This is a genomic window from Mycobacterium sp. NGS11 (genome assembly GCF_059813315.1).
This window is the reverse complement of record NZ_JCALEJ010000001.1, coordinates 57,065-169,449: the sequence shown is the minus strand read 5'-3', so window position 1 is coordinate 169,449 and position 112,385 is coordinate 57,065. Positions and strand designations below refer to the sequence as shown.

Annotated in this window: 111 protein-coding genes and 2 pseudogenes (2 of these 113 running past the window's edge); 56 read left to right on the top strand and 57 right to left on the bottom strand. The window is 64.0% G+C overall.

Going from position 1 to position 112,385, the window contains the following annotated elements; translation table 11 throughout:
• On the bottom strand, positions 1 to 229 hold the 5' portion of the coding sequence (locus AC5Y4T_RS00855) for a nitroreductase family protein (RefSeq protein ID WP_499951590.1). The gene continues 425 nt to the left of window position 1, outside the view; 229 of the gene's 654 nt are visible here — the first part of the coding sequence; its start codon is at positions 227 to 229; the stop codon falls past the left edge of the window.
• Positions 226 to 1,311 carry an NAD(P)H-dependent amine dehydrogenase family protein gene (locus tag AC5Y4T_RS00850; RefSeq protein WP_499951970.1) on the bottom strand — a complete coding sequence of 362 codons (1,086 nt, stop codon included), beginning with the start codon at positions 1,309 to 1,311 and terminating at the stop codon, positions 226 to 228. Before AC5Y4T_RS00850 ends, AC5Y4T_RS00855 begins: the two co-directional genes overlap by 4 nt.
• Positions 1,312 to 1,436: 125 nt before the next feature.
• Between AC5Y4T_RS00850 and AC5Y4T_RS00845 the strand changes: the two genes are divergently transcribed.
• Entirely contained in the window at positions 1,437 to 2,345 is a 909-nt protein-coding gene (locus tag AC5Y4T_RS00845) for an enoyl-CoA hydratase (protein WP_499951589.1), read from the top strand.
• 7 nt (positions 2,346 to 2,352) lie between these two features.
• Here the strand turns inward: AC5Y4T_RS00845 and AC5Y4T_RS00840 are convergent, their stop codons facing one another.
• Positions 2,353 to 3,372 carry an acyl-CoA dehydrogenase family protein gene (locus AC5Y4T_RS00840; RefSeq protein WP_499951588.1) on the bottom strand — a complete coding sequence of 340 codons (1,020 nt, stop codon included), beginning with the start codon at positions 3,370 to 3,372 and terminating at the stop codon, positions 2,353 to 2,355.
• Positions 3,373 to 3,475: 103 nt separating this feature from the next.
• On the opposite strand from AC5Y4T_RS00840, the gene AC5Y4T_RS00835 reads away from it, so the two are divergent.
• Positions 3,476 to 4,636 carry an acyl-CoA dehydrogenase family protein gene (locus AC5Y4T_RS00835; protein WP_499951587.1) on the top strand — a complete coding sequence of 387 codons (1,161 nt, stop codon included), beginning with the start codon at positions 3,476 to 3,478 and terminating at the stop codon, positions 4,634 to 4,636.
• On the opposite strand, the gene AC5Y4T_RS00830 is transcribed toward AC5Y4T_RS00835, so the two are convergent.
• Positions 4,625 to 5,425 (bottom strand): TetR/AcrR family transcriptional regulator, encoded by an 801-nt coding sequence (locus AC5Y4T_RS00830; protein ID WP_499951585.1) that lies wholly within the window; start codon positions 5,423 to 5,425, stop codon positions 4,625 to 4,627. The two genes, AC5Y4T_RS00835 and AC5Y4T_RS00830, sit on opposite strands and share 12 nt — an antisense overlap.
• A 191-nt stretch (positions 5,426 to 5,616) precedes the next feature.
• Between AC5Y4T_RS00830 and AC5Y4T_RS00825 the strand changes: the two genes are divergently transcribed.
• Positions 5,617 to 6,804 carry an amidohydrolase family protein gene (locus tag AC5Y4T_RS00825; RefSeq protein ID WP_499919996.1) on the top strand — a complete coding sequence of 396 codons (1,188 nt, stop codon included), beginning with the start codon at positions 5,617 to 5,619 and terminating at the stop codon, positions 6,802 to 6,804.
• Positions 6,805 to 6,822: 18 nt separating this feature from the next.
• Here AC5Y4T_RS00825 and AC5Y4T_RS00820 read toward each other — a convergent pair whose 3' ends face one another.
• Genes AC5Y4T_RS00820 through AC5Y4T_RS00805 form a run of 4 tightly spaced genes read right to left on the bottom strand, consistent with a single transcriptional unit; the run spans position 6,823 to position 10,639 of the window.
• Positions 6,823 to 7,647: an enoyl-CoA hydratase/isomerase family protein gene (locus AC5Y4T_RS00820; protein ID WP_499948567.1), complete on the bottom strand. Its 825-nt coding sequence runs from the start codon at positions 7,645 to 7,647 to the stop codon at positions 6,823 to 6,825.
• Positions 7,644 to 8,735: a hydroxyacid dehydrogenase gene (locus tag AC5Y4T_RS00815; RefSeq protein ID WP_499951584.1), complete on the bottom strand. Its 1,092-nt coding sequence runs from the start codon at positions 8,733 to 8,735 to the stop codon at positions 7,644 to 7,646. The genes AC5Y4T_RS00820 and AC5Y4T_RS00815 overlap by 4 nt, the downstream gene beginning before the upstream one ends.
• A complete protein-coding gene (locus tag AC5Y4T_RS00810) occupies positions 8,732 to 9,847 on the bottom strand; it encodes a TauD/TfdA family dioxygenase (RefSeq protein ID WP_499919993.1) in 1,116 nt (371 codons plus the stop codon). The genes AC5Y4T_RS00815 and AC5Y4T_RS00810 overlap by 4 nt, the downstream gene beginning before the upstream one ends.
• A 42-nt stretch (positions 9,848 to 9,889) precedes the next feature.
• The gene (locus tag AC5Y4T_RS00805; RefSeq protein WP_499951969.1) at positions 9,890 to 10,639 is read right to left on the bottom strand and encodes an HpcH/HpaI aldolase family protein; all 750 of its coding nucleotides are present in this window, start codon (positions 10,637 to 10,639) and stop codon (positions 9,890 to 9,892) included.
• Between the two features lie 127 nt (positions 10,640 to 10,766).
• On the opposite strand from AC5Y4T_RS00805, the gene AC5Y4T_RS00800 reads away from it, so the two are divergent.
• Together AC5Y4T_RS00800 and AC5Y4T_RS00795 are read left to right on the top strand one after the other, a co-directional pair.
• Positions 10,767 to 11,912: an acetyl-CoA acetyltransferase gene (locus tag AC5Y4T_RS00800; protein WP_499951583.1), complete on the top strand. Its 1,146-nt coding sequence runs from the start codon at positions 10,767 to 10,769 to the stop codon at positions 11,910 to 11,912.
• Positions 11,913 to 12,335 (top strand): Zn-ribbon domain-containing OB-fold protein, encoded by a 423-nt coding sequence (locus tag AC5Y4T_RS00795; protein ID WP_499948571.1) that lies wholly within the window; start codon positions 11,913 to 11,915, stop codon positions 12,333 to 12,335. It begins immediately after the preceding gene.
• A gap of 3 nt (positions 12,336 to 12,338) precedes the next feature.
• On the opposite strand, the gene AC5Y4T_RS00790 is transcribed toward AC5Y4T_RS00795, so the two are convergent.
• Positions 12,339 to 13,853, bottom strand: coding sequence for a class I adenylate-forming enzyme family protein (locus AC5Y4T_RS00790; RefSeq protein WP_499951967.1), 1,515 nt, complete (start codon positions 13,851 to 13,853; stop codon positions 12,339 to 12,341).
• 107 nt (positions 13,854 to 13,960) lie between these two features.
• On the opposite strand from AC5Y4T_RS00790, the gene AC5Y4T_RS00785 reads away from it, so the two are divergent.
• A complete protein-coding gene (locus tag AC5Y4T_RS00785; protein WP_499919988.1) occupies positions 13,961 to 14,827 on the top strand; it encodes an SDR family NAD(P)-dependent oxidoreductase in 867 nt (288 codons plus the stop codon).
• 3 nt (positions 14,828 to 14,830) lie between these two features.
• Here the strand turns inward: AC5Y4T_RS00785 and AC5Y4T_RS00780 are convergent, their stop codons facing one another.
• Entirely contained in the window at positions 14,831 to 15,655 is an 825-nt protein-coding gene (locus AC5Y4T_RS00780; protein ID WP_499951581.1) for an enoyl-CoA hydratase/isomerase family protein, read from the bottom strand.
• 91 nt (positions 15,656 to 15,746) lie between these two features.
• On the opposite strand from AC5Y4T_RS00780, the gene AC5Y4T_RS00775 reads away from it, so the two are divergent.
• The 7 genes from AC5Y4T_RS00775 (at position 15,747) to AC5Y4T_RS00745 (ending at position 23,383) form a co-directional block, all read left to right on the top strand.
• Positions 15,747 to 17,006: a hotdog family protein gene (locus AC5Y4T_RS00775; RefSeq protein ID WP_499951578.1), complete on the top strand. Its 1,260-nt coding sequence runs from the start codon at positions 15,747 to 15,749 to the stop codon at positions 17,004 to 17,006.
• Positions 17,007 to 17,014: 8 nt separating this feature from the next.
• A complete protein-coding gene (locus AC5Y4T_RS00770; RefSeq protein ID WP_499951576.1) occupies positions 17,015 to 17,821 on the top strand; it encodes an enoyl-CoA hydratase/isomerase family protein in 807 nt (268 codons plus the stop codon).
• A gap of 16 nt (positions 17,822 to 17,837) precedes the next feature.
• Positions 17,838 to 19,085 carry an acyl-CoA dehydrogenase family protein gene (locus AC5Y4T_RS00765; RefSeq protein WP_499951574.1) on the top strand — a complete coding sequence of 416 codons (1,248 nt, stop codon included), beginning with the start codon at positions 17,838 to 17,840 and terminating at the stop codon, positions 19,083 to 19,085.
• Complete coding sequence (locus AC5Y4T_RS00760) at positions 19,082 to 19,894, top strand: enoyl-CoA hydratase/isomerase family protein (protein ID WP_499951572.1); 813 nt, start codon at positions 19,082 to 19,084, stop codon at positions 19,892 to 19,894. The genes AC5Y4T_RS00765 and AC5Y4T_RS00760 overlap by 4 nt, the downstream gene beginning before the upstream one ends.
• On the top strand, positions 19,891 to 20,691 hold the full coding sequence (locus tag AC5Y4T_RS00755; protein WP_499951569.1) for an enoyl-CoA hydratase/isomerase family protein: 801 nt from the start codon (positions 19,891 to 19,893) through the stop codon (positions 20,689 to 20,691). Before AC5Y4T_RS00760 ends, AC5Y4T_RS00755 begins: the two co-directional genes overlap by 4 nt.
• On the top strand, positions 20,688 to 22,142 hold the full coding sequence (locus AC5Y4T_RS00750) for a class I adenylate-forming enzyme family protein (RefSeq protein WP_499951567.1): 1,455 nt from the start codon (positions 20,688 to 20,690) through the stop codon (positions 22,140 to 22,142). Before AC5Y4T_RS00755 ends, AC5Y4T_RS00750 begins: the two co-directional genes overlap by 4 nt.
• Before the next feature lie 107 nt (positions 22,143 to 22,249).
• A complete protein-coding gene (locus AC5Y4T_RS00745) occupies positions 22,250 to 23,383 on the top strand; it encodes an amidohydrolase family protein (RefSeq protein ID WP_499951965.1) in 1,134 nt (377 codons plus the stop codon).
• A 4-nt stretch (positions 23,384 to 23,387) separates the two neighbouring features.
• Here the strand turns inward: AC5Y4T_RS00745 and AC5Y4T_RS00740 are convergent, their stop codons facing one another.
• The 4 genes from AC5Y4T_RS00740 to AC5Y4T_RS00725 are packed head-to-tail and all read right to left on the bottom strand — an operon-like array spanning position 23,388 to position 28,299.
• The gene (locus AC5Y4T_RS00740; RefSeq protein WP_499951565.1) at positions 23,388 to 24,926 is read right to left on the bottom strand and encodes a class I adenylate-forming enzyme family protein; all 1,539 of its coding nucleotides are present in this window, start codon (positions 24,924 to 24,926) and stop codon (positions 23,388 to 23,390) included.
• Positions 24,926 to 26,125, bottom strand: coding sequence for an acyl-CoA dehydrogenase family protein (locus AC5Y4T_RS00735; RefSeq protein WP_499951563.1), 1,200 nt, complete (start codon positions 26,123 to 26,125; stop codon positions 24,926 to 24,928). The genes AC5Y4T_RS00740 and AC5Y4T_RS00735 overlap by 1 nt, the downstream gene beginning before the upstream one ends.
• Positions 26,122 to 27,096 (bottom strand): acyl-CoA dehydrogenase family protein, encoded by a 975-nt coding sequence (locus AC5Y4T_RS00730; RefSeq protein ID WP_499951562.1) that lies wholly within the window; start codon positions 27,094 to 27,096, stop codon positions 26,122 to 26,124. Before AC5Y4T_RS00730 ends, AC5Y4T_RS00735 begins: the two co-directional genes overlap by 4 nt.
• 6 nt (positions 27,097 to 27,102) lie before the next feature.
• Positions 27,103 to 28,299, bottom strand: a complete 1,197-nt coding sequence (locus AC5Y4T_RS00725; RefSeq protein ID WP_499951560.1) for an amidohydrolase family protein — start codon at positions 28,297 to 28,299, stop codon at positions 27,103 to 27,105.
• A gap of 115 nt (positions 28,300 to 28,414) precedes the next feature.
• On the opposite strand from AC5Y4T_RS00725, the gene AC5Y4T_RS00720 reads away from it, so the two are divergent.
• Both AC5Y4T_RS00720 and AC5Y4T_RS00715 read left to right on the top strand, forming a co-directional pair.
• Positions 28,415 to 29,509 (top strand): acyl-CoA dehydrogenase family protein, encoded by a 1,095-nt coding sequence (locus AC5Y4T_RS00720; RefSeq protein WP_499951558.1) that lies wholly within the window; start codon positions 28,415 to 28,417, stop codon positions 29,507 to 29,509.
• A 10-nt stretch (positions 29,510 to 29,519) separates the two neighbouring features.
• Positions 29,520 to 30,419, top strand: coding sequence for a TIGR03619 family F420-dependent LLM class oxidoreductase (locus AC5Y4T_RS00715; protein WP_499951556.1), 900 nt, complete (start codon positions 29,520 to 29,522; stop codon positions 30,417 to 30,419).
• Here the strand turns inward: AC5Y4T_RS00715 and AC5Y4T_RS00710 are convergent.
• Entirely contained in the window at positions 30,409 to 30,846 is a 438-nt protein-coding gene (locus tag AC5Y4T_RS00710; protein ID WP_499951555.1) for a nuclear transport factor 2 family protein, read from the bottom strand. The genes AC5Y4T_RS00715 and AC5Y4T_RS00710 overlap by 11 nt on opposite strands.
• Before the next feature lie 61 nt (positions 30,847 to 30,907).
• Between AC5Y4T_RS00710 and AC5Y4T_RS00705 the strand changes: the two genes are divergently transcribed.
• The 3 genes from AC5Y4T_RS00705 to AC5Y4T_RS00695 all read left to right on the top strand — a co-directional run bounded on the left by AC5Y4T_RS00705 (position 30,908) and on the right by AC5Y4T_RS00695 (position 33,293).
• Entirely contained in the window at positions 30,908 to 31,543 is a 636-nt protein-coding gene (locus AC5Y4T_RS00705; protein WP_499951553.1) for a cysteine hydrolase family protein, read from the top strand.
• 89 nt (positions 31,544 to 31,632) lie between these two features.
• Complete coding sequence (locus tag AC5Y4T_RS00700) at positions 31,633 to 32,826, top strand: amidohydrolase family protein (RefSeq protein ID WP_499919973.1); 1,194 nt, start codon at positions 31,633 to 31,635, stop codon at positions 32,824 to 32,826.
• Positions 32,823 to 33,293: a MaoC family dehydratase gene (locus AC5Y4T_RS00695; protein ID WP_499951552.1), complete on the top strand. Its 471-nt coding sequence runs from the start codon at positions 32,823 to 32,825 to the stop codon at positions 33,291 to 33,293. Before AC5Y4T_RS00700 ends, AC5Y4T_RS00695 begins: the two co-directional genes overlap by 4 nt.
• Before the next feature lie 2 nt (positions 33,294 to 33,295).
• Here the strand turns inward: AC5Y4T_RS00695 and AC5Y4T_RS00690 are convergent, their stop codons facing one another.
• Positions 33,296 to 35,659, bottom strand: a complete 2,364-nt coding sequence (locus AC5Y4T_RS00690) for a CaiB/BaiF CoA transferase family protein (RefSeq protein WP_499951550.1) — start codon at positions 35,657 to 35,659, stop codon at positions 33,296 to 33,298.
• Positions 35,656 to 37,113, bottom strand: coding sequence for an aldehyde dehydrogenase family protein (locus AC5Y4T_RS00685; protein ID WP_499951547.1), 1,458 nt, complete (start codon positions 37,111 to 37,113; stop codon positions 35,656 to 35,658). Before AC5Y4T_RS00685 ends, AC5Y4T_RS00690 begins: the two co-directional genes overlap by 4 nt.
• Before the next feature lie 278 nt (positions 37,114 to 37,391).
• Here AC5Y4T_RS00685 and AC5Y4T_RS00680 point away from each other — a divergent pair, with 278 nt between their 5' ends.
• From AC5Y4T_RS00680 to AC5Y4T_RS00645, 8 genes are read left to right on the top strand one after another with little or no spacing between them, the layout of a single operon-like run.
• Positions 37,392 to 38,564, top strand: a complete 1,173-nt coding sequence (locus AC5Y4T_RS00680; protein ID WP_499951964.1) for a cytochrome P450 — start codon at positions 37,392 to 37,394, stop codon at positions 38,562 to 38,564.
• Positions 38,564 to 39,745 carry an acyl-CoA dehydrogenase family protein gene (locus AC5Y4T_RS00675; RefSeq protein ID WP_499951545.1) on the top strand — a complete coding sequence of 394 codons (1,182 nt, stop codon included), beginning with the start codon at positions 38,564 to 38,566 and terminating at the stop codon, positions 39,743 to 39,745. The genes AC5Y4T_RS00680 and AC5Y4T_RS00675 overlap by 1 nt, the downstream gene beginning before the upstream one ends.
• A 17-nt stretch (positions 39,746 to 39,762) precedes the next feature.
• A complete protein-coding gene (locus AC5Y4T_RS00670) occupies positions 39,763 to 40,338 on the top strand; it encodes an FAS1-like dehydratase domain-containing protein (RefSeq protein WP_499951543.1) in 576 nt (191 codons plus the stop codon).
• Positions 40,338 to 40,751, top strand: a complete 414-nt coding sequence (locus tag AC5Y4T_RS00665) for a Zn-ribbon domain-containing OB-fold protein (protein ID WP_499951542.1) — start codon at positions 40,338 to 40,340, stop codon at positions 40,749 to 40,751. The genes AC5Y4T_RS00670 and AC5Y4T_RS00665 overlap by 1 nt, the downstream gene beginning before the upstream one ends.
• A 19-nt stretch (positions 40,752 to 40,770) precedes the next feature.
• Complete coding sequence (locus tag AC5Y4T_RS00660; RefSeq protein ID WP_499951540.1) at positions 40,771 to 41,883, top strand: acyl-CoA dehydrogenase family protein; 1,113 nt, start codon at positions 40,771 to 40,773, stop codon at positions 41,881 to 41,883.
• The gene (locus AC5Y4T_RS00655; protein ID WP_499951537.1) at positions 41,880 to 42,332 is read left to right on the top strand and encodes a MaoC family dehydratase; all 453 of its coding nucleotides are present in this window, start codon (positions 41,880 to 41,882) and stop codon (positions 42,330 to 42,332) included. Before AC5Y4T_RS00660 ends, AC5Y4T_RS00655 begins: the two co-directional genes overlap by 4 nt.
• On the top strand, positions 42,329 to 43,498 hold the full coding sequence (locus tag AC5Y4T_RS00650) for a lipid-transfer protein (protein WP_499951536.1): 1,170 nt from the start codon (positions 42,329 to 42,331) through the stop codon (positions 43,496 to 43,498). Before AC5Y4T_RS00655 ends, AC5Y4T_RS00650 begins: the two co-directional genes overlap by 4 nt.
• A gap of 45 nt (positions 43,499 to 43,543) precedes the next feature.
• A complete protein-coding gene (locus tag AC5Y4T_RS00645; RefSeq protein ID WP_067351197.1) occupies positions 43,544 to 44,146 on the top strand; it encodes a TetR/AcrR family transcriptional regulator in 603 nt (200 codons plus the stop codon).
• 10 nt (positions 44,147 to 44,156) lie between these two features.
• Here AC5Y4T_RS00645 and AC5Y4T_RS00640 read toward each other — a convergent pair whose 3' ends face one another.
• From AC5Y4T_RS00640 to AC5Y4T_RS00630, 3 genes are all read right to left on the bottom strand, one after another.
• On the bottom strand, positions 44,157 to 45,368 hold the full coding sequence (locus tag AC5Y4T_RS00640; RefSeq protein ID WP_499951533.1) for a cytochrome P450: 1,212 nt from the start codon (positions 45,366 to 45,368) through the stop codon (positions 44,157 to 44,159).
• The gene (locus AC5Y4T_RS00635) at positions 45,365 to 46,585 is read right to left on the bottom strand and encodes a CaiB/BaiF CoA transferase family protein (RefSeq protein ID WP_499951961.1); all 1,221 of its coding nucleotides are present in this window, start codon (positions 46,583 to 46,585) and stop codon (positions 45,365 to 45,367) included. The genes AC5Y4T_RS00640 and AC5Y4T_RS00635 overlap by 4 nt, the downstream gene beginning before the upstream one ends.
• A 75-nt stretch (positions 46,586 to 46,660) precedes the next feature.
• Entirely contained in the window at positions 46,661 to 47,191 is a 531-nt protein-coding gene (locus AC5Y4T_RS00630) for a nuclear transport factor 2 family protein (RefSeq protein ID WP_499951959.1), read from the bottom strand.
• A 121-nt stretch (positions 47,192 to 47,312) separates the two neighbouring features.
• On the opposite strand from AC5Y4T_RS00630, the gene AC5Y4T_RS00625 reads away from it, so the two are divergent.
• The 3 genes from AC5Y4T_RS00625 (at position 47,313) to AC5Y4T_RS00615 (ending at position 50,961) form a co-directional block, all read left to right on the top strand.
• Positions 47,313 to 48,926, top strand: coding sequence for a class I adenylate-forming enzyme family protein (locus AC5Y4T_RS00625; protein WP_499951956.1), 1,614 nt, complete (start codon positions 47,313 to 47,315; stop codon positions 48,924 to 48,926).
• 88 nt (positions 48,927 to 49,014) lie between these two features.
• The gene (locus AC5Y4T_RS00620) at positions 49,015 to 49,791 is read left to right on the top strand and encodes an SDR family oxidoreductase (protein WP_499951531.1); all 777 of its coding nucleotides are present in this window, start codon (positions 49,015 to 49,017) and stop codon (positions 49,789 to 49,791) included.
• A 90-nt stretch (positions 49,792 to 49,881) separates the two neighbouring features.
• Positions 49,882 to 50,961, top strand: coding sequence for an NAD(P)H-dependent amine dehydrogenase family protein (locus tag AC5Y4T_RS00615; RefSeq protein WP_499951530.1), 1,080 nt, complete (start codon positions 49,882 to 49,884; stop codon positions 50,959 to 50,961).
• Here the strand turns inward: AC5Y4T_RS00615 and AC5Y4T_RS00610 are convergent.
• From AC5Y4T_RS00610 to AC5Y4T_RS00600, 3 genes are all read right to left on the bottom strand, one after another.
• Complete coding sequence (locus AC5Y4T_RS00610) at positions 50,958 to 51,857, bottom strand: dihydrodipicolinate reductase (RefSeq protein ID WP_499951954.1); 900 nt, start codon at positions 51,855 to 51,857, stop codon at positions 50,958 to 50,960. The genes AC5Y4T_RS00615 and AC5Y4T_RS00610 overlap by 4 nt on opposite strands.
• Before the next feature lie 205 nt (positions 51,858 to 52,062).
• Positions 52,063 to 53,136 (bottom strand): hypothetical protein, encoded by a 1,074-nt coding sequence (locus tag AC5Y4T_RS00605; RefSeq protein ID WP_499951529.1) that lies wholly within the window; start codon positions 53,134 to 53,136, stop codon positions 52,063 to 52,065.
• A 1-nt stretch (position 53,137) separates the two neighbouring features.
• Complete coding sequence (locus tag AC5Y4T_RS00600; protein WP_499951528.1) at positions 53,138 to 54,334, bottom strand: cytochrome P450; 1,197 nt, start codon at positions 54,332 to 54,334, stop codon at positions 53,138 to 53,140.
• Between the two features lie 170 nt (positions 54,335 to 54,504).
• Here AC5Y4T_RS00600 and AC5Y4T_RS00595 point away from each other — a divergent pair, with 170 nt between their 5' ends.
• Entirely contained in the window at positions 54,505 to 55,539 is a 1,035-nt protein-coding gene (locus AC5Y4T_RS00595; RefSeq protein ID WP_499951952.1) for an NAD(P)H-dependent amine dehydrogenase family protein, read from the top strand.
• Here AC5Y4T_RS00595 and AC5Y4T_RS00590 read toward each other — a convergent pair.
• Entirely contained in the window at positions 55,536 to 56,582 is a 1,047-nt protein-coding gene (locus tag AC5Y4T_RS00590; RefSeq protein WP_499951526.1) for an NAD(P)H-dependent amine dehydrogenase family protein, read from the bottom strand. The two genes, AC5Y4T_RS00595 and AC5Y4T_RS00590, sit on opposite strands and share 4 nt — an antisense overlap.
• A 12-nt stretch (positions 56,583 to 56,594) precedes the next feature.
• Positions 56,595 to 57,833 carry a cytochrome P450 gene (locus AC5Y4T_RS00585; protein ID WP_499951525.1) on the bottom strand — a complete coding sequence of 413 codons (1,239 nt, stop codon included), beginning with the start codon at positions 57,831 to 57,833 and terminating at the stop codon, positions 56,595 to 56,597.
• Positions 57,834 to 57,972: 139 nt separating this feature from the next.
• Here AC5Y4T_RS00585 and AC5Y4T_RS00580 point away from each other — a divergent pair, with 139 nt between their 5' ends.
• The gene (locus AC5Y4T_RS00580; RefSeq protein WP_499951951.1) at positions 57,973 to 59,052 is read left to right on the top strand and encodes an NAD(P)H-dependent amine dehydrogenase family protein; all 1,080 of its coding nucleotides are present in this window, start codon (positions 57,973 to 57,975) and stop codon (positions 59,050 to 59,052) included.
• Here AC5Y4T_RS00580 and AC5Y4T_RS00575 read toward each other — a convergent pair.
• Positions 59,023 to 60,168, bottom strand: a complete 1,146-nt coding sequence (locus AC5Y4T_RS00575) for an ABC transporter substrate-binding protein (RefSeq protein WP_499951524.1) — start codon at positions 60,166 to 60,168, stop codon at positions 59,023 to 59,025. The two genes, AC5Y4T_RS00580 and AC5Y4T_RS00575, sit on opposite strands and share 30 nt — an antisense overlap.
• Before the next feature lie 99 nt (positions 60,169 to 60,267).
• Here AC5Y4T_RS00575 and AC5Y4T_RS00570 point away from each other — a divergent pair, with 99 nt between their 5' ends.
• The 4 genes from AC5Y4T_RS00570 (at position 60,268) to AC5Y4T_RS00555 (ending at position 64,134) form a co-directional block, all read left to right on the top strand.
• Positions 60,268 to 61,371, top strand: coding sequence for an NAD(P)H-dependent amine dehydrogenase family protein (locus tag AC5Y4T_RS00570; protein ID WP_499951523.1), 1,104 nt, complete (start codon positions 60,268 to 60,270; stop codon positions 61,369 to 61,371).
• A gap of 39 nt (positions 61,372 to 61,410) precedes the next feature.
• Positions 61,411 to 62,043 (top strand): TetR/AcrR family transcriptional regulator, encoded by a 633-nt coding sequence (locus AC5Y4T_RS00565; protein WP_499951522.1) that lies wholly within the window; start codon positions 61,411 to 61,413, stop codon positions 62,041 to 62,043.
• Positions 62,044 to 62,162: 119 nt separating this feature from the next.
• Positions 62,163 to 62,951: an SDR family oxidoreductase gene (locus tag AC5Y4T_RS00560; protein ID WP_499951521.1), complete on the top strand. Its 789-nt coding sequence runs from the start codon at positions 62,163 to 62,165 to the stop codon at positions 62,949 to 62,951.
• Positions 62,952 to 62,973: 22 nt separating this feature from the next.
• Entirely contained in the window at positions 62,974 to 64,134 is a 1,161-nt protein-coding gene (locus tag AC5Y4T_RS00555; protein ID WP_499951520.1) for an NDMA-dependent alcohol dehydrogenase, read from the top strand.
• A gap of 10 nt (positions 64,135 to 64,144) precedes the next feature.
• Here AC5Y4T_RS00555 and AC5Y4T_RS00550 read toward each other — a convergent pair whose 3' ends face one another.
• The 3 genes from AC5Y4T_RS00550 to AC5Y4T_RS00540 form a co-directional block, all read right to left on the bottom strand.
• Positions 64,145 to 65,083 (bottom strand): SDR family NAD(P)-dependent oxidoreductase, encoded by a 939-nt coding sequence (locus AC5Y4T_RS00550; protein WP_499951519.1) that lies wholly within the window; start codon positions 65,081 to 65,083, stop codon positions 64,145 to 64,147.
• Positions 65,084 to 65,306: 223 nt separating this feature from the next.
• On the bottom strand, positions 65,307 to 65,855 hold the full coding sequence (locus AC5Y4T_RS00545; RefSeq protein WP_499951516.1) for a hypothetical protein: 549 nt from the start codon (positions 65,853 to 65,855) through the stop codon (positions 65,307 to 65,309).
• 391 nt (positions 65,856 to 66,246) lie between these two features.
• Positions 66,247 to 67,545, bottom strand: coding sequence for a cytochrome P450 (locus AC5Y4T_RS00540; protein ID WP_499951511.1), 1,299 nt, complete (start codon positions 67,543 to 67,545; stop codon positions 66,247 to 66,249).
• 197 nt (positions 67,546 to 67,742) lie between these two features.
• Here AC5Y4T_RS00540 and AC5Y4T_RS00535 point away from each other — a divergent pair, with 197 nt between their 5' ends.
• Positions 67,743 to 67,883 carry a hypothetical protein gene (locus AC5Y4T_RS00535; RefSeq protein WP_499951508.1) on the top strand — a complete coding sequence of 47 codons (141 nt, stop codon included), beginning with the start codon at positions 67,743 to 67,745 and terminating at the stop codon, positions 67,881 to 67,883.
• On the opposite strand, the gene AC5Y4T_RS00530 is transcribed toward AC5Y4T_RS00535, so the two are convergent.
• Positions 67,877 to 68,731, bottom strand: a complete 855-nt coding sequence (locus tag AC5Y4T_RS00530) for an SDR family oxidoreductase (RefSeq protein WP_499919947.1) — start codon at positions 68,729 to 68,731, stop codon at positions 67,877 to 67,879. The two genes, AC5Y4T_RS00535 and AC5Y4T_RS00530, sit on opposite strands and share 7 nt — an antisense overlap.
• Before the next feature lie 209 nt (positions 68,732 to 68,940).
• Between AC5Y4T_RS00530 and AC5Y4T_RS00525 the strand changes: the two genes are divergently transcribed.
• Positions 68,941 to 69,534 (top strand): TetR/AcrR family transcriptional regulator, encoded by a 594-nt coding sequence (locus AC5Y4T_RS00525; protein ID WP_499919946.1) that lies wholly within the window; start codon positions 68,941 to 68,943, stop codon positions 69,532 to 69,534.
• A gap of 164 nt (positions 69,535 to 69,698) precedes the next feature.
• Here the strand turns inward: AC5Y4T_RS00525 and AC5Y4T_RS00520 are convergent, their stop codons facing one another.
• From AC5Y4T_RS00520 to AC5Y4T_RS00505, 4 genes are read right to left on the bottom strand one after another with little or no spacing between them, the layout of a single operon-like run.
• The gene (locus tag AC5Y4T_RS00520) at positions 69,699 to 70,571 is read right to left on the bottom strand and encodes an NAD(P)-dependent oxidoreductase (protein ID WP_499919945.1); all 873 of its coding nucleotides are present in this window, start codon (positions 70,569 to 70,571) and stop codon (positions 69,699 to 69,701) included.
• Positions 70,572 to 70,616: 45 nt separating this feature from the next.
• Positions 70,617 to 71,792: a thiolase family protein gene (locus AC5Y4T_RS00515; protein WP_499919944.1), complete on the bottom strand. Its 1,176-nt coding sequence runs from the start codon at positions 71,790 to 71,792 to the stop codon at positions 70,617 to 70,619.
• The gene (locus AC5Y4T_RS00510; RefSeq protein ID WP_499919943.1) at positions 71,792 to 72,208 is read right to left on the bottom strand and encodes a Zn-ribbon domain-containing OB-fold protein; all 417 of its coding nucleotides are present in this window, start codon (positions 72,206 to 72,208) and stop codon (positions 71,792 to 71,794) included. Before AC5Y4T_RS00510 ends, AC5Y4T_RS00515 begins: the two co-directional genes overlap by 1 nt.
• Before the next feature lie 32 nt (positions 72,209 to 72,240).
• A complete protein-coding gene (locus AC5Y4T_RS00505) occupies positions 72,241 to 73,038 on the bottom strand; it encodes an SDR family NAD(P)-dependent oxidoreductase (protein WP_499919942.1) in 798 nt (265 codons plus the stop codon).
• 438 nt (positions 73,039 to 73,476) lie between these two features.
• Here AC5Y4T_RS00505 and AC5Y4T_RS00500 point away from each other — a divergent pair, with 438 nt between their 5' ends.
• Positions 73,477 to 74,967, top strand: a complete 1,491-nt coding sequence (locus tag AC5Y4T_RS00500; protein ID WP_499951506.1) for an aldehyde dehydrogenase family protein — start codon at positions 73,477 to 73,479, stop codon at positions 74,965 to 74,967.
• 109 nt (positions 74,968 to 75,076) lie between these two features.
• The gene (locus AC5Y4T_RS00495) at positions 75,077 to 75,688 is read left to right on the top strand and encodes a TetR/AcrR family transcriptional regulator (RefSeq protein ID WP_499919940.1); all 612 of its coding nucleotides are present in this window, start codon (positions 75,077 to 75,079) and stop codon (positions 75,686 to 75,688) included.
• Between the two features lie 98 nt (positions 75,689 to 75,786).
• Here the strand turns inward: AC5Y4T_RS00495 and AC5Y4T_RS00490 are convergent, their stop codons facing one another.
• From AC5Y4T_RS00490 to AC5Y4T_RS00480, 3 genes are all read right to left on the bottom strand, one after another.
• The gene (locus AC5Y4T_RS00490; protein WP_499919939.1) at positions 75,787 to 77,067 is read right to left on the bottom strand and encodes a DUF427 domain-containing protein; all 1,281 of its coding nucleotides are present in this window, start codon (positions 77,065 to 77,067) and stop codon (positions 75,787 to 75,789) included.
• Positions 77,064 to 77,816, bottom strand: coding sequence for an SDR family oxidoreductase (locus AC5Y4T_RS00485; RefSeq protein ID WP_499919938.1), 753 nt, complete (start codon positions 77,814 to 77,816; stop codon positions 77,064 to 77,066). The genes AC5Y4T_RS00490 and AC5Y4T_RS00485 overlap by 4 nt, the downstream gene beginning before the upstream one ends.
• A gap of 119 nt (positions 77,817 to 77,935) precedes the next feature.
• The gene (locus tag AC5Y4T_RS00480; protein WP_068268263.1) at positions 77,936 to 78,547 is read right to left on the bottom strand and encodes a TetR/AcrR family transcriptional regulator; all 612 of its coding nucleotides are present in this window, start codon (positions 78,545 to 78,547) and stop codon (positions 77,936 to 77,938) included.
• A gap of 77 nt (positions 78,548 to 78,624) precedes the next feature.
• On the opposite strand from AC5Y4T_RS00480, the pseudogene AC5Y4T_RS00475 reads away from it, so the two are divergent.
• Positions 78,625 to 79,559, top strand: a pseudogene (locus AC5Y4T_RS00475) (SDR family NAD(P)-dependent oxidoreductase).
• 20 nt (positions 79,560 to 79,579) lie between these two features.
• Here AC5Y4T_RS00475 and AC5Y4T_RS00470 read toward each other — a convergent pair.
• From AC5Y4T_RS00470 to AC5Y4T_RS00440, 7 genes are all read right to left on the bottom strand, one after another.
• Positions 79,580 to 80,707, bottom strand: coding sequence for an acyl-CoA dehydrogenase family protein (locus AC5Y4T_RS00470; protein WP_499919936.1), 1,128 nt, complete (start codon positions 80,705 to 80,707; stop codon positions 79,580 to 79,582).
• A 1-nt stretch (position 80,708) separates the two neighbouring features.
• Positions 80,709 to 81,350 carry a nuclear transport factor 2 family protein gene (locus tag AC5Y4T_RS00465; RefSeq protein ID WP_499919935.1) on the bottom strand — a complete coding sequence of 214 codons (642 nt, stop codon included), beginning with the start codon at positions 81,348 to 81,350 and terminating at the stop codon, positions 80,709 to 80,711.
• A complete protein-coding gene (locus AC5Y4T_RS00460; RefSeq protein WP_499919934.1) occupies positions 81,347 to 82,987 on the bottom strand; it encodes a class I adenylate-forming enzyme family protein in 1,641 nt (546 codons plus the stop codon). The genes AC5Y4T_RS00465 and AC5Y4T_RS00460 overlap by 4 nt, the downstream gene beginning before the upstream one ends.
• Before the next feature lie 10 nt (positions 82,988 to 82,997).
• Entirely contained in the window at positions 82,998 to 83,765 is a 768-nt protein-coding gene (locus AC5Y4T_RS00455; protein WP_499919933.1) for an enoyl-CoA hydratase-related protein, read from the bottom strand.
• Positions 83,766 to 83,838: 73 nt separating this feature from the next.
• The gene (locus AC5Y4T_RS00450; RefSeq protein ID WP_499919932.1) at positions 83,839 to 84,588 is read right to left on the bottom strand and encodes an SDR family NAD(P)-dependent oxidoreductase; all 750 of its coding nucleotides are present in this window, start codon (positions 84,586 to 84,588) and stop codon (positions 83,839 to 83,841) included.
• Entirely contained in the window at positions 84,578 to 85,207 is a 630-nt protein-coding gene (locus tag AC5Y4T_RS00445; RefSeq protein ID WP_499919931.1) for a TetR/AcrR family transcriptional regulator, read from the bottom strand. Before AC5Y4T_RS00445 ends, AC5Y4T_RS00450 begins: the two co-directional genes overlap by 11 nt.
• Entirely contained in the window at positions 85,204 to 86,031 is an 828-nt protein-coding gene (locus AC5Y4T_RS00440; protein WP_499919930.1) for a MaoC/PaaZ C-terminal domain-containing protein, read from the bottom strand. Before AC5Y4T_RS00440 ends, AC5Y4T_RS00445 begins: the two co-directional genes overlap by 4 nt.
• A gap of 101 nt (positions 86,032 to 86,132) precedes the next feature.
• Between AC5Y4T_RS00440 and AC5Y4T_RS00435 the strand changes: the two genes are divergently transcribed.
• The 5 genes from AC5Y4T_RS00435 to AC5Y4T_RS00415 are packed head-to-tail and all read left to right on the top strand — an operon-like array spanning position 86,133 to position 90,652.
• A complete protein-coding gene (locus AC5Y4T_RS00435; RefSeq protein WP_499919929.1) occupies positions 86,133 to 87,206 on the top strand; it encodes an LLM class flavin-dependent oxidoreductase in 1,074 nt (357 codons plus the stop codon).
• Positions 87,203 to 88,696, top strand: coding sequence for a class I adenylate-forming enzyme family protein (locus AC5Y4T_RS00430; RefSeq protein WP_499919928.1), 1,494 nt, complete (start codon positions 87,203 to 87,205; stop codon positions 88,694 to 88,696). The genes AC5Y4T_RS00435 and AC5Y4T_RS00430 overlap by 4 nt, the downstream gene beginning before the upstream one ends.
• Positions 88,693 to 89,865: an acetyl-CoA acetyltransferase gene (locus tag AC5Y4T_RS00425; protein ID WP_499919927.1), complete on the top strand. Its 1,173-nt coding sequence runs from the start codon at positions 88,693 to 88,695 to the stop codon at positions 89,863 to 89,865. The genes AC5Y4T_RS00430 and AC5Y4T_RS00425 overlap by 4 nt, the downstream gene beginning before the upstream one ends.
• Positions 89,862 to 90,257 (top strand): Zn-ribbon domain-containing OB-fold protein, encoded by a 396-nt coding sequence (locus AC5Y4T_RS00420; RefSeq protein WP_499919926.1) that lies wholly within the window; start codon positions 89,862 to 89,864, stop codon positions 90,255 to 90,257. Before AC5Y4T_RS00425 ends, AC5Y4T_RS00420 begins: the two co-directional genes overlap by 4 nt.
• Entirely contained in the window at positions 90,254 to 90,652 is a 399-nt protein-coding gene (locus tag AC5Y4T_RS00415) for a nuclear transport factor 2 family protein (protein ID WP_499919925.1), read from the top strand. The genes AC5Y4T_RS00420 and AC5Y4T_RS00415 overlap by 4 nt, the downstream gene beginning before the upstream one ends.
• A 63-nt stretch (positions 90,653 to 90,715) precedes the next feature.
• Here the strand turns inward: AC5Y4T_RS00415 and AC5Y4T_RS00410 are convergent, their stop codons facing one another.
• The 3 genes and pseudogenes from AC5Y4T_RS00410 to lipL form a co-directional block, all read right to left on the bottom strand.
• Positions 90,716 to 90,838, bottom strand: a complete 123-nt coding sequence (locus AC5Y4T_RS00410) for a hypothetical protein (RefSeq protein WP_499919923.1) — start codon at positions 90,836 to 90,838, stop codon at positions 90,716 to 90,718.
• 62 nt (positions 90,839 to 90,900) lie between these two features.
• Positions 90,901 to 91,167, bottom strand: a pseudogene (locus tag AC5Y4T_RS00405) (nuclear transport factor 2 family protein); the annotation flags it as partial.
• A gap of 58 nt (positions 91,168 to 91,225) precedes the next feature.
• A complete protein-coding gene (gene lipL, locus AC5Y4T_RS00400) occupies positions 91,226 to 92,500 on the bottom strand; it encodes an esterase/beta-lactamase LipL (protein ID WP_499919922.1) in 1,275 nt (424 codons plus the stop codon).
• Positions 92,501 to 92,615: 115 nt separating this feature from the next.
• Between lipL and AC5Y4T_RS00395 the strand changes: the two genes are divergently transcribed.
• Genes AC5Y4T_RS00395 through AC5Y4T_RS00375 form a run of 5 tightly spaced genes read left to right on the top strand, consistent with a single transcriptional unit; the run spans position 92,616 to position 97,291 of the window.
• Positions 92,616 to 94,634, top strand: a complete 2,019-nt coding sequence (locus tag AC5Y4T_RS00395) for an alpha-ketoacid dehydrogenase subunit alpha/beta (RefSeq protein WP_499919921.1) — start codon at positions 92,616 to 92,618, stop codon at positions 94,632 to 94,634.
• Positions 94,631 to 94,864 carry a biotin/lipoyl-containing protein gene (locus tag AC5Y4T_RS00390; RefSeq protein ID WP_499919920.1) on the top strand — a complete coding sequence of 78 codons (234 nt, stop codon included), beginning with the start codon at positions 94,631 to 94,633 and terminating at the stop codon, positions 94,862 to 94,864. Before AC5Y4T_RS00395 ends, AC5Y4T_RS00390 begins: the two co-directional genes overlap by 4 nt.
• A complete protein-coding gene (locus AC5Y4T_RS00385) occupies positions 94,861 to 95,712 on the top strand; it encodes an enoyl-CoA hydratase/isomerase family protein (protein WP_499919919.1) in 852 nt (283 codons plus the stop codon). The genes AC5Y4T_RS00390 and AC5Y4T_RS00385 overlap by 4 nt, the downstream gene beginning before the upstream one ends.
• Positions 95,713 to 95,718: 6 nt before the next feature.
• Positions 95,719 to 96,516 carry an enoyl-CoA hydratase/isomerase family protein gene (locus AC5Y4T_RS00380; protein ID WP_499919918.1) on the top strand — a complete coding sequence of 266 codons (798 nt, stop codon included), beginning with the start codon at positions 95,719 to 95,721 and terminating at the stop codon, positions 96,514 to 96,516.
• A 10-nt stretch (positions 96,517 to 96,526) separates the two neighbouring features.
• Positions 96,527 to 97,291, top strand: a complete 765-nt coding sequence (locus AC5Y4T_RS00375) for an enoyl-CoA hydratase/isomerase family protein (protein ID WP_499919917.1) — start codon at positions 96,527 to 96,529, stop codon at positions 97,289 to 97,291.
• Positions 97,292 to 97,300: 9 nt separating this feature from the next.
• On the opposite strand, the gene AC5Y4T_RS00370 is transcribed toward AC5Y4T_RS00375, so the two are convergent.
• Both AC5Y4T_RS00370 and AC5Y4T_RS00365 read right to left on the bottom strand, forming a co-directional pair.
• Positions 97,301 to 98,503 (bottom strand): acyl-CoA dehydrogenase family protein, encoded by a 1,203-nt coding sequence (locus AC5Y4T_RS00370; protein WP_499919916.1) that lies wholly within the window; start codon positions 98,501 to 98,503, stop codon positions 97,301 to 97,303.
• A gap of 2 nt (positions 98,504 to 98,505) precedes the next feature.
• Positions 98,506 to 99,318 (bottom strand): enoyl-CoA hydratase-related protein, encoded by an 813-nt coding sequence (locus AC5Y4T_RS00365; RefSeq protein WP_499919915.1) that lies wholly within the window; start codon positions 99,316 to 99,318, stop codon positions 98,506 to 98,508.
• A gap of 102 nt (positions 99,319 to 99,420) precedes the next feature.
• On the opposite strand from AC5Y4T_RS00365, the gene AC5Y4T_RS00360 reads away from it, so the two are divergent.
• Positions 99,421 to 100,617, top strand: a complete 1,197-nt coding sequence (locus tag AC5Y4T_RS00360; RefSeq protein ID WP_499919914.1) for a cytochrome P450 — start codon at positions 99,421 to 99,423, stop codon at positions 100,615 to 100,617.
• A complete protein-coding gene (locus AC5Y4T_RS00355; protein WP_499919913.1) occupies positions 100,614 to 101,411 on the top strand; it encodes an enoyl-CoA hydratase/isomerase family protein in 798 nt (265 codons plus the stop codon). The genes AC5Y4T_RS00360 and AC5Y4T_RS00355 overlap by 4 nt, the downstream gene beginning before the upstream one ends.
• A 22-nt stretch (positions 101,412 to 101,433) precedes the next feature.
• On the opposite strand, the gene AC5Y4T_RS00350 is transcribed toward AC5Y4T_RS00355, so the two are convergent.
• Positions 101,434 to 102,291, bottom strand: coding sequence for a mycofactocin-coupled SDR family oxidoreductase (locus tag AC5Y4T_RS00350; protein WP_499919912.1), 858 nt, complete (start codon positions 102,289 to 102,291; stop codon positions 101,434 to 101,436).
• Between the two features lie 174 nt (positions 102,292 to 102,465).
• Here AC5Y4T_RS00350 and AC5Y4T_RS00345 point away from each other — a divergent pair, with 174 nt between their 5' ends.
• Genes AC5Y4T_RS00345 through AC5Y4T_RS00335 form a run of 3 tightly spaced genes read left to right on the top strand, consistent with a single transcriptional unit; the run spans position 102,466 to position 104,813 of the window.
• Positions 102,466 to 103,281, top strand: coding sequence for an SDR family NAD(P)-dependent oxidoreductase (locus tag AC5Y4T_RS00345; RefSeq protein WP_499919911.1), 816 nt, complete (start codon positions 102,466 to 102,468; stop codon positions 103,279 to 103,281).
• A gap of 30 nt (positions 103,282 to 103,311) precedes the next feature.
• Entirely contained in the window at positions 103,312 to 103,869 is a 558-nt protein-coding gene (locus AC5Y4T_RS00340) for a nuclear transport factor 2 family protein (protein ID WP_499919910.1), read from the top strand.
• Complete coding sequence (locus AC5Y4T_RS00335; protein WP_499919909.1) at positions 103,866 to 104,813, top strand: SMP-30/gluconolactonase/LRE family protein; 948 nt, start codon at positions 103,866 to 103,868, stop codon at positions 104,811 to 104,813. Before AC5Y4T_RS00340 ends, AC5Y4T_RS00335 begins: the two co-directional genes overlap by 4 nt.
• 29 nt (positions 104,814 to 104,842) lie before the next feature.
• Here the strand turns inward: AC5Y4T_RS00335 and AC5Y4T_RS00330 are convergent, their stop codons facing one another.
• Positions 104,843 to 106,138 (bottom strand): amidohydrolase family protein, encoded by a 1,296-nt coding sequence (locus AC5Y4T_RS00330; RefSeq protein WP_499919908.1) that lies wholly within the window; start codon positions 106,136 to 106,138, stop codon positions 104,843 to 104,845.
• Positions 106,139 to 106,257: 119 nt separating this feature from the next.
• Here AC5Y4T_RS00330 and AC5Y4T_RS00325 point away from each other — a divergent pair, with 119 nt between their 5' ends.
• Positions 106,258 to 106,464: a hypothetical protein gene (locus tag AC5Y4T_RS00325; protein WP_499919907.1), complete on the top strand. Its 207-nt coding sequence runs from the start codon at positions 106,258 to 106,260 to the stop codon at positions 106,462 to 106,464.
• A gap of 11 nt (positions 106,465 to 106,475) precedes the next feature.
• Here the strand turns inward: AC5Y4T_RS00325 and AC5Y4T_RS00320 are convergent, their stop codons facing one another.
• The 6 genes in view from AC5Y4T_RS00320 to AC5Y4T_RS00295 are tightly spaced (at most 46 nt apart) and all read right to left on the bottom strand, a layout consistent with a single transcriptional unit that may run on beyond the window.
• A complete protein-coding gene (locus tag AC5Y4T_RS00320) occupies positions 106,476 to 107,615 on the bottom strand; it encodes an acyl-CoA dehydrogenase family protein (RefSeq protein WP_499919906.1) in 1,140 nt (379 codons plus the stop codon).
• 2 nt (positions 107,616 to 107,617) lie between these two features.
• Entirely contained in the window at positions 107,618 to 108,661 is a 1,044-nt protein-coding gene (locus tag AC5Y4T_RS00315) for an acyl-CoA dehydrogenase family protein (RefSeq protein WP_499919905.1), read from the bottom strand.
• Positions 108,662 to 108,663: 2 nt separating this feature from the next.
• Positions 108,664 to 109,863, bottom strand: a complete 1,200-nt coding sequence (locus AC5Y4T_RS00310; RefSeq protein WP_499919904.1) for a cytochrome P450 — start codon at positions 109,861 to 109,863, stop codon at positions 108,664 to 108,666.
• Between the two features lie 46 nt (positions 109,864 to 109,909).
• Positions 109,910 to 110,356 carry a VOC family protein gene (locus AC5Y4T_RS00305; protein ID WP_499919903.1) on the bottom strand — a complete coding sequence of 149 codons (447 nt, stop codon included), beginning with the start codon at positions 110,354 to 110,356 and terminating at the stop codon, positions 109,910 to 109,912.
• Positions 110,353 to 111,549 carry a CoA transferase gene (locus AC5Y4T_RS00300; RefSeq protein WP_499920206.1) on the bottom strand — a complete coding sequence of 399 codons (1,197 nt, stop codon included), beginning with the start codon at positions 111,547 to 111,549 and terminating at the stop codon, positions 110,353 to 110,355. Before AC5Y4T_RS00300 ends, AC5Y4T_RS00305 begins: the two co-directional genes overlap by 4 nt.
• 29 nt (positions 111,550 to 111,578) lie before the next feature.
• A protein-coding gene (locus AC5Y4T_RS00295; RefSeq protein ID WP_499919902.1) for a CaiB/BaiF CoA transferase family protein crosses the window boundary here: on the bottom strand, positions 111,579 to 112,385 show its 3' portion. It continues 429 nt past the right edge of the window; the window shows 807 of its 1,236 coding nt (coding positions 430–1,236); its start codon lies off the right edge, out of view; it ends in the stop codon at positions 111,579 to 111,581.

Genomic DNA, 112,385 nt, shown 5'->3' with positions numbered 1-112,385 from the left:
ATGTCTTGTGGGCCGCGGCCGTGATCACGCCGCGCAAACTCGCCGATCGCAGGACGACGAACTTCCATGGCTGCTGATTGCCACCGGACGGAGCCCAGCTCGCCGCGCGGAGACATGATTCGATGACCTCGTCGGAGACGGGTTCGTCGCGGTAGCGCCGAACGCTCGACGCGGTGTGCATGACCTCCCACAGGTCCGCCGAGGTCCGCGGGACAACTTGTTCGCTCATGATTTCGCCGTCGCGGGCAGCATTCCCTGCCAAGTCCCGCCGCGGACCGGGCCGGTGATAAGCCGTAGATCCAGCGTCGACAGGACACCCGGTGGCGCTGCGATGACTGCCGGGATCGCGTTGAGTTCCCGCATCACCGTCGCATACGTCAACCCCCGCATATTGTTCCCCCGTCCGTGCATTTCAACGTCAACCGTGTACGTGGGTAGACCGTCGACAATGACGCGGTAACCACCGTGCGGCGACGGATGCCGCGGCCACTCGGGAGCCGACCCTTCCCCCATGCGGGTGATGTGCTCAAGCACCACCCGCTCCTCGCCGTCGACGATTCCGGCGAGCTTGAATCGCATTCCGCCCATCGTCCCTGGCTCGACCCACCCTGATGCGACTTCGTAACGCTGTGTGGCCAACCACTTTTCGATGGTGGTGTCGACACGATCGAGCGGCAAGCCGACGCCGTCGGCCACTAAGCGTACGATCGGGGCCCACAACGCTGCCAGGCGCGCGGTGTCGAACAACGGCGCCGGATAATCTGGCGGGTGGCCGAATCCCATGAAGTCGAACATGATTTCGGGTTGATCGATGGGACCGTAATCGAGTATCTCGAGCATGGTGATGGTGTCGACGCGGCTGCTGAATCCCGTCATCGTCAACGCGATGACATCGTTGGCCCATCCGGGATCAACGCCACTGTTGAAGAAACTCGTGCCGCCCTCCTCGCACGCAGCCGAAATGAGATCGACGGTCTCCTTGTCGGCGGCGGGTGGATAACACATCGGTACCAAGGAGGTGCATACGACGTTCTTCCCTGCGCGCAGGCAGCGGGCGACGTCCTGCGCCGCCTCCTGATAGCGGTAGTCCCCCGACGCGAAGTAGGCGACCACGTCGGCGTCGAGAGCCAGTGCGGCATCAACGTCACGGGTGGCGACGACGCCGGTCGCCGGCATCCCGCACAGATCGCCCGCATCCTTGCCCTCTTTGGCCTTGGCGTGCACGACGACGCCCACGAGGTCCAACCCCGGATGCGCGATCAGCGCGCGCAAAGCGCCGGCCCCGACTTGACCGGGACCCCAGAGAATCACCCGTGGCTTACGTTGGCAGTCCGTCATCGACGCCCTTCCCAGTTGACCCAGCCCTACCTGTGAGAACATATCTTCTCAGATATTGATAACACCATTGCCGCATCAGAAGAATCTTGGAGGAGACGATGCCCGATTACCAGTTCCTGAAGTGGGAGACGTTCGACGACGGCCAGATCGTCCGAATCTCGTTGAACCGACCGGAGCAACGCAACGCGCAAAACCGCGGCATGTTGGTCGAACTCGACGACGCCTTCACCCGCGCTGAGGCCGACGACACCGTCCGCGTCGTCATCCTCGCCGGCGAGGGACCCATGTTCTCCTCTGGCCATGACATCGGCTCCAAGCAGGCCCGCGCCGAGTTCACCCCGGGACCGGGACAGCACCCGACAGCGGCCATCAACGGCGGGACCCGCGAGGGCGCGGAGAAGATCATGCTGCAGGAGTGGCACTACTTCTTTCAGAACAACCTGCGCTGGCGAAACCTGCGCAAGATCACGATCGCGCAGGTCCACGGAGATGTGTTCTCTGCAGGCCTGATGCTGATCTGGGCATGCGACCTGATCGTGGGAAGCGAAGAGGTGCGGTTCGCCGATGTCGTCGGTACCCGGCTCGGCATGTGCGGCATGGAGTACTTCGGGCACCCATGGGAGTTCGGCCCCCGTCGTACCAAGGAGCTGATGCTGACCGGCGATGCGATCGACATCGAGGAGGCATACCGACTCGGCATGGTCAGCAAGATCTTCAAAAGAGACGAGTTATCCGACCGCACACTCGAAATGGCCCGGCGCATCGCCACGGTGCCGACGATGGCCGCACTGCTTATCAAGGAGTCGGTCAATCAGTCCGTGGACAATATGGGCTTCTACAACGCCCTGCAGTCCTGCTTCACCCTGCACCAGCTGAACCACTCGCACTGGGTCGGTGTACGGGATGACAAGCGCGCCACCGCCGGCGAGGAGCAGGGAGTGCCGAATTGGCGCACCGCTCCCCCGATAGCCCTGTCGGTGAAAGACCGAGTGAGCGCCGAGGCCTAATAGCCGCTCAATTCGCGACGGATCCGTAGCGCGCGTCCGCGACGCGGTCGAGGGCAACGGCCGATTCGCCGTACACCATCGCCCAACCCCGGACTCGACGGTAGTACAGCTGGATGTCACCGTCCATGCTGAATCCGTAGCCCCCATGGACATGCAAGCTGCGCTGTGTGGCGTCGCGCGCCGTCTCGTATGCGAATGCGAATGCCATGGCTGACAACTCAGTGACGCGCTGGGGCTCGTCGGCGAACGCGCACGCCGCCTCGAACGCCAGCAACAGCGCGCCGTCGGCCGCAGTGGCACTGTCCGCCAACGGATGAGACACCGCCTGAAAAGATCCGATCGGGCTCCCGAACGCGTGTCGCTGCTTGGCGTACTCGACTCCTATTTCGACGGCCCTCTTCGCCGCGCCCGCGAGCGCCGAAGCGGTCAGTGCCAGCCACAGATCCAGTGCATCGGAGAACATCCGCCGTGCAGCATCGCCCTCGGCAAGAACCGCGACCTCGTCCCCGACCGTGACATCGGCCAGCGGAAGCGAGCCGAGGTTCCGCACGCGCCGACGGTTCTCCCCGAGCGACACCGCGATCAGGCGTTCGCCCGAGAGCGCCACCACCGTGTCCGCCACCGCCCCGGCGGGGACGAGCCCGAGTAGGCGGTCCGGTGCGACTCGCGGTGCAAAGCTGACGAGCTTGTCGCCCGTCATCAGTTCAGCCAGCAGACCCGCGCCGGCCTCACCAGACCTGGCGAGCAGCCTGGCTGCGACTTGGGCCTCGATGACCGGGGCGGACGCGAGCGCCCGCCCGTACTGCTCGGCGATCAAGGCCAGTTCGAGCTCGGACGCACCCCAGCCGCCGTCGGCTTCGCCGACGGCCATCTCGACCACGCCGGTCTCCATTAGCGCCTTCCACAGCCGGGAATCGAAACCCACGGGCTCCGCGGCCCGCACCCGCTGCGACGTCGACTCGCGCGCGTACATCGCGGCGAACGAGTCGACCAGCTGACGCTGTTCGCCGGAAAGGCTCAAGTCCACGCTCAGGTCCCGTCACATGCGGATATGGTTACTCTCACAAATGAGAGTAACATTATCGCGCGTGCCGCCCCGGGCCCGTCGTGAGACAGATTGGTTCTGATCCATGCACTTTCAGCTCGACGCCGACACCCAGGCATATCGCGACGGAGTACGCCGCTACCTTGCGAAGGTCACGACGCCCGAGTCCGAAGAGCGGATCTACCGCAGCGGCGTTTCACACGACGACGATTTCGCCAAGGGGCTGGTGGACGAAGGTTATTTCGCCCCGAGCTGGCCGACCGAATTCGGCGGCCAAAACCGCGGCGCATGGGACGAGCAGGTCCTCCGAGAGGAACTCATGCATGCGGAGGCACCCATGTACCTCTCGGAGACCACTCGAATGGTGGCGTCGATCATCCGAACCGTTGGTACGCCGGAGATGAAAGACCGCATTCTCGGCCCTGCGATGAAGGGCGATATCACCATCGCACTGGGATTCACCGAACCCGAATGCGGCTCGGATGTCGCGGCGGCGACCACGAAGGCCGTGCGCGAGGGCGAGGAATGGATCATCAACGGCTCCAAGATGTTCACCACAAACGGTCACATCGCCGACTACGTGTTCCTGCTGGCACGCACGAGTCCCGACAAGCCCAAGCACAAGGGACTCACCATGTTCCTCGTCCCGCGCGATTCCGACGGATTCGAAGCCCAAGCGGTATGGACGCTTTCGGGTGAACGCACCAACGTCACGTTCTACAGCGACGTCCGTGTTTGCGACGAATGGCGCGTCGGCGATGTCGACGCCGGCTGGCAGGTAATGGGGCTGTCGTTGCAGGACGAGCACGCATCCGGGTGGGGACCGCATCTGTCTCGGCTGCTGCAGCACGTCGAGCAGTGGGCCGCGAACACTCAAGCCGACGACGGGTCACCACAGCTCACCAAGACAGACGTTCGGCGCCGAATCGCCAGGGTGGCAATGGAAGACGAGGTTTCGAGGCTGCTCCTGCGTCGCTGCGTCTGGATGACCGAGACCGGCCAGAACCCCGTAGCGGAGGGACCGATGTCCAAGGTGTTCAGCACCGAAGCGCTCGTGCGCGCCAGCCAGGACGTCATGGAGCTGGTCGGGCCGGACGCGGCGCGAAGCTACTTCGAGCCGACGGCGCCCGAGCAAGGCCGTTTCGAATATCTCGCGCGGTTCGCGCTGGGCACCACAATCTATGCCGGCACAAGCGAACTTCAGCGCTCCATCATCGCCCAGCGCGGGTTGGGGCTACCCCGTTAGCTTTCGAGGCCGGCGGCCCGTGGTTCGCTTCGCCGCTGCCTTGGCGGCCACGGCCTTGGGCTTGGTCTTGGCCGAATTCGCTGGCGGGGTGAGGGCTTGCTTGCACCAGGCCCATAACTGGTCCTCGGCGAGCTCTGCGCCCTTGACCCCCAGGTGGAAGACCCCTATTTGGGCGAGCGCAATGAGTGTCGAGTTCAGCAGCGTCGTCAACTGCGCTGGTGTCAAATCTTTTCTAATCAACCCGGCGCGCGAGCACGCGGTGAGGATCTTCGTGAGCAGCTTCTGATGCGGCTCCCAGATCTTCGCGAAGTCGGCAGGCCGCTCGATCTCCAAACTCAAGTTGTAGATCGTCATCACCCGTCCGCCGATCGCCTCGGATGACTCCGCCCGGGAGAGAAATCCCCGACAGAACGCCTCGAGTTGTTCCATCGGACCATCTGCCATTGCGACCTCGTGGCGGATAGCTTCGATGAACTGACTCGTGGCGTTCTCGTAAAGAGCGAGCAGGAGCTCTTCCTTGCCCGCGAAGTGTTGATAGAACGCGCGCAGGCTCAGGTTCGACCGGTCGATGAGGGTCTGGATGGTGAAATCGGCGCGCCCCGACTCCTCGACCAACTCCAGCGCAGTGGCAAGGAATCTCGAGCTGCGTGCCAGCGCACGGGCGCGCGCGGCGGAGAGACGCCGCTCTATCGTTCGTTCCTGCCAGCTGGTCGGCATCTCGTCGAGATCGGCGTCGACGATCTCGAGGCTGGCTTCGCTGTCCTGTCCGGGGCGCTTCTTCGCAGTCATGATTGCTTGAGAATACGCGTTCCCTGGCGGTTCGCCCAATCAACCTACACCGGTATGTTGGCCGGTCCTACGCAGCGTGCCGGTGTGGGACTGGCGGTCGCGCGGCCGTGCGATATTGTGGAAACGGTTATTCTCGTCTGCGGGCAATCAGCGTTTCGCAGGTGAAGCCCCTGCCTTCGAAGGAGTCAGCGTTGAGCACAGACATCCGAATTGTCTCGCCGGACGACCATTTGGTGGAGCCTGCCGATCTGTGGACCAGCCGACTGCCCGAGCGATATCGCGACATCGGACCGCGGATCGTTCGCACCCGCGGGCGGATGGATCCGTCGGTTACTTCCGATGTCGCTTTCGTCGAGGACGACGAGGGCCGCGACGCGGATATCTGGCATTACGAAGATGCGGTGATCCCGATCCCGCTGATCAGCGCGGCGGCCGGTTACGAACTCGACGAGCTCACCACCGACCCGATCACCTACGACGAGATGCGCCCGGGTTGCTTTCGCCCGGCAGACCGGCTCGCCGACATGGACATCGCGGGCATCGAGGCGTCGGCATGCTTCCCCAACACCCTCGTCCGCTTCTGCGGCCAACGCTTCCTGTACGGCAAGGACAAGGAGCTCGCCAAGCTCTGCGTTGAGGCCTACAACGACTTCCAGATCGATGAGTGGGGCGGCGGCTCGAACGGTCGGCTGATCCCGCTTGGCATCATCCCGCTGTGGGACGTCGAGCTCGCTGCGAAGGAGGTCGACAGGGTGGCCGCCCGTGGCATGCACGCGATCTGCTTCTCCGAGCTGCCTTCACGTCTGGATCTGCCGTCCATTCACAGCGGCTATTGGGACCCGTTTTTCGCGGCGTGCGAGCGAAACCAGGTCGGCATCATGCTGCACATCGGGTCGAGTTCGTCGCTCACGAAGTCCTCGCCCGACTCTCCGCATGTCGTCACCAGCGCGCTGATGGCGGTCAACTGCACCATCGCGATGGTGGACTGGTTGTTCTCCGGCAAGCTCAGGCAATTCCCGAATCTCAAGCTAGCCTTCGCGGAGGCGCAGGCAGGTTGGATTCCCTACTATCTGCAGCGCGTCGACGAGGTTTGGGAGGACCGGCGGGCGTGGGGCGGAATCCACCCGCTGCTAACCGAACCGCCGAGCACCCAAGTGCCCGGCCGCGTGTGGTTCTCCACGTTCGGCGATCCGGTCGCCTTCCGCATCCTCGACCTCGTCGGCGAGGACCAGCTCATGTTCGAGACCGACTACCCGCATAACGACACCAACTGGCCGCACAGCATGGAGGTCGCCAACAAGGCGACGGAGGGCCTGGACGAGGAGACCAAGCGCAAGGTGCTGTCGACCAACGCCAAGACGTTCTTTGGTATGGCGTAGCGTTCTGGAGTTGTTGCGCTACAACGCCTTCCACTCCGGCTTACGTTTCTCGAGAAAGGCGCGCGGGCCCTCGATGGCGTCCTTGGTCAGCGCCACCTTCATGCGGTAGTTCTCGGCGAGCAGTTCGGCTTCGTAGATGGGCAGTGTCAGCCCCTTGCGCACGGCCATCCGCGAGCCCCGCACCGCCAGCGGCGCATTCGAATTGACGACCTCGGCGATCTCCCACGCCCGATCCATGAGCGTGTCGTGGGAGACCACTTCGGTGAAGACTCCCAAGTCGTACGCACGCTGCGCGTCGAGTTGCTCGTGCTTGCCCATCAAGATCAGTCGCATGGCAACCGGCAGCGGCAGGATACGGGCCAGCCTCACCCCTTCGCGACCAGAGCTCACGCCGATGCTGACATGAGGATCCATCAACGTCGCGCGCTCGGACGCGATGGTGATGTCGGCGGTAGTCACCAAGTCCATCCCAGCGCCACAGGCGATGCCGTTCACCGCACAGATGATCGGCTTGGTCATCTGAAGCCAGGGCGGCGTTGCTTCCTGCGGCGCATCCCACTGCCGCATCGAGCTGAGGATGGGCTCCCCCTGGTTGTCGATCCCCGCCGCGTTCTCCATGTCATGGTCGGCTGCCTTGTTGACGTCGGCTCCGACGCACAGCGCGCGGCCGGCGCCGGTGATGATGACCGTCCAGATCTCTTGGGAGCGTTCGATTTCGGAGTACACCTCGGCGAGCTCCGCAATCATCTCGTCATTGATCGCGTTGAGCACCTCGGGCCGATTCAGCGTCACGCACGCGGTGTGACCCCGCACCTCGAATTCGAGGGTGTCGTAATCCGTCACCTGGTCGGACCCTCTTTCTCCAAAGCCGTTGTGGCGCTGGGACGAAATCCGAAAATCTCGCTGAATCTCTCACAGTAGCGCGGCCAGACATCGGGATTCAGCAACCGGGGCGGCATGCGACCCTCGAAAATCACCTGCCATTGGGTCGCGGTGGCGACGGCGATGTCGCGGGCGGCTTCCACGGTGATGCCCGCGACGTGAGGCGTTGCGACCACGTTGTCGAGTGCTAGCAACGGATTGTCATGCCGCGGCGGCTCTTCGTGGAACACATCAAGGCCCGCCCCGGCGATGTCGCCGGCGACCAGCGCGTCGTACAGCGCGGCTTCGTCGTGAACGGGACCGCGGGCGGTGGTGATGAAGAACGCCGACGATTTCATCGTGGCGAACTGTGTGGAACCGAACAAACCACGCGTCTCGGCCGTGAGTGGACAGGTGACCTGAACGAAATCGGAGCGCTCGATCAACTCGCCGAGCTCTACCAGGGTCACGCCCCGCTCGGCGGCGGTCGCTTCGTCGACATATGGATCGTGGGCCAGGATCTCCATCCCGAAGGGCGCGCACAACTCCACGAGGCGCCGGCCGATGGCGCCGAGGCCGACCACCCCGAGCGTCTTTCCGAGTAGCTGGCTGCCCCGCAAGGCCAGGCGGTCGCCGAGCGGCCCGCTACGTAGGGCACGGTCGGCAACGGTGATCTTCTTGGCGAGATCGAGCATGAAGCCCAGCGCATGCTCGGCGACGGCCTCCGCGCCCGGACCGGAGTTGTTGCACACCGCGATTCCGGCGCGTGTGCACGCCTCGACATCAATGACGTCATAGCCGGCGCCCGCCGAGCAGACGGCCAGCAGCTGATCGCAGCGTTGCACCAGGGCAGGCCCGACCAACCACTGTTCGCCCTCGAGGACGGCCGCCACGTCGGTGCGCGTGGCGACCTGGTATCCGTTGGCGGATTCCAATACCGCCCAACCGTCCTCAGTCGGCGCATTCAGGTCGAGTTTGACGACGTCGATGTCGGCCACCTCGAGGATGTCCCCGGCGACGGGGTCGGTCCATCGCTCGTAGACGATTCTCGGACTTGGGCTTTGGCTCATTGCTTGAGCTTGGGCTTCGCCTGCGCCGCCTTGAACATGTCGGCGAGTTCGGCGTTGACGTTCTTGTAGTCGTTTCGCGCGATCGAGCCGTCGCGGCCCGGGACCACGTCATATCCCAAGCGCAGGTCCTTGTTCTCCATGTGGAAGTACTCACGGCCGATCGGCAGGCGTCGGTCTTTGCGCGGCACCTCCATCCATGCGCGCAGGAAGCAGCGGGCCTTCTTCGGATCGTTGCTGCTGACGAAGTCGGAGCGAGAGTGGCACATCGCGAAGTTGTTGGCTACGGCCGCCTCGCCCGACTCGAGCCGGAACTCGACCTGCTGCTCGACGAGGATGTTGCGCAGCAATTCGATCGCCTCGGTCTGTTCGGGCGTGAACTCCCGGCCGAGGGTGTGCATCGCCGGCAGGATGCTGCTGTAGGTGAAGTTGATGCAAATCCGGCCGTCGATCTGCGAGAACACCGGGACGTCGTACGGTGTCACGTCCGGCTGGTCGTCGGGCTGCTCACTGCGCCGGTGGTGCGGAAAACCCTGATACAGCACGGGAAGCAGGTCGGGTCGCTCGTGGAGAATCCGGTTGTGCGCCGCCGGCCCGCTCGCGAATTGGCTTTCACCGCCGGTCGCCGCGGGGTAGACGCACAGCAGTGACAGGATGTCGGCGGCGTCGTTGTGCATGGCCAGCTCCGCCCGCGATTTGGTGCCACGCGCGGGCTGCACGCCGTTCGGCAGGATCTCCTCCTGCACCCGAACCATTCGGTGTCCGAACGAATTGTTGGATACCAGGTATCCCAGATGGGTGCAGAACGCCCAGTAGATGCGCTCGAGGTCGTCGATCGAATGTTGTTCGACCGGAAATCCACGCACGCACGCCAGGCCTTTACCGAACATCAGGTCCCGGTACAGCCTCGCCAGATCGTCATCAAGATCGGGGTGGCGGGCATCCTCGGGGGTGATGTCGTCGCGGTCCTTGTTCGACGTCTTGGCCAGAATCGACTCCAGGGCAGCCACATTGCGGGCCGAAAGGTCGAAAGCGAAATCGTCCTTGCTCGAGAAGTCGGCGCCGGTCCAGGACATCGAGTCGGCGACTTGCTCGGTATAGATCGCGGTGGGCATCCGTCCTCCTGTTGTGGCGGCGAGGCTTTCGGCTTCTCGGGGCTATTCGTCGTTGCTACCTGCGTGGCGCCCGTCGAGCTCTCGCAACGCACGTGCCCGGGCCTTCGCCGCCTCGGTCAACATCCCGATGTCCGTACCTGCCGAAATGAAACGCAGACCCAATTCTGTGAAGCGTTTCAACAGGTCAACGGACTTGATGCCGGCTATTCCCAGCGCCACGCCGTGTGCACGACAAGCCGCCGCGACCGATTCTACTGCATTGCGGAAATGATCATTCTCATAGTCGCCGTGGATGCCCATTTCGGCCGTCAGATCGCTCGGACCGAGAAGGATCATGTCGATACCCTCGACGCCCGCGATGGTGTCCGCGGAGTCGACCGCTTGCGGCGTCTCGATCATCACCGCGACCACCGTGCGACCCTCGAGGACAGCGGTGAGTTCGGCCGGTGACCTTGGCTGGTAACCGCTGACGGCATTGGGCCCGGAAATGGAGCGGTGCCCGATTGGAGGAAACCGCGCGGCACCCACGACGGCTGCTGCTTCTTCTTTCGAATTCACATGCGGCACAATCACTCCGGTTGCGCCGTTGTCGATGACGCGAGCGATGACACTCGGATCGTGAGACGGCACCCGAACCAATGCCGAGATGCCCGCTCCCAATGCGCTCGCGCAAAGCATGGCCGCCGTCTCCAGCGACGTGGAAGTGTGCTCGAGGTCGACGTAGACCGCGTCGTATCCACATGCTGCTGCGATCGCGGGGACATCGGGAGTGCGAGCGCTCATCAGCGCCAGACACAGCACCAGCTTCTCGCCGCGCAGTTCCTCCCGCAGTGGTTTCCGCACACGCTCACGGTAGCCGACTGAGAACGTTCATTCCACCAGGTCGTTAACGGCATTATCAATGTGGTAACCATTACGTATGTCCGCGAACCGGGTCGCTATCGTGGGCGCCGGCCTGTCGGATTGTGGGCGGGTGCCTGACAAGACCGCGATGGCGCTGATGGCTCAAGCAGCGCGCCGCGCCATCGCCGACGCCGGTCTGACGAAAGACGACGTCGACGGTTTCGGCGGCCACGGAACCCTGCTGCCCCCTGCCGAGGTGAGCGAGTACCTCGGCCTGCGACCGTCCTGGGTGGACGCGACCAATGTCGGTGGGTCGTCCTGGGAGGTCATGGCGGGGCACGCCGCCGACGCCATCGCCGCCGGCGTGATCGACGTGGCACTGCTGACATACGGATCAACGGCGCGGTCGGACGTCAAACGCCGCGTACGCGCATCGGCGGCGGCGATGAGCACCGGCGGCGCCATGCAGTACGAGGCCCCATACGGCGCCACCCTGATCGCAAAGTATGCAATGGCCGCTAGGCGTCACATGATCGAATACGGCACCACCGCAGAGCAATTGGCCGAAATCGCGGTCGCCGCCCACGAGTGGTCGGCGATGAACGACACCGCATTTGAGCGCGACCGGATAACTGTTGCCGACGTCGCCGCCGCGCCGATGCTCGCCGATCCTTTCACCTCCAAGCATGTGTGTCTGCGCACCGACGGCGGCGGCGCGGTGGTGCTGGCAAACGAGCGAGTGGCGAAGAATTGCGCCAAGGAGCCCATTTGGATTCTCGGTGCGGCCGACTCGACGTCGCATGTCAGCATGAGCGAGTGGGCCGACTTCACCACGTCGGCCGCGGCGCTGTCTGGTCCCCGCGCGTTCGCGCAAGCCGGTGTCGCGCCCGCCGACATCGATGTGTGTCAGCTCTATGACTCGTTCACGTCCACCGTGCTGCTCACGGTGGAGGATCTGGGTTTTTGCGCCAAGGGTGAGGGTGGGCCGTTCATCGCATCGGGTGCGCTGCGTCCGGGCGGGGCGTTACCTACCAACACCGACGGCGGCGGTCTGGCCTCTTGCCATCCCGGCATGCGGGGAATGTTTTTGATGGTCGAAGCGACCAGGCAGCTGCGCGGCGAATGCGGCGCCAGACAGGTTGACGACCCGCGTCTGGCATGCGTGCATGCGATGGGAGGCTTTTTCACCCATAGCGCCACGATGATCCTCGGGAGGCAGTAGATGGACGTGCCGGTGGCCGCGAACCGGCCAACGATCGACTCCGACAGCGAATCGTGGTGGCAGGCCATCCAGGATCGCCGACTGATGATCAACGCGTGTGCCGGGTGCGGCCAGAACTCGCTCTATGCGCGCGCGTTGTGCCCGCACTGCTGGAGCGAGGACGTCGCGCTGGCACCGGCGTCCGGGCGGGCACGGCTCTACACGTGGACCGTGGTGCACCAGAATGCGGCGCCCTTCGATGCGTGCACGCCGTATGTGGTGGCAATGGTGGATCTCGACGAGGGCCCCCGACTGATGACGGCTCTGGAAGACTGCCCGGCCGAAAGCCTCTGTGCAGAAATGGAACTCACCATCGCCTTTCGCGATGACGATGACGGCTTTGTTGTCCCGGTTTTCCGGCCGACCGGCAAATCGGAAGACTGAGACTCAACCACCTGCGGCGAGGCGGTCGGCAAGCGCCCGCGGCCGGCCCGCCGAGCGCGCAGCGAGCTTGTTGCGCTCGACCTTGCCGTTGGCGTTGACCGGCAGCGGCTCGTTCCAGAACACCAGTTCCTCGGGCAGCTTGTACTTGGGCAGTCCCGCCGAGATGAGCGCGTCGGTGACCTTCGCGAGTGACATGTCGACGTCGGCGTCGAGCACCATGGCAACGGCCAGTCGTTCGCCGGTCGCGGCGTCGGCCACCGAGTATGCCGCGCAGTTGCGCACCCCGGCGATTTTGGCGACGGCCTCCTCCACCTCGACGGCCGCGATCTTCAGTCCGTTGCGAATGATGATGTCTTTCAGGCGCCCGACGATGCGCACCCGGCCTTGCGACATCTCGGCCACGTCGCCGGTGCGAAACCAGTCGCCATCGAACGCCTGCGCGTCGTCATCGGGGTCGGTGTACCCGAGGAACGCATGCGGGCCCCTTATGCAGCACTCGGTCGGATTGGCTGCGGATCCGACCTTCACCTCGACATCATCCAACGCGACACCGTCGTCGGCGTGACGGACGTCCGCGGACTCCGACCGCAGACCAGACGTGCTCACTGGTACTTCGGACGAACCGTAGGCGCGCATCACAATGATCCCGAAGTCGTCTTCGATGCGGCTGACGATGCGCCGGTCCAGCACGGTCCCGCCCAAATAGACCGCTTGCAGCGGCACGTGCAACCCGCGCGCCACCGCCTCGTCGAGCAGTCTGTCCAGCAAGCGATCGGGTCCGCCGTACCACGTCGCACCCGACGAGACCAGCAGCTCACAGGTTTCGGCGGCATCCCAGTTGTCCTCGAGGATGACGGGTGCGCAGAGCATCGGCGCGATGAGCAACGCCTGCAGCACGCCAGTCACCGACGCGAGCGGACTGATGAGAAAAATCCGGTCTGCCGGGCCGAGTCCGGCCGCCGCGATGTAATTCGATGACGCCTTCATCAGCGTGCTCTGCGAGTGGATGACTCCCTTGGGCGCCGAGGTGGTTCCCGACGTGTAGAGCACGAGGCAGGGTTCGTCGGCTGCACGCTGGGATCCGTACACGCTCTGCGATGCGGCATCGTCCAAAGCGATCCATGCAAAGTGCGCGGACATCCCTTTCCGAGGGGCCGCAGGCCAATTCGGCGCGACCCCGAACTCAGCACCGGTGCGCGCGATGATGTCGGCCACCTGCGCCTCGCCGGCGCTGCGAGGCGCCAACAGGACCACGGCATCCAGGCGCATCGTCGCATGAACGGCAACCACTGAATCCACGTCGTTACCCACGACCACAACGGTCGGTGTCGAAGCTCCAACGCCCGAAGCCGCCAAAGCGCCGCATGCCGCATCGATGCGCGCGTCGAGCTCGGCATAGCTGAGCTCGACCCCCCGGGCGCACAGAGCCAGCTTCCCCGGATGTCGTGCCGCGGCAGCACGAACGATGTCGGCGGGCTGGCCCGACCAGTACCCGGCCTCACGGTATCGGTCCCGCAATGCCGTCGCGCGCCGCTGCGCACATTGCAAGAGAGCCGGCGCGCCCCTCATGGATGCCCTCCGATGCAAATGCTGGTTCTCACTGAGAGTAAATGTAGCCTCTCACCATGCCGTCAATGAATTTCGATGATCAGGTCGCCATTGTCACCGGTGCAGGGGGTGGCCTCGGCCGTTGTCATGCCCTTGAGCTCGCCCGCCGGGGCGCGCGCGTAGTGGTCAACGACCTGGGCAGCGCAGTGGACGGCACCGGTGCGTCAATATCGGCCGCGCAGGCGGTAGTTGACGAGATCACGTCGGCGGGCGGCACGGCGATCGCCAACGGCGACTCGGTCGCTACCGAAAAGGGCGGCGCGGCCATCGTTGCGGCAGCCATGGACGCATACGGACAGGTCGACATTCTCATCAACAACGCGGGAATTCTGCGTGACGCGGCATTCAAGAACATGACCGCCGATCAGGTGGATGCGGTCATTTCCGTCCACCTGTCCGGGGCGTTCCACGTCACCCGCGCCGTTTGGCCGGTCATGCGCGAGCGGAACTATGGACGGATAGTCCAAACGACCTCGGGTACCGGCTTGTTCGGAAACTTCGGGCAGGCCAATTACGGCGCGGCCAAGATGGGACTCGTCGGCATGATGCACGTGCTCGCCATCGAGGGAGCACGAAACGGCATCGCCATCAACGCGGTTGCCCCCATCGCAAGGACGCGCATGACCGAGACCATCATGGGCGAAGCCGCTAAGGCGATGGACCCTGAGTTGGTGACTCCGGTCGTGGTTTATCTGTCGCATCGCGACTGCGACCGCACTGCCCACATTTATTCGGTGGGAGCGGGCAAGGTGTCGCGGGTATTCATCGGCGTGACCAAAGGAATCGAGAACACCTCGCTCACTGCGGAATCCGTCGCTGAGGCGATCGACGAGATCGATGACGCCGCGACCTTCAGGATCCGCGGTGGGCCAGCCAAGGAGTGAGGATCAGCGGCCCAAGAACCGCGGTTCGCGGCGCTCCGCGAACGACCGCAGGCCCTCCTGAAGATCGGTGGTGCGCGACACCGCCTCCTGTGCCCACGCCTCCTGCTGAAAAGCTCGATCACGGCCGGACTCCGAGGAAACCAAGAGCAGTCGCTTGGTGTGCCCGAGCATCACCGTCGGGCCGGCGGCAAGCCGGCTGACCAGCTTCTCTGCCTCCGCGCCCGTAACGTCCGGTGCGGCCACGCGGTTGACCAGTCCCAACCGCTCACAGGCGGCGGCGTCAACGGGTTCGCCGAGCATCAGCAGCTCGGTGGCCTTACGCAGCCCCACGATCCTCGTCAGCAGATGGATGGCGCCGGAATCAGGCAGCACCCCGCGATGCACGAACGCCGCGACAAGCTTTGCCTCCGTGGACATGACGACGAGATCGCATGCGAGCACCAGGCTGATTCCTGCACCGGCCGCGGTTCCCGTCACCGCAGCGACCACCGGCTTATCGCAGTCGAGGATCGATGCGACCAGCCTCTGCCATCCGTTCTGCAGCATGCGAGCAACGTCCCCTGATCGCTTGCCGGCAACCGGCGGCTGGGGCGCTGATCCAGCGGGCAACCCGGCCCCCGCGCAGAAATGCCGCTGCCCAGTCGCGCCCAGTAACACCGCGCGCACCGCTGGGTCGTCGCCAGCGCGCTGAAAAGCCTCGGTCAGCGCGTCACGAGCCAACGGTGACAACGAATTTCCCACATCAGGCCGGTCGATGGTGATGCGACAAACGCCGTCCGCACCAACGGCCTCCAGGATCCCTGGCTGCTGCTCACTCAACTCACTCACCCCTGCCGTTAACGGCGTTTCCGCTTTTCGGGTATCTTAATTTCCACAGTTGTCCGGGCCACGATATTCGCCAGAACTGAGGAGGCGCGCCATGACCCGCTCTTCTCAACCGGGCCAAATCACCGATGAGGGGCTGGCCAGGTTGCGTGGCACCATCGGCATCGCCGTTCCGCACACCCAGCCACCGCACTACGTCCGCCCCAACGAGGACACCTTCCGCCACGTCGCCGAAGCCTACGGTGACGCCAATCCCATGTGGACCGATCCGGATTACGCCGCAAAGTCGGTGTGGGGTGAATCGATCGCGCCGCCGGCACTGGTCGGTGGTGACACGTTGATCGGCGAAGACGAAGTCACCGAGCTCTCCGAGGAGGACCGGGCCCTGACCAAGGGCGACCCGCTGCGCGGGGTGCACGCGTTTTACGCGTCGTCCGCACGAGAGTGGTGGGCTCCGCTGCGGGCCAACCACCGGGTATTCAGGCGCAACGCGCTAGTCGCCGCGATCGACAAGAGCAGTGAGTTCGCCGGTCGGGCGATTCACGAATGGTCGGCGCAAGTCTTCCGGGACGACGAGGGCACCATTCTCGGCGGCCAGTACCGCAACATGATCCGCACTGAGCGCAGCAAGGCTCGCGGCCGCAAGAAATACGAGTCGATCCAACTCAAGACCTGGACAGCCGAGGAGATCGCCGAGATCGACGAACGCTACGCGCGGGAATCCCCACGTGGTGCTGAACCGCGGTGGTGGGAAGACGTCGACGAGGGCGACGCCGTCGGCACGTTGACCAAGGGACCGCTCACCGTCACCGACATGGTCTGCTGGCATGTCGGCATGGGCACCGGTATGTACGGGGTCCGTCCCCTGCGGTTGGCGTGGCGCAACCGGCAACGCATTCCCCGCTTTTACACCCCGAACGACCGCGGTGTACCCGATGCGCAGCAGCGCGTGCACTGGGAACCGGACGCGGCCCGAAATGCCGGCAACCCCACCACTTTCGACTACGGCCGGATGCGTGAGACGTGGTTGATCCATCTGTGCACGGACTGGATGGGGGACGACGCCTGGTTGTGGAAGCTGGACTGTGAGTTCCGGTTGTTCAACTACGTGGGTGATTTGCACACAATCACCGGCACCGTGACTCGAAAGTACCTTGCCGAAGGCGAGCGCCCCGCCGTCGATGTCGAACTCGCGGCGACCAACCATCGCAGCGAGATCACCACACCGGGACACGCGACCATCCTGTTACCCAGCCGGGACCGCGGTCCGGTCCGGCTGCCGGATCCGCCCGGCGGAGCGACGAACCTGACGGATCTGCTCGCGGCCGTGTCGGCTGAATTCGCAGAACGGTGACAGCTGCCGTGAAATATGCGAGCGTTCCCGGGCTTTCGGCCGAGCAGCAGGGCCCGGTGCTGTGCCTCACCCTGGACCGCGCTGAGCGTCGCAACGCCGTCAATGACACGATGCTCGACGCATTGATCGAATATCTCGCCACCGCAGGGGTCGATGAGGCGGTGCGTGTCATCCACATCGACGCCGACGGACCGGACTTTTGCGCGGGATCCGATCTCATCGCGAACAACGCGAAGTCGGAGCGAAAACCGCGGGTGGGCAGTACTCAGCGCCGGCTACCGAACAAGGCCAACCGGCTCATCCCGTTGATGCTGGAGACACAGGTGCCGATCGTCGCGGTGGTCCGCGGCTGGGCGGCCGGGTTGGGGTTTCACATCGCGTTGGCGTCCGACTTCTGCCTGGCCGCCGACGACGCTCGGTTCTGGGAACCGTTCATGGCCCGCGGGTTCACACCGGACAGCGGCGCCGCATGGTTGCTGCCACGCCTAATCGGGATGGTGCGTACCAGACAGTTACTGATGCTCGGCGAGGAGATCTCCGGCGCCACCGCGGCCGACTGGGGCATCATCCACCGCGCTTACGCACCCGAGCAATTGACCTCTGGCGCGGAGCAGCTTGTCGCCAAACTCGGTGAGGCGCCCACGGTTGCCCTCGGGCTCACCAAGTGGCTGCTGCACAGCGGCAACGGGCTCGATCTCGACCGCCATCTCCAGAACGAGGCCCTCGCGCTGGAATTGTCGAGTCGCAGTGACGATTTCAAAGAGGGCCTGGCGGCCTTCCGTGACAAGCGCGACGCAAAGTTCCAGGGCCGATGAAGGCCGCTGCGAGATCATGACCCGCTTGCCGATCACCCCCGACTCCTCCGCCGCCGCCGCCGTCGAGGCGGTGCGGCAGTGGATCGATGCGGAGGTGCCCGCAGCGTGGCGGGCGGCCGCCGCCGAGGGGCCTGCAGCCCTGCGGAGGGTCCGCACCGCGGCCGATTACCGGGATTGGTATCCGGCATTCGCCGACTCGGGACTGGTTGCGCCGACCTGGCTTCCGGAGCACGGTGGCCTCGGCGTCGACAACGACACCGCACATGCGATTGAGGCGGTTCTCGCCCCGCTCCGGCTCACGCGGCTGAATCCCTTGGGGCTCAACAACGCCGCGGCGGCGTTGTTCAGTCACGGCACCGAGGAACAGCGGCGGCGATTCCTGCCGCCCATTGTCCGCAACGAAGAGAAGTGGTGTCAGCTTTTCAGCGAGCCCGGGGCAGGTTCCGATCTCGCGTCGTTGGCGACCCGCGCCGTACGCGACGGCGATCACTGGGTGATCTCGGGACAGAAGGTGTGGACCACGTGGGCGGACGAGGCGGACTTCGCGGTCCTGCTGGCGCGCACCGATCCGGATCAGCCTAAACACCAGGGCATCACCTACTTCCTGCTCGACATGCACCAACCGGGCGTCGACGTGCGACCGCTACGCCAGATCACTGGCGAAGCGGAGTTCAACGAAGTCTTCCTCGACGGCGCGCGGGTGCCCGACGAGCATCGGGTCGGGGAGATCAACGACGGCTGGCGAGTTAGCGCGTCGACCCTGTCCAGTGAGCGGCAGATGGTTTCCGGATCGGGATCCGGTGGTATGGGCCGCCTCGGTGGTTTCGGCGCCGAGCGATTGATCTCCCTGGCCCAAGAAATCGGGCGTTGGGACGACCCCGTGGTCCGAGGCAAGGTCATGCGTCTGTGGGCGCAGGAGCAGATCCGTGGCTGGACCAATGCGCGCGTGCGCGCAGCACTTTCGGCCGGCCAGTCGCCCGGTGCGGCGTCCTCGATCGGCAAGGTCCATCAGGCCACACTCAATCAACAGATCCAGGATCTGATGCTCGATTTGCTGGGCACCGCCGCGGTGGCGTGGCCGGCGACCGGCGATCCTGATGCGTTGCCCCGGGAGGTGCAAGGCATGCTGCGCAGCCTGGCCAACGCCACCGAGGGCGGCACGACCGACATCAACAAGAACATCCTCGGCGAGCGTGTGCTCGGGCTGCCCAAGGAGCCTGATCCGTGGAAGGGTAAGCCCTGGAAAGAAATTCCACGCTCGTGAGCGGTTACGAGCGGCTGATCGTCGAGAAGTGCGACTCCGTAGGCTGGCTGATCCTGAACCGGCCGGATGCCGGCAACGCGTTCGATGCACTGATGCTCGACGAACTCGAGGCCGCATGGGCCGAGTTGGATGCCGACCGCGACGTGCACGTGATCGTCAATGCCGCCAACGGCAAGGCGTTCTGCACCGGCATGGACGTCGTGCAGGTGGCTCGCGACAAGGCGGCCATGCGGCGGCACTCGCGCCGGACCAGGGACGCCGAGCTGAAGATCTCGTCGTGGCACTGCGAGGTGTGGAAGCCGGTGATCGCGGCGGTCAATGGGGTGTGCGCTGGCGGGGGCCTGCACCTGGTTGCCGACGCCGACATCGTGATCGCCGCCGAACAGGCTTCGTTCGTCGACCCGCATGTCTCGGTCGGGCAAGCAGTCGCGTACGAGGCGATCACACTGCTGCGCAAATCACCGATGGAGGCGATCACCCGGATGACGCTGAGCGGTGCGGGCGAGCGTATCTCGGCGCAGCGGGCATACGAACTGGGCATCGTCTCGGACGTAGTGTCAGCCGATCAGCTTCGGGCGACCGCCGGCCGGCTGGCCGCCGGTGTCGCAACCAACTCCCCTACCGCGATGCGCGCCACCAAGAAAGCATTGTGGCATTCCCTCGAAGTCGGCCTGTCCGCAGCCAAACGTGCCGCCAGCGAGGAGATTTGGCGGTTGCGCAACCACCCCGACCATGCCGAGGGCGTACGCGCCTGGCGTGACAAGCGATCCGCGCGCTGGCAGCCGCTCGACCCCGCGGAGGTTTCGTGACCTATCAGAGGCTGCTCGTGGAGCGGCGCGGCCCGGTCGGCTGGATCATCAACAACCGGCCCGATCGACTCAATGCGTACGACGCGACGATGCGCGCGGAGTTCCCGAGGGCATGGGCGGAATTGGACACCGACCCCGGTGTGCGGGTCATCGTGCACACCGGCAATGGCAGGGCCTTCCAGGTTGGCGCCGACGTCGAGGACCTGGACGGCGAGGCGGTGCAGCAGTTCCAGGAGTCGATGCGCACGCTGGACCTCAAGTTGACCGGCTGGCATTGCAACGTCGGGAAGCCCATCATCACCGCCGTCAATGGAGTGTGCGCCGGCGGCGGACTGCATTGGGTTGCCGACGCCGACGTCGTCATCGCGTCATCGGACGCGACCTTCGTCGACCCCCACGTCTCCATCGGTCAGGTCAGCGCGTTGGAGACGATCGCCCTGATGCGAAAGATGCCCGCCGAGGCGGTGTTGAGGATGGCGCTCGTCGGCAGCCATGAACGTCTGACCGCCCAACGCGCCTACGAGCTCGGGATGATCAGCCAGATCGTCGACCCGCCCGACAGGCTCCGCGACGTCGCACAGGAACTGGCCGAGAAGATCGCGATGAACTCACCCGCGGCGATGCGGGCGACCAAGCGCGCGTTGTGGGGAGCGCTCGAATACGGCTTGACCGATGCGTGCCGAGCGGGTGCCAACCACTTGACGTCGATGTGGGGCCATCCCGACCAAAATGAGGGACCACAGGCGTTCGCCGACAAGCGCACTCCCAATTGGCTACCGCTGGAGCCTGACTCGTGAGTCTTGCCGCGCTGCTGGCCAGCCTGCCCGATACGGCCGTGCACACGTTGACCACCGATGTCTCGCGCGACGACCTCAGCGTGAGCGCGGACCGCCTGGCCGCAATACTCGACGAAGCCGGTCTGGTGACCGGACAAGTCATCGCGGCGATGCTGCCCAATGACGCAGGCACGGTCGCCGCACTGTTCGGGACGTGGCGTGCCGGTGGGGTTTACACACCACTCAACCCCCGGGCCGCCGACGCAGAGGTGGCGTCCCAACTCGCGACATTGCGGCCGGCGGTGGTGATAACGACACCCGAACTGGCCCATCGGTTCTCGGCGGCCGAGTTGCCGGTGGTGACCGGATCGAACTTGATGTGGTCGCTCTCGCCATCGTCTGTACAACCGCCCGATCCGCGGCAGTACGACACGGATGTTGCGCTGCTGCAGTTCACGTCGGGAACCACCGGGCCGCCGAAGCCGGTGCCGCTGCGTCATGCAACGGTGCTCGACCTGATCGACCGGCTGTTGGCCAAGCTCCGCGGAGCAAAATCTGCTGCTGCGAAGACGCACCGGACGCCGATGCCGAACCTCGTGCCGCTCTCACTGTCCTTATGGGCCGGCATCTACCAGGTGCTGTTCGCCTTTCGGGCGGGCTCGGGGGTCGTGCTGATGGACAAGTTCTCACCCGCCGAGTTCGCCGCGCTGGTCAAGCGACACCGGTTGCGCTCCACGGTTTTGCCCCCCGCCGCCTTGACGATGGTCCTGCACGACGAGTCGGTGACCGACCTGTCGCCGCTGAAGATCGTGCGATCGATCACCGCTCCCCTTTCCCCCGTGCAAGCCGGACGGTTCCGGGACAAGTTCGGCGTGATCGTCCTCAACTCCTACGGCCAAACCGAACTCGGTGGCGAGGTCGTCGGATGGTCGGCCGCCGACGCCCGGGCATGGGGCGAGACCAAGCTCGGCTCGGTTGGCCGCCCCCTACCCGGCATCGATGTCACGATCGCCGACGACGAGGTGATGGTCCGCACGCCGACGACCGCCGCCCGCAAGATCGACCCGGCCTTCCTCGACAGGCTCACCGATGACGGCTGGTTTCACACCGGTGACCTCGGGTGGTTCGACGACGACGGGTTCCTGTGGCTGGACGGCCGAGTGTCGGACATGATCAACCGCGGTGGGCTGAAGGTCTTCCCGGGCACGGTGGAGGACGTACTGCTGGCCGCCGAGGGGGTACGCGACGCGGCGGTGGTCGGGATTCCAGACGAGAGACTCGGCGAGGCGCCCTGGGCGTTCGTCGCCCGTCACGCTCCCGGCCTGTCCGAAGACGACCTGATCGCCTGGTGCCGCCAGCGTCTGACGCCCTACCGCGTGCCTGTGCGGGTGGTGTTCGTTGATGAGCTGCCGCGCAACGACGTCGGCAAAGTCGTGAAACGCGAGCTTGCCGCCATGGCCAGCGCCCGGTAGCGGCCGAATACAGCCGTTTGCTATCTTGAGAATCAACATTCTCAGTCAGGTTGGAGGCACTGGTGACCGACGGAAGATCCATCGAGGTCTGGGACGCCGACAACCACATGTACGAAACCATCGACGCCTACACGCGCTACTTGCCGGAGAAATATTCCGAGGCGCTGAAATTCGTCGACGTGAACGGCCGCAAGAAGCTGCAGATCCTCGGCGTGGTCACCGAGTGCATCCCGAATCCGACCTACGAGGTGATCCCGACGCCGGGCGCGTGGGCCGACTATTACCGCGGCATCAATCCCGAGGGCAAGTCCTTGCGGGAACTGGCCGAGCCTATCCGCTGCCCCGACGCGTTCCGACGTCCGGACCTGCGGCTGGAGCTGATGGACACCCAAGGTGTCGACGGCGCGATGATGTTCCCGACCACGGCGGGGATGCTCGAGGAACGGACCAAGTCCGACACCGAACTGACCCACGTGGTGACGCATGCCTTCAACCGCTGGCTGCTCGACGACTGGACTTTCAATTACCAAGATCGCATCTTCCCCGTGCCCGCGATCTCGCTTAACGATCCCGCCCAAGGCGTCAAGGAACTCGAGTGGTGCCTGGAGAAGGGAGCCAGGACCGTGCTGATCCGGCCGGCCCCGGTACCGCGTGCAGACGGCACGTCCCGCTCGCCCGCGCTCCCTGAATTCGACGACTTTTGGCGGCTCGTGGAGTCATCGGGCATCTCAGTGCAGATGCACAACTCGGACTCCGGCTACGACCGTTACGTCGACGATTGGGAAGGCGGCGACGAGTTCCAGGGGTTCCAGCTCACCAAGCTTCGCGGGTTCGTCTACGAAGAGAGCCGCCACATCTTCGACACGCTTGCGGCATTCATCGCTCATGGAGTGTTCGAGCGCTTCCCCGGCCTGCGCATCGGTGTGGTCGAGAACGGCGGATCGTGGGCTCAGCGGTTGATGGAGGTGTTCGATCGGGTTTACCGCAAGAAGCCCAAGGACTTCAGCGAACACCCCTGCGACGTCTTCCGCAGGCACGTTTGGGTCAACCCGTTTCATGAAGAGGACATGTCACACCTCATCGACGTGCTCGGCGCTGACCGGGTGATGTTCGGTTCGGACTTTCCGCATCCGGAGGGACTCGCCCACCCCGCGGATTTCGTCAACGAACTCGCGAACCTTCCCGCCGACACCACAGCACGGGTCATGGGCGGCAATTTGAAGCAGCTCATCGGCCTCTAGGGGTTCAGGCACCAAACCGCGCGCGCAGTTCGTTCTTCAGCACCTTCCCGGTGAGGTTTCGCGGCAGCGCTTCCACCAATTCAAGTCGCTCGGGGTATTTGTGGCGACTCAAGCCTTTGCCCTCGCAATGCTCCGCCAATGTGTCGATGGTGACATCACTTCCGGGTTCAGCGACCACGATCGCGCAAACACGTTCGCCCGTACGAGGATCCGGGACACCGATGACCGCGACGTCCGCGACGGCCCGATGCGTGGCCAGTACGCCCTCGATCTCAAGCGCCGAGATGTTCTCCGCATTGCGGATGATCGCGTCCTTGATACGACCGGTGACCACGACGTTTCCGTCGGCGTCAATGCGGCCCCGATCGCCGCTGCGGAACCAGCCTTCGGCATCGAATGCGTCGGCGTTCAGGTCTTCATCGACATAGCCCAGGAAGCATTGCGGTCCTTTGAGCCGCAGTTCGCCCTCCTCTCCCGCTTCGACTTCGCGTCCGAAATCGTCGACGACACGGACGGATACGCCGGCTACCGGGCGGCCTACCGTATGGTCGAGCACCTCCGGCGCTCCGTCCGGCGGTGGTGAGGTCACGACTGGAAATTCGGTCAGCCCCCAGGCGTTCGCCACTCCGGCGACCGAAAACGTCTCGCGGACTTGGCGTCCCAGTTCGGCAGTGATCGGCGCCCCACCGCCCACACAACCGCGCAGATCGGGGAAGAGCGGATCAGCGCCGTGCTCTCGCTGTGCTGCCATGAAGGCGACAAAGAACGGTGTAGCCGAGCCCAGCATCGTCGGCCGGTGCGCAGCGATCGCCTTCGGGGTGAGCACCGGATCGAACTCGTCGAACAGCACCAGTCGCATGCCGGTCAGCAGGCTCGCTGCCAACATCGCCGCACCGCCGATGTGTGACACCGGAAACGCGATCGGATTGACGTCGTCGCTGGATGCACCGAACATTCCCACCACCCCGGCCGAGCCTGCGATCACCGACCGATCGCAATGCCGGACGCCTTTCGGCGCCGCGGTGGTACCCGACGAGTAGTAAACCCACCGTGGCAGCGTCTCCGAGGTAGGAGGTGCGGGCAGCGATGCGGGATCGACTGCAGGAAGTCGAAGGCCCTCACCGACACGGGCCGCATGATCAATGACCAAAACCGTCATCGGCTGCTCTCGTGCCAGCGCGTCGGCCAGTGCGACATGGTCGAACCCACGCCACGAACCTGGCACGATGATCACCTCGGTGCCGAGTTGCACTGTCGCGAAGCGGACTTCACTCTCGCGCCAGATCGGCAGGATGGGATTTTGCACGGCGCCGAGGCGGGTCAGCGCCACCATGACGACCATCGTCTCGAGCGTGGTCGGCAGCTGCCAGGACACCACAGTTCCGTCGCGAATCCCGCGCTGCGCCAACGCCGCCGCGGTGCGCTCCGCCGCATCGCGCAACTCTGCATTTGTCAGGCTCCGGCCGTAATCGTCGACGAGCACGATTCGCTCTGGATGCGCGCGGGCCGCTTCTTCAACCAAGCCCCAATAGGTTCCGGTCATCAGCCGCTCGGAAGCAACAACCGACGTTTGGCGAGGATGTTGCGCATCATTTCGTTGCTTCCGCCGGAAATCGTATACGCGCGCGACCACAGCCAGCATTCTCGTAGACGTTGTTTGGCCTGCTCGATACTCGGGTCGGCGCCCATCGTGCATACCGTCGCGGCGAGCTCGGCGCCGTACACCGAAACCCGGTGATACGTCTCGGCAAAGCTGAGCTTGGCGATCGAACCGTCACCCGGCTTCTCGGCGCCGACGACGAGACGATCGACATGATCGTCGATAAAAGCTTTCGCCACCTCGACTTCGACGGCCAACTCGGCGACTGCCTGCCGGATGTCATCGTGCTCGAACGCCGGGATCCCGTCGAGGGTGGCATTGCGCGTCACCGTCACCAGGTCATCGATCAGCAGCTCGAGCAGAATGACGTTTCCGCCGATGCCGAAGCGTTCGAAGTCCAAGCCCGCCATGATGATCGACCACCCTTGGCCGGGCCTGCCGATCAGGCTCATCGCGGGCACCGTTACGCCGCCGAGGAAAACTTCGTTCACCTCGACCGCCTCGTTGATGGTCCGGATCGGACGGACCTCGACGCCAGGCGTTGACATTGGGACCGCGAACACCGAGAGGCCTTGGTGGCGCGATGAATTCGGGTCGGTACGGATGAGCGCCAACCCCATGTCGGCCCAGTGCCCGTCGGTGATCCAAATCTTTTGGCCGTCGATCACCCACGTTCCGTCGGGTTGCTCGACCGCCCTGCTGCGCACTGCGGCGATATCGCTGCCTGCATCGGGCTCGCTGAGCAACTGACACCAGATGTGCTCGCTGCGGCGGATCGGCGGCAGCCATGCGGCCTTCTGCTCGTCCGACCCGAAGTGCAGCAGCACGTGGGCCGCAAGGTTGACCTGGTCGACGGGTCGCGGAGCACGGGCACGCAGGAGTTCCTCGCTGAGGATCCGGTCATGCAGCGGGTGGTGGTCGGCGCGTCCGCCGTGCTCGGCGGGCCAGTCGGCGCCGAGGAAGCCGGCGTCGAACAACGTGGCGAACCACTTCCGCAATTGCCCTTCCTGCTCAGGGTTTTCCGGCGCCCGGCGTCCTTCCTGCGCGGCGAATGGAGGTGCGTGTTCGGCGATATGCGCCCTGACCCGGTGCCTGTACTCGGTCAGCTGCGCTTCGCTGGGCCGGGCGGGCGCGGCGCTCACCAACCCGACCTCTCCGCGAGTAACGCACGACTGGAGCGAGCCGTGCCGAGCAGATAGCCGTTCGTAAATACCCGGCGCAACTCGTGGTGCAAGGGGTACTCCCAGGTGAATCCGATACCGCCCGAGAGCTGCATGCACTCGTCGACGGCGGCGGCTGCATTCGCGGCGACGAATGCGTGCGCCGCGGCGGACAACGCGATGGCGACGTCTGAAATTTCGTCGGCCTCGAGGGCACGGGCGGCCTTCATGATGACCGCGCGTGCCTTCGCCTCGAAGACCAATAGATCCACTAGCCGGTGTTGCACCGCCTGGAAACTCGCGATCGGCACACCGAAGGCGATGCGCCCCTTCAGGTATGCGACCAGCCGCTCGAATGTGGTCGAAAACGCTCCCAGCGAATCCGCGCTGAGCAGAACCCTCGCGACCGCGAGCAACCGATCCGCTTGTTCGGGTCCACCGATCAGCACGCTCGCGGCCCCGGAAAGGTCAAAGCGCCATGCTGCCCGGCTGACATCCAACAACTCGTCATCTCGGCGCCTCGGCATTGAGGCCGACACCTCAAACAGATGGATTCCGTTGCGCCCCAGTGTGACCAAGAGGTCGATGACATCGCCGCTCGCCACCCGTACCGTGTCGCCCGCCAGCGCGCAGCCGGCCGTCGTGGTCCCGTCGAGCATCGCCTGCAACCATCGATCGCGCAGCTCGGCGGGCGCCGAGGCCAACGCCGCGGCAGATAGCACACAACCGAACCACGCCGACGAGTTTCGCGCGCGGCCGAGCTCTTCCGCAACGACTGTCGTCTCCACAGGACGCCATCCGCTGCCGCCGAGATCTTCCTTGACGAGCAGCCCGGTCCAATCCATGGCCGCGAGCTCTTTGACCGAATCCTGCGCGATCCGTCCGCTCAGGAAATCGCGCGCCGTTTCGCGCAACAGACCGAGGTCGACGCCATCCTCGTCCGCATTACCCATCGAGTCCTAGCTCCGCCCTATCAACTGATTCGCATTGTCGCGCATGATTCGCTTCTTGGCGGCGTCGTCGAGCGGATCGAGCAACTTGACGAAGTCAGCCGGCTCGGCCAACCCTTCTGCATGCGGGTAGTCGGAGCCCATCACGAGACAGTCGTCGTAGCCCAAGCTGCTGACGATCGCAGGCGTATCGTCTTCGGGGTACGGCACAACTCGAACGTGCTGCCGGAAGATGGCAGACGGCTTTTCCGTCAGTTTCCCGCCGATCCACGGGCCGTTTCGGCCCATGCCGCGGCTCTTGTCCATGTGTTTCGTGAAGAAGGGCACCCACTCTGCACCGTGTTCGGCTACCAGCACGTTCAACCCGGGAAAGCGGCCGAAGAGGTTGTCGAAGATCAGCGCCGAGAGGGTGTCCTCGATCGGGCGTTGGCCGTAGACGTTCATCCACTGCCAGGCAGACATGTGCCACGAGGCCGGATCTGCGCAGTGCCCCCAGGCAGGTGAGATCGCATCGAAGTACCAGAAGGGCATGATGTGGAACACCAGGACACAGCCGGCTTCCTGAAGTCGCGCGTAAATCGGGTCAAAGTAGGGATCCCCCGGAGATCGGCCGTATGCCGGGCCCGTCGGCAGCAGGACAAACTTCGCACCCTGCGCGATCAATTCGTCGGTTTCGGCGACGGCTGAGTCTAGGTCGCGAAGTGAAAGCAGCCCGGTCGCGTAGATACGGTCCTGGTAGTTGAAGCCCCATTCCTCGTCGAACCATCGGTTGAACGAACGAAGATTCGCGTATAGCGCGGGCGTGTCGTCAACGTAGTGCTCGGCAGACAGCGCCATGCCGCTCGGATAGATGACCATCCGCTCGACGTTCTGCTTTTCCATTACCGCGAGCCGGGCTGAACGCTCGATGTATTCGGGCTGCATGGGCTGCGGCTCGTAGGACTCCTCCGGGTTGCCGGATCCCATCTGCCTGAGCATCTCTTTCAACGATCCAGGGCGGTATGCGACGTCCAGACCCAGGCCCCCTTCACTGTTGAAGGTCGCGACGCGGTGGCCGGCGAGAATTACCTCGACCCCGTCGGCTCCGCGCACGGTGGTGATCGCCCGATCCTGGAACTCCTTGGGCAGGTAGCGGGTAAACGCATCACGCGTCTCGTAGCAATGGGTGTCGCAGTCGAAGATCCCGTACTCGAGTTTCGTCGTCACCACGCGGCTCCTTCGTGCGAGAATGGTGATTCTCCTATTTCAGAAAAGATACTATCCTTTCCCGGCAATGCCTATCCCGGGTCGGGCGGGCAGACCCACACCAAAGGAATCCGCGATGAGTGAAGCCGACGAACTCCGCCGGTCGATGCGGGAGTTCCTGGCGGTCGCTTCGACGTCCGCCCGGGTGCGCGACCTGATGTCCACCACGGCGGGATACGACGAATCGGTGTGGCATCAAATGGCCCGTGAAATGGGACTGCACGGCATCGCGGTCCCAGGAGAGTTCGGCGGGGCAGGTGCGACGCTGTCCGAACTCGCGGTCGTGTTCGAGGAGATGGGCGCCGCGCTGTTGTGCGCGCCGTTCTTCTCCACCGTCGCACTCGCCACCCAAGCGATTCTTTGCAGCGGCGACAACGCCGCGATGGCTGATTACCTACCGCGTTTCGTCGACGGATCCACCACCGCGACGGTGATCCTCAACGGCCGCCTCGATGCGTGGGATCCGGACGCCGTCGCGCTGACGGCACGTGCCGACCGCACCGGTCATCGGATCCGGGGCGATGCCGATCTCGTTCTCGACGGCAATACCGCCGATGTTGTTCTCGCCGCGGCGAATACGAGGGCGGGCATATCGCTGTTCGCGGTCGCGGCGGACGCCGAGGGGCTGACTCGTGAGCCGCTCGCCACGCTCGACCGCACGCGCAAGGTCGCGCGTCTGCGGTTCGACGATGTCCCCGCCCGGTTGATCGGAATAGATGGAGCCGCGGCCCCTGGCCTGGCCCGCACGTGCGACCTCGCGATCGCCGCGCTGGCCGCCGAGCAGGTTGGCTCCGCCCAACGCTGCCTCGACATGGCAGTGGGCTATGCCAAGGAGCGGGTCCAGTTCGGGCGGGCCATTGGCAGCTTCCAGGCGGTCAAGCACCGGTGCGCGGACATGCTGGTGCTCGTCGAGGGTGCCCGCTCTGCCGCCGTTCACGCTGCGGAATCCGCCGACCGCAACGACCTGCCAGTTGCAGCGTCAGTGGCGAAGATGGCCTGCTCGGAAGCCTTTCTGCAAGTCGCCTTGGACAACATGCGAATCCACGGCGGCATCGGGTTCACCTGGGAACACGACGCACACCTCTACGTTCGGCGCGCCAAGGCCACCGAGTTGATCTTCGGCAGCCCCGATCACCACGCGCAACGCCTAGCAGCCCTGGCGACAACATGAAAGGACGAATGTGACCATCTCGTACTCCCTCGAACTGCCCACCCAGCGGGTGGACGCGGTGTCCGAATTCGTCACCGCAGAAGCGATCTCCGAAATCGCGGGCGTCGGCGAGGCGAGCGGATTCGCCGCCGTACACGTCACCGACCACCCCGCCCCCGACGCGAAATGGCTCGACCATGGCGGACACCACGCCCTGGACCCGTTCGTCGCCCTCGCGTTCGCGGCAGCCGCCACCACGGACACCAGGTTGCTCACCAACGTCTACATCGCCGCCTACCGGAACCCATTCCTGGGCGCGAAGTCGATCCAGAGCCTGGACGTCCTGTCCGGCGGCCGGCTGATACTCGGCACCGCCGCGGGCTACCTCAAACCCGAGTTCAACGCGCTGGGAGTAGATTTCGAAAACCGCGGGGCGTTGCTGGACGAGGCGCTGGACGTTCTCGAAAAGGTGCTTACCGGTGAGGATGTCGCCTACGAGGGCACCTCGTTCGCCGCTCGAGGTGTGCGCCTGTATCCGGTACCGGCGACTCCGCCACCGATCTGGGTTGGCGGAAACAGCAAGCCCGCGGTACGCCGTGCAGTTGCCCGCGCGCAGGGCTGGGCACCTTTCAACACATTCGGCTACGCGGCCGCGTCACGGACCGCTGAGATCTCGACGCTTGAGGGATTGGCGTCGGCCATCGACTGGGCCAAGAGTTATGCGGCCGAGATCGGCCGTACCGAACCGCTGGACATCTGCTTCTCGGCAGGCAACCTGCTCGACGACAGCAGGTCGACCGACGAACGGCACGCCACCATCGCACAGCTGGAAGCGATGGGCGTGACCTGGCTGACCATCGCACCGCGAGGCGCCACCCGAGCCGAATACATCGACCGCGCGCGCGGTTTCGCAACGGAGTTCATCGCATAACGCTGTCGGCTGCAAAGGCGTCCACAGTGATTCGTCGATGCGCGAACAACCACCGACCGTTCAGCGGTACGAGGACGTCGCGATAGCGTCCCCAGTGGTCGACGCCTCTGTCGGTGTGAACGGCGAAATAGCTGCTGACCTCAACCCGATCCCTGGCTACAGACCCGAAGCGGATGCTCGAAACGTGATGACGCACAAGCGTTGGCGCTTGTCTCTCCGGTCCGGGATTCTTGGACATGGCAACGCCGAGCCCCGACTCGATCTCGGCGGGACCGGTGAGCGGTTGCGCTCCGCCGGTGAACTCGAGGGTGCCGTCCGCCGCGAAGCAGGCGGCGAGACCGCGCAGGTCAAACCGATCGGTGGCAGCGGTGTAGTCGGCGATGGTCTGGCGTACCGACTCACGGATGCCGAGCTCCCAGACCTCCATTTATCCTCCCTGGGAAAGCTGACTGGAAATCGTGTTCTCACACACGATAACGTTTATTCTCATGCCGCAACCCAGCCTGCTTGATCTGTTGACCCCCGCCACAACCGCCCTGGTCACCCAGGAATGTCAGGGCGGTGTGATCGGCCCCCAGGCCGGTCTGCCCATGTTGGCCGAGGAAGCCAGCCGGGAGACGATCCCTAACATTGTCCGGCTTCTCGATGCGGCTCGGGCGGCAGGCGTTACGGTCGTGCACTGCCTTATGCAGAAGCGCCCAGACAACCGCGGGTCCAATAGCAATGCCAGGCTGTTCATGGCGGGGAAGTCATTCGCCGCCGATTTGACTCCGGGCAGCCCCGGCGCCTCGGTACTACCTGAGTTCGGCCCGGAGCCAAGCGATCTGGTCCTTACCCGTACGCACGGCGTCGGACCGATGACGGGTACCGACCTTGACTCCGTACTCCGCAACCTCCGAATCAGGACCATTGTGGGCGTGGGCGTCTCGGTCAACATCGCGATCCAGAACTTTGTGATGGACGCCGTCAATCGCAGCTATCAGTTCGTGCTTCCGCGCGATGCGGTATGTGGCTACCCCCGCGACTACGCGGAATCGATCATCGACAACACGTTGACGCTGCTGAGCACGGTCACCACTACCGAAGCCGTCGTGAAGGCCTGGCAAAGAACTCGCCGGAGGTAGCCCCGCATAGCTGTGGCGGAGCGTTGGTGATAACGTCATTTCCACCTAGCGTAAACGGTCATATTCGCTGCCCTGGAGGGATCAGTCACATGTCTACCCGGTCCTTGCCCTACCCGGTCTTCGACATCGACAACCACATGTACGAGACGAGGGACGCGCTCACCAAGTACCTACCCAAAGAGCACCGCGGCAAGGTCGGCTACGTCGAGGTCAACGGACGGCCCAAGCTCGTCGTCAAGGACCACATCAGCCACATGATCCCCAACCCGACATTCGAGCGGGTGGCCCGGCCGGGAAGCGCCGAGGACTACTTCTTGGGCAACAATCCAGAGGGCCTGAATTTCCGCGAATTCATCGGTGAAGCAATGGATGTCATCCCCGCCTACCAGGCCCCGGCTCCCAGATTGGAGCTGATGGACGAACTCGGTATAGATCAGTGCGTCATGTATCCCACCCTCGCCAGCCTCATCGAGGAGCGCACTACCGACGACGTCGTCCTCACCCACGCAATCATCCATGCGCTGAACGAGTGGATGCACGAACACTGGACGTTCAACTACCACGACCGCATCTTCGCGACACCCGTCGTTTGCCTGCCGCTCGTCGACGAAGCCATCAAGGAGCTGCACTGGTGCCTCGAACGGGGAATGAAAACGTTCCTGGTTCGCCCGGCTCCGGTGCCCAGCCGCTTCGGCGGCTCGCGATCGATGGGTCTGCCCGAATTCGACCCGTTCTGGGAAGAAGTCGTCAAGGCCGGCATTCCGGTGACCATGCACGCGTCGGACAGCGGATACCAGAAGCACCTCATGGAGTGGGAAGGCGGCGACGAATACCTCTCGTTCAAGCCGAGCGCACTGCGCGAGGTGGTCATGGGGCACCGCGCCATCGAGGACACCTTGGCCGCAATGATCTGCCACGGTGCGCTGTCGCGGTTCCCCGACCTGAAGATCTTTTGCGTCGAGAACGGCAGCGGTTGGGTGCGCAATCTTCTCGAACAACTCAACACCGCGTACAAAATCATGCCCAAGGAGTTCGACGAGCATCCTGTCGAGGTGTTCAAACGCAACATCTACATCCACCCGTTCCTCGAGGACGACGTCAAGGGGATCGTCGACATCATGGGTGAGGATCACGTGATGTTCGGTTCCGACTTTCCCCACCCCGAGGGCATCGGCGATCCGTTGAGTTTTGTTGACCGGCTCGACGGCATCTCCGACGTCGCGAAGGCGAAGATCATGGGCGGCAACGCCATTGAGCAATTGGGGCTCAAGGTCCCGGCATGACGCAGGTCTCTCCGACCGTCTACGAAGGCGTCTCCGGCTTCGAATCGCACGTCGGCGAACACCTTGGCTACAGCGGGTGGCACCAGGTCACTCAGAAGGAAATCGATCTATTCGCCGAGGCGACCGGCGACCGCCAGTGGATTCATGTCGACGCGGAGCGGGCGGCCAAGGGTCCGTACGGTAGGACGATCGCGCACGGATATCTCACGCTGTCACTGGTTCCCATTCTCGTGCAACAAATTTACCGGGTTTCGGGGCTGTCGATGCAGGTCAACTACGGCTCCGACAGGCTTCGCTTCCCTGCCCCGGTACCGGTGGACTCGCGCATCCGCGCCGGCGCCGAACTGATCAAGGTGGAACGCACCGACACGGGCGGCCGGGCCACCGTGCGAGTCACCGTCGAGGTTGAGGGATCCGACCGACCGGCCTGCGTGGTCGACACCATCGCGGCAATGGTCGATGACTGAAGCTACGCGTTCAGCAGCCGTTCGCCGATAATCTGCTCGTCACGCAGCTTCGTCAGCTCCTCATCCGACAGACCGAGCGCCGCCAGCACCTCGCCATTGTGTTGCCCGAGCGTCGGCGATGGCGCGCGGTGATGCCGCAGGGGTCCCGGCGTTATCCGAAATGGCCAGCCCGGGAACCTCTGTCGCCCGGCGAGCCGATGCTCAAGCTCCTCGTAGAAGCCGCGCGCCCCGAGCTGGTCGACGTCGTACATCCGGTCCGCGGTGAGGATCCGCTCCGCGGGGACACCACGGCGAAGGAGCGTCTCGGCGATCTCGTCGGGCGGTCGACACGCCGCCCATCCGGACAGCACCTCGTCGAGAACGTCGTGATTGTGCAGCCGTGCCTGTGGTGAGGCGAACCGCGGGTCGTCGAGCAGTTCGGGCCGGCCGATCACGTCGACGACGGCGGCCCAGTCGGAGTCGTCACGCACCGAGATGGCCACCCACTCATCGTCGCCACTGGCCGGGTAGACGCCTTGTGCGTAGTTGCGGTGGCGGTTGCCTTCCCGCTCGTACGCCTGGCCCGTGAGCGAGTATTCGATGACCGGCTCGGCAGTCACCGCGGCACCGACCTCGATCTGTGCGACCTCGATCAGTTGGCCTTCACCGGTTCTGCGCTTGTGCTCGAGCGCGGCCAGTAGTGCGACGGTCGCGTGTACGCCGACGATCGGATCGGCAGGCCCCTGCAGGTTGCACGGTGGACCGTCGGGGTAACCGGTGGCCGCCGACATCCCCGATATCTGCTCGAAGTTCAGTGCCCATCCGACGTAGTCGCGCCACGGACCCTCGAGCCCGAGGCCCGGCATGCGGACCATGATGACGTCCGGATTCACCTTCGCCAGCGAGGCGTAGTCCAAACCGAACTGCTCCACCACGCGCGGCGAGAAGTTCTCCACCACGACATCTGCCTCGGCGGCGAGCTTGAGGGCTAATTCGCGGCCGGATTCGGTGCTGAGATTCAACGTGATATCGCGCTTGTTGAGGTTGGTGCCCTGCCACATCGGTCCTATCTCGTACCAGTCATCGGTGCTGCGCAGCAGCGAGCCCGAGTACCGGTGACCGTCCGGACGTTGGATCGACTCGACCTTGACGACATCGGCGCCGAAGGCACCCAGGTAGCAGGTGAGGTAGGCGCCGGACCAGAATGTGCTCAGGTCGAAAACCTTGAGATCTGCGAATGGCAGTGTCACATCGTCAACTGCGGATGCGGCCGGCTTCGTCCGTCGATCGTGGGATGAAGCTGCCGCTCGATCGCCCAGCCGTGGCGCTGGTTTCGGTGGCTCAACCGGCGTGCGGGCCAACCTGAACGGTGCGCCCGGCCGGAGGAAACGTTGGCCTCCCGCTTCGCTTTCGATGAAGAACCCCCGCTCGCGGTACTGGGGACAGTCGAGGATGGATGCTCCATCGTTGACCGGCGCCGCGGGAATTCGCATCGCCTGGCTCAACTCGACCAGATCGGCCACGGTCATCGAATCGAGCCAGGGCTGCGCCTTCGCGAAGAACTCCGCGCGTTCGGGGCCGCCCAGCATGATGGCTATTTGGTGATCGCCGAATTCCGGCAGTCCTACCATCGCGCAGACGTCCAGCCAGTGCTGCCCCGTCAAGCAGTTGATCCCGATCCACCCGTCCGCGGCGCGTACTATGCCGAGCATCGGACCCGCCTTTGAATTCGCCGGAAGACCAAGGCTTTTCAAACGTTCAGCCATCAGCATCGGATACGCCAAGGTTGACACGAGTGACTCGAACGCAGAGACATCGACCTCGATCACCCGATCAAGACCGGCATCCGCGACCCGCAGGGCCGTCAGGGCCCCGAGCGCGGCGTAGCTGCCGGCGATGTACTCGGGGATACGGACGCCGGCCTGTACCGGCGCCCGGCCGAGTTCGCGAGTGTTGACCCACCCCGACGCGGCCTGCAGGGTCAGCGACGTCGACTGGCGGTTCCGGCGTGGGCCCTTTTGGCCGTAGTCGGAGATCCGGACGACAACGAGATTCGGATTGAGGCGTTGGAGAGTTTCGCGATCGAGCCCCCCGTTCAACCTGTCGGCTGATCCGACCGGCAGATCCTCGACCACCACATCTGCTTGAGCGATGACGTCAGAAAGCGCCTTGGGATGTGATTCGAGATCGATTGTCAGCCCGTGCTTTCCGGCGTTCAAATACTCAAACAATCCGCTGGACGAGCCCCAGCTTCGCAGCGGATCGCCCGCCGGCGACTCGACCTTGTACACGTCGGCGCCGAGATCGACGAGCAGTTTCGTGCAATACGGCGCCGAAATGTCGGTCCCTACCTCGACGACCCGCAGTCCCGATAGGGATCCGGTCACGCGGGCACTCCGATCGCCTTGGGTTCCATGTATGCCCGCAGGCCCATCACGCCGCCTTCGCGGCCGATTCCGCTCTGCTTGAAACCGCCGAACGGCGCGTCGCCGGGTATCGTGCCGTTGATCGAGATCTGACCGGTCCTGATCCGCCGCGCAAGCCCGACCGCACGCTCGACGTCGGTACCCCAGATCGCGCCACCGAGTCCGTAGGCTGAATCGTTTGCGATGCCGACCGCTTCGTCGTCGTTGCGGTAGCGCAGTACCGTCAACACCGGGCCGAACACCTCTTCCTGCGCGATAAACGACTCGGCGCTGGCATCGGTCAAAACCGTTGGCTCGAAATAGAAACCGCGATCGAGCCCCTCCGGCCGCCCACCGCCGGCGACAATCTTCGCGCCATCGCTTTCGGCGCGGCGGACGAAACCTTCGACCCGCTCCAGGTGTTGGCGACTGATCAGCGGACCCATCCCGGTCGCCTCGTCGGTGGGGTCACCGACGGTGACGTTGCGGGCCAGCTCGGCGAGCCGATCGACGACCTCGTCGTGCAGCGTGTCCGGGACCACCAGGCGACTGTTCAGGATGCACGCCTGCCCCGCGTGCATCGTGCACCCTTCGAAGAGCAGCCGCTGGAACAATTCGTCGGTCAGGTCGACATCGTCGAGCAGGATGCTCGCCGATTTGCCGCCGCATTCGAGCAGGATCCGTTTCATTGAGGTTGCGGCGCCGGCCATCACATCGCGACCGACGGCCGAACTTCCGGTGAAGGTCACCATGTCGACCCGGGGATCGACGGTCAAGATCCTGCTGGCCTCCACACTGCCCGGGGTGACGATGTTGACCACGCCGGGTGGAATGTCGGTCTCCTCATCGATGAGCCGCGCCAGCGCGAGACCGGCCAGCGGTGTCAGCGGCGAGGGCTTGAGGACAAGGGTGTTGCCCGCGGCCAGCGCGGCACCCAGCTTCATCACGTTCAGCGTGTGCGGGAAATTCCACGGCGTCATCGCCGCGACCACACCGAGTGGCTCGTAGCGCAACAGGGTGGTCCCCGCCGCGCCCCATGCATCCATGGGCGCCTCAGCCGGCTCGAGCGCGAGTTCCGCGGCATGGCCGACCATGAACGCGGGGCCCTCCACATGGATCAGCCGCTCGTTTGCTGTGCAGCCCCACTCGGCCTGCGCCAGCGCGTAGATTTCATCGGACCGGGCGAGTAGCGCGTCGCTGAGCCGCTGGAGGCAGCGGGACCGCTCGGCTGAATCCGCCACGGCCCAAGGCCCGGAATCGAAGGCGGCACGCGCCGCACCAATGGCCTGCTCGACCTGCGCGACGCCGGCATTCGGCGCCGAGGCAATGACGTGCTCTGTCGCCGGGTTGAGTACGTCATATCTCCCGGTGTCCGGTTCGACCCAGTTGCCGTCGATATAGGCGCCATAGCTGTCGACCAGGCTCGATTCGGCCATCACATCACTGGACCTTCCCGGTTGGTCGCCGCACTGTACGGTGTCGCCCGATGCCGATGCGAACGTGTCCGACAATTCTTCAATTATGTACACCTGAGGATGCAGTGGCGTCAACGCTGTTGGCACTCAACTGGGCGAACGGTGATTGACATTCGCGGCGCTTGTCTGTAGACACAGCATTACCGGACATTCATGAATTAACTGTCCGATTTCCCGTGTGTCGAGGAAGGCCCGCAGTGCCCGCTGACTCCACCTCCAGACCAACGTCCACGCTGCCTCTGCACTCGCCGGACTTCTACGCCGGTGACCCGTATCCGGGCTATCGGGAGCTGCGCAACAGCATGCCGGTCGTCTGGAACGACGTCACGAACTTTTGGGCCCTGACCAAGTACGAGGACATCCGCCAGGTCTCCGGCCACCCGATGACGTTCACGTCGACGAGGGGCATCTCGATCCCGGATCCCGCCATGCCAAGCCCGGTGCAGGAGGGAAACCTGATCTTCACCGACCCGCCACGGCACCGGCAGCTGCGCAAGCTGATCAACTCGGGCTTCACCCGGCGGCAGGTCACGTTGCTGGAACCCAAGGTGCGCGAGATCGTCAAGGGCATCCTCGACGACGTCGACCCGGCACGGGTCTACGAGTTCGCCGAGGAGATTGCCGCGCCGCTGCCGACCCGGATGATCGCGGAGATGCTCGGCGCGCCGGCCGAGGACTGGGAGCAGTTCCGGGCATGGTCGGACGCGGCGGTGGGTACCGCCGATCCCGACATCGAGCTGGACAACATGGTGGCGCTTGGCGAACTTTACGAGTACTTCACCAAATTGATCGACGCGCGGCGTTCCGGCAAGGTCACCGGACAAGACGACCTGCTGTCCATCCTGGCGGCCGCCGAAGTCGATGGCGAGCGCCTCACCGATGCGGACCTGCTCAATTTCTCGTTCCTGCTGCTGGTCGCCGGCAACGAGACGACACGCAACCTGATCGCGCTGGGCACGCTGGCGCTGCTGGACCACTCCGATCAGTTCGCCTTACTTCGCTCGAAGCCCGAGCTTTTGCCGTTGGCCGTCGAAGAGATGCTGCGGTTCACCAGCCCGGTGACCCACATGGCGCGCGAAGCCACCGAGGACGTCGAGATCCGCGGCCAGAGGATCAAGGCCGGTGAAACGGTGGTCATGCTCTACGGTGCGGCCAACCGCGACGAGGAGATCTTCGGCCCCACCAGCGAGGAGTTCGACATCACCCGAAACCCGAACCCACACATCGCCTTCGGCGCCGGCGAACACGCGTGTCTCGGCGCGCAACTGGCACGGCTGGAGGCCAGGGTGATGTTCGAGGTGCTGCTGGGCACCTATCCGAGCATCGAACTGACCGGCGATGTGACGCGGCTGCGCGCCACGATGGTGCCGGGCGTCAAGCGCATGCCGGTACGGATGGGAGCCGGTGTCTGATGGATTTCGACTACACCCCCGAACAGGAACAGCTGCGCAAGGACTACCGCGAACGCCTCGAAGCCGTGATGACCCCCGAACGCCGCAAGGCGGTCGCAGGCTTGCTGGAGGGCGGGGCCGTGGTGACCGAATGTCGGCGGGCGCTCGGCGAGGCCGGGTTGCTTGGCGTCGCGTGGCCGGTCGAGTACGGCGGCAGCGGGCTGACTGCGCTCGAGCAGTACATCTTTGGCGAGGAAGCACGCCGAGTCCATGCGCCACTGCCGATGATCACGCTGAACACGGTCGGCCCCACGCTTATTCAGTATGGGACCGAGGAGCAGAAGCAGAAGTTCCTTCCCGCGATCCTCAAGGGCACCGTCGATTTCGCGATCGGTTACTCCGAGCCCGGCGCGGGAAGCGATCTGGCCTCATTGCGGACCAGCGCGGTGCGCGACGGCGACGAATTCGTGATCAACGGCTCAAAAATGTTCACCAGCGGCGCGGAATTCGCCGACTACATCTGGCTGGCGGCCCGAACCGATCCGGAAGCCAAGAAGCACAAGGGCATCACGGTATTCATCGTGCCCACCGACTCGCCCGGCTTCTCCTGGAAACCACTGCATACGATGCCCGGTGTCTCGACCTACTACACCTTCTACGACGATGTGCGCGTCCCGGAGAACGCCATCGTCCTCGGCGAGAACCAGGGCTGGAAGCTGGTCACCAACCAGCTGAACCTCGAGCGCGCCGCACTCGGCAACCTCGGTGCGCTGGAGCCGCTGTTCAGCAAGACGCTGGAATGGGCCAAGACCACAGAACTCGACGACGGGTTCGTCATCGACCAGCCCTGGGTCCAACAGGCATTGGCACGGGTGGAGGCACAGGTCGCGGCCTATCGATTGCTCAACCTGCGGGTGAACTCGAACATGAGCTCGGGTGGTCTGGGCATGGGCGAGGCCTCCGCCGCAAAGGTTTTCGGCACCGAGCTCACCCAGCAGGTGGCCCGCGAGCTGCTCGACGTGGTGGGCCAAGCCGGCCTGCGCAAGGAAACGTCGGCTCCGCTCCAGGGCGAGCTGGAGAGTGCCTACCGATTCGCCGTCATCAACACCTTCGGCGGCGGTGCCAACGAACTGCAACGCGACATCATCGCCATGGCCGGTCTCGGAATGCCACGCGCACCCCGCGACATGCGAGCCTCCTGAAAGGAGTGTCGACATCTATGACCGAAGTGACCAATGACGAACTGCGCCAACGCCTCGACGCGCTGATCGGCACGCCCACCGACGGGGTCGGCAGACCCGCCCGCGCGCCGGATCCGGTGAACGCCGCCATGATCCGGCACTGGGCGCACGCGTTGGACGACATGAACCCGGCCTACCTGGATGAGGAGTTCGCGCGAAATTCCCGCTACGGCGGCTTGGTCTCGCCGCCGGTGATGCTGCAGAGCTGGACGATGCCCCCACCGAAGCTGGCGGGCATTCGCGAGCGCGGCGGTGTGCCGATCGAAATCAAGAGCAACCCGCTGCAGTTTCTGTCCGACGCAGGGTACACGGGCATCATCGCGACGAACTCCGAGTTCGAGATCGAACGCTATCCGCGGGTCGGAGACCAGATCACCGCCGAGACGGTGTTCGACTCGATCTCGGATGAGAAGAAGACGGCGATGGGCAACGGCTTCTTCGTCACCTGGGTGACCACCTACCGCGATCAGAATGGCGAGGTCATCGGCCGCCAGTGGTTTCGCACTTTGCGATTCAAGACGGGTGGGGCCCCCGCCGGAACGGCTGGGGACTGATGGCCAGCAGACTCGCCCCCTCCATCAGCCCCGACACCGAGTTCTTCTGGTCGGGCCTGCAAGACAACGAACTTCGCATCCAGCGCTGCGCGGACTGTCAGACGCTGCGCGTCCCGCCAAGGCCGATGTGCGGCAAATGCCAGTCGCTGAAGTGGGACTACGTCGTGGCGTCGGGTCGCGGCACGGTGTATAGCTTCGTGATGCCGCAGTATCCGCCGCTACCGTTCCTCCAGTACCCCTACGTCGTCGCGCTCATTGAGCTCGACGAGGGTGTCCGCATCGTGTCGAACCTCTGCGAAATCGAACCCGCCGCCATCGAGGTCGGCATGCCCGTCGAGGTCTTCTACGAGACCTTCGAAGCCCTGCCGAGCGGCGACGAGTTGGTGCTGCACCAATTCCGGCCCGCTGGGTGACCGGAGGCGAAGCAAAACAATGGATTTCACCTTCACTGAGGAACAAGAGACCGTCGGTAAAGTTGCGCGCCAGCTGTTCGAGCACCGCGCCACGCCCGAGCATCTGACCGAGCTGGAGACCGGCGACGTGCGCTACGACGCCGCACTGTGGACCGAACTGGCGTCCGCGGACCTACTCGGCATCGCACTACCCGAATCCGTGGGCGGCAGCGGCGGCGGATTCCTCGAGTTGGGTGTTCTGCTCAGCGAGGTCGGGTTCAGCGTCGCGCCGGTGCCGGTTTATGCCACGCTCGTCCTGGGCGCGGATACGATCGCACGGCACGGCGATTCCGTGTTGCGGCAACGGTATCTGCCCGGCGTGGTCGACGGCAGCACGATCCTCACCGCGGCGCTCGTCGAACCGGCTAACTCCGAACCGAACGCCCCGCGCACCACCGCGCGATCCGACGGCGACACGTGGCGGCTAGACGGCAGCAAGGAGCTCGTGCCCGCGGCGCAACTCGCTGCGGCCGTCGTCGTGTCGGCGCAGACCGAAGACGGTCCTGGCCTATTCATCGTCGACACCGGAACCGATGGCGTGAGTATCACACCCGTGCCCACCACCAATGGTGAACCCCACGCCGATATGGACATGACCGGCGCGATCGGCCGCCGGCTCACTGAGCACGTCGCCGGGAATATAGTCGGCTCGCTTTACACCCGCGCCCTCGTCGGCTTGTGTGCGATCCAAATCGGCGTTGTGGAACGGGCTTTGAAACTGGCCGCCAAGTACACCAGCGAGCGCGAACAATTCGGCCGCCCGATTGGATCCTTCCAGGCCGTCCAGCAGCGTCTCGCCGACGCGTTCATTGACGTCGAAGCCATCCGTTGGACCACGTGGCACGCGGCATGGTTGATCGCCCAAGGACGACCGGCCGATCGAGAGGCCCGCATCGCCAAGTTTTGGGCCGCCGAGGCAGGCGCCCGCGTCGCCTCCTCGACCCAGCAAGTGCACGGCGGCATGGGAATCGATGTCACCTACCCGCTGTCCCGTTATTTCTTGTGGGCCAAGCAGAACGAACTCGCACTCGGGTCGGCATCACTGCAGTTGGCCCGGCTCGGCAACGCATACCTGGAAGGAAGCGACACATGACCTCCACCCTCAAGCGCACAACGACCCTGGCGTGGAACACCGTCAATGTCGGTGACGAGGTCACACCGATGGATGTGCCCGTGACCACCACGCTGATCGTCGCGGGCGCCATCGCGTCGCGTGACTACATGCCGGTGCACCACGACCGCGACTTCGCCAATTCCCAAGGCTCCAAGGACATTTTCCTCAACATCCTGACCACCAACGGGCTGTGTGTGAAGTTTTTGCACGACTGGGCTGGACCCGAGGCGATGGTCAAGAAGCTTTCCGTTCGCCTCGGTGTTCCCGCCTACCCCAACGATCCGTTGCGCTTCGAAGGCAGCGTCACCGACAAGTCGTCGGCCGACGGAGAAGGCTTGGTGGAGGTCACCTTCAAGGGCACCAACAGTCTCGGAGCGCATGTCTCCGGCACCGCGGTGGTCAGCCTGCTCGACGGGGTCGATGCGTGAGCGCGGGCATCGGCGGGAAAACGGCTCTCGCCGGTATCGGCCAGACTGAATTCTCCAAGGAGTCTGGCCGCACCGAAATGCAGCTTGCCTGCGAGGCGGTCAAGGCGGCCATCGACGATGCGGGCCTGCGTCCCCGCGATATCGACGGGATGGTGACGTTCACCGTCGACGAGAACGAGGAGATCGAGGTCGCCCGCAACGTCGGCATCGAGAACCTCTCGTTCTTCACCAGGGTGCCGCACGGCGGCGGAGCGGCGGCGGGCACGGTGATGCAGGCCGCTATGGCCGTCGCGACCGGTGCCGCCGAGGCGGTGGTGTGTTACCGAGCATTCAACGAGCGCTCCGGCTTTCGTTTCGGCGGCGCTGGACGCCAACCCGGTGTGACGCCGTTGTGGATGGCTCCATATGCCCCGTTCGGGTTCATGACGCCGGCCGCGTGGGTCGCCCTGCACGCTCAGCGGTACATGTCGACCTACGGGGTCACCAACGCCGACTTCGGCAAGATTTCTGTCATCGACCGCAAACATGCCGCCAACAATCCGGACGCCTGGTTCTATGGCAAGCCGATATCCCTTGAGCAGCACCAGGAGTCGCGCTGGATCATCGAGCCGGTGCTGCGCCTGCTCGATTGCTGCCAGGAAAGTGATGGCGGCGTCGCGATGGTGGTGACCAGCGTCGAGCGGGCGCGCGATCTGCCCAAGCCACCCGCCGTCATCACCGCGGCCGCCCAAGGCGCCGCCTACGACGGCGAGGTGATGACAAGTTACTACCGCGAAGAGATCACCGGGCTACCCGAAATGGGCGTGGTCGGCGACAAGCTGTGGCGCGACTCCGGGCTGAAACCGGATGACATCTCGACGGCGTTCCTGTACGACCACTTCACACCGTTCGTGTTCACCCAACTCGAGGAGCTCGGGTTCTGCGGACGGGGCGAGGCCAAGGATTTCGTGTCGATCGATGAACTGTCGTTGGGCGGACGGATGCCGATCAACACCAACGGCGGCCTGCTCGGCGAGGCCTACATCCACGGGATGAACGGGATCACCGAGGGGGTTCGACAGGTGCGCGGCACGTCCTACAACCAAGTCGACGACGTAGAACATGTCCTGGTCACGTCGGGAACCGGCGTCCCGACCAGCGGGCTGATCCTCTCGCCCGACCGCTGAGTCGCAACACCGCTACCCTGATCGGAAGCTAGAAAGGGGTCCTCCATGACGCAGGCAACGGCGACCGACACCCGCGCTGCCATCATTGCGGCGGCCTTCGCCTGCTTTCGGACCCAGAGCCTGGCCAAGACGACCGTCGTCGACATTGCGCGGGCGGCCGACGTGTCCCGCAGCACGTTCTACGAATACTTCCGGGACAAGGAGACAATCGTCGAGGCCTGCGCGGAGGCGGCATCGCAGCGGTTCTACCGCAACATGGCCAAGGCGATCGACCGTCGCGGCGGTAGCACCCTGGAGGGCCGGCTTGTGGAAGCCGCTGTCTTCGTGAGCCAGGCACGGCGCGTCGTCGAGCCGGAAGCGTACTTCGACGAGGCGGAAGTCAGCCTGATGATGACCAAGAACGCCGCAATGCTTCTCAAGGAATGCACCGAGTTCCTGGCGCCATACGTATCGGCTGCCAGGTTGACCGGCGAGGTCCGAAGCGATCTCGACATCCCCACTGCGACCGAGTGGTTTGCTCGAATCCTATTCTCGTTGTTCACGACTCCGTCGCCGACGATCGATATGCGCGACGACGACGCGGTGGCCGACTTCGTGCGGGCCTATGTCGTGAAAGGGTTCGTCGACGGCGGCGCGCGCCGGCGCTAAACGGCAGGCCTCAGCCGACCCTGCGCACGGGAACATTGGACCAGCCACAGACATTCGCCATGGCCACCCGCTGTAGCCCGTCGCGGTCGACTTCATACTCGGGAAGCAGGTCCAACAGCGCATCGAGTGCGATGCGGCTCTCCATCCGAGCTAGCGCCGCACCGAGGCAACTGTGTATGCCGTAGCCGAACGCGAGGTTGAAACCCATCTTGCGGTCTCGATCGATGTCCAACCGGTCGGGGTCGTCGAACATTCGCTCGTCCCGGGTCGCCGAGCCTGTAACCAGTAGCACTGCACTGCCTGCCGGAATCGTTGTCCCGTAGTACATGACGTCGCGTGTGGCGGTCCGGACCTGATACTGCGAGGGCGCCTCGTAGCGCAGCAACTCCTCCACCGCGGCCGGGATTTTGCTTCGGTCGTCGCGAAGCTTGCGCCACTGGTCGGGAAAATCGGCGAATGCGACCATCGCATTGCCCACCAACTTGGTGACCGTTTCGGCGCCCGCCCCTCCGAGCATTGTTGCGAAACCCGTGATGTCGACGTCAGTGAGCTTCTCCACCACGCCATCACGTTCGATCTCCGTCTCGATCAATCGGCTGATCATGTCGTCTTCTGGGTGGGCCCGCCGCTGCTGCACCAAATCGTAGTAATACAGGCCCGTGCTCACCGAGGCCTGGTATCCCCGCTTGGTGGTGGCGATCTCGCCAGTATGGCGCTCAAGCAGCAAGTCCAGCCAGAGCCGGATCTGGTCGCGGTCCTGCTTCGGCACGCCCAGCATGGTGGTGATGACCTCGTTGGGAAACAGGGCCGAGAAGTCGGCAACGACGTCGAAGGACGCCAAATCCAGCGCTTCGATGCGCTCATAGACCTTGTCGCGCACCATGTCTTCCAACGCGGCGATCGACCGCGGGGTGAATACGTTGCTGACGAGCCTGCGCATCTTCTGATGCTCGGGCGGGTCCATGGAGATGATCACCTCGGGTACCGGGATGGCGTCGTCGTGCGCCTTGACCATGTCCAGCGTCGCGCCCTTGGCCGACGAGAAGGTTTCGTGGTCTTTGGTTGCGGGTGCTACATCGTCGTACCGGGTGAGCGCCCAGAAATCCCACTTCGCGTTGTAATAGATGGGTGCCTCGTCACGCAGCCGTCTGTAGGTGTCGTAGGCCCCATTGAAGAATTCGGTCGAGAATGGGTCGAATTCGATGGAGATCGCTGAGCTCACAGGATCGCCCCGGATTCCTTGTACTTCGTGATCGTGTCCCAGTCGATGCCGGCATCCATCAGGACTTGCTCAGTGTGCTGGCCGTGCTCGGGCGCTCCGGGCGGGACAACCGATCGCCCGTCGAATTGAACGGGGTTGGTGGGCAACGAAAATGGCACTCCGCTGACGGTCTGGGTGTGCGCGATGTAGCCGTTCGCAACGACGGCGGGGTCCTGACAAAGCTCGGCCGGTGTCTGCACGATTCCCCATGCCCCCGAGAGTGCCGCCAGAGTCTCGCGCCATTCGGCCAACGTGCGCTTGGCAAACGCGTCGTCCAGCAGCGCGACCAGATTTACCCGGTTCTCGAACCGCGATGCGGGATCGGCGAATCGCGGATCGTCGACCAACTCGGGCAGACCAATCACCCGCATCGCCTCGGCGTAGAATTTGTCGAGTTGCAGCATCATCAGCTGCACGTAGCGGTCGTCTTTCGTGCGGTAGGTGGCCACCAGCGGGTTGGGTGAATCGGCGTGCCCGTACTTGGGAATGGCACTGCCGCCGTGTATTTGGCTCACCGCGACGTCGGGGCTGAGGTTCCACGCAGCCAGCCCGAGTAGAGAGACGTCGACAACCGAGCCTTTACCGGTCGTCGCCTTCTTGTAGAGCGCGGCGGCGATCCCTCCCGCGATCGTCATCCCGCCGAGCAGGTCGCCGAACGCGGGACGCGAACGCACCAGCTCGTCGGCCTGCTCGGTGAGAACGTTAGCGATTCCCCCACGCGCCCAGTAGGACACACCGTCATAGCCAGGCTTGTCGGCATCGGGCCCGGTCGGCCCGTGCCCCGACCCCCGCACATAAACGATGTTCGGGTTGGCCGCTTTGATGTCCTCGACGTCGATGCCGAACTTCTTGCGGCGCTCCGGCAGGTAACTGGTCAAGAACACGTCGCAGGTCTTGGCCAGCTCGCGCACCACTTCCTGACCGCCGGGAGTGCTCAGGTCCACCCCGATGGATTTCTTACCCCGGTTGGGGATTTCGATCATGTAGTTGACCGACCCGCCACCCCCGTCAACGATTCCCATCGTGACCAGTCCGCGCTGGGGATCACCGCCGTCGCGCGGCTCGACCTTGATGACTTCTGCGCCCCACTCCGCGAGTACCGCTCCGGCCGAGGGCACGAACGTCCACGCGGCGACCTCCAGCACACGAACCCCGCTGAGCACCTTGTCGTCGGAAATGACGCCCTCCCAAGCTTGCGATAACTGGCATTTACATAACTGAGAATGGCACTTTCGCCCTGTATTGTAAACGGACTAGGGGCGCCGGGAGAGCCGCCAGGGTTGCTCGGGATCTCCGTTCTCCCAAAACGCTCGCCAACTCGGCATTCGCTGTGGCATGGCCGCGCGAAACGGTACGTCCGTTGGCCACCGGATGAAGTCCGGCCCGGGCCGTTCGGTCACGTCCACGGAGTACCACGGATGCTCACGCCGCTTGACGAAGTACCACCGGCCATCGCGTCGTTCGTAGACGTCGTCGTAGCGCATCGTGATGACGTACCACCCGTCACCGTCCTCGTGCTCCGCGCGGCAGTACACCGATCCCGTCGCATGATCGGCGGCGATGAAGTCGAACTCGTGCCCGCAGATCAGGTGGATGCTGCGGTAGAACCGCCGCAGAACCCCGTCATACCAGCGCTGCAACGTCTCCCGGCCGCGGCCCTGCGCGCCCACCTCGACATCGTCGACGAAAAGCGCCGTTAGCTTTTCCAGGTCGCGGGCGTCCAGCGCCATGGCATAGCGGCTCGGCAGCTGGCTGATCGCCAAACTGGACTCGATCCGATCCAGACGGTCCGGCGCCATGGTTTGCAGTGTAGTTCGACGACATTAGGACCGAGAACGGGTGTTCTCGTTTCACGGAAAGGCAACTATCCTGTTGAGGCCCAATGAACAGGAGGATGACGACCACATGCCCTTCCCGACGATCATGCCTACGGTCCCCGCCCTGGTGAGATCGTCTGCAGAGCGTTTCGGCGACAAGCCGTTCCTCATCGCCGACGGGCACGTGCTGACGTATGTCGATCTCGGCGCGCGCTCGTCGCAGTTGGCGATGGCGCTGCTCACCGAGGGTGTCGGAAAGGGCGACCACGTCGGGATTCTGATGCCCAACAGCGTGGAATGGGCGCTCGCCTGGTTCGCGGCCACCCGCATCGGCGCCGTCGCTGTTCCGCTCAACACGTTCTACAAGACGTCCGAACTCGCCTGGACCGCCCGCCACGCTGACCTGAAGGCGGTCTTGGCATGGTCCGCCTTCCGCAACCACGATTTCGTCGAGCGGATCGAGGAGGCGTTACCGGGTCTCGCGGAACAGCGTGAACCGGGCCGCATCGTCCTGCACAAGACGCCTTTTCTGCGCACGATCGGGGTGTGGGGACCCTGTGACCGGGCCTGGGCGACGGCATTTGAGGACAAAAAACTACCGTTAGGCATCGACGCCGATTTCCTTCTCGATGTCGAGTCCTGCGTGACCCCGGCGGACGAGGCGATGATCATCTACACCTCGGGCAGTACTGGTGACCCGAAGGCGCCGGTACACACACAGGGCACCCTGGTTCGCCACAGCTATAACCTCACCTTCCAGTACGGCATCACCGCCGATAGCGTCTTGTTTACCGCAATGCCGTTTTTCTGGGTGGGCGGGTTGATCACCGGATTGCAGGCTGTGATTCACCACGGAGCCACGCTCGTCACTCAGCCGGCGTTTGATGCGGCAGAGGCCCTGGAATTGATGGAGCGGTATCGCGCGACGATCGCGCTCGGTTGGCCACAGCAGGGCAAGTCTTTGTCGGAGCATCCCGATTTTACCGGGCGCGACCTCAGTTCGGTGCAGCGCACCAGTATGCCCGCGATGGTGTCGCCGGACCGGCGACCCAAGGGGCCGAATGCCCTTGGAATGACAGAACTGTGCGGCAACCACATTGGCGTGGACCCTTATCCGCCACAACCGCCGGATCGAGCTGAGACCGGAGGGTTTTCGGTCGAAGGTCTCAGCCACATCCTCGTCGATCCCGAGACCGCTGTACCGGTCCCCCTCGGGACGACCGGTGAGATCTGGGTTCGCGGTTACTCATTGATGCAGCGCCTCTACAAGCGTGAGCGCGAGGATGTGTTCACCGCGAGCGGGTACTACCGGACCGGTGATTGCGGCGTCGAGTACGACGACGGCTGGATCAAATTCACCGGCCGGTTGGGTGATCTGATCAAGACGGGCGGCGGAACCAACGTCACACCGAGCGAAGTGGAACTGGCACTTGCCGATTGCGACGGCGTGCTCGAAGCGTACGTGGTCGGTGCCGAGAGCCCCGAGGACGGAACGGTGGTCGCGGCGGCGGTGGTGCCCCGCGGCGATTCGACGCTCGACGGCGAGTCATTGCGGGTGCAACTGCGGGGCCGACTTGCGGCATACAAGGTGCCGAAGGTCATCTGGGTTACCTCAAAGCAAGATCTTCCGTTCACCGCGACCGGAAAAATCAAGAAGACGGAGCTGGCGCAACAGCTCAGCGGACTGCTGGTGCGCCGCTGAGCGTTAACTGGCTGCGGTCGACCCTTGCCGAGAATCCTTATTCTCACATGCGAGAATTGCCTCGACTACGGCACAAAGGGAGCGATTCATGAGCGACCGGCACTCCAGCATTGCAGGGACGCGGATGCTGATTATCGGGGCATCCTCGGGCATCGGACAGGCATTGGCCGTTGCCGCGCATTCCCGGGGCGCAAACGTGGCGCTCGCCGCGCGGCGGCTGGACCTCCTCGCGAAACTGGCCGATCAACTGCATGGATCGTCGCACGAGCTCGACGTGTCCGACCCCCGCGGCGTCGAATCCGTTGTTGGTGAGGTCGTGGCCAAATTCGGCAAGCTCGATGCGGTCGTGTTCACCAGCGCCGTCGTGCCCTTCGCGCTGATCGAAGAGACTGAAGTCGAGACCTGGCTGCATGCGTATGCCGTCAATGCCGTTGGCGCTTCCCATGTGCTGCGTGCGACCCTCCCCCATCTGGCGGACAACGCGGTCGTCATTGTCGCGTCGAGCCACGACGTTGGCCGGCCTCGCGCAGGTGTGGCCGCCTATCACGCCAGCAAGGCGGCGCTCGACGAGATCCTGCGGTCCTGGCGGGCCGAGCATCCGGATCTCGCCGTGATCCGGGTCAGCGTCGGCCCCACCGCCGACACCGAAATCCTGCGCGGAGCCGACCGCGACCTACTGGCCGATCTGTACCGTGCATGGGTGGTACACGGCCAGATTCCAGACGAGATGTCCACAGTCGAAGACGTGGCCAATGCCATGCTCTCCCTGATCGCCATTTCACGCGCCAACCCCACTGTGGTCAGCGAAATCGTGCACCTCGCACCCCGAATCATCAAGCGCCAACAGGCTCCGACCGGCAGCTGATTGCGATAGGAGCAGTGATGGGCATCCGGGAACCGAAATCGGAACTGACCATTCCCGATCTGTGATCGAGTACGAGTAGGAGCAATGGCCATGACCACCAAACCGTTACGCGTTGCCGTCATCTCCACCGGCTGGATCAGCAGCGTGGCGATACGCGCGATCGTGCGGCGTCCGCACCTCGAGCTGGTCGGGGTATGGGTGCACAGCGCGGAGAAGACAGGCCGCGACGCCGGCGAGATCGTCGGGCTGGGTCCGATCGGAGTGACGACGACCAACGACCTCGACGACATCATCGCGTTAAAGCCCGATTGCGTCGTCTACGGTGCGGCCGGCGCCGAGATGGATGCCGCGGCGGTGCGCGACTACGTGCGGCTGCTCGGCGGCGGGCTCAACGTCGTCACGACCAACACACCCGGAATGATGTTCCCCGACAGATGGATTCCCGAGCTGGCCAGCCAGGTGCGCGAGGCGGCCTTGTCGGGCGGGGTGACCATCTACACCTCGGGTATCGAGCCGGGCTTCGCCGGTGATCAGTTCGCGGTGTTGCTGACGACCCTGTCGAACACGATCCGGTCTATTCGCGCGCAGGAGATCTTCGACTACTCGGCCTATCCGAATCAGGACCTGATGGTTACTGCAATGGGATTCGGCAAGCCGCTGGACTTCACTCCGCTGCTTGAACTCGAGGGTGCCCAGCAGTTCGCCTGGGGGCCGCCCATCGGCTTGGTCGCCAAAGCGCTCGGCGTTGAGCTCGACGAGGTCACCGAGTCCTACGAACGCGTGATCACCCCGCGTGATCTGCATGTAGCGTGCGGGACCATTCCCGCCGGGACGGTTGGCGCCGTCCGCGCCGAAACCACCGGCGTGGTCAACGGTCAGCCGGTGATCACTATCGAACACATCAACCGCATGGCTCCCGACCTGGCCCCGGAGTGGGCGTCAGCACCCAACGGCACATACCGCCTCATCATCGAGGGCCAACCTCATATGCAGTGCGACCTACGGCTCGGCACCGAGGACACTCCAGAGTCGGCCAATGACAACGCAATGGAGGCAACTGCCATGCGCGTCGTCAACGCCATCCCCTACGTCATCGACGCCGCGCCGGGGATCGCGACGTCGCTGGACCTGCCGATCACCGCACCGCTCAACGCAATAGACGTCGGCTAGATACGCGACTGCCTGCTCACGATCGAGGGTCCCGACAGCGGATTGGCAATCACGCCAGGGGGGGCTTTGACGACGTCCGGAATCGCGTTGACAGCGGCCATGGCGGTGACCGCGACGCCTGGGTTCACCCGGTCCGTTGCCGACTGCTCGAGATGCAACTCCAGGCTCATACTCGGACTGCCCTGAACGCGGAACACCATGCCGCCTTCATTCTCGCGGGCCGGCTTCGGCCAGCGATCCGGCCATGGCGTGCTGCTGACCGTCGCGAAGTATTGAACGGCGACAACCGGTCTCGCGCCGACCACACCGGCAAGTTGCCAGCGGTGGGCACAGATCGTCCCCTCGAGGATGACACCTAGCGCGGTGTCGAGATCTGTCGGCGCGAGCAGCGTCTCCCAATCCAGTTCTATCCGGTCGAGCTCGAAACCCAGGATGTCGGCGATGTAACGCACCACGGTGTCCCAGTCCTTATTCACCTTCCCCGAGGCGATGCGAACCGGCACATGACCGTCGGGCTTCCCGAAGCCCATCGACTCGTGCAAGACGTCCCAGATCGGATACGCCTTGTCCAGGTCGAGCGCGTACTCGTCCATTCGATACGAGTCGACCCGTCCTGCCCCTGCGAAGAGAGCGGTGGGAATGTTCAGGCTGATGAAACCCGGCTCACTGCCGGTCGCGTAGAACGTCGAGTTACCCTTTCGGGCTGCGCTTTCCAGCACTTCTCGCCATTCGGTGGGGGCCGCGGCCGGATAGACCATCGGGATGGTCGAGAACGTCACCACGTTGATGCCCGCCTCGAGGTAGCCGGCGATGTCGGCGATGGCTTCGCCTTCGCGTCGGACCGCCGTCGCGCAGTAGGCGACACAGTCCGGAGCCAGCGCCAAGACCGCTGACATGTCGCCGGTTGCGCTTACACCGACATCCGCAGTCCCGCAGAGTTGACCCGCATCCACCCCGACTTTCTCCGGTGTCGACACCCTGACGCCCACGAGTTCCAGCAGAGGATCGTCGATGACTGCCCGCAACGCCTCGCGGCCAGTCAGTCCAGTACCGACGTGGACGACGCGGTAGCGTCCCTTACCTTCAGTCGCCAATGTTTCACTACTCCTTAGTATTTCGATAGAACGGCCCGGGCTTGCCCGCGTTCTGCAGATGGCCGTAGGGGTCGTAGACCTTGACACTCGGATAGGGGTTCTGGTCGTAGGCGGGCTCGGACAATCCTGCCGCCCGCAGGCCCGCGAGCACCGCCAGCGGCATTGCGAACGACACCAGGCCCACCGTCACCGAGATCAGCAACTGTCGGGTCAACGTCAGCTTCGGACGTCCTTGCCGCGCAGGCATCAAGGCCGCGATGCGGCTGATCAGCAACAGTTCGCCTTCGTCGTCGCGAACGCACATCACCGCGACCATCGCGAAGATGAACGAGTCGTACACCGCCATGATCAGTGGGAAATAGACATGCCCCACGCGCAGCACGGGGCCGACGGCTTCCGTGTAGAAGAAGATGCCGCACCTCATCCAGGTGAATTGAACCAGCCCGTTGATGGGAATAGCGATGACGGCCGCGCCGAGGAACACCGAGACAAGCCGATGGCGCGCAAGCCAACTCGTCCGCGGGATCAGCGGATCGACGATTCGGTCATGCAGTTGGAGGATGGCGAGGCCGGTGAGCAGATAGTAGGCGGCATAGCCGCCCAGGAATGCCAGCGCCGGTTCGAGATTCGGCGATATGTTGACATACGGCCAGGTCAGCGGGAAGTGCAGCATGCGCGGATCGAAGATCGCGAACGTTGCCCAGTTGGCCAGAGGATCGAGCGCGCCGGTGATCAACCCGGCGAAGGCGATCACCACCGCCCAGTGCACCTTGCGTTGCCTATAGGACAGCCATACCAGCGTGGCGATCAGGCCGATCGCCATCGGAACCGAGCTGATAGACACGGCGAGCGGCCAGTTGTCGAAGCCGAGGAACGGTGGATAGGGCGCGGCATTCGGACGTGGATTGGTCCTCGTCGGGTCACCGTGCAGACCGGATTGAATTGTCGCGATGGTGACGACCGCGAAGGCCAGGTAGGCGACGATGAACAGCCCCCAGCCCGCTCGCGCCAGCCATCGCGAGAACCGAGGCCTGGTCACATCGGTGGCGCGAGAATCTGGGTTGTCAACGGTATTCGTCATGTCAGACATGCACTGGCAGGCTCGCCCAGCCGCGGACGCTGGTGGTGTGAGCGCGCTTGGCGTTGTGGTCGTCGACTTCCCAGTCGGGCCATCTGGTGAGCACTTCCTCAAGGGCGATGCGTGCCTGAACCCGCGCCAGCGCAGCACCCAGGCAGAAGTGGATGCCGTGCCCGAAGGACAGATGTGCCACCCGCCGGTGGATGTCGAATCGGTCGGCGTCGACGAATTGGCGTTCATCGCGGTTCGCGGATCCATTGAGCAGCAACATCACCGACCCTTCGGGTACCGTCTGCGCATAATATTCGACGTCACGGGCCACATGGCGCGCCTGCACGGGTGACGGGGCCTCGTAGCGCAGCACTTCCTCGACCGCCCCGGGAATCAGGCTGAAATCCGCTGCGAGCTCTCGGCGCTGGTCGGGGTGATCGGACAACAGCTGCCCGGCGAAGCCGATCAACCGCGTCGTGGTCTCGTTGCCGGCGCCCACGACAGTGCCCGTGTAGGTCAGCACCTCTGCACGGGTCAACCGCCTGCGGCTACCGTCCGGTTCCTCGACCTCGGCGTTGACCAGTTCGGTCATCAGATCATCGGAGGGGTGGTCGTAGCGCCAGTCGATGAACTCCTCCAGCATCGATCCCTGACGCGTCAGCATGTCATCGGCCACCTGGACGAGCCCGCCGTCTTTCAATTCGAGGAGCCGGTCGGTGTTCCGCCGGATCGCGATCTGCCTGTCCTCAGGTATGCCCAGCAGGTACCCGATCGTGCGCATCGGCATCCACGCGCCGAGGTCGGCGATGAAGTCGAATGTGTCGGCGTCCGCAAGGGGCTCCAGCGCGCGCCGGCAGAACTCCCTGGCCAGCGGTTCGATGGCCGCCATCCGACGCGGCGTGAACACCCCTGACAGCAATCGTCGGTGCGCATCGTGAATCGGCGGGTCCTCGAACAGGATGATCCCGGGAGGCACCTCGACCCCGTTGAGGATGATGTCGATGGTGGTGCCTTTACCGGACCGGTAGTCATTCCAATTCACCAGCTCGCGCGCAACATCTGCGTGCCTGCTCAACGCGTAAAAGCCGTACTTGTCGTTGTAGTAGAGCGGCGCGGCATCACGCAGTTGTTTCCATACGGGATACGGGTCGTTGTCGATCTCGAAGTCAAAAGGGTCGTAGTACGGATCAACCTTCACCCTGTATGTCACAGGACGAGAATAGGCGTTATCGGCTGCCGTAACGACTTTTTGCCTTACGAACATCGATGCGACCGATACATTGAAGGTCCGCGATGGGGACGTGAAGGGAGCGATGCTTGACCGCCAGCACCCGTCCGTTACGAGTCATCCAATGGGCCACCGGCGCCGTGGGCACCGAGATGGTCACAACCATCCTCGATCACCGGCCAGACATCCAGTTGGTGGGCGCGCGGGTCTATGCCGATGCGAAGAACGGCGTAGACATCGGAACCCTGGTCGGCAGAGAGCCGATCGGCGTCACCGCAACTACCGATGTCGCTCAGATCCTCGCGCTCGAGGCCGACCTGGTGTTGTACGCACCGTCCTTCACCAGTATCGACGATGTCTGTGCATTGTTGGAGAGCGGAAAGAACGTGGCAACGCCGGCGTTCCTATTCCACCCGCGACGCATCCCCGAAGCCGACCGCGTTCGCCTGCAGGCCGCATGCGACAAAGGCAACAGCACCATCCACGGCAGCGGCCTCAATCCAGGCAACCTGTCCGGCGTGCTGCCCCTGGCGCTGTCCGGGATGAGCCGCACGATCGATCGGATCACGCTGCAGGAGCGCGCCGACTGGACGCTGTGGGATAGCACCGAGATCACCTTCGACGGGATGTGGTTCGGTCGGCCAATCGAGGAGGTCACGCCGACAGCCAACGAGTACCTCAAGTTCTTGACGAGACTGTTCGTCGAGCAGACCTGGTTCATCTCCGACACCCTGAACGCAGACATCGACGATGTCTCGGTCACGCTTGAGACCGTCCCCGCGACAAAGGACTTGCAGATCTTCGACTACGTTGTCGCGGCTGGCACCACGGCCGGGCAGCGATGGAATTTCGTCGGCCATCGCAACGGCGAGACGCTAGTCGAGTTCGAGACGCTATGGACGCTCGGCGGTGAATACCCGGAGCACTGGCCCAAACCTCTTGACGGCTGGACGCTGACCATCGAGGGCGATCCATCCATGCGTACGCACTTCTTTCCCCTGGCCAGCTTTTCGCGCGAGGCCTCGATCGAGGAGCACGTCAGAGCTGGACTGATCACCGTCGCCATGCAGGTCGTCAACGCCATCCCAGCCGTGTGCGCCGCGCCGGCAGGGTTCGCGACCATGGCCGACCTCCCGCTGATCCGCAGCTACACCGGTTTCGGCCATCGAAGTCTGGGTGCGCTCTAGCCGTTTGTCCAGTGCGCGACAAACGGGGCGATCGTGGAAATGTCGTAGAGGCCCGGATCGGCCGCCACGACCATCGGTATCGCGTTGATCGCATGCATTGCGGTGGCCAAGCACCCTTGTTTGGAGTGGTCTTCGTCGTGCGACCCGATTACGAGGTGGCACCTCAGGTTCGGCTCGCCGTCAAAACTCACGTCGTAGCCGATATCGGTGGGCCACTCCGGCGCGAGGTCATCTGCCATGCGGGTGAGGTGCTCGACCGCTAATGTGGTTGCGCCGCAATCGACCTCGACACCGAATCGCATGGCGGCCACGGTGCCCGCGGGGATCTCGCCGGCGGCCACCGTCAACACTCGCGGGGTGGTCCGGACGTCACGGAAACCCTGAACGGACCTGATCTGCAGCCCCAACGACTGCGCGAGCACGGTGGCACTGCCGATCCAGGCGCTCGCCGCGTACTCGGTGTTGCTCAGCAGCGGCGTCGTGTCGTCGGGCGTATGCCCGAAACCCATGGCGTTGAAGATCAGATCGTGGCTGGCGTAGGTCGAGTAGTCGAGCACCTCACGGACGCTGATCCGCCCGACGCGCGCGGTGAGGCGCGACAGGATGGGCGTGAGTGATTCGCCGAAGAATCCGGGATATAAACCAACTCCGAGGAACGAGGATTGTCCTGTGCTACAGGCGTTCTCGATGCCGTCTGCCAGCGATGCATGCAGCGACCGGGGATGGATGAACCGGCTCCCGGTGGCCACGACGTTCTTGCCCGACGCGAGGAGCTCGCACACGTCGGCAAAACAGCCGGGCGTATCGGTCTCGACCTTGCCCATGTAGAGCACCACGTCCGCGTCAGTGCTGATGATCTCGTCGCGATCGGCGGTGGTGCGAAGTCCGACTTCGCCCACACCGCACAGCGTGCCGGCGTCCACACCCGCCTTTGCGGTGCCGTACACGCGCACCCCTACCAGTTCCAGATCCGCCCGTTCGATGACGTGACGAAGCGACATCATCCCGGTAACGCCGGTCGCCCACTGGATCACCCGTGTCATGGCATATCGCTTTCAGTCCCACACCACGTCAAGGCGGGGCGGGGAACGGAACATCGTGCCGGTGATGTACGGCGGCGCCGCGTCCGGGTCGAGCCGCAGATTGGGGAGTTCATCGAATATCGCATTGAATATTTTGGTTGTCTCGAGCCGGGCTAGGTGCATACCGAGGCACACATGCGCTCCGTGAGCGAAGCCGATGTGCGGCTTGCGTTCCCGGAAGATGTCGAACCTCTCGGGTTCGTCCCATCGTGTTTCGTCGTGATTCGCGCTGCCCAGGCTGAGCATCATGGTCGCGCCCTTGGGAATGTGTATGCCACCCATCTCGGTATCGGAGGTGACCTCCCGCATGAAGTTGAGCAGCGGGGTTTCCCAGCGGATCCCTTCCTCGATGGCCTGAGCTAGCAACGTGCGATCGTCACGGACGGCGTCGAGTTGGTCGGGATGCGTCAAGAGGGCCAGGCCAAGACTGGCCGTCGACCTCGAGGTCGTCTCCGCGCCGGCCGGAAGCAGGTTGCGCATGAAACCGTAGATCTGTTCGTCGGACATCTTTACGCCGTTGACTTCGGCACCGGCCAGGATCGAAACCATGTCGTCCTTCGGGGCTATGCGTCGGTCGGCAAGTATCCCGACGAAGTACTCCTTCATCTCGGCCGACGCGCGCAACGCGCACTCCATGTTCCCCCGGAAACCCAGCAGGTCGATGGCGAGTCGGTGAAACTGCAGCACATCAGCATCCGGAAGGCCCAGCAGCGCCGCGATCACCCGCACCGGGATCGGCATGAAAACCGCGTCGACGAGGTCGGCACGCTTGGCGTCCTTGAATTTCGCGATGGTTTTTTCCACCAAGGGGCCTACGAGTTCGGCGTCCCAGCGCTTCATCGAAGAGCGGGCGAAGGCGAACTCATGCAGTTTGCGATAGACCGCGTGTTCGGGTTCCTGCATCTCCAGGATCGTCGGACCCTGGAGTGGCCGGACGACATCTTCATAGCAGCGCGTGCTGAAGGTGATGTTGTCGGTGAAGATTGCCTTGACGGTGTCGAACGTGTAGGCGGTGAAGATTGGCGGGCCGTCACCCGAATTGCCGTCCATCCCCATCTCCGGCCAGCCGGCGTGCACCGGACTCTGCGCACGGAGTTTCCTGAGCATCGGATATGGCGATGCGTCGCCGTCGGCACCCATGCCTTGGTTGAATCTGTCCTGTGCGTCTCGAATGCTCTGTTCAAGCTCCTCGACAGTCGCCGGCTCGGCCATGTGACGACTCCTCACTCATGCATCGGCTCGCACAACATACACCTTGCTGGTTGAAAACCTACATGATGTAGGTTGAGGGCACCAATAACTGTGGATCGCCGAAAGAGCAATCAGGAGCGTTCGATTGGCAACTCGAGTCGTGCAATGGGCTACGGGCGCGGTGGGCCGTGCCGCGCTGCAGGAACTGATTGAGAATCCCGATTACCAGTTGGTCGGTGTGCTGGTGTACGACCCGGCCAAGGCCGGGCAGGACGCCGGAACCTTGTGCGGGCTGCCACCCACCACCGGAGTGCTTGCGACATCGGACAAGGAGGAGATCTTCGCGCTGGGCGCCGACGTCGTCATCCATGCCGCCAGCAAGGCGCATGCCGTCGAAACCAACGCCGAAGATATCTGCCGACTACTCGCGTCGGGAACCAGTGTCATCACGACCACCTCGTACAACCATCTGCCCACCTACGGGGCGGAGACCGAGCGCGCCTTTGTCGCAGCCTGCCGCGCAGGCGGGTCCCGCTTCCACGCGGCGGGTGAGAATCCGGGCTTCATGTTCGAACGCCTGGTCGCCACGGTAACGGCGCTGTGCAAGAGCATCGACCGGATAGATCTCTACGAGGCCACCGACGTGTCGGCGGTCGACAGCAAACCGATGCTCGTCGACCTGATGGGCATGGGCAGACCGCCCGGAGATGTCAGCGTTGATTCCCCGATCATCAAAAAGCTCGATTTGGCCTATCGCCAGGCGCTCAACGCCACCGCCGACGTCCTTGGGACCACGCTGTCACATGTCGACGTCTCGGTCGACGCAACGACACTTCCCCACGACCTCGAGGTCCGCGCCGGCACCATCGAAGCGGGAACTGTCGTGGGACAACGGTTCTCGTGGGTCGGCCATTGGTCTGACCGGCCGCTGCTTGCCATCCACGAGGAGTGGGTCCTTACCCGCGACCTCCCGCAGTGGGGCCTAAGGCCCCTCGCTCCCGGCGAAAAGGCACCGCTGATCCGGGCCGTCATCAAGGGAAAGCCCAGTTTCGAGTTGCAGCTGGATGTCGGATGGGACGGCGATCCGCCCACCGGAACGCACGCCGAGCCGGGGCATCTCATGATCGCGATGGGGGCGGTCCGCGCGATTCCCGACGTGCTGGCTGCGCCACCCGGCGTCGTCACCGCCCCAGTATTCGGTGCGATCCAGCTAGCGGGTGCCGACACCAACCGCGCGTGAGATGTGGTCGCTGGGCGCAGCATGGAACACGTGCGCCGAACCGTCCGGCAGCACCCGGCGCGCGATCAAATAGTCCGTTCCCATCCAGCCCTGCCGGATGTAGCGGCCGAATCGCAGGAATGTCCCCGGCGCCCCACTGGCCGACGGGACGAGTTTGACCTGCTCGATGCCGTCCTTAACGCCATCTCCGGTCAACGGCCGGGCCGCCGCGAGGCCGCGCGCTATCACGGTCGCCACGTCGTGCGTCAGGCCGGGCATCGAATGTGCCGGCCTGCGACCATATCGGGCCTCGAAACGATCCAGGAACGCCTGCCCCACGAGGTTGCGTTCGTCGTAGCTGTCCAGCCCGACCCAGCCCGACAGCTGTCGCATCCACTCGGCGTTGATGTGCGCCATCTCGAATGCCGTGGTGGTGTACCGCGGCGGGTCCCATCCTGCCGCCAGCAGCGCGTCGGTGAAGCCCCACAGCCCGTGGCCGAACCCGACATGCACCAGGGCGTCTGGCTCGGCATTCCGCAGCTCGTTGACGACCTTGGACTTGTCGGCTTCCACCTGCGGTATCGCGACCGTGCTCACGACCTTCAATCCGGCAGCGGAATAAGCCTTTTCGGCGAACGCGAGGTACTCCTTACCGATCAGAGATGCTTCGTAGGCGATTGTTATCCGCGACCGGCCGTCCCCGAGCATCACGGCGGCCAGCATCACCGGCTCTTCGGGCATCGATCCGTTGTTGAGCGCAAACGTCCACTCGCCGAGCGCCCCCTCGGAGCCCGACAGGATGATATTGGGAACCTTGGCAACTCGATTGGCGTGCGCGGCCAATGGCACCGCGTTGTCGGAGACATACGGACCGTAGATCGCGAGGCACCCCTCGGCCACCAGCTCGTCGTAGGCAGTCTCCACGGCGTGGTACGTGCCGTTGGGCAGGCCGATCACATGGCGTTCCACCAGTTCTATCGGCCGGTCGACCAGACCCGCGGCGACCGCCTCGTCGAAGACCAACCGCAGTGTGTCGAGAGTGTCGTTCTCGGTGCCGGCTTGGGTCGGATAATCGTTGAGCAAGCCCACTTTCAACGGCGCAACCGATCCGTACGCGCGAACCTTTTCGTCTGCCATTAGGGCAACATACAATACGAAGGTTGTCTGCCAGCCTACGGAAATGGGCGTTTACGAAACCGCATATACGAATTACCGGCTATTGGTAGCGTCGCCGCCATGTCCGTCGAATCGACCACCGGCAAGAAGTACCGCATCATCCAGTGGGGCATGGGCAATGTCGGGACGCTCGCGCTGCGCCACATGGCGCACAACCCCGTCTTCGAAGTTGTCGGGGTGCTGTGCAATCGCCCGGAGAAGGTGGGCAAAGACGCCGGCGAGCTCGTCGGGGTTCCACCCATCGGCGTTGTGGCCACCACCGACAAGAACGCGCTCGAGGCGTTAGACGCGGACTGCGTGTTCTATGCGCCCCTGTGGTCAGACATCGACGAGATCTGCCGACTGCTGCGTGGCGGCAAGAACGTCGTCGCCTCGGGTGGCGCGTGGTGGCACCGAACCGAGGCCAACGCGGCTGACATAGACAAGATAGAGCTCGCATGCGCCGAGGGCGCGACGTCTTTCCACGGCGGCGGAATCCATCCCGGCTACGCCGCGGACCTGCTAGTGCTCACCTTGGCCCGGATCGTCGGCAGGACCGACCACATCCACATCTACGAGGCGGTCAACTTCAACAAAGACACCTTGAAGTATCTAGACGAGATGGGATTTGGGAAGACACCGGACGAGTTCGCCAAGGGCAATCTCTTCGCCGACGCCTGGTCGCTGTTCGCGCAGTCGCTGACCATGGTGGTGGAAGGACTGGGCAAGACCGTGGAGAGGTTCACGACGGAGGTCAAGCTAGGCATCGCAACCCGCGACATCCCGTACGAGGGCACCGCGGATATGGACATGCCGGGGCTGAAGGGCGTGATCAATATGGGAACCGTCGCCGCCCAGCATCATCTCTGGACGGCATGGGTGGACGGCAGGCCGTTCATTACGCTGCACGAGCTGTACTCGTTCATCGAACACGACGCCATAGAGCCCAAACCTGACTGGGAACCCTACTACCACTACAGGATCGTGATCGAGGGCGAGCCGGGCACCGAACTGATTCTGCGCGGTGACCAAAACGCTCGCGACACCGCCAAACCCGGCTACGTCGGCTATGCGTGGACGGCGATGGAGCCGGTGAACACCATTCCCGCCATCTGTGACGCACCCGCGGGGTTCAAGTCCCACAGCGACCTCGGGCTGATGCGGGTGATCGGCATCGTGCGTTGAGCACTCAACATACAGGTTGAATGTTGCTACGATGCTGGAATGGCCAAGCGTGGTGGCGCCGACGTCGAGCGCCGGGCGAGGGGAGATCGGACTCGGCGCGATTTAGTCGACGCCGGTCGCGCGCTGTTTGTCGAGAAAGGATATTTCGAAACCAGTATTTCGGACCTGGTGACGAGGTCCGGTGTAGGCACTCGCGGTGCTTTTTACCACCACTTCAAGGACAAGGCCGAACTCTTTCGCGCGGTCTTCGAAGAGGTCGAACGCGACCTGACACTGCGATCGCTCGCCTCACCTCCGCAAGGCGCGGACGCATGGGAAAAGTTGGCCGTCGGGATGCGGGGATTCCTCGAGTCCGCTCTCGAACCCGAAGTGCAGCGCGTCATGCTCATCGACGGGCCGGTGGTGCTGGGTTGGCGGACGCTGCGGTCCATCCAGGAGAGCAACAGCATTGCCCTGATCAACGAGATGGTGGACGAAGCGATCGCCGAGGGCATTATCGACGACCACCCGGTCGGCGAGCTGACCCATCTACTGGTGGCGGCAGTCGAGGAGGCAGCGCTCCTCGTAGCGCACGCCGACCGCCCAGCCAAGGCGCGGGCCAGGGCTGCCAAGGTTCTCGACCGGCTCCTGCTGAGCTTCGCCGTCGAGCCTCGAAAAGTCCTGCGGCGATAGGTTTCTGCCCGGAATGGGGAACTCGTCACCCTTATATTGGAAATGATTGTTTTCGATACCTGAATATTGCGCTTCTACCGAAATGATAATGTTCCTCTCAACTGCTTCGAGGAGAGCCGATGCCTGACACACCATCGCTGAGAGTTGCCGTGGTCGGAGCGTCTGCAGGTCTGGGCCGATGCATCGGAATGGGTTTGGCCGACAGGGGTGCCAGGGTCGCCCTCCTCGCCCGGCGTCGTGACCGATTGGAACGCGCCGCCAAAGAGGCGGGCAACGACGCGGTCGCGGTCACCTGCGATGTCACCGACGGCGGGGCATGTGGGCAGGCGATCGCCGAGGTCGTCGAAACCTTCGGTGGACTGGACGCGCTCGTCTACACCACAGGTGTCGGTGTGTTGGCACCGCTCACCGACGTCAGCGCCGATCAGTGGGGAAAGTTGTTCGCCACCAACGTGACCGGCGCGTCACTGATCACCGCTGCTGCCGCACCCCACCTCGCCGCTACTGCGGGATCTGCGGTGTACCTGTCGTCACTGAGCGCCTCCTATTCCGCGCCGTGGCCGCTGCTTGGCGCTTACGCGGTGTCCAAAGCAGCACTCGACAAGCTCGTCGAGGCATGGCGCATCGAACATCCGAACATCGGCTTCACCCGACTCGCGGTCGGAGACTGCTTCGGCGGTGAGGGCGACTCACAGACCGAGTTCAACAAAGCCTGGGACCCCCAGGCGCTGGAGAGTGCCATCCACTACTGGATGGACCACGGCTACATGCAGGGCGGCCTTGTCGAGGCCGAACACCTTGTCGATGTCGTCCATTCCGTACTCCGTTGCGGTAGCAGCAGTTTCATCCCCTATCTAACCCTTGCGCCTCGGCCGTCCGGCGCCGTGGCCGAACTTCGACAATGGTGAAGGACGTCTGAAGGAAACCGCGATGAAATCAAGAGCGGCCGTGTTGCACGGTGTAGGTGTGGACTGGGAAGTCACCGAGGTCGAACTCGATCCGCCACATGCCGGCGAGGTCCTCGTCAAGATGGCGTACGCCGGCATCTGTCACTCCGACGAGCACTTCTACACCGGCGACAGTGTGCCCAGTAAGGAAATGGAAGAGATGATGCGGGCGTCGGGGCTCGCGGTGCCCGAGTGGTTTCCCATGCTGGGCGGACACGAGGGCTCCGGCGTTGTGGAAGCGGTCGGCCCCGGGGTGAAGACGTTGCAGCCCGGTGACCACGTGGCCATCTCGTTCCTCCCCGCCTGCGGCAGCTGCCGATGGTGCGCGACCGGCTACACGTACCTGTGTGACGTGGGCGCCGATATCTACGACAAGGCGATGACCACCGATGGCACCCGACGTCGCCATCTGGGGGGCGAGGACCTCATGGCGATGATGCAGGTCGGCACCTTCTCGGAGTACGTAGTGGCATCCGAGCGCTCACTGGTCAAAGTCCATGACTGGATCTCCCTAGAGGCTGCCTCCCTGGTGTCCTGCGGCGTGACAACGGGATTCGGGTCCGGTTCGGTCGCGGTGGGCACCCAACCGGGTGACACGGTCGTCGTCGTCGGTGTCGGCGGTATCGGCATGAACGCCGTGCAAGGCGCGAGGGTCGCGGGCGCCAAGCACATCATCGCCGTCGACCCCAACGAGTTCAAACGTGAGATTGCGCCGACGTTCGGCGCCACCCACACCGCTATCGACACCGGCGCCGCGCTGGAACTGGTCAAGGAGATCACCTGGGGGGTGATGGCCGACCGGGTCGTTCTCACGCCCGGGGTGGTGCCCGTAGACATGGTGATGATGGGAATGATGTTGTTACGCAAGGGCGGAACGTGCGTGCTGACCGCAATGCCCAAGATCACCGACCTGATGGTGCCGATGGTCCTTACTGACATGATCAGCTCATGTAAAACATTCAAGGGTGTGCTTTACGGCGAGATGAACCCGCGGGAAGCCATGCCGAAACTACTGTCGATGTACGAGGCGGGCCTGATCAAGCTCGATGAGCTGGTCACACAGAAGTACAAGCTCGACGACATCAACGAGGCCATGAAAGACCTTCGGGCTGGCAAGAACATCCGCGGTGTCATCGCCTTTTGACATGCCCTTGTCAAGTCGGCTCCGTCACTGACGTTGTCGCCGTGACCGCGTGTTCAATTTCGTCGAATATGCTGTCCGGCAGCAATATGCCAGATGGATCGAGGATCCGGTCGAGGTTGGCCGCGACGTCCTCGGCGGCCAGAGCGCCGTCTGCGCTGAACCAGCCACGGGTAACACCGATCTGCAATGCGGCCACTCGTCCCCGGAATGCGCTGAACGCCCGATGTGTCTGTGTGCAATGCTCGCTGGCGAGATAGGCGACGACGGGCGCCACCTGATCGAGCCGCAAAGTCTCCAGGAAGGCGCGCGCGTCGGGACTCTCGCCGGCCTCCCCCATGAGGGCCGCGGCCATTCGTGTGTCGCCCATCGGCATGACGACGTTGGCTTTGATTCCGTGCGCCGCGCCCTCCAGCGCTGCGACGTTCATCAAGCCGAGCATCCCCGTCTTCGCAGTGGCGTACCCCAACAACCCAGGCTGACCGAAAACCCCCGCAGCGGACGATACGAACACCAGCCGGCCGTACCCGGCGTCCCGCATGACCGCGAAACTCGGGCGAACGACATGAAAAGCGGCCAAGAGATGGTGGCGCAGCAGCGCTTCGAAGCGTTCGGTCGGCCAGTCCGAAAAGGAATCGTTGTGGATGATGCCGGCATTCGCGACGACGGCATCCAGCCGGCCGAACTCCGCCACGGCAAGGTCGACTGCGGCCTGCCCGCCCAGTTCGGTGCTGGCGTCGGACACGCAAGCCACCGCGCGTCCGCCCGCCGCACGGATTGCGGTGGCGACCTCGTTGGCCGGTTCGACGTCCCCACCGCTTCCGTCGGTAGCGATGCCGTTGTCGTGGACCACCACCGCCGCGCCACGCCGAGCTATTTCATGGCAGTACGACTCGCCGAGGCCGCGGCCACCGCCAGTGACCAGCACGACCCGATCAGTGAAAGAAATCATTTGCGCCCTGGTGATCTCGAGACGCCGTCGGTGCCGCCGACAATCGGATAGTCCTTAAGTAAGCCGACTTTCACTGGAGCCGCAAAGCGGTACGTGCGAACTTGGCCATCTGCCATGGCTGCAACATACACGGCGATGGTTGTCCCGGGCGATACGCATTCCAAACGCCGCAGGGGCCGAAATGGCGGTCTACGAAAGGTCGGCATCCCACCGGCTACGCGCGTCAGTTGCCGACGCCGCCCTCGCGCAAGAAGTTGACGGTATAGCCCTGGTAGGTCAGGTCGTTCGGATCAAGCCCGATGAGCGCTAGGAACGGGTACCACTCGCGAGAGTCGACGAACCAGTCCCAGCGGCTGATGTGACCGTCCTCATTGGTCCAGACATAGTCCCACTCATGCAGTTCCAGCACCGTCCCGTCGCCAAGCGTTCCCGCGTAGGTGTCACGAACCGCGAAGCCCCATTCGGCGGCAATGCAGTCGAAAGGAGTGACGATCCGGAAGTCCGGCATGTGTTTCCACCACATACGGAACTCTGGGGTGAGCATGTCACCATCGGGCGCGTATTCGGCCATTGCTGCTGCTAATTCGTCCGAGAAGAGGTCCACCATCGGCTGCGCTAGACCACCGTTGAATAGTGGGCACATCATGACGGCGTCAGGTGCATAAATCCAGTCTTCGCCATAGGTGACGAAGTTCGTTTGGGGAGCCTTCGCATAAGCTTCCCACTTGGCGTAGGCCATCCTCTGGTGGAGCGCCACGCGATCTACGGTCATCCCATCCAGCCCTTTCAGCAGCTCATGCTCCGGCAGCTAGTGTAAAGGAAGCATGTCAAAAAACGAGAACGATTGTTCTCAGTTTGACCACAGAATTTTTGGCGGCCATCGGAACGACTACTGGTGTGCACCCACAACCCGACGAATTACATGGTGGAGCTGCCGGGAATCGAACCCGCCCCAGAGATCGCCTTGACCTGAGTAAATGTGGAATTTTAGTACGCGAAACGACGCGAAAGTACGCAAAATGACCTGCGGATACGCCAAAGGTGTTGATGGCATCAACGACAGGCCAAGCCTTTCGTCGTGTCAGGTAGATCGGCGTGCCCATCGGGTCAGTGACTTCAGAGGCCGGGCGGCGCAGGTCTGTGCTCGCGCCCGGAAGGGTTGGTCAGGCTGGCGTCAGGTGGATCGGTAGGTGGGTCGGGCCGCGTAGCGAACTGTGGGTCGACCAGGTGGTCGAGCCGTTGGGGCTTAGGCGACTGACGTGGGTGACGAGTTGTCGAAGCACGGCTTGGGCTTCCATTCGAGCAAGTGGTGCGCCGATGCACATGTGTGGGCCGTAGCCGAAGGCGACGTGGGTTCGCGGGTTGCGGTCAGCACGGTACTCGTCGGGTTCGTCGAACACTGCGGGGTCGCGATTCGCCGCTCCGAAGGAGAGCAGCACGCGTGACCCGGCGGGAATGGTGATGCCCCCGATTTGATAGTCCGCGCGGGTGTAACGGTAGAGGTTCTGTATTGGCGTCGTGATGCGGAGTTGCTCCTCGACGGCGATCGGGATGAGGTGGGGGTTGGCGCGTATCAAGTCGTACTGATCGGGGTGATGTGCGAGAGTGTCGAACATTCCACCGAGAAGGTTCGTGGTTGTTTCGTTCCCGGCGATCAACAGGTGGATTGCGATGATCCAAAGCTGACGATCGGTGAGGCTGCCATCGGTGTTGTGTTCGAGGAGCCGCCCCAGCACAGTGCCCGATCCTTTGAGTGCGCCCTGTGCGAATTGCTTCACGAAGTAGCGCTGCAACGCCACCATTGCGGATATTGATCTGGTTGCCTCTGTGAGACCTGCGGGTGTTGGGTTCAATTCCATGACTTTCACGGCGTTTTCTGACCACCAACGGAAGTCATTGACGTCGTCTTCGGGTACGCCGAGGATCTGAGCGATCAGGCGGATTGGCATCGGTATCGCCAGGTGCTGCACGACATCGCAGCCGGGGTTGTTCAACACGTCGGAGACCAGTTCCGCGGCTAGCTTCTCGACGATTCCCTGCCAAGCGCTCATGGCTCCCTTGCTGAATCCCGGCTGGATCTGCTTACGGAGTCGGGCGTGTTCTTCGCCGTCGCTCAGAACCGCGAGCGGTGCCGACATTCTCAATCGGGTGACCCCTTGAGTACTGGTGACCTGATCGGTGTCGCGCAGTGCAGCTCGCACGTCGTCGAGTCGGCTGACGATCCAGGTGGCTCGCCTGGGGTTGTAGTGCAGCCGGCCACTTCTGTGTAGGGCGCGGTAGGCGTCGAATGGTTGGGCAGCGGTGATCGGATTCTGTGGGTCAAAGTCCGTGTTCACCGCGCCGGTCCAAGCGTCGTAGCCGCGCCGGCGGGTGCGTATCGCGGCAGCCAGGTTCATCCGGACGGCATTACTGAAAGGCCAAATGGCTTCGGCAACCCCTTGGGCGGTCTGACCGATCGACATTTCGTTCCCCTTACCCGAGCCCCCGGCTCCCCTGACTGCATCCGTGCCGAATTCGAACTTGGTTGTGGACGATGTTGTTCGTCAAATGAATGACGTAAAGCAGATACGATGGTCAACTGCCGACTCATTCGAGGATTCGCCATCATGACCCCGATCGTCGTTTCGATGGCACCGTTGATGTAGGTGAACATGCGCGCGTGTTCGCCAAAGCCGACGCGGTTGATGGGGTCGAAGAACCGTGGAACGAGAAAGTGCGCGACACCGACAACGGTGACGATGACCGCGACGCGGTGTTCGCGGCCTCTTCCCGAACGACGAGTAGTTGTGTCGGTCATTGAAGTTGCGGGGTGTTCCGAGCGACGGCGATCATGTCTCTCATCGTGAACGCTGCGAGAACGCCGCCGTCGCAGGCGATATCGACGCCAGTCATATAGCTGGCCTTGGTGTCCGCGCAGAATGCCAATAGTTCTGCGACTTCCTCGGGTCTGCCGAACCGCTTCAACGCGGCGTAGTTCAACATCGCCCCCGAGCCGGCTCGTTCCTCCAACCTGCCCATGGGCGTGTCGATGGCGCCAGGAGATACCGAGATGATTCTTCCGCCGCGCTGGCCGAACCTGGCTGCCTGTGAGGAGCAGTACCACGTTACGAAGTTCTTGCTGATCGAATACGCGAACCCTGGCCGCATCTTGGTGGGCACGACGTTGCACGCCGATGTCATCTTCTTCACGAAGACGTCCTGGTCACGCAGCGCGTGCTTGAAACGCCTTTTGGGTATTAAGACTCGCGGAAAGGTGTGCGCCGCCATCGACGCAACGTTGACGATCGCAAAGCCTTCCTCCACGAGTCGGTAGAAGGCTTCGTTCACGTTGACCGTGCCCAGCGCATTGATCCGGATGATTTGCTCGGCCGAAGCCATGCTGGGACTCACCCCAGCGGTGTGGATGACCGAGCCAACGGTACCGAATGCTTTTGATTCGCAGACTAACTCGGCGACTGAGTCACGGTTGGTGAGGTCAGCCACGACGGGCTTGCACTCGACGCCGAGGTCCCGCAGCTCCGTTGTGGCCACGTCGAGGCGGGTTGGACTGACATCGCAGATGACGACCGAGTGGTCGCGTCCAACGATCTTCGCCGCGGCGAGGCCGATGCCACCCGCGCCTCCGGTGATTACGCACAGTTCGCGCATTCGCGACCTTTCCGCTCGGCGGGAAGTCCCACTTCGAGGCGAACCCATCCCCGCTCGGTCACGGTCTAACGCCTGGCTGGCCGGGTCCCTCACTATTTACGAGATGTTTTTTCTCGTAAATAGTGACACATTGTGCTGCCGATGTACATGGCCGCCTCGCCCAGACGTAGAAGAGTCAGGACGCCCAAGATTTGTTTTAGGGTCGTCACGTGAGCCAACCCCGCCGAGGGCGACCGCGTAGCGCGGCCGTGCATGAGGCCATCCTCGACGCCACGCGCACCCTTCTGGTCGAAGTCGGGTACAGCGGAGTGTCTATGGACAAGGTCGCTGCCAATGCCGGAGTGGGAACGCAAACGGTTTATAGACGGTGGCCGTCGAAAGCTCCTTTGGTGGCCGAAGCGGTAATGCAGGCCTATGCGCAAGCCGACTTCACACTTCCCGATACGGGAGACACGGTCGAAGATCTGAGGACCTGGATGCACGAATCCGCCGCGCTCAGTGCCGCCCCTGAGAACATCGCACTCGTCCGCGCTCTGGCCGCTGCCGCCGCTGAGAACCTTCGAGACCGCGACACCTTGTACCAACAACTCACTAGCCGCTTCCACGCCGCGGTGATGCAGCGGTTGCACACCGGCATCTCGTTGGGTCAAATTCGCGTCGACGCCGACATCGAGGCTGCCGCTGACGCATTGATTGGAGCCACGCTATATCGCATGCTCAGCGTCACATCGACCGCAGGCGAGGCGATCAGACGTTATGACGGGCTAATAGACGCATTGATGAATGGCCTCTCGACGCGCTGACCCGATCACCTGAAAGTGACTCCGAACGGGACAGACATGCAGGCTAGGTCAATCCCGCGCCGGCCCGCTCTCCCCGGCGACGGTGTTGCTTCGCGACGAGTGAAGTCCAGGCGCCACCACTCGTTATTCTCATCTGCGACAAACGTATTGAGCGCGTCACCGGTTCAGGGAGAATCCGCGACAGTCGAGTGTGGAACTCCGAGTCCTTCCGCCAAATTCTGTAAGGCGATTTCGGCCAGGGGTAGATCGACGTCCAGTTCCCTGCCAAGCCGCAGCGCCAGACTGAGATCCTTCTCGCCCAGCGCGCAGGTGTGGGTGAACGGTTGGTAGAGGAAATGATCCGGGTCGAGTGGGCGGCTCATGTCGTCGCGAAACATCATGGCGCCGGCGCCACCGCTATGTGTGTCTGTATGACGCACAATTCGGCCCAACGCTTGAACATCGAGGCCTGCACGTTCGGCCAGTTGCATCGCCTCGCAAGCGGCCGCGAAGGAAGTGAAGGTCAGCATGTTGCGCGCCAGTTTCATTCGCGTGCCGGCGCCCGGCTCGCCGGCATGGACGACCATCGACGCCCACTGTTTGAACGCCGGCTTGACGCGCTCGTAGGTCTCCCGGTCTGCGCCCACCATGACAGCGAGTTCACCCGTCTTGACGGCCTCCACACCACCGCTGACCGGTGCGTCGATGAGCTGAATGCCCTTGACTTGGAGTTCTTCTGCCAATTCGGACGCGGTGTTGTGGTTGATCGTAGAATGTATCGCGATGACGGTATCCGGTTGAGCGTGAGCGGTGAGGTCGGCCACCACGTCGCGGACTTGCTCGTCGTTGAGCACCATGACACTGATGATGTCGGCGACCGCCACGTCGCTCGTGGTCCGGGCCACCTCGGCACCGGCTTCGGCGAACGGCGTTGTGGCGTCGGCTCTTACGTCGAAAACAACCAGGCCGCCGGGCCACTCGACGAGCCGCCTGGCCATCGGCGCACCCAAATTCCCTAGGCCGATGAACCCCAACTTGGGTGCATGAGTCTCAGCCATCGACATTCCTCCTCGGACTTGATGACCGTGTGGCTATTCGCATTCTTACACCTGGCGCAGCAACATCGCCGTCGTGCCGCTGTTGGCTGCTCCCACGCCTACCGCAGCCAGCTTGGCACCGTGGACCTGTCGCTCTCCAGCCTGGCCACGAATCTGCAAACACGCTTCGTGCAGATGCCCGAAGCCGTGCAGGCGTCCTCCCGATAGCTGCCCTCCGCCGGTGTTAAGGGGCAACTCTCCGCCGAGCGAAATGCGGTGAGGGTCCGAAACCCATTCGCCGGATTCTCCGACGGGACAGAAACCAAAGTCCTCGAGCCAGCAGAGCACGAAGACACTGAACCCGTCATACAGCGAGGCGACGTCGACATCGGCGGCGGTGAAGTCGGTCCGCTCCCAGATCGTGGACCATCGTGAGCTGATCCGGGTGATGTCTTGACCGCCCTCCCACGTGAAGCGGTCGTGGTGAGCACAGTCGACCGCCTCGACGGTCACCGCCGGGTGGTCCAGCCCCTCAGCATGCTCGGCGCAAGAGACGACGAATGCGGTGGCGCCGTCACAGGCGATGTCGCAGTCGAACATGCACAGCGGGTCGGAGACCATTCGCGCGTTGAGATAGGTCTCGAGGTCGAGCGGATCGCGGTAGACCGCCGACGGGTTGCGAGCGGCGTGACTCCGTTGCGTTATGGCGATCGACGCGAGCTGCTCGCGAGTAAGCCCGTATCGCAGCATCCGCGCGCGGATCTGCAGGGCCGCCAAGTTAGCCGCCGTGGCACCAAAAGGAATCTGCCAGGCCAGCATTCCGCCTGGACGGCCGCCCCCGGAACCGTATCCTTTGCGTCGGCCGGCGCCTTGCGCGGTGCCCTCCCAGATGCTGCGCCAGCAGAGCACATGGTTGGCCAACCCGCCCGCCACAGCGAGCATGGCGTCGACCACCGCGCCGAGCTGACCCGGGGACTCCACCCCCCCTGCGACCCAATTCGGCTCGATTCCCAATGCGTCATGGATGTCACGCAGTGACGCCCCAGAGAACCCGAGGCCCGGTTGGGAACTACCGGGATACGTTGTAAGGCCATCGATGTCGGCCAACGTCAGACCGGCGTCGGCAACTGCGGCCAGACATGCTTCGGCGGTGAGCTCCAGCGGATCCCGCCCCAGTCGACGACCGATTGCCGACTGACCGATGCCGCTGATGACGGTCCGCTCGGTCAACGCCTTAGTCATCAGCGCTCCGGTTCGAACAACGGAATGAACACCTCGTCGTCACCATCTACACATCGATCGAAGATGACGCGCACCGGCATGTTCTGGGTGACGTCGTCAGGTTCGACGTGCACCAGGTTGGTCAGCAGCCGCACCCGTTCGTCCTCGACCGGATTTACGAACGCGATGAGGTATGGCGGCGGGAACCCGGGGAACCATTGATGACGATTCACCGTCCAGGATTCGACAAACCCCCGGCCGCTGAGTTCGACGTATTCGGTCGCCGCATGGTCATGAGGGCACAACAGCGAGGGCGGCTGACAGAGCCGCCTGCAGGAGGTGCAGCGTTGCATGCGCAGCACTCCGTCCGCGCCCGAGGTCCAGAAGGGCCGATTCAGCGCGGTAAGCGCAGGAGCGGGACGGTGAGCTTCTGGCATGTGCGTCATGTGTTGTCGGGCGAATCAGCCTGTTAACCAAAGACTCCCGGCGATTGCGAGTAGTCCACCGTGGATAGCTCGGTCATGCCACCATCGACCTGCAGTATCGTGCCTGTCACGAATGCTGCGTCGTCTCCCGCCAAAAAAGCCACGGCCGGCGCAATCTCAACGGGATCAGCGCCGCGTTTCATCGGCGAGGCGGCTGCCGTCCGCGTGTAGTTGTCCCATTCGGTGCCGATCATCTTTTGCTGGGCCTCGGTCAGGGCAAACGGGCACACCGCATTTACTCGGATGCGGTGGCGAGCCCACTCGTTCGCGGCGACCTTGGTCAGCGCGGCTACCGCGCCTTTGGCCGCCGAGTAGGGGGCGGTGTAGGCAATGCCGGCCAGAGCAGACCCTGACACGAAGTTGATCACTGAAGCCCGTCCGGACTCACGGAGGAACGGAAAGCAGAGCTGCATGAACCGGAAGGTCGCCTTGGGCCCGGTGGCCTCTGAGAGTTCCCAATCCTTATCGGTAACAAGTTCCAGCGCCTTGGGCATGGCGAAGAACTGGGCCGCGTTGACCAAGACGTCGATCCGGCCGTCCCCGGTATCAGCCACCTGATGCACCGCGGCTTCAATCGCTTCCCGGTGGGCCACATTGGCCTTGATGAAGGAGGCCCGCCCCTGGTCGGCACGAATCCGCTCTACGCGCTCCTGACCCTTCTCTTCGTTCAAATCGACGATAGTGACATGGGCGCCCAGACCGGCAAGCTCCTCAGCAATCGCTCCTCCCAACCCCTGAGCCCCGCCCGTGACCAGCGCGTATCTGTCCTCCAAACGAGACAAAACCACTCCTTGCCGCTATGTAACAATGGAACATCAGACGTTCTATTATTCAATAATTGCAGATCCTCGCCGCCGTGCCTAGTGGGGCTGGGTCCAAGCGGCTGTCGTAGTTGTGCGGTCACGGAACCCGCAGCAGGAGGGACATGAGTGATGACGTTCTGGCCCGGGTTCCCGTAGGAGAGTTCCACCTGCCCGCGAAGCCGCTGTTCGTGAAGCGGCCGCCATCTGCCCCAAGATGGCGTTGGCGCTACACACTGACTAGCGGCCAGTTCGCTTGTAACAGCGCTGATTACCGATTTGCGTCGGCGACGCCGCCGCATCGGCGCACCAGAGCCTCCACCGCCAAGAGCGCAAGTTCGCGGCCGCGGCGGACCCCATGCGGCCACCTGGTTTTCGGGAATATACAACAATACATATGATGTATTACTGTTTAGTTCTGTGACCGCAATCTCCGTCCTGCCATATCTGTCTTCCGCGACGCTGCCGCCATCCCAAATGTTCGTCAACGGTTCGTGGCTGGACGGAGCCGCCGATCCGATCCCCCACATTCACCCGGCGACCGGCGAGATGGTCTTCCAGGCACCACACGCCGACAGGTCCGCGGTTAACGCGGCGGTGACGGCAGCGCGTTCGGCGTTCGACGACGGTGTCTGGCCGCGAATGATGGGCAAGGATCGCGCGCGATATTTGCGTAAGATCGCCGACCTCATCCGTGCTGACGCCGCGAACTTGAATACCCTGCTCTCCCTGGACAATGCGACGCCGAGTTCGTTCTCTGGCTTCTACCAAATGGGAGCCGAGTATCCGGCAGACCTGTTCGACACTTACGCGGGATGGGTGGACAAGGTCACCGGCGAAACGTACCCACAGTGGGAACCCACTCAACCGTTCACTTTCACAACGCACGAACCCATCGGAGTCGCTGGGATCGTCACACCGTGGAATGCCCCGATGAGCCTGTTCGCCCAGAAGGTGGCCCCGGCATTGGCGGCGGGCTGCACGTTGGTCGCCAAGCCCTCGGAGCTGTCCCCGCTGGTCAGCTTGCGCATTGCGGAACTGATTGCTCAAGCCGATCTCCCGGCGGGAGTGTTCAACGTGGTGACCGGTCCCGGCGACCCAGTAGGTACGGCGCTGGTCAACGATCCTCGAGTTGACAAGGTGTCATTCACCGGGAGCCGGGCAGTGGGTGGTGCGATCGCGGCCACCGTGGCCGCCCGAATTGGGCGAGTCTCGTTAGAGCTGGGTGGTAAAAGCCCGGCAGTGATCTTCCCCGACGCGGACCTGGGCATGGCTGTCGGGATCGCCGCGGGCAACGCATTTCTCGGACTGTCGGGCCAGGTGTGCGTGTGTCAGTCGCGGATCTTGGTGCACCGCGACGTGTACGACGACGTCGTGAACACGCTAATCGGCTTCGCGTCGGCCGCGACATTCGGTGACCCGTTCGACCCCGCGGTCTCGGCGGCACCGATGATCAGCCCTCAGCACATGGACCGGGTGCTCGGCCACATCCACAGCGCAATCAGTGAGGGCGCTGAAGTCGCGGCAGGCGGGGGCCGCGCCGAAGGCGCCCCAACGGCCGGCAATTTCGTCGCCCCAACGGTGCTGGTCAATGTGGAAAACTCGATGGCCGTGGCCCGAGACGAAATCTTCGGACCCGTGTTGTGCGTGATCCCGTTCGGCGACGAGGACGAGGCCATTCGGCTGGCGAACGACACCACCTACGGACTGGCAGCCGCGGTCTACACCCGCGACGTCGGCCGAGCGCTTCGAGTGAGCCGCGCCCTGCGGGCAGGCAACGTCGGTGTCAACACCTGGACGCTGCAACCGCACGCCCCGTTTGGGGGGATGAAGCAGTCGGGTTTGGGCCGCGAAAACGGGCGCGCAGGAATTATGGAGTACCTCGACACCAAGACCACCTTTCTTGGGTGAGTTTTGCTCTGCGTGTCGTTAGCGCGATTGGCGCGCTTCAGGAGCCCGACACCGGGTGTCACGTAGCATAAAGAGCTGGGAATATAGGCACCGCACGCGGAGGAACGACATGTCGACTGACCGAGCAATTGCCGAAACAGAGGTCGCCGACGAGTTCGACCGACGCGAACAGATTCTCGACGCCGCCAATGAGTGCTTTACACAACTGGGCATCCAGCGCACCAGCGTGCAGGACGTAGCGCGGATGGCCAGGGTCTCCCGGGGCACCATCTATCGGTACTTCGTCGACCGCGACGTGCTCATCGAGGCGGCGATCGAGCATGGAGCTCAACGCTTTTACCGTGAGGTCGCCGCGGCGATGGAAAAGAAGACCACGCTCGCTGAAAAGCTCGGCGCTATGGCCGAAACGAACGCAAAGATCCTCCTGGAACACCGAACCCGCAATCGACTCATGGCCGATGACGCCGAGCTCATGCGACACATGGTCTCCGACGGCGACAGTGCGGTCCGGCGCACGACAAAGTTTCTCGAACCCTACGTGCGCGACGCGCAAAAACGCGGTGAGGTCGGATCAGGAATTAACATCACGGCGGCCAGCGAGTGGCTCGCGCGCATTATTTATTCCTTTTCGACGGTCAATCAGGGACTGAGCTTCGATATGACGAAGCCAAAAACGGTCCGCGACTATGTAGAGAAATTTGCCATCAACGGCCTGCGCTGAGGGAAGGCATACTCAGCAGCTCACCCCGCCACGCACCAAAACGGCTGTGGCGCATCGACGCGTACCCGGACGCCTACGGGCGACGATCCCTATGCCGATCACATAGCCGTTCGGCTGTCGTGCCCCATGGCGGCGGGATCGGCCGCGAATTCACGGACCATCGCCTGGATCGTGTACGACGCGGCCAGCCGACCGTCTTGGCTGAACACCCGCCCGTCGCCCTGCACCAGCCCGCGCCCCGACCAAAAAGCGTGGTTGGTGTACAGCAACCAGTCGTCAATATCGACCTCGTCGTGAAACGCGATGGTGGCCTTGATGATCCCCGTCGAAAGGCTGACGTGCGCGCGAGCTTCACCTAGTCCCCGGTGGGGAAGCATGCCGGCCGCGATGGTCCAATGCGTCGTCGACTGAGCAAGCAACGCGGCCATTAAATAGCGTTCACGCGGCGCCTCGCGAAATCGGAGCCACGCATTGATCACCGGCGGTCCGACCCGCTCGGGGTCGGGATCATAGGCCCCGTCGACCACACGGATTTCGCGCCCGGTCATCCCGAAGCCCGGAAAAGCCACCGCCGCATCGGGTCCCGGCACGTCCGGCATCCGCTCAGTGTCCCGCATTACCTCGCCGGCACCAGAGTCCGCGAGAATGATTCCTGCACTGCGTAGCACGCTATGTTGACACACCCGCACTTCGGCCGACGAGAATGTTCTGCCGCGGCGGAGAACATCGACGGTCAGGTCCACCGGTGCATCGAACGACGCCGCCTTGGTGAAGACCATCGATGCCGACGTAACTCTCTGCTCTGGAAGCACTTTCGATGCGGCGACGATGGCCTCGGCGAGGAGTTGTCCACCCTCGACAACGTTGCGGCGGGTGGGTCCGTGAGCCGCCCCAACGAAACAGCCGTTCTGCACAGGCTGAACATCGATCAGCCTCTGCAGCTCAATTGCGTCTCCCCAAAGTGGGAACGTGACAGGAACCTTCGAGCCGTCAGGCCAGTGTTCGACGACGACGACACGCAATCCGTCGTCATAGAAGGAGACGTGCCCCGCGATCGCGGCCACTTCAGGCAACGGGGTGCGGTATGTCCACACCACGTTTTCGATTGCGGGGTCAGCACTTGACAACGTCCAGTAACTTGCTCGGCCTTTGAAGGGGCACACGGTAGTGTGGTCCGACGGCGCGAAGAGTTCCCACCGCACATCAGCTTCGGGGAAGTACAGCCGGTCGTCGTGGTCGGTCTCGGTGACCACGAGGCAACGGTCACTTTCGGCGACAAGTACATCGCCGAACCACACCTGACCGGTATGAGGGCACGGGATTGCTTCGATTCGGTATTCGGGGTGATCGGGCCACGCTGATTGGACTTGCGCTGTCATGCCGTCACGGCCCTACGCATCGACGACGGCGGACGGACGACGAGCTGCTCGAGGCCCACGGCGGGAGAGTTCAGTGCACTCGCGAAAACGCCTGCCAGCACGTCGGCAACGTCTTCGGGCGTCATCAGCTCCTCCTGAAGCAGACCGCGCGCGATCCAATCCTGGACGACAACCCCCAGTAGATCGGGGTCAAAGGCCGCGGTGAACTCCGTGGGCACGGTTCCTCCCACCGTAATGCAGCAGAACCGGAAACTCGGATGCTCGGTGCGCCAAGCGTTAAGGCTCTCCGACAGCGCGGCCTTACTGGATGAATAGGCACCGAGGGCGGTCCTCGGCTGACCCACTGTTTCGGAGGACAGGGCGCTGACGATTGCAGAGGGCGCAAGCACCGGCACGCATGACTTGATCACTTGATGAACGCTGATGACGTTGGTACGCATTACGTCCAGCCAGTCATCGGCGGAGGTATCGGCGAACATGCGCAGCGGGGCATAACCCACCGATATGAAAAGCAAGTCGATGCCCCCCAGGGCGTCTCGCGCGACATCGGCGAGACGCGCGCAATCCTCCGTGCTGCGCACATCTGCGATCACGGCGCTGCCGCAGCCGGCCTCGGTGGCAACCTCTTCCAACCGATCCCGTCGGCGTGCGGCGATGAGCAGCTCCGCGCCCTCCTTACCCGCACGCACCGCGAAAGCCCGCCCAATCCCGGCCGATGCGCCCACGACCACGACGCGCTTGCCGGCCAAAGTCCGCTCACTCATGGCGCCCTCTTCTCACGTTCGCGGGTCAGGCCGCATCCGCCTTCGGGGAACACTAGTACATATGTTGTTCACTTGCGCCAAAGCCCGTCTGCGCAGGACGTAGATCAGCGGAGACCGTTGATCGCGAAAGTTTCGACGTAGCGCCGCACAGTCGCCGGCTTGGACATGTCGAATGTCTGCGCCTCGTTGACTGTGGAGAACGAGTAGATGATGCGCGCCAGCCATTCGCTGGCGGCCGTCACATCGACACCGGCGCCGATCTCGCCGCGTTCCCGGGCGTCGCGAACGTATGGCATCAGAAATGCCGTCGTGCGGCGCACTGCGGTGTCTCCATCGGAGATCATGTGTCGCATCAGCTCGGCGTCGTCGGCCATCAATCGGTTTCGAGTGCGGTGGTCAATCAGTATCTTCGCGTGGGTTTCGGCCATCGCGCCAACCTGTTCGGCCAGCGTCGCCTTCGCGGCCATCGCCACCGCGACTTCGCGATAGAACCGCTGTGCCCCGAACTCGATGGCGGCCTCGATGAGCACGTTGCGGTCCTCAAAGTAGCGGTACACCGTGCCCCGCGACACATTGGCCGTCCGCGCGACATCCTGCACGCTGGTGCGCGCGATCCCGAGCTGGGTGAAGCATTCGTTCGCCGCCCCCAGAATTTGGTCCCGGCGATCGAACTCCTCGGCCGAGTCCAGCTCGGCAGTGGCCCGTTCCGTCGACATTTCGCTCCTCTGCCGTGATAGCCGCCCCACCCGAAACAGCCATCTTACGCGACAAATATGCCCTTTATGTTCAATCCATGCCCATGATCGCGCTTCTGGCAAGCAGATTAGTGGTCATTTCTACATTTCCCGTACTTTTGTTTAGTATGGGCCTTTGCCGGACGCCTTGCGTCAGGGTTCGATCGCACGGAAGGGGCGGGGGCTTGGACCTAGGCGTGGCGGGGCGCAATTTCGTTCTCGTCGGCGGGACCACCGGGATGGGTTTCGCCACCGCCCAGCAACTCGCCGAAAACGGAGCCAACGTCGCGCTTTTGGCTCGCGACGGTAACCGGGCCCGCGATCGCGCCGAGCAACTGAGCGCCGAGCATGGCGTCCGTGCGGTCGGAATCGCCGTTGACGCCGCCGCAACCGGCGACGGCGTCGACCAGGCTATCGATCACGCGGCCGCAAGCCTGGGCCCCCTTCGTGGTTTGGCCATTACGGCGGGCCCGATGAACCAGCAGGGACCGTTCCTCGAACACGGCGACGACTCGTGGGACTGGTACTACCAGCTGATCCTGATGGCTACCGTCCGCTCTTGCCGCGCTGCCATCCCCCACCTGCAGCGCAACGGCGGCGGGACGATAGTGACCACCGCCGCGTACTCGGTACGGGCGCCGAAGATTCTGATACCGCCCTACAACGCGCTGAAAGCGGCGGTGCTGACCTTGTCAAAAATCCTGGCCAAAACCACGGTCCCGACGGCATCAGAGTGAACACCGTATGCCCGGGGCTGTTCGACACCGAGGTGAACGACTTCATTCGCGCGCAGCGCGCGGCGGAATACGACGTGCCACTCGAGGACGCGATCTACACGCACTTGGCGAGCAATCCGGACTGGAATATGCGGGTCGCCCTTCGCCGAGGAGGCCGCCCCGCCGAGGCGGGCGAGCTGATCGCCTTCCTGCTCGGCGAGCGCGCAGCCTTCATGACTGGCGCGGCCATCAACATCGACGGGGGCACGGACTTCTGAGGCGCTCGCGCTTGCCGACCTCAGATTCCGATCTCACCGGCGAGCAGTCCCCGGTGGAATGTGGGATCGCCCAGCAGGTGGCCGGAGGATTTTGCTCTCTTGTAGTACAGGTGCGCGGGGTGCTCCCAGGTAAAGCCGATCCCCCCGTGAATCTGGATGTTGACCGCGGCGGCGCGTGCATACGCATCTGAGCTGCACGCCTTGGCCAACGATGCCACCGCCGACAGCTCGTCGGAGAGTTGCGCTGCTGCGCGCACCGCGTAATGTGCTACGCCGCGGGCACATTCGACGTCTAGCAAGACGTCGGCGCACTTGTGGCGGATGGCTTGAAAAGATCCGATCGGCTTGCCGAATTGTCTGCGCATCTTGGCGTAGTCGACGGCCAGTTCGAGGCAGCGCTGTGCGCCCCCGACCTGTTCGGTCGCCAGCGCGGCACAGCCGAGCGCCAGGGTCCGCATCAGCACCGGCCACGCCTCACCTTCGCGGCCGATCAGCGACGCCGGCGCTGCGTTGAACTCGATGCGCGCCTGCTTGCGGGTCTGGTCCAAGGTCGACAGCGGCCGGCGAACAACACTGTCAAAGCGGTCAACTGCGAAGAGCGACAAGCCCGCATCGGTGTGGGCCGCAACGAAAATTACATCGGCACTACTACCGTCGAGCACATACGCTTTGGTTCCGTCCAACACCCAACCGTCGTCTGTGCTGCGTGCCCGCGTCCGGATCGCGCCGACTTCCCAGCGGCCCGACTCTTCGGTGACCGCCACCGTCGCGACGGTGCCGCCGGACGCGATGTTTGGCAGATATCGCTTCTTGGCGGCGTCGTCGCCGGAATGCATGATCAGGTTGCCCGCCAGCACGACCGACGCGAAATAGGGCGAAGGAAGCAGTGCCCGGCCCATTTCCTCGGTGACAATTCCGAGTTCGACGAAGCTGAAGCCCTGGCCGCCGAATTCCTCGGGGATGGCCAGCCCCACCAGGCCCATCTGGTCAGACATCTGAGCCCACACATTCGAGTCGTAGCCCCTCGGCGATTCCATCTGCCGACGCACCTCGGCCTCGTTGGCCTTGCTCATTAGGAATGAGCGCACGGTATTGCGCAGTTCGTTCTGCTCATCGGTGAACGCGAAACTCGTAGGATTGCCGGGCATTTCAAGTCTCCGTTGCGCCACGGCCGGTGGGGTCGACGCGAGGGACGGCAACACCTCGGCGCAGGGTGCGCAACCACTCGCCGACGACGGCCGGGGCCGGGACCGGCGCGTCGAAGCGTCCGGGATCGGCGGTCCAGAACGCCTCCCACGATGGGAAGGCGTCGTGGAATGCGCCGTCGTGATGCGGGGTACCGGGCCAGCGCATCTTGCGTGGCCCGACCGGCGGGTCGGTTATGTCGCTCTGATACCAGAACAGCGGTGTCCGGCGGGCGAAATACCAATGGCCGTCCCGCCGTTCATAGCTGTCCAGATAGGCCAGCAGCTCGATGACCCAGTTCGACTCCGTCTCTAAGTCGTTGCGTGAATAGACGAGTCCACTGGCGTTGTCGGCGTCGTGCACGTCGATGATGTGGCCGAGAACACCATGTGCGCTGCCCAACAACGAGCGCCGGATCTGGGCGTCGTACCACTCCCGCATCGCCGCGCGGCCGCGACCCTTGCCCGGCACGCCGATGTCGTCCACGAAAAGGTTTGCCAAGGAATCGAAGTCGCGCATGTCCAAAGCCACCGCATACTTGGCGGCTAGTTGCCGGATCTCGTCGATGGCCTCCAACCGGGCGACGCGCGTTTCTAAGTCCGTCACGCCAACTCCCCGGACTCCAGTAGCTGCGCCAACCGGTTCTTGTCGATCTTGTTGGTGGTGGTGTACGGCAGCCGATCGGCGTCGGGAAGGATCACCCATCTCTTCGGGATCTTGTAGGCCGCGAGTTCTGTTCGGCATGCGGCGACGAGTTCGTCTTGCGACATGCGGCGCCCTTGATTGAGCACGACCACGGCGCAGACGACCGCGCCTTTTTCCGCGTCCGGAACGCCGACGACATAGGCGATTCGGACGCCGTCGACGCTAGTGATCACCGCTTCGACCTCAACGGGCGCGACGTTGGCGCCCGAGGTCTTGATCATGTCGTCGGTGCGTCCGGTGAAGAACAGGAATCCGTCGTCGTCCAGGTATCCGGCGTCCTTGGTGTGATACCAGCCGTCGGCGTCGAACAGGTCGCTGTGCTGCCGTCCTACCATGCCGCGCATCATCGCCACTCCCCGCACACAGATTTCCCCGATGGTGCCGTTGGGGACCTCCGCTCCGGATTCATCGACGATTTTGTGCTCGTAGCCGGGTGCGGAGACCCCGAGCGAACCGCGCTTGCTATCGGGCACCGGTTCGTGCGGTGGCCACCAGGTGTGGGAACTGCACGTTTCGGTCATTCCCAACTGTGTGACCAGCAGTGATGGATCAGCCGCGCGCAGTTCCGGCGGTAGCAGGACCTGGTGGTACCCCGCGCGCAGACTTGACAGATCGATCGACGCAAATTCGGGATGATTCGCCAGTGCGCGGCCCACATGTGGGAATCCCGTTGCGTAAGTGGCTCGTTCGGATTCGAGCAGGCGCAGCACGTCGCCGGCGTCGAACTTGTGTTCGGTGAGAATGGTGGCGCCGGTCTGCATCGGACCGAGCAGACCGAATACCAACCCGGCAACCCAGAAGAACACCATCGGGATGTAGACCCGGTCGTCGGGCTTCCACTCGTGCTGAGTGGAGACGAAGCGAGAGTGTGTGATCGCGGTGCCGTGCGTATGGATGACGCCCTTGGGGTCCGAGGTGCTTCCCGATGTGTAGATGACGACCAAATCGTCGGATGGGCGGACGGTAGATTCGCACGCGCGCAGAAACGCTTCGGGCACCGGGTCCGGCCACTCACTAGGCCAGGAGCGCTCGGTGCCGCCGAGCCCAAAAATGTTGCGCAACTGTGGCAGCCGTTCCAGAGTCAGCGGCGCGCCCATGACCGCGACCTCAGCCGTGGCCTCGGTGACCCGCGCCAGCATGTCCTTGCCGAGCAGTGAGTCGACCGATAACAGGGTGTGGATGTCGGCGTCGCGAAGCAGCCACCTCAACTCCGGCGGCTGAAAGAAAGTGTTGATGGGCACCGCGACCGCACCGATGCGGGTGGCTGCCAGGAACGCGACCACGAAATCGGGCCCATTCGGTGCGATCACTCCGACGCGGACACCTTTGGTCACTCCCGCCGCAACCAGTCGCCGGGCCATCTCAGCCGACCTGGAATCGGCTTCCGCGTAGGTAATCCGCTCGACGATGCCGTCACCGACCGAGGAAACGATGAAGTCGCTGTCGCCATAGTCAGCAACCAGACTGGCCAGCATCGCCGGCAGCACCGGTGCGTACGGCAACGGGTCATAGCTGAACTTCCGTGCGGACTGACTCATGGCGCGACAGTCATTCCACCACCCAGCGCGGTTCACGCTTTTCGGCGAACGCGAGCATCCCTTCCCGGTAGTCAGGATGGGTCAGCTGGTGTTGCAGCACGTAGCGGTAGGCAACGTCATTGGCCGCGCGCAGCCCGACATCCAGGCTGGCCCACATCGCCTTGATGGACGCCTGCACAGTTGCCGGGGAGAGTTTCGCGATTTCCAAAGCGATTTCCCTGGCGCGCTGCTGCAGTCGGTCAGCGGGTACCACCTCATTTATCAAGCCGATCTCGTAACCTCGTTGTGCGCTGATACGCCCTTGCTTGGTCATCAGCCCCAACTGCATCACCATCGACAGTGGCATTCGGCGCAATAGCACCGCGGGTTCGAGCGCGAACACGTTGCCGACTGCCAAGTGTGTGTCGATCAGTTCGGCATGTTCGGCTGCGATGATCAGGTCGGAGTCGGCGACCTGATGCAGAGCGCCTCCGACCGCCATCCCGTTGAGAGCGCAGATGACCGGCTTCCATACGTTGTGGTGAAGCCGAGAACCGGGAATCTTGTTGCGGATGCCGCCCTCTGCCGTTGCCCGAATGTCCTGGCCCGCGGAAAACGCGCGGTCCCCCGCTCCGGTGATGATGGCCACTCGAACGTTGGGATCGTCGCGGACGCGCGCCCACGCATTGCCGAGCTCGGTGCGGGTCAGATCGTCGGTAGCGTTGAGCCGCTCCGGGCGGTTGATGGTGATCGTGGCGACGTGCTCGCTGACTTCGAACAGGATTCTCTTCAGTTCCACGGCGTCCCCTGGCATCGATCTGTAGCAGCTAAACACTATAGCAGAATTTGTCTTATCGTCTCATTCGAGACTTTTATGGCATCCACTGGCCCCCGGACACCGAAATCAGCTGGCCTGTCAGGTGTTTGGCTGCCGGCGAGCACAGGAATGCGACCACACCGGCAACGTCCGCCGGTTCGCCCAACTGCCCGGTCACAGTGCTCCGGCGCATCTGCGCCAGCTCTTCCTCGGTCTTGCGCCCGACTAGCCAGGGCGTCGCCGTGGTGCCGACAACAACCGTGTTGACCCGCACCCCGTGCTCGCCCAACTGGACGGCCATCAGCCGGCTCAGTCCCTCCACGCCCGCCTTTGCGGCGGCATAGGCCGGCGGACCGGTGCGCACGCCGTGGGCCGAGACCGAGCTGATGTTGACGATCGCCCCGCCGCCTTCGGCTACCATCTGCCGGGCCGCAACCTGCGCCATGATGAACGTACCCTTGAGGTTGACTTCCACGATGCGATCCCAGTCCTCGTCGCTCTGCTCGAGAAACGTTCCGGGCAGCGTCATCCCGGCGTTGTTCACCAATGCACGAATGGGTCCGTACTCCTCGGCGAGGTTGCCCAGCGCATCCTCCACGGCGCCACGATCCGTAATCGAGAGGTTCATGGGGATAAGATCGCCCGAGTGCGCCGCGTCGCAAACCTGGGCTCGGGCAATGGCTTTCGTGTTGATGTCAACCGCGGCCACGCGATGACCGGCGGAAATCAACTCGGCGACGATGGCCTCACCGATGCCACGCACTCCCCCCGTAACGACCGCCAGCGGACGAGATTCAACCGACACGCTGTCCCCCTCTCGTCGCTGCCGCGCGCTCGATCGCAACGATGGATGGCCGCACGAATTCAACGGCTTCGGCCATCAGCTCTGGCAGATTTCCCCGACCACCGCCGGCCACCCACACATCGATGGCCGCGCGGTTGGCGCTGTTGGTCAGCGTGGCGGCGAGGCGAGGCCTCAAGTCCATCTCTTTATTGCTGTTCAGCCACCGCGCCACTTCGGCGGTGAGCTGATCGATCCAATCTTCGTTGATCCGCAGCATCGTTGCGCGCAGCGATGGCACGTTGTGGTACATGGTGGCGCGGACCAGGAAGATCTCGGGCTGTTCGATGATCGCCTCCGCCACCGCGGACGAGGTTTCGGCAAGTGCGTCCCACAAGGAGTTCGACCGTGCGGCACGAAACCGGCGGGCGGCCTCCTGGAGCCGATCGGCGTAGCCGTCGAACAGTATGTCGTCCTTGGTGGCGAAGTGGTGAAAGAACGTGCGCGGCGCGACACCTGCAGCGGTCGAGATCTGCTCGATTGTGGTCGTTTCGTAGCTCTGGGTGGCGAAGAGCTCGATCGCCGCGTTGATGAGTGCGTGTCGGTTACGCAATCCGCGGGCCCGCCGTTGGTCCATGGTCATCCCCCTGCCAGCGTCGCAGTTCCCGAACTCAACGCGACGATGTCACCTTGCAGTGTCCGGAAACGCACGGAATCTCCAGTTCGCCACATCTCAGTGCGCAGCGAAGCATCGAGTCCGACCGGCTTGGCAAAGCGGCAACTCAAGGATGTCAACGACTGTGGATCGCCGTGGCCGATTCCGTTGATCACCGCCCGTGCGGCGAATCCGAGGGTGCACAGCCCGTGCAGGAACACGTCGCCGAAGCCAAACTTGCGGGCCGCAGCCGGGTCGATGTGGAGCTGGTTGCGGTCGCCAGACAGTCGATAGATCGCAGCCTGTTCCGGCCGGATCACGTCGTCGAAGACTTCGTCCGGCGGCCCATCCGGATCTGGCTCGGCCGAGGGTCCCCGCTCGCCACCGAATCCCCCGGCTCCAAGGACCATGGTCTGCGACAGGGCCACAAAGACGGTTCCGTCCGCGTCGACCCCGCGGCTGGTCAATTCGACGGCGGCGTGTTTGCCCTTGTCCCATACCGACGACACCCGAGCCTGCACTGACAGGTCGCCGCTGGCGGTGATCGGCCGATGCAACTCCAGCGACTGGGCCGAGTGGACGATCGGAAACGTACCGAGGTCGAGAACACTGCGGAGATCCTTGACTGCCCACCAGTTGGCGATGAGGGCAAAGGTCGGCAACACCGCAGGACCGCAAGCCTCATTGAGCAGTGCCAACTCGGCGGGTGGGCGGGCGCCAACCCCCAACGCGTAGAGGATCACGTCGGTCTGATCCCACGTGAATGACGCCGGCCTCAGAGCGGTTCCGACCACGGAGTCGGAGAGGGTCACGGCACCTCCTTGGATTGAACGGATTGACGATATATGTTCAATCGTGCAATATAGTGGCAGTAACTGCAACTATCTTAATGGGGTCAGAAGGAAGGACCGATATGAAGTTCGGCGTGTTCATCCTCGGCGACAAGCCCAACCACCTCAGCGAGCGAGAGGTGCTGGCCAACGTGCTGGAGGAAGCGCGCTGGGCAGAGGAGCTCGGCTACGACGAGGTCTGGCTGGCCGAGCACCACTTCTCTCCATACGGGATGCTCCCCGACCTTCCGCAGGTGGCTACGGCGATCGCTGCGCAGACCGAACGCATCCGCATCGGAACCGCTTGCATGGTCGCGCCCTTCCACAATCCGATCCAACTGGCAGAACGCATAGCGATGGTCGACGTTTTGTCCGGCGGACGCTTCGACGCCGGCTTCGGCCGCGGCTACCAGGCGCACGAGTTCAAGGGTTTCGGCCTCTCGATGGACGAGGCCACCAGCCGCTACCAGGAGTGCGTGGACATCGTCAGCCGGCTATTGACGGAGGAAAACGTCAGCTATGACGGCAAGTACTTCCAGCTCGAGGACGTGACCATCTATCCGCGACCGGCGCAGCAAACGATTCCGGTGTGGGGCACGGTGATGAAGACGCCGTCAAGCTTCGAGTGGCTCGCCGAGAAGGGCTTCGGTGCGATCATCGGTAACCCCTACCAGGTCGACCCGGACCTACAGGGGGCGCTGGATATTTACTTGAAGGTGCAGTCCGAGAAGGGACTCGAAGCAGCCACCGGTAACGTGTGGGCGCTGCTCAACGCGTTCTGCCACGAGGATGACGCATTCGCACGCAGCTATCCGCGCGAGAGTGTCGAACTGTCCATCCAGACGCACCGCAAGTATTCAAGCCCCTTTGAGCCGGGCGGCGAGATACCGGCCGACTATAAGGCCTACTCGGACTGGTTCGAGAAGCACGACAAGCAGAGCTACGAGCAGGTGCTGAATTCACACCTGACGCTGATGGGTAATCCGGAGCGCATCGTGGAGAAAATGCGTACTGTCATCGACATGGGTTGGCGCAACATCATATTGCGCATGTCGCGAGGCGGGGCGATGGATCGCGCAAAGGTTTATGAGTCGATGAAGCTGTTCGCCCAAGAGGTGATCCCAGCGGCCACCGAGCTCGCGGCAGCGGCGGCTTGAGCCAGCAGCTGACCGACCGCATCCGGGCGGTTCTGGCGATCGACCCCGGGGCACCCGCCATCGAGTACCAGGGTTCTTGGACGACTTGGCAGGCGCTGGCAGACATCGCTTCTGGAGTTGAAAGCCAGCTGACAGCAGTAGGTTTGGACGAGAAGTCTGCTGTCGGCCTGGTGCTGCGTAACCACCCCGCGATGGTCGGGGCGATGCTGGGCGTGTTATTGGCCAACGGTTGCATCGTCACGATCAACCCGTCACACGGCGACGCCGGACTCGCATCGGACATCCGTGGGTTGAGGTTGCCCGCGTTGATCGCAGTGCCGACCGACTGGCAGCGCACCGGAGTCATCCGCGCCGCCGCTGGGGCGATGGGGCTGCAGGTGATGACCGAGCCCGCCGACTGCGCTACCGTTGCCGGCCTCGAAGATCCTGGATCCGGCCCGTTCCGAAACAAGACCGCTGGTATCGCCGTCGAGATGCTGACCAGCGGCACTACCGGTCCCCCGAAGCGAATCCCGCTGTCCTACAGCACGTTCGAGCACACAGTCGCCGCGGCGAGCGCACATTACAGTTCGGGGCACAGGCCGGAACTCAGACTGCGTTCCGGCGTCGCGATCGTCGGCTCGCCGCTGGTGCACATGTCGGGACTGTTTCGCACGCTGCTCAATGTCTGCGAGGGCCGAAAGATCGCACTAATGGAGCGATTCCGGGTGCCCGATTTCGTGGAATTGGTGGTCCGGCATCGGCCACGCGCCGTGGGCCTGGTGCCGTCGGCGCTGTCAATGGTGCTAGACGCCGGGGTGGCGCCTGAGGTGTTCTCCAGCGTGGAGGTGGTGACCTCGGGCACCGCGCATCTGCCCGTCGATATACAAGAGGAGTTCGAGCAGCGCTACGGCGTTGCGGTCTTGCCATCCTACGGCGCAACGGAATTCGCGGGCGGCGTGGCGGGCTGGAACCTTGCCTTACATCGGGAGTGGGCCGCGGCCAAACGCGGCAGCGTAGGACGGCCCCAGCAGGGCCGGGAAATCCGCGTCATGTCCATAGAAGACGACAGCGAGATGCCGGCCGGTGAACAGGGTCGCATCGAGGTCCGTACCTTCGGGGGCGCCTGGGTGCGGACCACCGACCTCGGCCGTGTCGATGACGACGGCTTCGTGTTCATCGATGGGCGCATCGACGACGTCATCATCCGCGGTGGCTTCAAGGTCACGCCCGCCGAAATCGTCGAGGTCCTGCGCAGCCATCCGGCGGTACGCGACGCCGGTGTGGCCGGTCTGCCCGACGAGCGGCTCGGCCACGTGCCGGTCGCAGCAGTCGAGTTGGTCCACGGTGGTCAGGTCACATCGGAGGATCTTCTGGCCTATGTGCGCGAACGAGTCAGTCGCTACCAGGTTCCGGCCCGTCTGGTCATCGTCGATGAGTTGCCACGGACGCCCTCGCTCAAGGTCAGCCAGCCCGGCGTGCGTGAATTATTCGAAGAGGTGCGGAGTTGACAATCGACCTCCGAGGGGCGGCGGCCGTCGTCGGTGTAGCCGACGAGGTTTCGCCGACCGGTGTGATTGACGTTCCGCTGCGGGAATTGGAAGCGCGCGTCATCACCGCGGCGTTGGCCGATGCCGGGTTGTCGCTGCGGGACGTCGATGGCCTGTGCACCTGTACCGGCGGAGCGCTCATGCATTCGGTCGAACTGGCCGAATACCTGGGAATAACACCACGATTCACCGATGCCACTCAAACCGGGGGTGCCAGCTACGGGCTGTACGTCGAGCATGCCGCCGCGGCGATCGCCGCCGGTGAAGCCGAGACGGTAGTGGTCGTCTATGCATCCACACCGCGTGCCGCCCGAAAGCGAGGCGAAAAAGGTCTTGGCGTCTTCGCCACCCCCGAGCGGCTCGAGTGGGAGAACCCGTTTGGCGTGATGCTCCCGATCAGTGCCTACGCGCTGGCCGCCAACCGCCACATGGCCACTTTCGGGACCACCGCCGCTCAGCTCGCTCAGATCGCCGTCGACACCCGGCGTTGGGCGGTAATGAATCCGCGCGCTCACCTGCGCGAGGCGATCACCGTGAATGACGTCCTGGACTCCGGCTTCATTGCCGAACCGCTACACAAGCTCGAGTGCTGCCTAGTCACCGACGGCGCCGCGGCACTGGTGGTCACGAGCGCCGAGCGCGCCCGCAACCTCGCCAAGCCGCCGGCCTTCGTCCTGGGTGCGGCGTCGGCGGCCTCGCACGCGATGATCTCCCAAATGCCTGACCTCACCGTCACCCCAGGTGGCCTTTCGGGGCCAGCCGCCTTCCGTGCAGCTGGCCTCAACCCGGCCGACATCGATGTGGTCGAGCTCTACGACTCGTTCACCATCACGGTGCTGCTGGCGCTCGAAGACTTGGGCTTCTGCCCGAAGGGCGAAGGGGGTTCGTTTGTCGCGGACGGCGCGTTGGGACCCGGAGGTACGCTGCCCGGTCAGACCTCCGGCGGCGGGCTCGCCTACACCCACCCCGGGGCGTTCGGGGCCTTCCTGCTCGTCGAGGCCACGCGCCAGTTGCGCGGTGAATGCGGCGAACGCCAGGTCCCAGAAGCGAAAACGGCTGTCGCACATGGCACCGGCGGGGTGCTCTCAGCCACCTCGACGGTGATTCTGGGAACGGAGGCGACGCTGTGACCGATACGCTGCCCGTCCCCCCGCCCAGCCCGGCATCCGCGCCCTTCTGGGACGCGACCCGGCGTCGCGAGCTGACGGTCCAACGATGCGAATCGTGCTCGCGGCTCGTCTGGTACCCGCGGTTCGTCTGTCCGCACTGCGGCGGGTCGTCGCTGCAGTGGGAAAAGTTGAGCGGCGACGGGGTCGTTTACGCGGTCAGCGTGCACCACCGCGCCGCGCTCCCCGCCCTTGCCGACAAGGTGCCGTACTCCGTGGTGCTCGTCGATCTGGACGAAGGTGTCCGCATGATGTCGAACGTGTTCGGTCCCCCTCCCACGGTTGGTGACCGTGTCACCGTGGCGTGGGTGCCGCTCGAGGACGGCCGCAATCTCGCTGTCTTCGAAACGAAGTGAGTCCTGATACCGCGCTGCGGCGCGTCCGCGAAGAGGTCGTGCTCCGGCACGTCGCGGCCGAGAATGCGCGCGACCTGGACGCGGCGATGGCCACCTTCACCCATCCGCGCTACGAGATCATCCCTACGGGAACCGTTTTCGATGGTGGCGAGGCGGTCCGCGCAATGTTGTTGCAGCAGTGGGCGGATCTCCCCATGCTGCGATATGCCGCGGAGGCGATCTACCACGGGGACAACGGTCTGGTCGTGGAGACCCGAACGACCGCACCCGGCACACCGCTCGACATGTTGAGCGTTAACCTCTTCGGCTTCCGCGGGCCCGATCTCGTCCTGGAACGCTGTTATTTCGACCGGATGCTGCTCGCTGCGCAACTCGAGTCGATCCGCACGCCCTAGCCATCGACAGCGTCACGGACCGCCTGGACGACGGAATCCCCATCGAGAGCTGTAGCGGGACCATCAACTGAGTCCTCCGATCGACGCGGCCCGGTCCTCGGTGGCATCGACGACGACCCTGCGATGCGCGATCCGCCACCGCAGACCGCCTTCGAGCGAATACTTGTCCAGGTAGCGGATGTGCATGACGTGGTTCTGCCCGTCCGGCTCACCACCACGAAAGTGATTGGCAGTGCAGTAGATTTCGCCGACGGCCGACTCCCCTCGACGACATACAGGCCCTGTGCAACGAGGTGAGAGGTGCGTGGCCACCGCGCGACGATGCCGATTATCCGTTGAATCTCGCCGTGACCGGTCAGCGTTCCCGGTTCGCGCCCGGGCCTTTCGACGAGCATGGACGCGTCGGGGGCGAACACCGCCAGAAGCGCGTCGCGATCTCGGCGATCGACCGCCGCCGCATACCTGCGGGACAGCGCTTCAAGTTCCGCATGGGGAAGTGCCCGCGAGATATCCATCTGCTTCCCGTGCCGGCCGGATAGAGACCCGTAGACGATACCGCCTGAGCTTGTCGGGTCAGCGCCCGGCGGTTTCGGTGCGCGCCTCGTCGGAGGTTCGTGCGCCGAAGCTTGGCACGGGGACGAGGTCACTGTCGTGTGTCTCGTTGACGCCACGCTGCAGCGGTATCAGCAGCGGCACGAACAGCAGTTGGTCGGCGACCATCGGTGTCAGCAGCCGGTTGTGTACGAAGCCGAATGAGCTTTTGGTGATCGGGTCGGCCCAGCCGATGGTCCCGCCCAGTCCGGCATGCCCGAAGCCCCGCAGTAGGCCCGGCACCGGTGATCCGTGGTAGCCCAGGTGAAATGACATCGGGAAGAAGACGTTCAGGTCCGGCCGAAAGCTGCGCCTGCCTGTCAGCGACCCGACCAATTCCTCCGAGAGGAATCGCTGCCCATCGATACTTCCGCCGTTGGCGAGCGCTCCGTACATCTTGGCGAGCCCCCGCGCGGTCACCACCGCATTCACCGCGGGAATCTCGCTGTCCAGCAGCGCCATGTCGCCCTGGACCAGGGAGGTGATACCGGGTACGTAGGTCGCACCGAGCGGGCCTGGAATCGGCAGTTTGGCCATCAGCGAGATCAGCTGGCCGACCCCCGGCCCGCCCGAGAAGCGTTGCGGGAACATGGTCTGTGCGGCCTTCGTGGACCCGTCGGCCGGCGGCCGCCCTAGGTGGATACCGTCGGTGTCCAGTGGTCGCGCGATCTCCGTGCGGAATAGCTCCCGCATACCCTTGCCGGTGATCGCGCGGGCCAATCCGGATGCCAACCATCCGAATGTGAACGCGTGATATGCCGCCCGGCCGGCGAGGCGGTCAACGGGCGCCGCGGCCAGCCGCTCTTCCATGAACCGGTGATCGAGCAACTGTTCGGTGGTGATGGTCCCGAGCCGGGACAGGCCCGTCGTGTGACGCAACATGTCACGCACGGTGATGTCGGACTTACCGTTGGCGCTGAACTCGGGCCAGTACTGCGCGATGCGGTCGTCGTAGGACAGCAACCCACGGTCGGCGAGGCGGTGCAGGACCGTCGATGCCACGCCCTTACCCGCGGAGAAGACCATCGCGCCGGTGTCCGCGGACCAGGGCACGCGCCCCTCGCGATCGGACCAGCCGGTCCACACGTCGACGACGGGTTCCCCGTCGACATACACAGACAGCGCCCCACCGCCATACCGTGGGCCGGGAAAGAGCGCGGCGAAGGTTCTCACTGCGCAGGCAAATCGAGGGTCGGCGGCACCGTGCACATGGGTCGGCAGACCCTCACCGGCTCGCAGGGCTAGTCGCTCGGGCATCGCGGTCGAAGTTCTCCTCAACTGGGCGTCTGAGCCGCCCATCGGACGACTAAACAAATATCGTCATATTGTATTGTATGCTCGTCGACGGAGTGCGCATCGCGAAGGAGTGGTGATGGCCACGCAAGTAGACATGGGAACCCGGGTCCTGAGCAGCGACCGTGCCGTCGAGTTATACCGCTTGATGAGCAAGGTGCACCACAGCGACCAGCGCGTCCGAAAAGGCCTGTCCTCCGGCGAGATCGCCATGAGCTATTGGCCAGTCGAGGGACAGGAGGCGATGTCGGCCGGCGCGGCCCTTGCCCTCTCCGATAACGATCAGCTGGTCACCACCTATCGCGGTCTCGGTGATGTGGTGGCCAAGGGCATCGACCTACCCAAGTACTTCGCCGAAATCCTCGGCCGAAGCACCGGTTTGTCAAAGGGCAAAGCCGGGGCAATGGGCATTTTCGACCCCGAGCACGGGGTCGCGTGGACCACCGGCATCGTGGGTGCCGGCCCCCTGATCGCGAACGGGATCGCGCTGGCAGAGGCCGTCAAGGGCAGTGATCGCGTGGTGCTGGTGAGCTTCGGCGACGGTGCGACGAGCATCGGCTACGTCCACGAGGCCATGAACATGGCGACGCTGTGGTCGCTTCCAGTGGTGTTCTTCTGCCAGAACAATGCATGGGCCGAATGCACGCCCGTGGCGGGCTACACCCGCTCGACCCGGTTGTCCGACCGGGCCGCCGGCTACGCGATGCCCGGGATCACTGTCGACGGCACGGATCCGCACGCGGTGTTTCACGCCGTGGCCGAGGCCGTCGAGCGTGCGCGGTCCGGCGGCGGCCCATCGTTCGTCGAAGCGGTGGCATATCGCCTGCAGGGCCACTACTTTGGCGACCAGATGCCCTACGCGGACCCTGACGAGCTGGCGGCCAAGCGCGCCGACCCACCCTTCGCGCGGTACCGGCAGCGCCTCATCGACGACGGTCTGGCCACTGAGGACGAGCTCGACCGCATTGACGCCGAACTGATGGCAGAAATCGACTCGGCCTTCGCCTCAGCCCGCGAGGCCGAGCCACCCGCCGTAACGGAACTCACTCGCGACGTGTTCGCCGCGCATGGCACCGAACTAGCGGCACCCGTAACGCAGCGTGCGAAGGCGCCCGAAGGAGAAACCGAGAATCTCGGTCTCGTGCAGGCGATTCACCGCACGCTGGATCGCGCCATGGCCGCCGATGATTCAATCGTGCTGCTCGGCGAGGACATCGCCGATCCGGCGGGCGGCATGTTCAAGATCACCGCGGGACTTTCCACCAAGTACGGCACCGACCGGGTGCGCGACACCCCGATCGCCGAGTCGTCCATCATCGGCGCCGCCGTCGGTGCGGCACTAGGCGGGCTGCGGCCGGTGGCGGAACTCATGTTCATGGACTTCCTGGGTGTGGCCATGGATCAGATCGCCAACCACGCCGCGAAGATCCGCTACATGTCAGGCGGCCGGCAGGGCGCACCGATCGTCATCCGCGCCATGGTGGGCACAGCCGCAGGCCCGCAACACTCGCAAGCGTTCGAGGCCTGGGCGATGCACACACCCGGAATCAAGGTCGTCTGGCCCAGCACCGCAGCCGACGCCGTGGGCCTGCTCAATGCATGCCTGGCAGAAGACGATCCGTGCCTGTTCGTCGAGTCGATGAAGCTCTTCTACGGCGGCGGTAAGGGGCCCGTGCCCACCGCCGACTATGTGATCCCGCTCGGGCAGGCCGACATCAAACGGGTCGGCACCGATGTGACGATCTGTACGTACGGCACCATGGTCCATGCCGCGCTCGATGCAGCCAACCAGCTTGACATTGAGGGCGTTTCGGTTGAAGTCGTAGATCTGCGGACGCTGGTGCCGCTGGATCTGGCGGCGGTGATCGAATCGGTCCGCAAGACCCGGCGCCTGGTGGTGGCCCACGAGTCGGTCGGATTCTGCGGACCGGGGGCCGAAATCGCCGCCGCCGTGGGCACCGAGCTGTTCGGTGTGCTGGTGAGCCCCATTCAACGCGTGGCCGGCACGTATACGCCGGTGCCGCGCGCGGCCACCCTCGAAGCGGCTTGCCGTCCGGACGCCGCGCAACTCGTCGAAACCGTCAGGAGAATCGTGTGATCGAGGTGCGGATGCCCAAACCTGGTGATGCGATCACCGAAGCGGAATTGATCGAGTTCTATGTAGCGGACGGTGACCACGTTTCCGAGGGTGACCCGCTTTATCAGATCGCCACGGACAAGGTCGAAATGGACATCGAAGCGCCGGCCAGCGGAGTGGTCGCCTGGAAGGTCAGTGCGGGCGAAACCTACAGTGTCGGTGAACTTCTCGCAGTGATCGGGGAACAGTGACCGCGCTCCCCGAATCGGTCGACGTCGACCTCGGCACCCCAGAGCTAATCGGGCGTATCCAGGGCGACACATTGACCGTCACGATCAGCCGTCCCGAGAAGAAGAATGCCGTCACCGCGGACGGCTATCACGGCATCAAGCGGGCAGCGATGATTGTCGCCGACGAGCCGCGTTTGAGCTTCCTGGTAATCACCGGATCCGGCGAGGCATTCTGCGCGGGTGGGGACATGAACGCGGTGGGCAACCCGGACCGGACGTGGGATGCATTCACCGAATCATACGACGGGACGCCGTTCGAAACGCTCGGCAAGATACCGAAAATTGTTGTCTGCGCGGTTAACGGGATTGCCCTTGGCGGTGGTTTGGTGATGACCCTGTTCGCGGATCTGGTCGTCGCATCCGATCGAGCCCGATTCCGCGTCCCCGACCTCACCCGCGGCGTATACGAAGCGTTCGTCGCCGCTCGGCTGCCGCAACGGCTGGGCACACTGAGGGCCAATCACCTTATCTACGGCAACGATTGGATCGACGCACCCGAGGCCGAGCGCCTCGGCCTGGTCGGTAAAGTCGTGCCGCACGACTCCTTGCTGTTGGAAGTCGACGCCCTGCTAGAACGAGTCCGAAAGACCGGCCCGGTCGCTCGCGCCGCGATGAAACGTGAGATGGCGCGTGCGCTGCCGCCCGTGGACGTCACGGGCTACTGGTCGTCCATCGGCACCACCGAGCAGATCGAGGCCTTTACCGCGTTCCTGCAGAAGCGATCCCCGGAATGGCCTGTCAGCCACGACCGCGAGGCCTTCGTGGAGACTCGTCGGCCGGAATGGCTGACTGCAAGAGACGAGGGCTGAACGCCGATGACGGACGTACCGGAGGGCACACCGGAACTGACCGGGTGCGACGAGATCCTCGTGGCCGCAGACGGTCCCGTGCGTATCGTGACGTTGAGCAACCCCGACAACGCGAACGCGGTCAACAACCGGATGCACACCGCCTTCACCCGGTTGTGGGGCACGCTGGCCGACGACCCCGACGCCCGGGCGGTGCTGATCACCGGCACCGGCGATTACTTCTCCGCCGGCGGAAACCTGGTGGAATGGCTGGAAACCCATGTCAACAACCCGGTCACTCGCCGCGCCGGAATGCGAGACGCCCGACGCATCGTGCGCGACATGATCGACTTTCCACTGCCGGTAGTCGCGGCTGTCAACGGCCCCGCAGTCGGCTTCGGGTGCAGCATCGCAGTGTTATGCGACATCGTCTTGATGTCAGACCGGGCGTTCTTCGCCGACACTCACGTAGCGAGCGGACTGGTTGCCGGTGACGGCGGCTCGGTCCTGTGGCCTCTGCTGATGAGCCTGCTGAAAGCCAAAGAGTACCTGATGCTCGGCGAACGCATCAAAGCGGAAAAGGCGGTCGAGCTGGGCTTGGCCAACCGCGTGGTACCGCACGGACAGATCAAACAGGAGGGCCTGGCAGTGGCCCACCGCCTGGCCGCGCTGCCGCCGCGCGCGGTGCAGGACACGAAAAGAACGTTGAATCTGCATGCCCAACGCGCGATCACTGGCATCCTCGAGTACGGGATATCCGCCGAGACGGAGTGTTTCACCACACCCGAGCACCGGGCTGCTATCGACAAGTTCCTGAACCGGTAGGGGTGGTCCAATGGTCGCCGACGCCGATGCTCAGCTAGTCCGTTACGAAGAGCGAGACGGCATCGCTGTGCTCTTATTGGACCGGCCGCGCCAGCGTAATGCCTTGTGCTACGAATCGTGGACCGAGCTATCGATCGCACTCGGTGGCATCGTCGCCTACGGCGACCGCGGCGTAGTTTTGGCCGGTGCAGACGGATTCTTCTGCGCCGGAGGAGATTTGAAGACCGGGCCGGCACACGGGAACGGTCCGCTGAGCCCCGCCGGCCGTGTCGAACACGCCCAACGAGTGATGGAACAACTCAAAGCACTGCCGGTACCGACCATCGCGGCAGTCGAGGGCGCGGCCGTCGGCCTTGGCTGGAGCCTGGCACTGTCATGCGATCTGGTTGTGTGCGCTTCCGACGCCTTTTTTGCTGCGCCGTTCGTGGCGCGCGCGGTGGTGCCCGACGGTGGGCTCGCTTGGCGCCTGACTCAGCAGTTGGGCCGGCACCGTGCGGCGTCGTTCCTGTTGCGCGGGACACGGATGTCGGGCTTCGAAGCCCAGCAGGTGGGACTGGTGACCGACGTTGTCGATCCCGGATCGGCGATCGACCGGGCGCTGGCCATCGCCAGCGAGCTGGCACAAGCCGATGCCGGAGCGGTGGAAATGACCAAGCGGCTGATCAATTCGGCCGAAAGCGCTCAGCTCGCCGCGTTCCATCCGCTCGAACTGGCGATGGCCACCGTTGCGCAGCAGCGCTCGGCTGCGGTTGAGGGCCGCACCGCCTTCTCCTAAGCGATCATCTCAGCGCGGCATGCCCAAGCCGACCGTAGATATCAGATCTCGCTGAATCTCGCTAGTACCTCCGCCGATCGCATGCAGCAGCGACAACAGGAGCCCCTCGGAGAAGTGCCCATGCAGGATTGAATCCGGATCATTCGGCATGAGTTCACCAGCGGGACCGAGGATCTGGGCGCCAAGCGTCCGTAATTCGGCGGTCAGCTCGGAGTGGTACAGCTTCGACAACGACGGCAACGCGGGATCCAAAGCACCCGCGGCCTGCAGGTGCGCTACGCGATAGGACAGGGCGCGGCCGGCCTCTACGCGTTCGACGGCGCGGGCTAGCGCGATGCGGGTAGTCGGTTCAGCCAGCGGATCATGCGGCGAGCCTTTCTGCGCGTGGCACCAGTCGATCAACTCATCAAGATAGCGCTGGGCCTGCGCGGCCCTGGTGATATTCGATCGTTCGACCTCCAACAGCGCCTTTCCGACCGTCCACCCCTCGCCCTCTGCCCCAACGAGATTGGCCGCCGGCACGCGCACACTGTCGAAGAACTCCTCGGCGAAGGTCGGATATCCGGTCATCGAGCGGATGGGCCGGCGGGTGATTCCCGGTGTCTCAAGGTCGACGAGGAAGAACGAGATTCCCGCCTGGCGCTTGTCGGCAACCGGCGAGGTGCGGGCCAAGACGAAGATCCAATCGGCGAGCACGCCGTTGCTCGTCCATGTCTTCTGCCCGTCCAGGACGTAATGGTCGCCGTCCTGATGAGCGGTCATGCGCAGTGCCGCCAGATCCGAGCCGGCCTCAGGTTCCGAATACCCCTGTGCCCACATGCGTTCTGAGCGGGCGATGGCCGGCAGGTGCTCCGCCTTCTGTTCGGAGGTACCGTATTTGAACAACACCGGCGCCAGCATGTTGACGCCGTTGGTGTTGACCAGCGGCGCCCCGGCGTACGCGAGCTCCTCCCGGATGACCACCTGTTCGACGACGCCGCGGCCGCCCCCGCCGTACTGGGCGGGCCAGTGCGGCACGAACCAGCCCTGGTCGTGTAACGCCTGGCAGAACGCCACCGCACGGTCGTGCGCATCGCGGGGGAGGTAGTCGGGATTGGCCGCGGTGCGGCGGAATTCATCCGGCAAGTTGCCCGCAAGCCAGCCACGGACCGAAGCCCGCAGCGACTCGGTCTCCTCGTCCGCGCCGAACCGGATGATCGGTTTGAGAGGCATGCTCAGATGCGTTTACTGGGCTTTGAGCCCTTCTTCATGAGTTCCGCCATGAACTGCTGGAACTCCTTGCTGCCGGTCACCATCGCCTGAAGGTCATTGCTGGCTTGTTGATGGGTGCGGAACCCCATGGTCTCCCAGGCCCGGATGACGCCGGACTTGACTGCCTGCAGCGTGATCAAGGGCGCCTTGGCGATCTGCGCGGCCAGCTCCTCGACGGTGGCTTCGAGTTGATCGGCGGGCACCACCCGATTTACCAGACCGAACTCCAAGGCCTCGGCGGCCGTCAACCGCTGGGCTGTGTAGAGGTATTCGGCGGCGCGCTTATAATTCATGAAAACCCACGGCTCAAACATCGTTTCGGCGCCGGGGAGCCCAAAGCCGGGAACCAGCGGCATCTGGAACCACGCGTCCTCGGAACACACGGTGATTTCGGGAATCAGCGCCCATGTCGTGCCCCCGCCGATCGCATAGCCGTGCACCTGAGCGATCACCGGTTTGGGGAACTCCCACAGCTTGAGGACCGGCCACAGAAATAATTGGGCAGCAGACCGCCAGACTTTCCCCGATGCTTCCAGCTCGGCCTTGAATTCGGGGTATGCACCCGTGGGGACGTGGCCAGAGCAGAAGCCCTTGCCATTGGCTTTGATGATCACGACTTTGATGTCGTAGTCGTACTGCGCGTCGTCGAGGGCCGCGTTGACGCTATGGACCATTTCAGAGGTCTGGGCGTTGGCGGCGTCCGGATTGTTCAGGATGATCCGCGCGATAGCGCCGTCCTTCTCGTAGACGACGTGCTCGAGATCTCGGGTTTCCACGTTCCTTCGTCCTCCTCAGCAGGGGGTGGGCGACCCGCGCCACCATAATAGTGCAACTATACAGATAATGTATTACTGTTCCTTACGAGGAGGACGGTGCCGATGACGACAACGGACCTACGTTGGGATCCGTTCGATCGCGCCCTGCACAAGGACCCGTATGCGGCCTGGAAACGGTTGCGCGACGAAGCGCCTGTCTACCACAACACGGAGTACGACTTCTACGCCTTGAGCAGGTTTTCCGACGTGATGGAGGCGTCGCTGGACACCGAGTCGTTCTCCTCGGAGCACGGTGTCACGCTGGACGCGATCGGCGACGATCCGTGGGTATCGCCCAAGCCGATTATCATGATGGATCCGCCCGACCACACTGCGCTGCGAAAGATGGTCAACCGCACCTTCTTTCGCACAAGTGTCGCCAAACTCGAGGACCGCGTCCGCACGCTGTGCCGCGGCTACCTGGGCAAGTTCGTCGGCACCGAGGGCTTCGACTACGTGCGCGACTTTTCAATGAAGCTGCCGGTGATGGTCATCAGTTCCCTGCTCGGGTTTCCCGAGCAGGACCACGACAACCTGAGGGAATGGTCAGATGCCCAGCTCCACCGCGAAGACGGGGCAACTCAGCTGAGCGAAGACGGCCAGCAAGCCAACGCCAAGCTGCTGGGCTATTACGCCGACCAGATTCAGCAGCGCCGGATCGTTCCGAGCGACGACATCGTCGGCAACCTGATGGGGTCCGACCTGGTCCAAGCGGGCCGCGAGTCGCGTCGCCTCGATGACGGTGAGGTGTTGATGTTCATCGCAACAATCAACGTCGCCGGCAACGAAACAGTGGCGCGGCTGCTGGGCTGGGCGGCGCTGACGCTCGCGCGCTACCCCGAGCAGCGGGCCAAACTGGCCGCGAACCCAGAACTGATCGGCAACGCCGTCGAGGAACTGCTGCGCTACGACGCCCCGTCGCCCGTACAGGGCCGTTACACAGCACGCGAAGTCACCTATCACGGAACGCTCATCCCCGCGGGTTCACGGGTGGCGCTGCTGACCGGCTCGGCCGGCCGCGACGAACGCCAATACGAGAATGCCGACGTCTTCGACGTCGAACGAACCGGAATCCGCCACATCAGCTTCGGTCACGGTTCGCACTTCTGCCTCGGTGCCGCACTCGCGCGCCTGGAGGCCCGGGTCGCGCTGGAAGAGACACTGGCGCGATTTCCGGCGTGGGACGTGGATGAAGAGGCGGTGACCTACGTGCACACCAATTCGGTGCGCGGCCCGGCCAGCGTGCCGATTCGGCTGTGATCCCCGATCTGACGGCACGGACCGAGGACGCGGTCCGCTGGTTGGTATTGGACCGACCAGACGCCGGCAATTCGGTGACGCGGGCCATGCAGCGAAGCCTGATTGAGAATCTCCAGGCCGCGTCCAGCGATCCCGAGATCAGAGCGGTGGTGCTCACCGGTCGCGGCGACCGGCACTTCTGCACCGGACCCAATCTCCACGATCCAGGCATGCAACCGAAGAAAGACAGGGTCGCCGGCGATGCCGCCCGGATTCTGCGTATCGGATCTCAGGCGGTGGTGTCAGCTTTGCTCGATTGCGAAAAGCCGGTGCTGTGCGCGCTCAACGGCGTCGCCGCCGGGGTGGGCGCCAGCATGGTGCTCGCCTGCGATCTCATCGTCGCCGCCGAAAGCGCTCGGCTCATGGCGCTTTTCACACGCCGCGGGCTTGCGCCCGACGGCGGTGCCGCCTACCTGCTGGCCCGCAAGGTGCCCTTCAATATCGCCAAGCAGCTGCTGTTCTTCGGCGAGGAGCTGTCAGCGTCCGAGGCCTACCGGATCGGCCTGGTCAACAAAGTGGTCGCCGATGGCGACCTCGAGGACGAGACGCGCGCATGGGCCCGTCGGCTTGCGAGTGGACCGACACGCGCGCTGGCGGCGGCCAAGGCGATGCTCAATCAAGCGTTTGACGTCGACCGCGATGCGGCGTTTCGTACCGAGGCCCTGCTCGTGGAACAGGTAGCCGGGACAGACGACGTCGCAGAGGGCATGGCCGCCTTCGTTGAGCGACGCGACCCCGACTTCCGTGGCCGCTGACGACCGCTTGGCGAATGGACTGCTAAAGGCCCAGTTTCATACCCGCGCCGGCGTCGACGAATATCTGTTGACCGGTGACGTAACGGGACTCGTCGGAGGCCAGGTACACCACCAGGTGGGAGATGTCCTCCGGCTCGATCCATGGGACGGGCATCGCTTGCAGCAACGGGAAGACAAGCTCTGCGTCCTCGCGACTCGGTTCGGCGAGGTCCGGACGAAACGTGCGGTACATCGGAAGGTTATGCAACATCCCGGTATTGACGTTGGTCGGGTGCACGATGTTAATGCGGATCTGCTCTGGCGCCAGCGTCAAAGCCAACCCCTTGGTGTACTCCCCCAGCATCTTCTTGGCGAGACCGTAACCGGCACCCCCGGGACCCTGCGGTCCGCCACCGGTGGCCAGGTCCTTCTGTGAAACCAGCCCCGCAATGGAACCGGTGACGATGACCGATGCACCCGCCCGCAAGTGCTCGAAACTAGTGTGCACCGCGTTGACGACGCCGACGAAGTCGACGTCGAACGCATCCATGAAGCCGCGGGACGGGATGTTGATACCCATCGGGAGGATTCCGGCGTTCGCCACCACGACATGAAGACCGCCCAACTCGGCGACCGCCTCATCGATCGCCTTCTTCAGCGCGGCGCGGTCCCGCACGTCGACGACCGCCGAGACCGCGCGACGACCAGACTTTTCGACCAGCTTGACGGTTTCGTCCAGGTCCTCCCGGGTGGCAAGGGGGTAGTCGTTGGTGTCGATATCGGCGCAAATGTCCAGCGCGATGATGTCGGCGCCCTCGTCGGCCAGGTGAATCGCGTGGCTGCGGCCCTGTCCACGCGCCGCTCCGGTTATCACGGCCACTTTGCCGCTCAGACGCTGCATCTGCTCCTCCGTCATTCGATGAGCCGGCTGGCTCGACCTCACACCCCGACTACGGCAGCCGACCGAACGCCCGGGCGCGACCCCGCCGACGTTATTGGATAATAGAACACTCAGTGTTAATCTGTCACGCGGGTGGATACCTGCGACCCGGCTGATCGGCATGAGGAAAAACCAGTGACGCTGCACCGAAACGCCGCATCGCTGGACGGTCGCGTAGCGGTCGTGACGGGCGGCGGGTCCGGGATTGGGCGCGCGGTAGCCGCGGCGTTCACGGAATTCGGCGCGAAGGTCTCGATTTGGGAGAGGAACGCGCGGACGGCAACATCAGCGGCCGCGGAACTCGGCGGCCTCGCATGCGTCACCGACGTTCGCGACGAGGAGCAGGTTGATGATGCCCTCGCCGCCACCGTCGAGAAGCTGGGGACTCCAACCGTCTTGGTTAACAACGCCGGCGGAGTCTTCTGGTCCGGCCTACTCGAAACCTCGTCCAACGGGTGGGACGCGTTAATTCGCATCAACCTGACCCAGGTCTTGCTGTGCACGCAACGGGTTGCGCGTGCCATGATCGAAGCAGGCGAAGGCGGCAGCATTATCAACGTCAGCACGATTGAGGCGGTGCGGGCGGCACCCGGGTTTGCCGCCTACGCCGCGGCCAAGGCGGGGGTCGTGAACTTCACGAAAACCGCTGCGCTCGAACTCGCTCCGCACAGTGTCCGAGTCAACGGGCTGGCGCCCGACTTCACCCTGACCGAGAGCCTGGCGAAGATGGCCCCCGCGGGCGCCGAGAACGCCAAGCTCATGGTGCCGATGGGCAGGGCCGGTCACGTTGACGAAATGGCCGGAGCAGCAGTCTTTCTGGCCAGCGGTCTCAGCGCATATGTGACCGGGCAGACGCTGCATGTCGATGGCGGAACGTCGGCGGCCGGCGGCTGGTACCACCACCCGCAATCCGGGCACTACATACTCGGCCAGTCGACGCCGGCGCCCTAGGGCCCCACGAGGTCTGCGGAAGGGGATTCGATGGAAGACGCCGACCCAGTGAGGGACATGTTGGCACGCGAAGAGATTCGCCAACTGCCCTACCGTTACGGCGCGGCGATTGAAACACGGGATGTCGAGGCGATGGCCGACCTGTTCGTCCCACACGCGCGGTTCGGCCACCACGGTGAGGGCCGCGAGGGCCTGCGCCGGCTGATGTCCCACAGCGTCGACGCGAGCGTATTCGCGGTCATCCTCGTCGCCAACCACCTCATCGAGCTCAACGCCGTAGACCGCGCGCACGGGCAGGTCTGGGCCCAGTGCTTCGCACAGACTCACGCCGACGGGTTCATCGAACAGCTCATCAAGTACGAAGACAGCTACGAATACTACGGCGGGCATTGGCTTTTCGTGCATCGACGGCACCGCTTGTGCTACGGGGTCAGCCGTCAGACGTCGCCCCTGACGCAACAGGCAGCGGAGTGGCCGCGAAACCAAACCGGTGTCGGGGACCTGCCGCTGGCCGATCCGGTGTTCGCCGCTTGGTGGCAGAGCACGGCGAACGCGGCCGCTGAGACGGACAAGGAACAGCGGCGGTGAGCGGGAGCCGCTGTCTGGTCGGTGGGCTGGCCTTCCCCGAAAGCCCCCTCGCCCTCGACGACGGTTCGGTTGTGGTGTCGGAGATGGCGGCGGGAAGGATCACCCGCGTTCGCCCGGACGGGGTCACCGAGACTGTTGCCGAGACCGGCGGCGGGCCCAACGGATTGGCTCGACTCGCGGACGGCCGACTGGTGGTCTGCCAGAATGGCGGTTCTACGTTCGGGCTCGGCCCGTGGCCTTACGACTTCGACGGCTGTGCAACGCTTTTCCGGCCGGTTGGCCCGCCTGACGAGCCGGTCGTTCCGGCATTACAGCTTGTCGATCCAAGCGGTTATGTCAGCACGCTCACCACCGAGTTCAGCACGCGTTCGGGGAGCGTGCTGCCGTTGACGCGGCCCAGCGATATCTGCGTTGACGGCCATGGCGGCTTCTATGTCACCGATGGCGGAGTGGTGCAAAACCGCAACCGCACCATGACTGGGCTGCTCTATGGCACCGTCGACGGCGGCCTTCGCGAAATCGTCTACCCGCTCGAAATGCCCAACGGCGTCGCGTTGTCGCCCGACGGCGCGCTGTTGTACGTGGCGGAAACCCGCACCCGCCGCATCTGGGAATTCGAACTCGACGAACCCGGCGTGGTGGGTCGGGCGCGTGGACTGGCCACCCTGCCCAGTGGTGGCCCGCTGAACGTCGGTGGAGCGGACGGGCTGTGTGTGGACCCGACGGGCCGCATCCTGGTCGCAACCCTCGGCACAGGTGGTGTCAGCGTCTTCTCGCCGACCGGCGAACTGCTGGGCGCGATTACCGCCGACGACCCGATGACCACCAATGTCGCATTGAGTCCCGATGGCCACACGTTGTTCATGACGCTCGCATCATCGGGACGACTGGTCATGGTCGAGAACTGGCTGAAGAGTTCAGGCGTCGACCAGGCATCACCGTGAGAGACGCAGCCTGTCCGAACGCTTCAGGCTCAAACCTTCTGAGCCTTCTGCTCCTCCATCTTGTTCATGAAGGCCTCCATGCCGACCCCGCCATGACTTGCCATGACCTCGTCGTAGTCATAGTCGGCCGGGTTGCCGTCATTCGGGCGCCACCCCGAGTCCGCCGTGCAGGACTTGAAGCCCTCCTCCGGGAATGCGTACCAGCGCCGAGTGTTGAGCTCGACGATCTTGGCAGCTTCCTCGTCGGGTACATCGGCCAGCATCTCCTCGGCGCGCGCTCGGCTCTTAGGCCAGAACGAGTCGGAGTGAGGATAGTCGCACTCCCAGGTGATGTTGTCTATTCCGATCTGGTGCCGCATAGCCATCCCGACTTCGTCTTCGATGAAGCATCCGGAGATGTTGCGCCGGAACAGCTTCGACGGCGCCACGGTCGGGTGAATGTTCTGGTAGTACTTGTGTTTGCGCCAGACGTAATCCGCGCGCTCGACTAGGTAAGGCATCCAGCCGACGCCACCTTCGGAGAACGCCACTTTGAGGTTTGGATGCTTATGGAACACCGGCGAGAAGATGAGCTCGGTGGCCGCGGCCATCGACGTGGTGCCCATCAACGTGATCATCACCGCGAACGGCCCCTCCGGCGCCGTCTGAGGCGGGAATCCGCCACTGCCGAAGTGCATCACCGCCGTCAGATTCGTCTCTTCCAACGCCGACCACACCGACTCCCAGTACGCGGTGTGATAACTGGGCAGCTTGAGGTTTGTCGGGTTATCCGGGAGGCCGATCGCCCGGGCTCCCTTGGCCGCCACACGCTCGATCTCGGCGACGATGAGCGCTGGATCCCACAGCGGAGTGATCGCCATAGGGATGAAGCGGGCGGGATCCGTAGCGCACCACTCATCGAGCGAGAAGTCGTTCCACGCCTTGACGCCCAGCAGCGCCAGTTCCTTGTCCTGCCCCTCGAGGAAGACCGTGCCGCAGAATCGGGGAAACGACGGAAAGCACAACATCCCGTGGACACCGTCGATGTCCATATCGGCCAAACGGGCCTTCGGGTCATAACATCCAGGGATCATGTCGGCGTAGCGAATCGGATCGACGCCGAACTCCTCCGGGGGCCTGCCCGCGACCGCGTTCAGCCCGATGTTGGGATACGGTCGGCCCTCATAGACCCACTGCTGCATGGGCGGGGCACCCTCGCGCGGGAAGTCGACGATGCGAGGACCCTGATCGATGTACTTCTTCGGCAGCCTGTCGATCCAGACATGGGGTGGCTCGATGAGGTGATCGTCGACCGACAGAAGCTTCATCGATGGTTGCAGGGGCATCGTCCAGTCCTCAACTCTTCCGATTCATGCGTTACAGTACAACTAAACACTTTATGCCTAACTGACTATAACGCCGATCTCCACCTAGGCTCAAACCAATGGTGCACTGAGGAGAGACGATGGACTCGCATGAACGCATCCCCCATGACGACTGGGCCGACCAAGATTTGCTCACCAAGGGTGAAGCGGCCGAACGGCTCTCCGCGGAGATAGCCGAGGTCGACACGAAACTCAGCGGGGCCCACGCGGGCGACGAGATCCTCGAAAGGCGGCTCAACGGTCTCAAAGAGGCGTACAGACACCTGACCGAGGCCGGGCCAGGTTAACCGGCACCTGCTCAGGCGCGTGGCAGCCCAAGCACCCGCTGCGCGACGATGTTGCGCTGGATTTGCGCGGTGCCCCCGTAGATGCCGGCGGCGCGCGACCACAGGTAGATGTCCCATTCCAGGCCCTCGGTGAGCAGAGGGCCGCTGGCGCACAGATCCATCATGGTGTGGCCCAAGTACTGGTCCGCACGGGCCATGAGCAGCTTGTCGACCGACCCCTCCGGACCCGGAAGTTTGCCGCGTTGGCGCTCCGTGAGTGAGCGCTGAACCTTGACCTGGAGAGCGCGTAACTCCACGTAGGCCTGTCCAAGCCGGGCCCGCGCCGCGGGTGAGTCGAGGAGCCAGCCGGTCCGGATGTCGTTCTCGAGCCGCCGCAATTGTGTCGAGAGCCGGCTGACCCAGTTGATGTCGCCAGGACCGCGCTCGTAGGCCAGCAGCTGGCTTGCGATGGACCAGCCCTGGCCGCGCTCACCTAGCAGATTGGCCACGGGTACGTCCACGTCGTCGAACGTGACCTCGGTGAATTCCCGGTTGCGTGCGGCATTGACAATCGGCCGGACCTGGATCCCTGGCGTCGACATCGGTACCAACAGCGCCGAGATGCCAGCGTGCTTGGGGGCCTCGGACTCGGTGCGGCACAGCAGGAAACACCAGTCGGCGACCGCCCCGAAGCTCGTCCAGATCTTGCGGCCATTGACGCGGAAGCTCTGACGCCCCTCGATCTCGATCAACGCGGCGCGGGTCTTCAGGCCGGCGAGGTCGGATCCAGCCTCGGGTTCGGAGAATCCCTGACACCACCGCACCTGGCCGGACAACAGTCCGGGCAGCAGGGTGTCTCGTTGCTCGTCCGTACCGAACAACCGCAAGGCGTTGCTGAGGTGGCCGACCCCCTCTATGGGCGGGGCGCCGGCGCGGCCGAGTTCGTCGTTGAGTATCGCCTCGTAGATGGGGGCCTTGCCGTGCCCTCCGTACTCGACGGGGAAGGAGAGCCCGATGTACCCGGCTTTGTAAAGCGTTTGATGCCAAGCATTTTGCGCATCGGCGCGGGCGGCGGGATCCTCGGGGATCGAAGCGTCCGCGGTGTGTTCGGAAAGCCACTGCCTCAGCTCGGCGCGGAACTGCGCTTCGGGCGCGTTGTCGTTGAAGTCCATCGCTACGCCAACTCCCGGTTGGCCAACCGCATCGCCGCGATGGCGTCATAGTGAACCACCTCGTCACCGAATAAGCGCCGGTCCAGCAGCGTACGACGCAGCCGCAGATGCGAGATGTGCTCCCACGTGATCGCAATGCCGCCGAACACCTGAATGTTCGTCTCCACCACCTCGCGGCCCGCCGCGGCAGCGTATGCCTTCGCCGTCATCGCTGCCAACCGCGCCTCCTCAACCGGCAGTTGGTCGATCGCCCACGCGGCGTGCCACAGACAGCTGCGGGCGCCTTCCACTTGTACCAGGGCATCCGCGAGCAGATGCCCCACCGCCTGGAATGAGCCGATCTTGACTCCGAACTGCGCGCGTTCGCCGGCGTAGCGCACCGCATCATCGAGCGCGCCTTGCATGACGCCGACAAGGTCGGCGGCGAACGCGGTCATGGCCAGCGACTCCACCCGCAGCCAACGCTCATCACTGATGGGCTCCCCGGTCGCGACTGCCGAAGCCGCCAAATCGGCTGGCGTGCGGTGCAACACGCGGGTCAGGTCGAGGGCAGCCGCCTTATCACCATCCAGCGGCGCGCAGACGAGCTTGCGTCGACCATCCGTTCGGACCGATAGTAGTGCGTGGGTAGCACCTGCCGCGTCGAATGCCACTCCAGGCTGATTCGCCGCTGCGAATCCCGCCAAGTCCATCGTCAGCACCGGCGCCACCCGCAGGCTTCCGTCCGCGACGAGCTGCAGTTCGTCCTCGGCACTGGCAGCCTCTAAAAGCTCGGTGGCCAGCACCGCTTGGCCTATCACCGGTACGGCGCTGAGGGCTCGTGCCAGCTGCTCGATGACGATGGCGGTTTCCACGCCGCTGGCCGCGAGTCCGCACAGGGCAGGCGAGCGCAGCGTCGGCACACCAAGTTCCACAACCTGGCGCCACTGTGCGTCGAGCGCCGCATCGGTAGGTAGTTGTTCGGGGCCGGTGACGGCGAGGCTCTCCCCCAGCCGAGTGGCGGTGTCCTGCAGCAGTTGCTGCTCGTCGGTGAACGCGATGTCCATGGTCAGCGCAGGGTCATCTCCACGCGGGTGTAGCCGCGCACCGTCGCGGTGAGCACCCGCTCGAGCGCCCCGATGCCGTAGTTCGGGAATTTCTTGGCGATGTACTCGAACACCAGTTGCGCCTCCCGGCGCGCCAGCCACTGCCCAAGACAGATGTGGATTCCCCAGCCGAAATAGACGTCGGTGCCGCGAGGCCGCCCAATGATGAAACGGTCAGGGTCTTTGTATCGACGTTCATCCCGGTTCGCGCTGCCCAGGAGCAGCAGCACCCAGTCTCCGGCGTTCATGGTGACACCGTGCCGCTCGATGGGCCGCGTCAGCGTGCGGGCCACCCAATGACTCGGGGTGTCATAACGAAGTGCCTCGTTGACGGCGACAGGAATAAGGTTGCGGTCTTTGATAATTCGCTGCCACTGGTCGGGATGCTCCGCGAGGGCGACCAAGCCGTTGGAGATCAATTTCTGAGTGGTTTCCGACCCCGCGGCCGAAAGCAGGTTGCAGAACATGAGCACCTCGTGCGCGGTCAACGAGCGCTCACCGCCGGCCTCGGGGTCGTCGAAGGTGGCCTGCAGCATGATGCTGATCAAATCGTCCCCGGGTTCGGTGCGGCGCCGTTCGATGAGGTCGCCGATGTACTGGCTGATCATCCGATTCGCTTCGATGGCCTTGGCCGGCATGACCACTTCGCCTTCCTCGCGCGTCAGGAAGGCCTCCCACCAGACGCGCAGCCGCGCACGATCGCCGTGCGGCACGCCGAGCAGGTCGCCGATCACGTCGGTGGGAACCGAGAACGCGAAGGCCTCCATGGCGTCGACGGTGGTTCCGGGGCGCAGCCGGTCAAGATGAGTGTTGACCACCGATTGCAGGGCGGACTCCATCGCGGCGACCGCTTTTGGTGTGAAGAAGCCCTTGAGGACGCCGCGAATACGGTCGTGGCGAGGGGGGTCCATCGAGATTACGGAGTATTTGCGGCCGTCGTTATCGGGATTCTCCGGTGCCGGACCAAGCTTGGACGAGAAGGTCTCCCAGTCCCGGAGTGCCCGTGAGACGTCGTCGAATCTGGACAGCACCCACCAGCGGTCCTCGGGATCCCGGTAGACCGGTGCCTCGTCGCGCAGTCGCCGGTAGACGGGGTACGGATTGTCGAAGATCGCCTTAGAGAACGGCGAATACATCAGCTCACTGGTGGCCGGCACAGCCATGACTCTATCATTTGGCTGAACAATCGAACGTTTTGTGATCAGTTGATCACTGTCTAGGGCGGCGCTCAATCAACTCCAGCCAGTTGCCGTCGGGGTCGGTGGCCATCAGGCCGCGGTTGCCACCTTCGAATGTCACCGTCCGTTCGGGTCGTGCCCGCCCCCCGGAGCGCTCGATCCGCGCGATGAGGTCGTCTGGGTCGTCGACGCGAAACGACAGATGGCTGAATCCCACCGCATTCATCTGCCGCGGCTCGACATTGCCGTGAACCCCTGGCGCCGCGTAACTCAGCAACTCGAGGCGGAATCCGTCCCTCTGCAGGTAAACAAGGTCAAGCACCAGTCCGGGCACGTCTAGCAGTTGTGCTGTCTCAGGCCCTTCGACGTGCATTCGACTGACCTCATCGAATCCGAGAGCCTCGCAATAGAATCCGACTGACCGGCCAATGTCACTGACACATAGTCCGATGTGAGCGAGTCGGTGGCCGCCGCTCATGGGGCGTCGTCGACAATTTCGTCGAGCAGTGCGTTGTGTTCGCCAACAAGAGGCGGGCGAGTCAGGGCCGTCGTCGGTGCGGCACTGAACACATACGGTGTGCCCGGGTAATTGAACGTTTCCCCGAACTCCGGGTGGCGCACCGGCACCTTGAACCCACGGGCAGCGACGTGTTCGTCCTCGAATGCCTCGTCAGGTGACAGCAGCGCTCCGGCCGGAAACCCGCGGCGCTGGCTTTCCAGGAAGTACGCCTTGGCTGGCAATCGCGACGCGATCAGGGTGAGCGCCTCGCGGGCCGCCGTCAGGATTGCGGTGGTTTCGTCGTCGGCGCCGATCTGCGCGATGTCCACCGGCGCGTCGCGGGAGGCGGCCAGCTCCAGGAACACGGCCTCGGGCAACTCGTCGAGCAGATCGAGCTCGGTGAGCCACGCCAGCAGGTTGGCGAACTCGTGTGGTTTCCGGGGCAGCACGCCGGTGGTGGCGTACGCGCCGTCTGCGCACAGAACTTGGGTCCGCTGACTCGGTGTGAAGTATGCATGCCGACCGGTCTGTCGGACGCATGTCTCGTTGTTGACCAGCCAGTGGTAGGTCACCTGCTCGGAACTGACATTGCAGGCAGCGTTGACGCTGACGTCGACCAGCTGCCCTTCTCCGGTCTGGTCGCGATGGGCAAGCGCAACCAATGCTCCGATCGCGCAGTACATTCCGGCCAGGTTTGCGGATTGCTCGCCGGCACCGCGGACCGGTGGCAGCGAATGATCGTCGTAGCCGCAGTTCCACACCGGACCCCCTCCGGCGAGCATGGTGAGGTCGGTGACCGGTTGGTCGGCTCGCGCACTGTTCAGGCCGAACGGGCTGACCGCCACCCAGATCAACGACGGGTTATCGGCGGCGGTCTTGACGTAGCCAAGCGGGCCATCGCCCACCGGCCCGGCCCCCGAAATTGCAATGTCGGCGCCTGCTATCAGGCGCTGCAGCGCAGTTACTCCCTGCGGAGTGTCGAGATCAATTGTCACCGAGCGCTTTCCGGCATTTCCGCCCCACCACCGCAGGCTGGCATCGGGCCCGGGAACCTCGAGCGCAAACGGTGGCCGCGACCGGTGTGGAGATCCGGTCGGAGGTTCAACGACAATCACGTCGGCGCCGAGTTCGGCGAGTACCCGCCCACCAACGGGCGTGAACTGGTCGCTGATCTCGACGACGCGAATTCCGGCTAGTGCGTTCAGATCACACCCTGCTTCGTCAGTTCGTCCAGTTCCTGACCGCTGTGACCGAGCAATCCGCCCAGCACCTCGCGGTTGTGTTCGCCGAGGCAGGGCGCCGCCCGCGTGACATTCCACGGCGAGGCCGACATTCGCAGCGGCAGCCCCTCGACCCGCACCGTCCCGATCTCTGGGTGCTCCACGGCCGGGAAGAGACCCCAGTCCGCTAGGTCGGGATCTTCGTCGATGCGTTCACGGGGCGACTTGACAACGCTGGCGGGAACTCCCGCAGCGGTGAGTTCGCTTGCCAGGAGAGGGGCCTCGCGCGTCCGGGTGCACGCGCTGAGCAATTCATCGAGCTCGTCGGCGGCGCGGAGCCGCTGCTCGAGTGTCGCGAACCGGTCGGCGGTCAGTTCCGGTTTGTCAACGACTTTGGCAAGCACCGCGACATCGCGATCGTCGCGGCAAGCGATGGCGATCCAGCGGTCCTCACCCAGGCACGGGTAGATCCCGTGCGGGGCCATCTCACCAAAGTCGGCGCGATTGCCGTGGGGACTCCCGGTTGAGCGTGCGCGCCGCTTGTTCACGGTCCAGTCGAGCACCTCGGTGGGCAGCATAGCGATGCCGGCCGGCACCGTCGCCAAATCGACATGCCGGCCTTCGCCGGTGCGTTCGCGGTGGTGTACCGCCGCCAGAATCGCGACGACCATGTAGTACGCCGCGATGTGGTCCATGTAGGAGAAGCCCCATCCCGCGGGTTCCCTGCCGGGCAGCCCGGCTGTGAACGTGAGCCCGCTCAGGGCTTGCACGATCGGGCCCCAGGTCTT

Bases quoted from the DNA above. Each gene is read 5' to 3' on its own strand.
- AC5Y4T_RS00845 (WP_499951589.1), top strand. From the start codon at position 1,437: ATGCCCGATTACCAGTTCCTGAAGTGGGAGACGTTCGACGACGGCCAG.
- AC5Y4T_RS00835 (WP_499951587.1), top strand. From the start codon at position 3,476: ATGCACTTTCAGCTCGACGCCGACACCCAGGCATATCGCGACGGAGTA.
- AC5Y4T_RS00830 (WP_499951585.1), bottom strand. From the start codon at position 5,425: ATGACTGCGAAGAAGCGCCCCGGACAGGACAGCGAAGCCAGCCTCGAG.
- AC5Y4T_RS00815 (WP_499951584.1), bottom strand. From the start codon at position 8,735: ATGAGCCAAAGCCCAAGTCCGAGAATCGTCTACGAGCGATGGACCGAC.
- AC5Y4T_RS00810 (WP_499919993.1), bottom strand. From the start codon at position 9,847: ATGCCCACCGCGATCTATACCGAGCAAGTCGCCGACTCGATGTCCTGG.
- AC5Y4T_RS00800 (WP_499951583.1), top strand. From the start codon at position 10,767: ATGTCCGCGAACCGGGTCGCTATCGTGGGCGCCGGCCTGTCGGATTGT.
- AC5Y4T_RS00795 (WP_499948571.1), top strand. From the start codon at position 11,913: ATGGACGTGCCGGTGGCCGCGAACCGGCCAACGATCGACTCCGACAGC.
- AC5Y4T_RS00785 (WP_499919988.1), top strand. From the start codon at position 13,961: ATGCCGTCAATGAATTTCGATGATCAGGTCGCCATTGTCACCGGTGCA.
- AC5Y4T_RS00775 (WP_499951578.1), top strand. From the start codon at position 15,747: ATGACCCGCTCTTCTCAACCGGGCCAAATCACCGATGAGGGGCTGGCC.
- AC5Y4T_RS00765 (WP_499951574.1), top strand. From the start codon at position 17,838: ATGACCCGCTTGCCGATCACCCCCGACTCCTCCGCCGCCGCCGCCGTC.
- AC5Y4T_RS00745 (WP_499951965.1), top strand. From the start codon at position 22,250: ATGTACGAAACCATCGACGCCTACACGCGCTACTTGCCGGAGAAATAT.
- AC5Y4T_RS00740 (WP_499951565.1), bottom strand. From the start codon at position 24,926: ATGACCGGAACCTATTGGGGCTTGGTTGAAGAAGCGGCCCGCGCGCAT.
- AC5Y4T_RS00730 (WP_499951562.1), bottom strand. From the start codon at position 27,096: ATGGGTAATGCGGACGAGGATGGCGTCGACCTCGGTCTGTTGCGCGAA.
- AC5Y4T_RS00720 (WP_499951558.1), top strand. From the start codon at position 28,415: ATGAGTGAAGCCGACGAACTCCGCCGGTCGATGCGGGAGTTCCTGGCG.
- AC5Y4T_RS00710 (WP_499951555.1), bottom strand. From the start codon at position 30,846: ATGGAGGTCTGGGAGCTCGGCATCCGTGAGTCGGTACGCCAGACCATC.
- AC5Y4T_RS00705 (WP_499951553.1), top strand. From the start codon at position 30,908: ATGCCGCAACCCAGCCTGCTTGATCTGTTGACCCCCGCCACAACCGCC.
- AC5Y4T_RS00700 (WP_499919973.1), top strand. From the start codon at position 31,633: ATGTCTACCCGGTCCTTGCCCTACCCGGTCTTCGACATCGACAACCAC.
- AC5Y4T_RS00695 (WP_499951552.1), top strand. From the start codon at position 32,823: ATGACGCAGGTCTCTCCGACCGTCTACGAAGGCGTCTCCGGCTTCGAA.
- AC5Y4T_RS00685 (WP_499951547.1), bottom strand. From the start codon at position 37,113: ATGGCCGAATCGAGCCTGGTCGACAGCTATGGCGCCTATATCGACGGC.
- AC5Y4T_RS00675 (WP_499951545.1), top strand. From the start codon at position 38,564: ATGGATTTCGACTACACCCCCGAACAGGAACAGCTGCGCAAGGACTAC.
- AC5Y4T_RS00670 (WP_499951543.1), top strand. From the start codon at position 39,763: ATGACCGAAGTGACCAATGACGAACTGCGCCAACGCCTCGACGCGCTG.
- AC5Y4T_RS00665 (WP_499951542.1), top strand. From the start codon at position 40,338: ATGGCCAGCAGACTCGCCCCCTCCATCAGCCCCGACACCGAGTTCTTC.
- AC5Y4T_RS00660 (WP_499951540.1), top strand. From the start codon at position 40,771: ATGGATTTCACCTTCACTGAGGAACAAGAGACCGTCGGTAAAGTTGCG.
- AC5Y4T_RS00655 (WP_499951537.1), top strand. From the start codon at position 41,880: ATGACCTCCACCCTCAAGCGCACAACGACCCTGGCGTGGAACACCGTC.
- AC5Y4T_RS00645 (WP_067351197.1), top strand. From the start codon at position 43,544: ATGACGCAGGCAACGGCGACCGACACCCGCGCTGCCATCATTGCGGCG.
- AC5Y4T_RS00625 (WP_499951956.1), top strand. From the start codon at position 47,313: ATGCCCTTCCCGACGATCATGCCTACGGTCCCCGCCCTGGTGAGATCG.
- AC5Y4T_RS00620 (WP_499951531.1), top strand. From the start codon at position 49,015: ATGAGCGACCGGCACTCCAGCATTGCAGGGACGCGGATGCTGATTATC.
- AC5Y4T_RS00615 (WP_499951530.1), top strand. From the start codon at position 49,882: ATGACCACCAAACCGTTACGCGTTGCCGTCATCTCCACCGGCTGGATC.
- AC5Y4T_RS00610 (WP_499951954.1), bottom strand. From the start codon at position 51,857: ATGTCAGCGGTCTTGGCGCTGGCTCCGGACTGTGTCGCCTACTGCGCG.
- AC5Y4T_RS00605 (WP_499951529.1), bottom strand. From the start codon at position 53,136: ATGACGAATACCGTTGACAACCCAGATTCTCGCGCCACCGATGTGACC.
- AC5Y4T_RS00595 (WP_499951952.1), top strand. From the start codon at position 54,505: ATGGTCACAACCATCCTCGATCACCGGCCAGACATCCAGTTGGTGGGC.
- AC5Y4T_RS00590 (WP_499951526.1), bottom strand. From the start codon at position 56,582: ATGACACGGGTGATCCAGTGGGCGACCGGCGTTACCGGGATGATGTCG.
- AC5Y4T_RS00585 (WP_499951525.1), bottom strand. From the start codon at position 57,833: ATGGCCGAGCCGGCGACTGTCGAGGAGCTTGAACAGAGCATTCGAGAC.
- AC5Y4T_RS00575 (WP_499951524.1), bottom strand. From the start codon at position 60,168: ATGGCAGACGAAAAGGTTCGCGCGTACGGATCGGTTGCGCCGTTGAAA.
- AC5Y4T_RS00570 (WP_499951523.1), top strand. From the start codon at position 60,268: ATGTCCGTCGAATCGACCACCGGCAAGAAGTACCGCATCATCCAGTGG.
- AC5Y4T_RS00565 (WP_499951522.1), top strand. From the start codon at position 61,411: ATGGCCAAGCGTGGTGGCGCCGACGTCGAGCGCCGGGCGAGGGGAGAT.
- AC5Y4T_RS00560 (WP_499951521.1), top strand. From the start codon at position 62,163: ATGCCTGACACACCATCGCTGAGAGTTGCCGTGGTCGGAGCGTCTGCA.
- AC5Y4T_RS00555 (WP_499951520.1), top strand. From the start codon at position 62,974: ATGAAATCAAGAGCGGCCGTGTTGCACGGTGTAGGTGTGGACTGGGAA.
- AC5Y4T_RS00550 (WP_499951519.1), bottom strand. From the start codon at position 65,083: ATGATTTCTTTCACTGATCGGGTCGTGCTGGTCACTGGCGGTGGCCGC.
- AC5Y4T_RS00545 (WP_499951516.1), bottom strand. From the start codon at position 65,855: ATGACCGTAGATCGCGTGGCGCTCCACCAGAGGATGGCCTACGCCAAG.
- AC5Y4T_RS00540 (WP_499951511.1), bottom strand. From the start codon at position 67,545: ATGTCGATCGGTCAGACCGCCCAAGGGGTTGCCGAAGCCATTTGGCCT.
- AC5Y4T_RS00530 (WP_499919947.1), bottom strand. From the start codon at position 68,731: ATGCGCGAACTGTGCGTAATCACCGGAGGCGCGGGTGGCATCGGCCTC.
- AC5Y4T_RS00520 (WP_499919945.1), bottom strand. From the start codon at position 70,571: ATGGCTGAGACTCATGCACCCAAGTTGGGGTTCATCGGCCTAGGGAAT.
- AC5Y4T_RS00515 (WP_499919944.1), bottom strand. From the start codon at position 71,792: ATGACTAAGGCGTTGACCGAGCGGACCGTCATCAGCGGCATCGGTCAG.
- AC5Y4T_RS00510 (WP_499919943.1), bottom strand. From the start codon at position 72,208: ATGCCAGAAGCTCACCGTCCCGCTCCTGCGCTTACCGCGCTGAATCGG.
- AC5Y4T_RS00495 (WP_499919940.1), top strand. From the start codon at position 75,077: ATGTCGACTGACCGAGCAATTGCCGAAACAGAGGTCGCCGACGAGTTC.
- AC5Y4T_RS00490 (WP_499919939.1), bottom strand. From the start codon at position 77,067: ATGACAGCGCAAGTCCAATCAGCGTGGCCCGATCACCCCGAATACCGA.
- AC5Y4T_RS00480 (WP_068268263.1), bottom strand. From the start codon at position 78,547: ATGTCGACGGAACGGGCCACTGCCGAGCTGGACTCGGCCGAGGAGTTC.
- AC5Y4T_RS00470 (WP_499919936.1), bottom strand. From the start codon at position 80,707: ATGCCCGGCAATCCTACGAGTTTCGCGTTCACCGATGAGCAGAACGAA.
- AC5Y4T_RS00460 (WP_499919934.1), bottom strand. From the start codon at position 82,987: ATGAGTCAGTCCGCACGGAAGTTCAGCTATGACCCGTTGCCGTACGCA.
- AC5Y4T_RS00445 (WP_499919931.1), bottom strand. From the start codon at position 85,207: ATGACCATGGACCAACGGCGGGCCCGCGGATTGCGTAACCGACACGCA.
- AC5Y4T_RS00435 (WP_499919929.1), top strand. From the start codon at position 86,133: ATGAAGTTCGGCGTGTTCATCCTCGGCGACAAGCCCAACCACCTCAGC.
- AC5Y4T_RS00410 (WP_499919923.1), bottom strand. From the start codon at position 90,838: ATGCACATCCGCTACCTGGACAAGTATTCGCTCGAAGGCGGTCTGCGG.
- lipL (WP_499919922.1), bottom strand. From the start codon at position 92,500: ATGCCCGAGCGACTAGCCCTGCGAGCCGGTGAGGGTCTGCCGACCCAT.
- AC5Y4T_RS00395 (WP_499919921.1), top strand. From the start codon at position 92,616: ATGGCCACGCAAGTAGACATGGGAACCCGGGTCCTGAGCAGCGACCGT.
- AC5Y4T_RS00380 (WP_499919918.1), top strand. From the start codon at position 95,719: ATGACGGACGTACCGGAGGGCACACCGGAACTGACCGGGTGCGACGAG.
- AC5Y4T_RS00375 (WP_499919917.1), top strand. From the start codon at position 96,527: ATGGTCGCCGACGCCGATGCTCAGCTAGTCCGTTACGAAGAGCGAGAC.
- AC5Y4T_RS00370 (WP_499919916.1), bottom strand. From the start codon at position 98,503: ATGCCTCTCAAACCGATCATCCGGTTCGGCGCGGACGAGGAGACCGAG.
- AC5Y4T_RS00360 (WP_499919914.1), top strand. From the start codon at position 99,421: ATGACGACAACGGACCTACGTTGGGATCCGTTCGATCGCGCCCTGCAC.
- AC5Y4T_RS00350 (WP_499919912.1), bottom strand. From the start codon at position 102,291: ATGCAGCGTCTGAGCGGCAAAGTGGCCGTGATAACCGGAGCGGCGCGT.
- AC5Y4T_RS00340 (WP_499919910.1), top strand. From the start codon at position 103,312: ATGGAAGACGCCGACCCAGTGAGGGACATGTTGGCACGCGAAGAGATT.
- AC5Y4T_RS00330 (WP_499919908.1), bottom strand. From the start codon at position 106,138: ATGCCCCTGCAACCATCGATGAAGCTTCTGTCGGTCGACGATCACCTC.
- AC5Y4T_RS00325 (WP_499919907.1), top strand. From the start codon at position 106,258: ATGGACTCGCATGAACGCATCCCCCATGACGACTGGGCCGACCAAGAT.
- AC5Y4T_RS00320 (WP_499919906.1), bottom strand. From the start codon at position 107,615: ATGGACTTCAACGACAACGCGCCCGAAGCGCAGTTCCGCGCCGAGCTG.
- AC5Y4T_RS00315 (WP_499919905.1), bottom strand. From the start codon at position 108,661: ATGGACATCGCGTTCACCGACGAGCAGCAACTGCTGCAGGACACCGCC.
- AC5Y4T_RS00310 (WP_499919904.1), bottom strand. From the start codon at position 109,863: ATGGCTGTGCCGGCCACCAGTGAGCTGATGTATTCGCCGTTCTCTAAG.
- AC5Y4T_RS00305 (WP_499919903.1), bottom strand. From the start codon at position 110,356: ATGAGCGGCGGCCACCGACTCGCTCACATCGGACTATGTGTCAGTGAC.